Annotated in this window: 89 protein-coding genes, 2 tRNA genes, 1 pseudogene and 1 riboswitch (2 of these 93 running past the window's edge); of the genes and pseudogenes, 53 read left to right on the forward strand and 39 right to left on the reverse strand. The window is 31.3% G+C overall.

All coding sequences use genetic code 11. The features are described from left to right. Positions 1-1,025, reverse strand: the 5' portion of a protein-coding gene (aspS, locus tag ACZ49Z_RS08890) for an aspartate--tRNA ligase (protein WP_464307817.1). The gene continues 733 nt to the left of window position 1, outside the view; only the first 1,025 of its 1,758 coding nucleotides appear in the window; its start codon is at positions 1,023-1,025; its stop codon lies beyond the left edge, outside the window. A gap of 95 nt (positions 1,026-1,120) precedes the next feature. Between aspS and ACZ49Z_RS08895 the strand changes: the two genes are divergently transcribed. From ACZ49Z_RS08895 to ACZ49Z_RS08905, 3 genes are all read left to right on the forward strand, one after another. Then, positions 1,121-2,125 carry a TlpA family protein disulfide reductase gene (locus ACZ49Z_RS08895; protein ID WP_464307818.1) on the forward strand — a complete coding sequence of 335 codons (1,005 nt, stop codon included), beginning with the start codon at positions 1,121-1,123 and terminating at the stop codon, positions 2,123-2,125. A 162-nt stretch (positions 2,126-2,287) separates the two neighbouring features. Continuing rightward, positions 2,288-2,632, forward strand: coding sequence for a toxin-antitoxin system YwqK family antitoxin (locus ACZ49Z_RS08900; RefSeq protein WP_464307819.1), 345 nt, complete (start codon positions 2,288-2,290; stop codon positions 2,630-2,632). Positions 2,633-2,750: 118 nt separating this feature from the next. After that, entirely contained in the window at positions 2,751-4,421 is a 1,671-nt protein-coding gene (locus tag ACZ49Z_RS08905) for an IS1182 family transposase (RefSeq protein WP_464304835.1), read from the forward strand. Between the two features lie 164 nt (positions 4,422-4,585). Here the strand turns inward: ACZ49Z_RS08905 and ACZ49Z_RS08910 are convergent, their stop codons facing one another. Together ACZ49Z_RS08910 and ACZ49Z_RS08915 are read right to left on the reverse strand one after the other, a co-directional pair. Continuing rightward, positions 4,586-5,737 (reverse strand): sensor histidine kinase, encoded by a 1,152-nt coding sequence (locus tag ACZ49Z_RS08910; RefSeq protein ID WP_464307820.1) that lies wholly within the window; start codon positions 5,735-5,737, stop codon positions 4,586-4,588. Between the two features lie 437 nt (positions 5,738-6,174). Further along, positions 6,175-6,375, reverse strand: coding sequence for a hypothetical protein (locus tag ACZ49Z_RS08915; RefSeq protein WP_464307821.1), 201 nt, complete (start codon positions 6,373-6,375; stop codon positions 6,175-6,177). 386 nt (positions 6,376-6,761) lie between these two features. On the opposite strand from ACZ49Z_RS08915, the gene ACZ49Z_RS08920 reads away from it, so the two are divergent. The 3 genes from ACZ49Z_RS08920 (at position 6,762) to aat (ending at position 8,777) form a co-directional block, all read left to right on the forward strand. Then, on the forward strand, positions 6,762-7,637 hold the full coding sequence (locus ACZ49Z_RS08920; protein ID WP_464307822.1) for a flavin reductase family protein: 876 nt from the start codon (positions 6,762-6,764) through the stop codon (positions 7,635-7,637). A 12-nt stretch (positions 7,638-7,649) separates the two neighbouring features. Continuing rightward, positions 7,650-8,024 (forward strand): DUF3127 domain-containing protein, encoded by a 375-nt coding sequence (locus ACZ49Z_RS08925; protein WP_464307823.1) that lies wholly within the window; start codon positions 7,650-7,652, stop codon positions 8,022-8,024. Positions 8,025-8,138: 114 nt separating this feature from the next. Further along, the gene (aat, locus tag ACZ49Z_RS08930) at positions 8,139-8,777 is read left to right on the forward strand and encodes a leucyl/phenylalanyl-tRNA--protein transferase (RefSeq protein ID WP_464307824.1); all 639 of its coding nucleotides are present in this window, start codon (positions 8,139-8,141) and stop codon (positions 8,775-8,777) included. Here the strand turns inward: aat and ACZ49Z_RS08935 are convergent. The 10 genes from ACZ49Z_RS08935 to ACZ49Z_RS08980 all read right to left on the reverse strand — a co-directional run bounded on the left by ACZ49Z_RS08935 (position 8,774) and on the right by ACZ49Z_RS08980 (position 16,747). After that, positions 8,774-9,484 (reverse strand): HesA/MoeB/ThiF family protein, encoded by a 711-nt coding sequence (locus tag ACZ49Z_RS08935; protein WP_464307825.1) that lies wholly within the window; start codon positions 9,482-9,484, stop codon positions 8,774-8,776. The genes aat and ACZ49Z_RS08935 overlap by 4 nt on opposite strands. A gap of 178 nt (positions 9,485-9,662) precedes the next feature. Next, positions 9,663-10,787 carry a 2-iminoacetate synthase ThiH gene (gene thiH / locus ACZ49Z_RS08940; RefSeq protein WP_464307826.1) on the reverse strand — a complete coding sequence of 375 codons (1,125 nt, stop codon included), beginning with the start codon at positions 10,785-10,787 and terminating at the stop codon, positions 9,663-9,665. Positions 10,788-10,856: 69 nt separating this feature from the next. Further along, the gene (locus ACZ49Z_RS08945; RefSeq protein WP_464307827.1) at positions 10,857-11,240 is read right to left on the reverse strand and encodes a GxxExxY protein; all 384 of its coding nucleotides are present in this window, start codon (positions 11,238-11,240) and stop codon (positions 10,857-10,859) included. A 208-nt stretch (positions 11,241-11,448) separates the two neighbouring features. Further along, complete coding sequence (locus ACZ49Z_RS08950; protein ID WP_464307828.1) at positions 11,449-12,219, reverse strand: HisA/HisF-related TIM barrel protein; 771 nt, start codon at positions 12,217-12,219, stop codon at positions 11,449-11,451. Next, on the reverse strand, positions 12,206-12,829 hold the full coding sequence (locus ACZ49Z_RS08955) for a thiamine phosphate synthase (RefSeq protein ID WP_464307829.1): 624 nt from the start codon (positions 12,827-12,829) through the stop codon (positions 12,206-12,208). The genes ACZ49Z_RS08950 and ACZ49Z_RS08955 overlap by 14 nt, the downstream gene beginning before the upstream one ends. Continuing rightward, the gene (locus ACZ49Z_RS08960; RefSeq protein WP_464307830.1) at positions 12,822-13,577 is read right to left on the reverse strand and encodes a hydroxymethylpyrimidine/phosphomethylpyrimidine kinase; all 756 of its coding nucleotides are present in this window, start codon (positions 13,575-13,577) and stop codon (positions 12,822-12,824) included. Before ACZ49Z_RS08960 ends, ACZ49Z_RS08955 begins: the two co-directional genes overlap by 8 nt. Then, a complete protein-coding gene (locus ACZ49Z_RS08965; protein WP_464307831.1) occupies positions 13,550-14,137 on the reverse strand; it encodes a thiamine phosphate synthase in 588 nt (195 codons plus the stop codon). Before ACZ49Z_RS08965 ends, ACZ49Z_RS08960 begins: the two co-directional genes overlap by 28 nt. An 83-nt stretch (positions 14,138-14,220) precedes the next feature. After that, positions 14,221-16,044, reverse strand: a complete 1,824-nt coding sequence (gene thiC / locus ACZ49Z_RS08970) for a phosphomethylpyrimidine synthase ThiC (protein ID WP_464307832.1) — start codon at positions 16,042-16,044, stop codon at positions 14,221-14,223. A gap of 67 nt (positions 16,045-16,111) precedes the next feature. Further along, positions 16,112-16,318 (reverse strand): sulfur carrier protein ThiS, encoded by a 207-nt coding sequence (gene thiS / locus ACZ49Z_RS08975; RefSeq protein WP_464307833.1) that lies wholly within the window; start codon positions 16,316-16,318, stop codon positions 16,112-16,114. 66 nt (positions 16,319-16,384) lie between these two features. Further along, positions 16,385-16,482, reverse strand: a riboswitch (TPP riboswitch). A gap of 52 nt (positions 16,483-16,534) precedes the next feature. Further along, on the reverse strand, positions 16,535-16,747 hold the full coding sequence (locus tag ACZ49Z_RS08980; RefSeq protein ID WP_464307834.1) for a VF530 family protein: 213 nt from the start codon (positions 16,745-16,747) through the stop codon (positions 16,535-16,537). A 111-nt stretch (positions 16,748-16,858) separates the two neighbouring features. On the opposite strand from ACZ49Z_RS08980, the gene ACZ49Z_RS08985 reads away from it, so the two are divergent. Continuing rightward, positions 16,859-17,818, forward strand: coding sequence for an ion channel (locus tag ACZ49Z_RS08985; protein WP_464307835.1), 960 nt, complete (start codon positions 16,859-16,861; stop codon positions 17,816-17,818). A 1-nt stretch (position 17,819) separates the two neighbouring features. On the opposite strand, the gene ACZ49Z_RS08990 is transcribed toward ACZ49Z_RS08985, so the two are convergent. The 6 genes from ACZ49Z_RS08990 to rplM all read right to left on the reverse strand — a co-directional run bounded on the left by ACZ49Z_RS08990 (position 17,820) and on the right by rplM (position 24,866). Continuing rightward, positions 17,820-18,380: a DNA-3-methyladenine glycosylase I gene (locus ACZ49Z_RS08990; protein ID WP_464308058.1), complete on the reverse strand. Its 561-nt coding sequence runs from the start codon at positions 18,378-18,380 to the stop codon at positions 17,820-17,822. Then, the gene (locus ACZ49Z_RS08995; RefSeq protein ID WP_464307836.1) at positions 18,370-22,011 is read right to left on the reverse strand and encodes a TraB/GumN family protein; all 3,642 of its coding nucleotides are present in this window, start codon (positions 22,009-22,011) and stop codon (positions 18,370-18,372) included. Before ACZ49Z_RS08995 ends, ACZ49Z_RS08990 begins: the two co-directional genes overlap by 11 nt. Before the next feature lie 105 nt (positions 22,012-22,116). After that, positions 22,117-22,941 (reverse strand): translation elongation factor Ts, encoded by an 825-nt coding sequence (tsf, locus tag ACZ49Z_RS09000; RefSeq protein WP_464307837.1) that lies wholly within the window; start codon positions 22,939-22,941, stop codon positions 22,117-22,119. 136 nt (positions 22,942-23,077) lie between these two features. Further along, on the reverse strand, positions 23,078-23,848 hold the full coding sequence (gene rpsB / locus ACZ49Z_RS09005) for a 30S ribosomal protein S2 (RefSeq protein WP_464307838.1): 771 nt from the start codon (positions 23,846-23,848) through the stop codon (positions 23,078-23,080). A 176-nt stretch (positions 23,849-24,024) separates the two neighbouring features. Then, positions 24,025-24,411 (reverse strand): 30S ribosomal protein S9, encoded by a 387-nt coding sequence (gene rpsI / locus ACZ49Z_RS09010; protein WP_464307839.1) that lies wholly within the window; start codon positions 24,409-24,411, stop codon positions 24,025-24,027. Further along, complete coding sequence (rplM, locus tag ACZ49Z_RS09015; protein WP_464307840.1) at positions 24,411-24,866, reverse strand: 50S ribosomal protein L13; 456 nt, start codon at positions 24,864-24,866, stop codon at positions 24,411-24,413. Before rplM ends, rpsI begins: the two co-directional genes overlap by 1 nt. A 215-nt stretch (positions 24,867-25,081) precedes the next feature. Between rplM and ACZ49Z_RS09020 the strand changes: the two genes are divergently transcribed. Beyond that, positions 25,082-26,110 carry a LacI family DNA-binding transcriptional regulator gene (locus tag ACZ49Z_RS09020; protein WP_464307841.1) on the forward strand — a complete coding sequence of 343 codons (1,029 nt, stop codon included), beginning with the start codon at positions 25,082-25,084 and terminating at the stop codon, positions 26,108-26,110. On the opposite strand, the gene ACZ49Z_RS09025 is transcribed toward ACZ49Z_RS09020, so the two are convergent. Then, positions 26,105-26,836, reverse strand: a complete 732-nt coding sequence (locus tag ACZ49Z_RS09025; RefSeq protein ID WP_464307842.1) for a nicotinamide mononucleotide transporter family protein — start codon at positions 26,834-26,836, stop codon at positions 26,105-26,107. The two genes, ACZ49Z_RS09020 and ACZ49Z_RS09025, sit on opposite strands and share 6 nt — an antisense overlap. Further along, entirely contained in the window at positions 26,836-28,149 is a 1,314-nt protein-coding gene (locus ACZ49Z_RS09030) for a serine hydrolase domain-containing protein (RefSeq protein WP_464307843.1), read from the reverse strand. Before ACZ49Z_RS09030 ends, ACZ49Z_RS09025 begins: the two co-directional genes overlap by 1 nt. Positions 28,150-28,295: 146 nt before the next feature. Between ACZ49Z_RS09030 and ACZ49Z_RS09035 the strand changes: the two genes are divergently transcribed. From ACZ49Z_RS09035 to ACZ49Z_RS09045, 3 genes are read left to right on the forward strand one after another with little or no spacing between them, the layout of a single operon-like run. Further along, the gene (locus tag ACZ49Z_RS09035; RefSeq protein WP_464307844.1) at positions 28,296-29,396 is read left to right on the forward strand and encodes a glycosyltransferase family 4 protein; all 1,101 of its coding nucleotides are present in this window, start codon (positions 28,296-28,298) and stop codon (positions 29,394-29,396) included. Further along, positions 29,396-30,151, forward strand: coding sequence for a phosphorylase family protein (locus ACZ49Z_RS09040; RefSeq protein WP_464307845.1), 756 nt, complete (start codon positions 29,396-29,398; stop codon positions 30,149-30,151). Before ACZ49Z_RS09035 ends, ACZ49Z_RS09040 begins: the two co-directional genes overlap by 1 nt. Beyond that, complete coding sequence (locus ACZ49Z_RS09045) at positions 30,141-31,178, forward strand: glycosyltransferase family 2 protein (RefSeq protein ID WP_464307846.1); 1,038 nt, start codon at positions 30,141-30,143, stop codon at positions 31,176-31,178. The genes ACZ49Z_RS09040 and ACZ49Z_RS09045 overlap by 11 nt, the downstream gene beginning before the upstream one ends. On the opposite strand, the gene ACZ49Z_RS09050 is transcribed toward ACZ49Z_RS09045, so the two are convergent. The 6 genes from ACZ49Z_RS09050 to ACZ49Z_RS09075 are packed head-to-tail and all read right to left on the reverse strand — an operon-like array spanning position 31,175 to position 38,392. Continuing rightward, positions 31,175-32,227: a glycosyltransferase family 4 protein gene (locus ACZ49Z_RS09050; protein ID WP_464307847.1), complete on the reverse strand. Its 1,053-nt coding sequence runs from the start codon at positions 32,225-32,227 to the stop codon at positions 31,175-31,177. The two genes, ACZ49Z_RS09045 and ACZ49Z_RS09050, sit on opposite strands and share 4 nt — an antisense overlap. Next, positions 32,228-33,919: an ATP-binding cassette domain-containing protein gene (locus ACZ49Z_RS09055; protein ID WP_464307848.1), complete on the reverse strand. Its 1,692-nt coding sequence runs from the start codon at positions 33,917-33,919 to the stop codon at positions 32,228-32,230. Further along, positions 33,916-35,286: a B12-binding domain-containing radical SAM protein gene (locus tag ACZ49Z_RS09060; protein ID WP_464307849.1), complete on the reverse strand. Its 1,371-nt coding sequence runs from the start codon at positions 35,284-35,286 to the stop codon at positions 33,916-33,918. The genes ACZ49Z_RS09055 and ACZ49Z_RS09060 overlap by 4 nt, the downstream gene beginning before the upstream one ends. Further along, positions 35,283-36,059 carry a class I SAM-dependent DNA methyltransferase gene (locus ACZ49Z_RS09065; protein WP_464307850.1) on the reverse strand — a complete coding sequence of 259 codons (777 nt, stop codon included), beginning with the start codon at positions 36,057-36,059 and terminating at the stop codon, positions 35,283-35,285. The genes ACZ49Z_RS09060 and ACZ49Z_RS09065 overlap by 4 nt, the downstream gene beginning before the upstream one ends. Continuing rightward, entirely contained in the window at positions 36,049-37,494 is a 1,446-nt protein-coding gene (locus ACZ49Z_RS09070; protein WP_464307851.1) for a B12-binding domain-containing radical SAM protein, read from the reverse strand. The genes ACZ49Z_RS09065 and ACZ49Z_RS09070 overlap by 11 nt, the downstream gene beginning before the upstream one ends. Next, positions 37,487-38,392, reverse strand: coding sequence for a nucleotidyltransferase domain-containing protein (locus tag ACZ49Z_RS09075; RefSeq protein ID WP_464307852.1), 906 nt, complete (start codon positions 38,390-38,392; stop codon positions 37,487-37,489). Before ACZ49Z_RS09075 ends, ACZ49Z_RS09070 begins: the two co-directional genes overlap by 8 nt. A gap of 253 nt (positions 38,393-38,645) precedes the next feature. Here ACZ49Z_RS09075 and ACZ49Z_RS09080 point away from each other — a divergent pair, with 253 nt between their 5' ends. Together ACZ49Z_RS09080 and ACZ49Z_RS09085 are read left to right on the forward strand one after the other, a co-directional pair. Further along, positions 38,646-39,143, forward strand: a complete 498-nt coding sequence (locus ACZ49Z_RS09080) for a hypothetical protein (protein WP_464307853.1) — start codon at positions 38,646-38,648, stop codon at positions 39,141-39,143. 376 nt (positions 39,144-39,519) lie between these two features. Then, positions 39,520-40,017, forward strand: a complete 498-nt coding sequence (locus ACZ49Z_RS09085; protein WP_464307854.1) for a hypothetical protein — start codon at positions 39,520-39,522, stop codon at positions 40,015-40,017. A gap of 114 nt (positions 40,018-40,131) precedes the next feature. On the opposite strand, the gene polA is transcribed toward ACZ49Z_RS09085, so the two are convergent. Further along, a complete protein-coding gene (polA, locus tag ACZ49Z_RS09090; RefSeq protein WP_464307855.1) occupies positions 40,132-42,954 on the reverse strand; it encodes a DNA polymerase I in 2,823 nt (940 codons plus the stop codon). Positions 42,955-43,159: 205 nt separating this feature from the next. Here polA and ACZ49Z_RS09095 point away from each other — a divergent pair, with 205 nt between their 5' ends. The 3 genes from ACZ49Z_RS09095 (at position 43,160) to ACZ49Z_RS09105 (ending at position 46,363) form a co-directional block, all read left to right on the forward strand. Further along, complete coding sequence (locus tag ACZ49Z_RS09095) at positions 43,160-44,623, forward strand: hypothetical protein (RefSeq protein WP_464307856.1); 1,464 nt, start codon at positions 43,160-43,162, stop codon at positions 44,621-44,623. 134 nt (positions 44,624-44,757) lie between these two features. Continuing rightward, positions 44,758-45,993, forward strand: a complete 1,236-nt coding sequence (locus tag ACZ49Z_RS09100) for a metallophosphoesterase (RefSeq protein ID WP_464307857.1) — start codon at positions 44,758-44,760, stop codon at positions 45,991-45,993. A gap of 73 nt (positions 45,994-46,066) precedes the next feature. Beyond that, on the forward strand, positions 46,067-46,363 hold the full coding sequence (locus tag ACZ49Z_RS09105) for a thioredoxin family protein (RefSeq protein ID WP_464307858.1): 297 nt from the start codon (positions 46,067-46,069) through the stop codon (positions 46,361-46,363). Here ACZ49Z_RS09105 and ACZ49Z_RS09110 read toward each other — a convergent pair. Together ACZ49Z_RS09110 and ACZ49Z_RS09115 are read right to left on the reverse strand one after the other, a co-directional pair. Then, entirely contained in the window at positions 46,360-47,001 is a 642-nt protein-coding gene (locus tag ACZ49Z_RS09110; protein ID WP_464307859.1) for a polysaccharide deacetylase family protein, read from the reverse strand. The two genes, ACZ49Z_RS09105 and ACZ49Z_RS09110, sit on opposite strands and share 4 nt — an antisense overlap. A gap of 73 nt (positions 47,002-47,074) precedes the next feature. Further along, positions 47,075-50,284 (reverse strand): glycosyltransferase family 117 protein, encoded by a 3,210-nt coding sequence (locus ACZ49Z_RS09115; RefSeq protein WP_464307860.1) that lies wholly within the window; start codon positions 50,282-50,284, stop codon positions 47,075-47,077. A 149-nt stretch (positions 50,285-50,433) separates the two neighbouring features. Between ACZ49Z_RS09115 and ACZ49Z_RS09120 the strand changes: the two genes are divergently transcribed. Both ACZ49Z_RS09120 and ACZ49Z_RS09125 read left to right on the forward strand, forming a co-directional pair. Continuing rightward, a tRNA-Gln gene (locus ACZ49Z_RS09120) sits at positions 50,434-50,504 on the forward strand. A 171-nt stretch (positions 50,505-50,675) separates the two neighbouring features. Further along, a tRNA-Gln gene (locus ACZ49Z_RS09125) sits at positions 50,676-50,746 on the forward strand. Between the two features lie 58 nt (positions 50,747-50,804). On the opposite strand, the gene ACZ49Z_RS09130 is transcribed toward ACZ49Z_RS09125, so the two are convergent. Further along, complete coding sequence (locus ACZ49Z_RS09130) at positions 50,805-51,629, reverse strand: universal stress protein (RefSeq protein WP_464307861.1); 825 nt, start codon at positions 51,627-51,629, stop codon at positions 50,805-50,807. Between the two features lie 163 nt (positions 51,630-51,792). On the opposite strand from ACZ49Z_RS09130, the gene rimP reads away from it, so the two are divergent. Genes rimP through infB form a run of 3 tightly spaced genes read left to right on the forward strand, consistent with a single transcriptional unit; the run spans position 51,793 to position 56,450 of the window. Next, on the forward strand, positions 51,793-52,260 hold the full coding sequence (gene rimP, locus ACZ49Z_RS09135) for a ribosome assembly cofactor RimP (RefSeq protein ID WP_464308059.1): 468 nt from the start codon (positions 51,793-51,795) through the stop codon (positions 52,258-52,260). 13 nt (positions 52,261-52,273) lie between these two features. After that, a complete protein-coding gene (nusA, locus tag ACZ49Z_RS09140; RefSeq protein WP_464307862.1) occupies positions 52,274-53,512 on the forward strand; it encodes a transcription termination factor NusA in 1,239 nt (412 codons plus the stop codon). 58 nt (positions 53,513-53,570) lie between these two features. Next, complete coding sequence (infB, locus tag ACZ49Z_RS09145; protein ID WP_464307863.1) at positions 53,571-56,450, forward strand: translation initiation factor IF-2; 2,880 nt, start codon at positions 53,571-53,573, stop codon at positions 56,448-56,450. 541 nt (positions 56,451-56,991) lie between these two features. Here infB and ACZ49Z_RS09150 read toward each other — a convergent pair. Together ACZ49Z_RS09150 and ACZ49Z_RS09155 are read right to left on the reverse strand one after the other, a co-directional pair. Next, a complete protein-coding gene (locus ACZ49Z_RS09150) occupies positions 56,992-59,193 on the reverse strand; it encodes a TonB-dependent receptor plug domain-containing protein (RefSeq protein WP_464307864.1) in 2,202 nt (733 codons plus the stop codon). Between the two features lie 208 nt (positions 59,194-59,401). Beyond that, a complete protein-coding gene (locus tag ACZ49Z_RS09155; RefSeq protein WP_464307865.1) occupies positions 59,402-59,788 on the reverse strand; it encodes an SPOR domain-containing protein in 387 nt (128 codons plus the stop codon). Between the two features lie 218 nt (positions 59,789-60,006). Between ACZ49Z_RS09155 and ACZ49Z_RS09160 the strand changes: the two genes are divergently transcribed. The 28 genes from ACZ49Z_RS09160 to ACZ49Z_RS09295 all read left to right on the forward strand — a co-directional run bounded on the left by ACZ49Z_RS09160 (position 60,007) and on the right by ACZ49Z_RS09295 (position 95,718). Further along, positions 60,007-61,311 carry a cytochrome c3 family protein gene (locus ACZ49Z_RS09160; RefSeq protein WP_464307866.1) on the forward strand — a complete coding sequence of 435 codons (1,305 nt, stop codon included), beginning with the start codon at positions 60,007-60,009 and terminating at the stop codon, positions 61,309-61,311. A 36-nt stretch (positions 61,312-61,347) separates the two neighbouring features. Further along, positions 61,348-64,401 (forward strand): TAT-variant-translocated molybdopterin oxidoreductase, encoded by a 3,054-nt coding sequence (locus tag ACZ49Z_RS09165; protein ID WP_464307867.1) that lies wholly within the window; start codon positions 61,348-61,350, stop codon positions 64,399-64,401. A 30-nt stretch (positions 64,402-64,431) separates the two neighbouring features. Next, on the forward strand, positions 64,432-65,841 hold the full coding sequence (gene nrfD / locus ACZ49Z_RS09170) for an NrfD/PsrC family molybdoenzyme membrane anchor subunit (RefSeq protein WP_464307868.1): 1,410 nt from the start codon (positions 64,432-64,434) through the stop codon (positions 65,839-65,841). A 4-nt stretch (positions 65,842-65,845) separates the two neighbouring features. Next, on the forward strand, positions 65,846-66,370 hold the full coding sequence (locus ACZ49Z_RS09175; RefSeq protein ID WP_464307869.1) for a DUF3341 domain-containing protein: 525 nt from the start codon (positions 65,846-65,848) through the stop codon (positions 66,368-66,370). Positions 66,371-66,378: 8 nt separating this feature from the next. Then, complete coding sequence (locus ACZ49Z_RS09180; protein WP_464307870.1) at positions 66,379-66,924, forward strand: c-type cytochrome; 546 nt, start codon at positions 66,379-66,381, stop codon at positions 66,922-66,924. Positions 66,925-66,954: 30 nt separating this feature from the next. Further along, positions 66,955-68,301 carry a quinol:cytochrome C oxidoreductase gene (locus ACZ49Z_RS09185; RefSeq protein WP_464307871.1) on the forward strand — a complete coding sequence of 449 codons (1,347 nt, stop codon included), beginning with the start codon at positions 66,955-66,957 and terminating at the stop codon, positions 68,299-68,301. A gap of 19 nt (positions 68,302-68,320) precedes the next feature. Then, on the forward strand, positions 68,321-69,472 hold the full coding sequence (locus ACZ49Z_RS09190; protein ID WP_464307872.1) for a cytochrome c oxidase subunit II: 1,152 nt from the start codon (positions 68,321-68,323) through the stop codon (positions 69,470-69,472). A gap of 30 nt (positions 69,473-69,502) precedes the next feature. After that, positions 69,503-71,272, forward strand: a complete 1,770-nt coding sequence (locus ACZ49Z_RS09195) for a cytochrome c oxidase subunit I (protein WP_464307873.1) — start codon at positions 69,503-69,505, stop codon at positions 71,270-71,272. Positions 71,273-71,349: 77 nt separating this feature from the next. Continuing rightward, positions 71,350-72,372 carry a Holliday junction branch migration DNA helicase RuvB gene (gene ruvB, locus ACZ49Z_RS09200; protein WP_464307874.1) on the forward strand — a complete coding sequence of 341 codons (1,023 nt, stop codon included), beginning with the start codon at positions 71,350-71,352 and terminating at the stop codon, positions 72,370-72,372. 11 nt (positions 72,373-72,383) lie between these two features. Then, positions 72,384-73,727 (forward strand): cytochrome P450, encoded by a 1,344-nt coding sequence (locus ACZ49Z_RS09205; RefSeq protein ID WP_464307875.1) that lies wholly within the window; start codon positions 72,384-72,386, stop codon positions 73,725-73,727. After that, entirely contained in the window at positions 73,724-74,650 is a 927-nt protein-coding gene (gene queG / locus ACZ49Z_RS09210; protein ID WP_464307876.1) for a tRNA epoxyqueuosine(34) reductase QueG, read from the forward strand. The genes ACZ49Z_RS09205 and queG overlap by 4 nt, the downstream gene beginning before the upstream one ends. Before the next feature lie 201 nt (positions 74,651-74,851). After that, on the forward strand, positions 74,852-77,146 hold the full coding sequence (locus tag ACZ49Z_RS09215) for an NADP-dependent malic enzyme (RefSeq protein ID WP_464307877.1): 2,295 nt from the start codon (positions 74,852-74,854) through the stop codon (positions 77,144-77,146). Between the two features lie 40 nt (positions 77,147-77,186). Next, positions 77,187-77,768, forward strand: a complete 582-nt coding sequence (gene ruvA / locus ACZ49Z_RS09220; RefSeq protein WP_464307878.1) for a Holliday junction branch migration protein RuvA — start codon at positions 77,187-77,189, stop codon at positions 77,766-77,768. A 51-nt stretch (positions 77,769-77,819) separates the two neighbouring features. After that, a complete protein-coding gene (sov, locus tag ACZ49Z_RS09225; protein ID WP_464308060.1) occupies positions 77,820-85,004 on the forward strand; it encodes a T9SS outer membrane translocon Sov/SprA in 7,185 nt (2,394 codons plus the stop codon). A 124-nt stretch (positions 85,005-85,128) separates the two neighbouring features. Beyond that, entirely contained in the window at positions 85,129-85,509 is a 381-nt protein-coding gene (gcvH, locus tag ACZ49Z_RS09230) for a glycine cleavage system protein GcvH (protein WP_464307879.1), read from the forward strand. A gap of 79 nt (positions 85,510-85,588) precedes the next feature. Next, entirely contained in the window at positions 85,589-85,867 is a 279-nt protein-coding gene (locus tag ACZ49Z_RS09235) for a VanZ family protein (RefSeq protein WP_464307880.1), read from the forward strand. Between the two features lie 44 nt (positions 85,868-85,911). Further along, a complete protein-coding gene (locus ACZ49Z_RS09240) occupies positions 85,912-86,658 on the forward strand; it encodes an energy transducer TonB (RefSeq protein ID WP_464307881.1) in 747 nt (248 codons plus the stop codon). Between the two features lie 95 nt (positions 86,659-86,753). After that, the gene (locus tag ACZ49Z_RS09245; protein WP_464307882.1) at positions 86,754-87,530 is read left to right on the forward strand and encodes an energy transducer TonB; all 777 of its coding nucleotides are present in this window, start codon (positions 86,754-86,756) and stop codon (positions 87,528-87,530) included. A gap of 77 nt (positions 87,531-87,607) precedes the next feature. Further along, positions 87,608-88,345: a deoxyribose-phosphate aldolase gene (deoC, locus tag ACZ49Z_RS09250; RefSeq protein ID WP_464307883.1), complete on the forward strand. Its 738-nt coding sequence runs from the start codon at positions 87,608-87,610 to the stop codon at positions 88,343-88,345. 37 nt (positions 88,346-88,382) lie between these two features. Then, a complete protein-coding gene (locus ACZ49Z_RS09255; protein ID WP_464307884.1) occupies positions 88,383-90,497 on the forward strand; it encodes a gliding motility protein RemB in 2,115 nt (704 codons plus the stop codon). Between the two features lie 107 nt (positions 90,498-90,604). Further along, positions 90,605-91,507 (forward strand): heme o synthase, encoded by a 903-nt coding sequence (gene cyoE / locus ACZ49Z_RS09260; RefSeq protein ID WP_464307885.1) that lies wholly within the window; start codon positions 90,605-90,607, stop codon positions 91,505-91,507. A gap of 1 nt (position 91,508) precedes the next feature. Then, positions 91,509-92,096, forward strand: a complete 588-nt coding sequence (locus ACZ49Z_RS09265; RefSeq protein ID WP_464307886.1) for a cytochrome c oxidase subunit 3 — start codon at positions 91,509-91,511, stop codon at positions 92,094-92,096. Positions 92,097-92,139: 43 nt separating this feature from the next. Next, positions 92,140-93,108 carry a cytochrome c oxidase subunit 3 gene (locus ACZ49Z_RS09270; RefSeq protein WP_464307887.1) on the forward strand — a complete coding sequence of 323 codons (969 nt, stop codon included), beginning with the start codon at positions 92,140-92,142 and terminating at the stop codon, positions 93,106-93,108. A gap of 19 nt (positions 93,109-93,127) precedes the next feature. After that, entirely contained in the window at positions 93,128-93,478 is a 351-nt protein-coding gene (locus ACZ49Z_RS09275) for a cytochrome C oxidase subunit IV family protein (protein WP_464307888.1), read from the forward strand. 86 nt (positions 93,479-93,564) lie between these two features. After that, the gene (locus ACZ49Z_RS09280; protein ID WP_464307889.1) at positions 93,565-94,269 is read left to right on the forward strand and encodes a hypothetical protein; all 705 of its coding nucleotides are present in this window, start codon (positions 93,565-93,567) and stop codon (positions 94,267-94,269) included. Between the two features lie 13 nt (positions 94,270-94,282). Beyond that, positions 94,283-94,909 carry an SCO family protein gene (locus tag ACZ49Z_RS09285; protein ID WP_464307890.1) on the forward strand — a complete coding sequence of 209 codons (627 nt, stop codon included), beginning with the start codon at positions 94,283-94,285 and terminating at the stop codon, positions 94,907-94,909. A 1-nt stretch (position 94,910) separates the two neighbouring features. Continuing rightward, on the forward strand, positions 94,911-95,453 hold the full coding sequence (locus ACZ49Z_RS09290; protein ID WP_464307891.1) for a DUF420 domain-containing protein: 543 nt from the start codon (positions 94,911-94,913) through the stop codon (positions 95,451-95,453). 10 nt (positions 95,454-95,463) lie between these two features. Continuing rightward, positions 95,464-95,718, forward strand: a complete 255-nt coding sequence (locus tag ACZ49Z_RS09295; RefSeq protein ID WP_464307892.1) for a hypothetical protein — start codon at positions 95,464-95,466, stop codon at positions 95,716-95,718. Between the two features lie 19 nt (positions 95,719-95,737). On the opposite strand, the gene ACZ49Z_RS09300 is transcribed toward ACZ49Z_RS09295, so the two are convergent. Beyond that, the gene (locus ACZ49Z_RS09300; protein ID WP_464307893.1) at positions 95,738-97,129 is read right to left on the reverse strand and encodes a DUF4403 family protein; all 1,392 of its coding nucleotides are present in this window, start codon (positions 97,127-97,129) and stop codon (positions 95,738-95,740) included. A 103-nt stretch (positions 97,130-97,232) separates the two neighbouring features. Here ACZ49Z_RS09300 and ACZ49Z_RS09305 point away from each other — a divergent pair, with 103 nt between their 5' ends. The 3 genes and pseudogenes from ACZ49Z_RS09305 to ACZ49Z_RS09315 all read left to right on the forward strand — a co-directional run. Further along, the gene (locus ACZ49Z_RS09305; RefSeq protein ID WP_464307894.1) at positions 97,233-98,600 is read left to right on the forward strand and encodes a TolC family protein; all 1,368 of its coding nucleotides are present in this window, start codon (positions 97,233-97,235) and stop codon (positions 98,598-98,600) included. 2 nt (positions 98,601-98,602) lie between these two features. Further along, positions 98,603-99,916, forward strand: coding sequence for an efflux RND transporter periplasmic adaptor subunit (locus ACZ49Z_RS09310; protein WP_464307895.1), 1,314 nt, complete (start codon positions 98,603-98,605; stop codon positions 99,914-99,916). Between the two features lie 116 nt (positions 99,917-100,032). After that, positions 100,033-101,544, forward strand: a pseudogene (locus ACZ49Z_RS09315) (IS1182 family transposase); the annotation flags it as partial. Positions 101,545-101,938: 394 nt separating this feature from the next. Here ACZ49Z_RS09315 and ACZ49Z_RS09320 read toward each other — a convergent pair. From ACZ49Z_RS09320 to ACZ49Z_RS09330, 3 genes are all read right to left on the reverse strand, one after another. After that, positions 101,939-102,454: a gamma carbonic anhydrase family protein gene (locus ACZ49Z_RS09320; RefSeq protein WP_464307896.1), complete on the reverse strand. Its 516-nt coding sequence runs from the start codon at positions 102,452-102,454 to the stop codon at positions 101,939-101,941. 63 nt (positions 102,455-102,517) lie between these two features. Next, positions 102,518-103,522 carry a PorP/SprF family type IX secretion system membrane protein gene (locus tag ACZ49Z_RS09325; RefSeq protein ID WP_464307897.1) on the reverse strand — a complete coding sequence of 335 codons (1,005 nt, stop codon included), beginning with the start codon at positions 103,520-103,522 and terminating at the stop codon, positions 102,518-102,520. 6 nt (positions 103,523-103,528) lie between these two features. Beyond that, complete coding sequence (locus tag ACZ49Z_RS09330; RefSeq protein WP_464307898.1) at positions 103,529-110,341, reverse strand: choice-of-anchor L domain-containing protein; 6,813 nt, start codon at positions 110,339-110,341, stop codon at positions 103,529-103,531. A gap of 101 nt (positions 110,342-110,442) precedes the next feature. Here ACZ49Z_RS09330 and ACZ49Z_RS09335 point away from each other — a divergent pair, with 101 nt between their 5' ends. Continuing rightward, positions 110,443-111,342, forward strand: a complete 900-nt coding sequence (locus ACZ49Z_RS09335) for a NifU family protein (RefSeq protein ID WP_464307899.1) — start codon at positions 110,443-110,445, stop codon at positions 111,340-111,342. Positions 111,343-111,402: 60 nt separating this feature from the next. On the opposite strand, the gene ACZ49Z_RS09340 is transcribed toward ACZ49Z_RS09335, so the two are convergent. Together ACZ49Z_RS09340 and ACZ49Z_RS09345 are read right to left on the reverse strand one after the other, a co-directional pair. Further along, complete coding sequence (locus tag ACZ49Z_RS09340; protein WP_464307900.1) at positions 111,403-113,658, reverse strand: anion permease; 2,256 nt, start codon at positions 113,656-113,658, stop codon at positions 111,403-111,405. Between the two features lie 164 nt (positions 113,659-113,822). Further along, positions 113,823-115,343: the 3' portion of an anion permease gene (locus ACZ49Z_RS09345; RefSeq protein ID WP_464307901.1), read on the reverse strand. 720 nt of this gene lie beyond the right edge of the window; 1,521 of the gene's 2,241 nt are visible here — the last part of the coding sequence; its start codon lies beyond the right edge, outside the window; its stop codon occupies positions 113,823-113,825.

The following is a 115,343-nucleotide window of genomic DNA, read 5'->3' on the forward strand; positions in this document are numbered from 1 at the left end:
GGACGTTTCACCCATTCAATAAGAGCATCTATTTCTTTTCTAGAATAGGAAGCACAACCTGGAGCTGCGATACCTACTACTAACTCTGCTGTGTTGAAAACAGGAAATTCTTTATGTTGGGCAACAGTATTTAACTCGCCAAATTTCATATCGAAACGAATGTCTGGTTTGTCATTACCATAGGTTTTCATAGCATAATCGTAGGTAATTCTTGGGAATTTTGCTACTTCAACTCCTTTTATTTCTTTTAATAAGTGTCTTGTTAGACCTTCAAACATATCTAAAATATCTTCTTGCTCAACAAATGCCATTTCACAGTCAATTTGTGTGAATTCTGGTTGTCTGTCAGCTCTTAAATCTTCATCACGGAAACATTTCACAATTTGGAAATATTTATCCATGCCACCAACCATTAATAATTGTTTGAACGTTTGTGGAGACTGTGGTAAGGCATAAAATTGACCTTCGTTCATTCTGCTTGGGACAACAAAGTCTCGCGCTCCTTCTGGTGTTGATTTAATTAAATAAGGTGTTTCAACTTCGCAAAAACCTTTGTCTGAAAGGAATTTACGAACTTCCATACTTACTTTGTGACGGAATAAAAGATTATTTTTTACTGGGTTTCTACGAATATCTAAGTATCTATATTTCATTCTTAAATCTTCACCACCATCGGTTTCGTCTTCAATAGTAAAAGGAGGAACCATAGCCTGATTTAAGATTGTTAATTCTGAAACTAAAATTTCAATTTCGCCTGTTGGCATGTTTGGGTTTTTAGATTCTCTTTCAATTACCTTACCTTTAACCTGAATAACAAACTCTCTTCCTAATGATTTCGCTTTATCTAAAATTTCTTTAGGAGTTCTATTTTCATCAAAAATCAATTGGGTAATTCCATATCGATCTCGTAAATTAACCCAAATTACAAAACCTAAATCTTTAGACCTTTGTACCCAACCAGCTAATGTTACTTCTGTATTAATGTGGGAAGCATTTAGTTCTCCACAAGTATGACTTCTATACATTTTCTTAAAATTTATGCAAAAGTAATAACAAATATTAATTTTATCGCTTAAATTTATTAGATTTGGTTTTTATTTTAAACTCAATTTTAAGTGTTATGAAAAAAAGAATCTTATTATTTTTATTTGCTATAATATCTACATATGCTCAAAACAATAGAGAAATGGTGTCTTTTGAAGGGAAAATAGCAAATCGCAATTCAGATTCAATTGTTGTTTCTTCAGGAAGAAGTTTTAAAAAAACAATTAAACTGGATAAAAAAGGAGAATTTAAAGATGCATTTGAAATTCCATCAAAAGGTATGTTTCAATTATTTGATGGAACTGAGGGTACACTGTTATTCTTAAAAAATGGATATAATTTAAAATTAACAATGGATGCAAAAGAATTTGACGAGTCTATTGTTTATGAAGGAAATGGTGCAAAAGAGAATAATTATTTGGCAAAAAAAGCATTATCTGATGAGGCTTTTGGAGTAGTTATAGAAGATCTAATGAAAGAAGATGAAGCTGGTTTTACAAGAGGATTGAATAAGAAAAAAGATAATGACTTTGCGGATTTAGCTAGTGCTGGTTTAGATGTAGATTTTGTTAATACTTTAAAACCTATGATTGAGCAAAATGCAGCAATGCTTGCTCAGTTTTTTAAGGAGAAAATGGAAGCTAATAAAATGATAGGGTTCCCTTTTCCAGCATTGAGCTTTGAGAATCATAATGGAGGAGTTTCTAAGATTAGTGATTTTAAAGGTAAATTGGTCTATATAGATGTTTGGGCAACTTGGTGCGCACCTTGTAGAGCTGAAATTCCTTTTTTGAAAAAAGCCGAAGAAAAATATAAAGGAAAGAATATAGAATTTGTAAGTATTTCTATAGATTCTAAAAAAGATTATGACAAATGGAAAAAATTTGTTTCTGATAAAAATTTAGGAGGGGTGCAATTGATAGCTGAGAAAGATTGGAATTCCGATTTAGTAAAAGAATTAAAAATTAGTGGAATTCCAAGATTTGTTTTGGTAGATGTTGAAGGTAATATTATGATGCCAGATGCTCCAAGACCATCTTCTGAAGAGTTTAATAACATTTTATCTGAGATGTTAAACTAAGAGAAAATAAAGGTTTGTGTATATTTTAAAGGTCAGTGTTAAGCCATTGACCTTTTTTTATTTTTTCAATGTTACGAAATTGTTAACAAAATGTTTTTTTATTGTAAAATAAATTATTATATTTGTTTATAGTAATTTCTTAACCTATTAAAAAATAAGCATATGAAAAATATAATCATCACGGGAGCTTTATTAATGTCAAGTTTAATGTTTGCTCAAAAAGTAGAACCAAAATTTGAAGTTGTAGATAATATGGTTAAAGCAACATACTATCATGATAATGGACAGGTTAAACAAGAAGGTTTTTATTTGGATGGAAAACTACATGGAGAATGGGTGTCATATAATGATAGAGGTATGAAACAAACTATTGGTGAATATAACAAAGGAAACAAAGTAGGAAAGTGGTTCTTTTGGAATACTGATAAGTTAAGTGAAGTAGATTTCTCAAATAGTAGAATTGTAGAAGTTAAAAAATGGTCTAGCGAAACTTTAGTTAAAAACTAAAGAATTGTAAAATTCACAAATATTCCTTAGAAGAGGCTGTCCAAAAAGTAAGGACAGCCTTTTTTATTTGTATTTTTTCTCTAAAATTAGTATCTTAGAGTTGAGACAAAAATACACAATGGCTAAGATAGTTTTTAAAAATCAAACAGGCAATTCTCCAGAGTTATTTCCTATCAATATTTTCGATAGAATACCGCAAAACCATCCAGTTCACTTAGTGGAACAAGTTGTTAATCAGTTAGATATAAGTGAAATATTGAAAAAATATAAAGGAGGTGGTACTTCAGCTTACCATCCAAGAATGATGATTAAGGTTTTGTTTTACAGTTATTTATCTAATGTATATTCTTGCAGAAAAATTGCAAAAGCACTTCAGGAGAACATTCATTTTATGTATATTTCGGGCAACTCGACTCCTGATTTTAGAACGATAAACGATTTTAGGGGTAAAGTTTTAAAAAATCATATCCAAACTCTTTTTGCAGAAGTAGTAAAAATGCTTGTAAAAATGGGATATGTTAGCTTAGACATTCAGTATATTGATGGTACAAAAATAGAATCCAAAGCTAATAAATATACTTTTGTATGGAGAGGTTCCGTTGAGAAATATAAAGAAAAACTAGAAATTAAAATTAATCATATTCTATCAACTATTGAAAACAGTATTCAATCTGATAATCAAGAACTAAATATAGAAGAATTACCAAAATCGATTGATTCAGAAAGTTTAAAAGAAAAGCTTTCGATTCTTAATAAAAAACTCAAAGAACCTACCAAAAAACAGGCAAGAGAATTGCAAAAACTTCAAGAGGAACATCTTCCAAAGCTTGAAAAATATGAAAAAGACTTGGTTACAATGGGAAACAGGAACTCCTATAGTAAAACAGATCCCGAAGCTACCTTTATGAGAATGAAAGAAGATCATATGAAAAACGGTCAATTAAAACCTGCTTACAATCCACAAATATCTACTGAAAACCAATTTATTACACATGTTTCTATTCATCAAACAACAAATGACACTACAACCTTAAGTTCTCATCTTGAAGGTTTTGAAAAAGCCTATCAAAAACAGAGCAAGGAAATCGTTGCAGATGCAGGTTATGGCAGTGAAGAAAATTATCAAATGCTTGAAGAAAAAAAGGCTGATGCTTATGTTAAATACAACTATTTTCATCAAGAACAAAAAAGAAAGATAAAAAACAATCCTTTTCTTGTTCAAAACTTATTCTACAACGAAGAACACGATTTTTATGTTTGTCCAATGGGGCAAATTATGCAAAAAACAGGAGTAGGAAAACGTGAAACCAGTACTGGATATGAATCACAAATTACATATTATCAAGCCAAAAGATGCCAAGGATGTCCTTTACGAAGTCAATGTCATCAAGCAAAAGGTAATAGAATTTTATCAGTCAATCATCGATTAAATGAATTAAAAGAAAAAGCAAGAAAGCTACTAATGAGTGAAAAAGGACTAAAACATCGAAGTAAACGTCCAATAGAGGTAGAAGCAGTTTTTGGTCAACTTAAAAGCAATAATAAATTCAATCGATTCACAATGAAGGGTTTAAAAAAAGTAACATTAGAGTTTTTACTAATGGCCCTTGGACACAACTTTAGAAAAATGAATGCATTCAAGACAGACTTGCCAAAATTTGTTTTCAAAACCAAAATTCACACTTATCTAGCCTATTTTAAAACTAAAATTTGCCTTGTTAAAGTAACTCAAAGTTATTTTGCTATTATTTTTTCTTCAAAACAAAATAGCTTAAAAATAGCTACATAAAAAAAGCTGTCCTTTTCGGACAGCCCCTTTTTTTGTTCATAAATAAGCTTTTTATGTTAAATTTACTTTAGAACTTTAATAATTACAAACTATTATAATTCGGTATAAATACGAATAGAGAACCAAAACACCTTCCGTTTTAAAAAATTGATGTTACATGTTTTTTATGAGTTCTTAGGGTAGCTCACTTGAATAGTTGTCCCTTTTCCAATTTCTGAAGCTACAACCTTAATTCTTCCTTTGTGGTATTCTTGCACAATTCTTTTGGTTAAAGAAAGACCTAGCCCCCAGCCTCTTTTTTTTGTGGTAAATCCAGGTTCAAATATTTTATTAAATTGATTTTTTGGTATTCCTTTTCCAGTGTCTGATATTTTAATTTTAAGAGTATTAGATTCATCAATAATAGTAACGTCTAACTTGCCTTTTCCTTTCATGGCATCAATAGCATTTTTTACTAAGTTTTCAATGGTCCAACTATGTAAAATTGGATTTATTGGTATTAATATAGGATGATCTGGGCCTGAAAAAGAAAATTCAACATGTTTAGAAGTTCTAGTTTTAAGATATTCAAAAGAGTTTTTGGTTTCTTCAACAATATCTTTGCTTTCTAAAGCAGGTTCACTACCAATTTTAGAAAATCTATCGGTAATAGTTTGTAGTCTATTAATATCTTTTTCAATCTCCTCTAAGGTGCTTTCTTCAACATTGTCTAATTTTAAAATTTCCAACCAACCGATTAACGATGACAAAGGTGTGCCAATTTGATGAGCTGTTTCTTTTGCCATTCCCGACCATAGTTTGTTTTGAGTTGCAATTTTAGTTGCTCTATAAAAGTTGTAAACGACTGCACTAAATAAAATGAAAATTAGGACTAATGCAATAGGGTAGTATTTTAATTTATTTATAAGATTTGAATTGCCATAATATAAATATTGTATTTTTCCTTTACTATATTCAATTTCAATTGGGCTATTTTGTTTTCTGAATTTTTTTATTTGTTCTTTTAATTCCAATGTGTCCCTAACTTTTAGAAAGTTAATATTGTTTATTCCAATAATTTTTTCGTTTTCAGTAAGAATTAAAGGGATTGTTTTATTGTTTTCTAAAATATATAGATTTAAATCTGGATTAAAATTTTCTAGGTCTGCAGATAATAAGTTACTTTGGGCTTTAGCCCAAAGTTCCATTTTATTTCGTTCGTCCTGTTTGAAAATTTGGAAAAATTTATAAGTATTCCAAAGTATTATTGAAACAATAAAAAATGAGCTTATTACAATTAACCAGCGTATAATGTTTCTTTTTTCCGAGAATTGCATATTTAGTATGTAAAATATAAATGTAGTTTTTTTAATGCATATTTTAGTTTGATTATATTTTTCAATTATAAATATGGTATTGTTAATTTTTTTATTCTAAATAAATTAACATTGGAGATAGTTAAAAAAAACATATTAACCATATAGATTTTATTAATGTTTTTATAGAAAATTTACATTCTAGATAGTAAAATACTATATGAAATAAAATAAAGTGTTTTTTATGAAATATTTTTAATTTTCTTTGTTTATTGTTTAAATATAATAATCATAAAAAATAAGCATTTTTTTTAAACTATAAAAAAATAATTTTTTAGACTAGATTTATATTTTTCTTAATTAAAGTCAACTTTTTTTAAGTTAAAGTTTTAGAAAATTATTTAAAGTATCTCAAAATAAAAGGGTTGTGAATATTAATATTCACAACCCTTTCTTTATTAACAAACCAAAGGTTGCCCTAAATGAGAATAATAAGAGTATGTCTTAGTGGTTGTATCATAAACAGATATATATACTCCATAAAACTCTTTACCGTTGAGGTGATGCATAGTGCCGACTTCTTTACTATAGATTTTTTCTCCACCATAAACTGATTTTAAACAGATTTGATTTTCTTTAAAGTTGTCTAATGTTTTCATAAATTAAATTTATTAAATTAACTTACATCAAATATAAGTTTTTTTACAAAAAAAACGAAAATATTTAGATAAGTATAAAGAAAATATATTTACAATTAAAATTTGAAAAAAGTTATAAGTATTCCAAAGAATAACAATGACAATTAGAAAAGAAGCCAAAATAATAAACCAACGGGTAATATTACGTTTTTCAGAAAATTGCATAGAAAATATTTGTTAGTAAAAATACTAAAAAAAGTAGATAAATAGTAAGAGTCAATTCGTGCTAGAACGTTATTTTTGATAACTTATTTTATTTTTGCTAGAAAATATAACTTTTTTATATAAATGACTTTTCAATTTGGGTTCATATTAAAATTGTGTAATTTTGTAAAAATCTTTTCAAAATGATATCAATTGATCCAAAAGAAATAGCACCAGCAAAATTACAAGGATACCTTCAAGGAGCTGTTGCACCGAGACCTATTGCTTTTGCAAGTACACTCGATGAAAACGGAATTCCTAATTTGTCTCCTTTTAGTTTTTTTAATGTTTTTAGCTCTAATCCTCCAATATTAATTTTTTCACCAGCAAGGAGAGTAAGGGATAATTCTATTAAACATACTTTAATTAATTCTAAAAACACTAAGGAAGTTGTTATTAATGTGGTTAATTATGATATTGTGCAACAAATGTCTTTATCAAGCACAGAATATCCTGATGGAGTAAATGAGTTTGTGAAATCAGGACTAACGATGGTTAAATCGGATTTAGTAAAACCTTTTAGAGTTGCCGAAAGTCCTGTGCAATTTGAGTGTGTAGTTAATGAAATAATAGCATTAGGAGATCAAGGAGGAGCTGGTAATTTGGTTGTGTGCGAAGTTGTTAAGATTCATATTAATGAGTCGGTTTTAGATGAAAATGGGACTATTGATCAGCATAAAATTGATTTAGTTTCAAGAATGGGAGGAAATTGGTATAGCAGAGCTAATATGGGAATGTTTGAAGTAGAAAAACCAATTTCAACATTAGGAATAGGAGTTGATGCTATCCCAGTCTATATTAAAGAGAGTGCTGTTTTTAATGGTAATGATTTGGGGAAGTTGGGAAATATTGAGGCATTTCCTTCTGAAGAAGAAATTAGTATCTTTGCAAAAGATAATTTTGAAGTGAAAGGAGTTTTAAGTTCAGATGATGAAGTAAAAAAAATGCAGTTAGCAAAAAAATATTTAGATAAGAACGAAACTAAAAGCGCTTGGTTAGTGCTTTTAGCAAAAAAATAAATTTTTTAAGAGATGGAAGTAACAGGAAGAGTAAAGGTAATTAACCCAGTACAGCAAATTAGTGCAACGTTTAAGAAAAGAGAATTAGTTGTAACAACAGAAGAGCAATATCCTCAACATATAATGATTGAGTTTACACAGGACAAAACTGATTTATTAAATAATTATAATCAAGGTGAACAAGTAAAAGTGTCTATTAATCTTAGGGGTAGAGAGTGGGTTAATCCTCAAGGAGAAACGAAATACTTCAATTCTATTCAAGGGTGGAGAATAGAAAAAGTACAAGCAGAAGCTCCAGTAGGACAAGTACCTCCTATGCCTGCAGCAGATGCTTTTGAACCAGCAACTAATTTTAACGAAGAAGAACACGACGATTTACCTTTCTAATAAATTACGTCATAAAGTATAAAGTCTTAAAGTATAAAGTCATTTTTCATTGAAATTTTGACTTTTCGCTTTAAGACTTTTGATTTTTGATTTTTGATTTTTGACAATTTTAAAATGTATTTTCTAACTAAAGATTTATATTTTCCACCTGTGGAAGAAGCTACACCAGAAGGCATTCTAGCTATTGGTGGCGATTTGTCAATTGAGAGACTAATTTTAGCTTATAAAAGTGGAATCTTTCCATGGTTCGAAGAGGATGAACCCATTATGTGGTGGGCACCAGAAGAACGTATGGTGTTGTTCTTTGAGGATTTAAAAATTTCTAAGAGTATGCGGAATGTACTCAATCAAAAGAAATTTAAGGTTACATTTAATACTGCTTTTAAAGAAGTAATTACAAATTGTAAAAAAATTAGTAGAAAAGACCAACCAGGAACGTGGATTACTAATGAAATGGTAGAAGCTTATTGCAAGTTGCATGAAATTGGTATTGCAAAAAGCGTAGAAGTTTGGCAAGAAGATGAATTAGTAGGTGGGTTGTATGGAGTAGATATGGAAACGGTTTTTTGTGGTGAAAGTATGTTTTCTAAGGTTTCCAATGCCAGTAAAGTTGCTTTTATTTATTTAGTGCGACATTTAGAGAAAAATAACTATAGAATTTTAGACTGTCAAGTCTATAATGATCATCTAGCATCTCTTGGCTGTGTTGAAATAGATAGAGATGATTTTATGATGGTGTTGAATTACCCTTAAAACTTCAATTTAACAAAACTCCATTCTAGTGTATTGAAAATGATAAGCTCATTGGTTAAACAAGGTAAATTAGTAATTATTTTTAAGGTTTCGTGAGCCATCATTGTCCCGATAATTCCGGGTAATGTACCTAAAACACCATTCAAACTACAATTTGGTACATCTTCTGGATTGGGTGGTTCTGGGAATAAATCGCGAAGGTTTTTACTACCATTATTATTGAAAACAGCTATTTGTCCTTCAAATTTTAAAATACTTCCGTAAACTAAGGCTTTGCCCAAATATACGCAAGTATCGTTAACCAAATAGCGAGTTGCAAAATTGTCACAACCATCAACAATTATATCAAATTGAGACAAGATTTTTTCGCAGTTTTCAACCGTTATTTTTTCTTCAAAAGAAATATAATTACTATTTGGATTTAATCCTTTTAAAACTTCCTTTGCTATTTTTACTTTGGGTAAACCAATAGTATTTTCAGAATATAAAATTTGTCGGTGTAAATTAGATAATTCTACTTGATCAAAATCAACCATACCAATTGTTCCCACACCTGAAGTAGCTAAATATTGAAGAATTGGGCAACCTAAACCACCAGCTCCAATTACTAAAACTTTGGCATTTTTTAGCTTTTCTTGTCCAATATCGCCTATTTCTGGTAACAAGGTTTGTTTTTGGTATCTTAAAATTTCGTATATTTTGTTCATTTTAAATGCTATATGTGTTTTTAGTTAGAGATTTGACAACTTTTAAAAAGTTGTCAAATCTAGTTTCGTTTGTTTGCGTTAGGGATAGAAGCGGCATCCTTTTGTGTAGCTTTAGCGGAACAAAAGATAGAGCGAATAGCCCGACCCACAGTTTACGGAGGGACACGCCCAACAAAAATTAATAATTTTTAACTGAATAACTTCTATCCCAATCTTTCCAAACGGGTTCGTATCCTTTTTGACGAATAATACTTGCAATTTCAACGGCTGAACGTTCATCGCTTGTTTCAAATTGTTCCAAAGATTGCTTATCTACACTATAGCCTCCTGGATTCGTTTTAGAACCTGCACTCATGGTTGTTGTTCCAATAGGAATAATATTGTCTCTAAATTTTTCGTTTTCTCGGGTTGAAATTGAAATTTCTAAATCTGGATTCCAAATGCGGTAGGCACAAATTAATTGTGTTAAATCCTTGTCGTCCATAATAAAATTGGGTTCAATAATACCTTCAGCAGGTCGAAGTCTAGGAAAAGAAACCGAATATTTACTTTGCCAATAGGTTTTTTGTAAATAATCTAAATGAAGTGCATTGAAAAAACTATCGGTTCTCCAGTTTTCTAAACCTAGTAAAACACCTAAACCAATTTTGTGAATGCCAGCTTTCCCAACACGATCTGGTGTGTTTAAACGGTATTCAAAATTGGATTTTTTCCCTTTTGGGTGGTATTTTTTATAAACTTCTTCATGATAGGTTTCTTGATATACTAAAACAGTATGTACTCCCGCTTGGTGTAACGCTATATACTCCTCTTCATCTAGAGGTTGTACTTCGACTGAAATATTAGCAAAATGCTTTTGTATAATTGTAATTGCATTTAGGAAGTAATTGATGTTGACTGTATAATTTGCTTCACCTGTAACTAATAGAATATGGTCGAAACCTGCTTCTTTTAATACTTTAATTTCTTGTTTAATTTCACTATCATTTAAGGTTTTTCGTTTAATTTTATTATCTAAACTAAATCCACAATAGGTGCAAATGTTTTGGCATTCGTTGCTCAAATACATAGGTGCATACATTTGAATGGTTTTTCCAAAACGTTGCTTAGTTAGTACATGGCTTTTTTGTGCCATAATTTCTAAATAACTTTGTGCAGCTGGAGAGATAAAATTTAAAAAATCATCTATAGTACATTTGTTTTTAGAAAGACTTTGTTCTACTTCTTTAGCGGTAACAGAATAGATTCTTTCTTGAATGGAATCCCAATCGTATTTTTTGAATATTTCGTTGAATGTGTTCATGTTGTGTTTTTTGTAGCACGCAGATTTCGCAGATTTTGGCAGATTTTTAATTTTGTATGGAATGCTTTTCTATTGCTGCAATTTGTTTACTATTCGTTTTATATCATCTAGAATTGTAGTTGAATTGAAATTGACTAGAATTCCTAGTTTTTTATCTGTGAGTTTTAAGTAATTGGTTGTTTGTTTATAGTGAATAGGGGCTAAGTCTTCAACCGATTTTAATTCGATAATGACTTTGTCTTCAACCAATAAATCTATTTTAAAAGCAATATCTAGTACAATTTCTTCATAAGGTATTGTAATTTCAATTTGTCTCTCAACTTTTAAATTTAATTTATTCAATTCATAATATAAAGCACTTTCATATACTGATTCAAATAAACCAGGCCCAAGTGTGTTGTGAACTTTGAAAATTGCTCCTCTTATTTTGTAAGATATTTCATTTTCGGTCATATTTTCAGATTTTAAAATTATTATGAATTATAGTTGCACTTTGATTTAACTGCTTTTACTTATATAAATCTATGTAATTTTAATTTTCAGCACACAGATTACGCTAATTTTAGCAGATTTTTTTATGTATCTAAGTCATTTTTATCTGCGGAAATCTGTAAAATCTGCGTGCTAAAATTTTAATTATTTACTAAAAACCACTCATGAGTTACTCATTCAAGAAAGCCGTTAATGGGCTTGATGCTTGTGCAAAATTTGAAACAGAACCCAATTGTGCTTCATACGCTTTTCTGCCTGCAATTACCGCTTCTTTAAACGCTTCTGCCATTAGTTTTGGTTTTTTTGCTACTGCAATTGCGGTATTTACTAAAACAGCATCTGCGCCTATTTCCATGGCTTTAGCAGCATCAGAAGGAGCACCAATCCCTGCATCAACTATAACAGGTACTCTACTTTGTTCGATTATAATCTCTAAAAAGTCAATCGTTTTTAAACCTTTATTACTTCCTATGGGAGAACCCAATGGCATTACCGCTGCTGTTCCTGCGCTTTCCAATAGTTTGCATAAAACAGGATCTGCATGAATGTAAGGCAATACAATGAAGTCAAGTTTGGCTAATTCTTCCGTTGCTTTTAAAGTTTCGATAGGATCAGGTAATAAATATTTTGGATCGGGATGAATTTCTAATTTTAAGAAGTTCGTTTCAAAAGCTTCTCTAGCTAATTGGGCTGCAAAAACAGCTTCTTTAGCATTTCTAGCTCCTGATGTATTTGGTAATAAATTAATATTGGGATGGTTTAAATGTGAAAGAATAGCATCGGTTTCGGTTGTAAAATCTACTCGTTTTAAGGCAACGGTCACTAATTCACTTTCGGAAGCCAAAATAGCTTCTTCCATTTGTTGATTAGAACCAAATTTTCCAGTTCCTAAAAATAATCGAGAGTGGAAAGTTGTGTCTGAAATTTTAAATGTTGACATATAATTTTTCGTTGAGTGTTGTTGTTATTTTTGGGGTTTTTGTGAGTAAACCAGAAATGGCTATACCATGAATGCCTGTTGCAATTAGTGAATCAACATCTTCTAAGGTAATGCCTCCAATGGCAATAAGCGGTATTTTTATGTCTTGTTCAGCCATTTGATTTAGAATGATTTTATACCCTTCTAAGCCTAAAATTGGACTTAATTTTTCTTTGGTGGTGGTGAAACGAAAAGGTCCAAGACCTATATAGTCACAATTTTCATTGTGTCTTTGCAAAACATGTTCTATAGTATTTGCTGTTCCTCCAATAATTTTTTGGTTGCCTAAAATAGATCGTGCATCTTTAATTTGCATGTCGTCTAAGCCTAAATGAACACCATCAGCTTCCATTTGGTATGCCAAATCTACTTTGTCATTAATTATAAAAGTGGCTTTGTATTGCAAACAAAGTTGTTTGGTTTTTTCGGAAACAGTCAAAAGATCATTATAATTTCCGTTTTTAAAACGCAATTGAATCCAGTCACAACCGTTATCTAATGTTTTTTGAATGTTATACAATTGTTCGTCAACTGTATTTCCTTGTGAGATATAGTGTAATTTGCTAATCATGATGATATCCTAATGATGTGTGGTTAGAATTTAGGTATTTTTCGATATAAGTTTTAGCATTTTGGCAAGAGGAAGTAGTATCAAAGCCTAAAGCTAAATTTGCTGTGATTGCTGATGACAAAACGCAACCTGAACCATGTTTCTCGTTAACCAAAGTTATAGTTGGAGCAAGTTTTATAAATTTATTTTTAAAAAATAAGTAGTCAACTCCTTTTTCTTCTGTATTATGACCTCCTTTTAATAAGACATTACAATAATTAGAGAGAAGTATTGCATTTGTTTCTGCATTAATTCCTCTCGTAGATAATTGAAAAATTTCTTTATAATTGGGTGTGATTAAATCAATTTCTTTGAGAATCGATGCTAATTTAGTTTGGTTTTCAATCTCTAAAAAATCGAATGTTGTACTCGATTTTAAAACGGTGTCCCAAATGATTTTTGTCTTTTGTGAAAGTTTTTTTATTTGGTAAACAATTTGTTCTAAATAATCTAATGAAGGAACAATGCCAATTTTTACAGCTTTGATATTATATTGATTAAAAAGAATAGTGATTGATTCAAGTACAAAATCAATTGCAACCCATTCTATTTTTATAAAATCATTTTCCGTTTGAATAGTGTTTCCTGTTATAACTGCTAAGCCATAAACTTGATGTTGCTCGAATGTTTTTACATCGGCTAAAACACCAGCTCCTCCAGAAGGATCAAAACCAGCAATACTTAAAACAAATGGACGATTTTTTGACATTTTTTAAAGTTTTCTATTGATTTTTCAGTGTTCCAAATGGTTCCAAGCAAAGCAAAATCATCAAAGCCATTTTGTATTACTTCCTCTATGTTTTCAATTGAAATACCTCCTAAAGCAATCAATTTTGTATGACGATTGGTTCGTTTTTTTATCACCTCAAAAGCATTTTTAATTGGAACATAATTCTGTTTTGAAATACTTGGATAAATCGGACTTAAAAAGGCATAATCAAAGCCATTGTGCAAATTGTTGAAATCTTCAATTGAATGTACTGAAGTTGAAAAATATCTGACAGATTTTTGAAACCTGTCAGATATAGTAAGTCTATCTTTTTCAGTAAAATGAATACGATCTATCTCAAATTCTTCTGCCAAATCATGATGTTGATGCAATACCAATTTAGAATAATATCTCGGATTTATTGCTAGTAAAAAAGTACGTAATCTCTCTTTCGAATAATTTGGCTTTCGAACATGAAACAATTCCAAGCCTTCTTCAAAAAGAGTTTGAATAATGTTCTCTTCGTTCGCTATTTTCGTTGGATTAGAAATTACTATCATGATTTTTCTTTTATGAAATCTAAGTTCTCGATATATTTTTTATGCCGTTTCTCTCCATAAAAAAACACTCGAACTGACAATTTTTACAAATAAATTTCTTTTCCGTTTTCAATAAATTCTTCCGACATCGCTTTCATGCCTTCCTCTGCAGCAGCTGTGTCTCTAATTTCCTGTGAGATTTTCATCGAGCAGAATTTTGGGCCGCACATTGAACAAAAATGTGCTACTTTAGCACCATCTGCTGGTAGTGTTTCATCATGAAATTCTCTTGCAGTGTCTGGATCGAGAGCCAAATTGAATTGGTCTTCCCATCTAAATTCAAAACGTGCTTTACTTAGGGCATTGTCACGATATTGTGCTCCTGGATGTCCTTTGGCTAAATCGGCAGCATGAGCAGCAATTTTATAGGTAATTACTCCATCTTTCACATCTTTTTTATTAGGTAAGCCCAAATGTTCTTTTGGTGTAACATAACAAAGCATTGCACAACCATACCAACCAATCATGGCTGCTCCAATAGCAGAAGTAATGTGATCGTAACCTGGAGCAATGTCTGTAGTTAAAGGACCTAACGTATAGAAAGGAGCTTCCGAACAATGCTCTAATTGTTTTTCCATGTTTTCTTTAATCATGTGCATAGGCACGTGACCAGGACCTTCAATGAACACTTGTACGTCATGTTTCCAAGCAATTTTGGTTAATTCGCCCAAGGTTTCTAACTCAGCAAATTGTGCGGCATCATTGGCATCTGCAATAGATCCAGGACGCAATCCATCTCCAAGAGAAAACGCTACATCATATTGTTTCATTATTTCGCAAATTTCTTCGAAATGAGTGTATAAAAAGTTTTCTTTGTGATGGAACAAACACCATTTTGCCATAATAGAACCACCACGAGAAACAATTCCAGTGACACGATTAGCAGTTAAATGAATATAACGTAAAAGTACTCCAGCGTGAATAGTAAAATAAGAAACTCCTTGTTCCGCTTGTTCTATTAAAGTATCTCTAAAAATTTCCCAAGTTAAATCTTCTGCAATTCCTTTTACTTTTTCCAACGCTTGATAAATTGGAACTGTTCCTATCGGGACAGGAGAGTTACGGATTATCCATTCTCTAGTTTCATGAATGTTTTTACCAGTAGATAAATCCATGATGGTATCTGCTCCCCAGCGACAAGCCCAAACGGCTTTTTCCACTTCTTCTTCAATACTAGAGGTTACCGCACTGTTTCCAATATTAGCATTAATTTTTACCAAGAAGTTTCTACCAACAATCATAGGCTCACTTTCTGGATGGTTGATGTTGTTTGGGATTATCGCACGACCCGCAGCTACTTCGCTACGAACAAATTCGGGTGTGATTTTGCTTTTTGGTGTATTGGCTCCAAAACTTTCTCCTGCGTGTTGGCATTGCATTGCTTTTGTTTGATTCTCCAGTTGTTCAATACGTTGGTTTTCGCGAATGGCAATGTATTCCATTTCTGGAGTGATTATACCTTGCTTTGCATAATACAATTGGGTAACATTGGATCCTTTTTTAGCACGCTTCGGTTTGTGTAAATATTCAAAACGCAAATGATCTAAATCTGGATTATGTAAACGTTCTTTGCCGTAGTTTGACGAGATTTCTTTTAGCTCTTCTACATCACCACGATCTAGAATCCATTGTTCGCGTAAACGCGGTAATCCTTTTCTAACATCTATTGTTATATTTGGATCAGTATATGGCCCAGAAGTATCATAAACTGTTACAGGTGGATTTTTTTCGACACCACCTTTTGCCAATTTAGTATCGGATAATACGATTTCACGCATAGCCACTTTGATAGGATGAATATCTCCATCGATATATACTTTTCTCGAATTTGGAAAGGGTTCTCTTGATATTTTCTCTTCGTTTGTCATATTTTTAGTCTTAAAGTTGTAAAGTCAAAAAGTTGAAAATGTTTGTTATTTTAAACTGCATACTAAATTAACCGCCTTGTGTCGCGGTAATGATTAAAATATCATCGGAAGGAGAAAGAAGAAAAGTTGCCCATTGGTTTTTAGAAACCACAGTTTGGTTTACAGCAACGGCAATTCCGTTTTGTTTTTCGGGAAGTTCGAAATCGAGAAGTTCTTGGATTGTAAGGGATTTACAATCAATTTTTTTGAGTGTGTTGTTGATTTTTAATTCCATTCCTTTTACTGAATTTAGTATATAGTTATACTTTAGGAATGGCTATAATGGTACTTGTGCGTACAAAGAAGTCATCTTACTTTTCCCTACGCTAGTATGAACTAGATCAGGTTCAGAGGGTAAAATCTCAGCCTGTAAAATTACAGACACCCCTAAAGTGTGAAGCAAATGTAGTAAAAAAAGTTTCAGGTTTAAAAGTTTCAGGTTTAAAATTGCTTAAAATTTAGGTATAGTTCTAATATACAGTTCTTCTACTTTTTTTCTTGCCCAATCAGTTTTTCGTAGGAATGTTAAACTCGATTTTACGGAAGGGTTATCATTAAAACATCTAATATTTATTAGTTCTACTAAAGTATCGAAGCCATAGTAATCGACTAATTGTTCTACAATTACTTTTAAGGTTTTGCCGTGTAATGGATCGTTAGACATGTTGTTTATGTTAAAAGTGTTTTGGTTAATGAAAAATGGAAATGGTTAAATGTGAAATTATTTAACTAATTTTAACCACTACTAAATTAATTGAAATCATTTAATAATATAATGGCTTTTTACAAATTTAATAAAAATGCACGAACGGATGAGCATACTGGTTTTGGAACAAATCCTTCTATTTATGGAGGGCGTTTTATTAATAAAAATGGAACAGCAAATATAGAGAAAAGAGGGTTGCATTTCTTTTCTAGAACAAGTTGGTATCATATTATGTTAGACCTTTCTCATGTTAACTTTTTTCTAATTATTTTTCTGTTTTATTTTGGAATTAACATTTTGTTTGCTTGTGTTTATTATTGTATTGGTATTGAATATTTAAAAGGAATTGAAGTGTCTGCCTCAGAGTTAGTTAATTTTGGGAATGCTTTCTTTTTTAGTACACAAACGTTTACGACTGTTGGATATGGTCATATTAGTCCTGTCGGTTTTTTAACAAGTACTATTGCCTCAGTAGAGGCTTTGATTGGTTTGCTTAGTTTCGGGATTGTAACAGGGTTGTTTTTTGGAAGATTTAGTATGCCACGAGCTTATATAAAATTTTCTCAAAATGCTATTATTGCTCCATATAAAGATGGTAAAGCGCTAATGCTTAGGCTGTCGCCTTATAAAAATACTAATTTTACAGATGCTGAAGCAAAGATTACTTTGGGCATGATTGTAGAAGAGAATGGGAAGAAAATAAACAAGTTCTTTTCATTAGATTTGGAAATGACAAAGATTAATACATTAACATTAAGTTGGACATTGGTGCATCCAATTACACCAGAAAGTCCGCTTTATAATTTATTAGAAGAGGATTATAATAATGGAGAAGGAGAAATAATTGTTTTTGTGAAAACATTTGATGACATGTTTAGCACAGTTGTTTCTGCACAAACTTCCTATTTGTTTAATGAAATTGTTTATGGTGCAAAATTTAATATTATGTATGAAGAAAATGAATCTAAAACCAAGACGATTTTACATCTGGATAAATTAAATTCATTTTCTAAATACAAATTGGATTAAATTATTTTCGTGTAAAGCATTCTTCAATATGATCATTAACCATACCAGTCGCTTGCATGTGCGCATATACAACTGTAGATCCTACAAATTTAAACCCACGTTTTTTAAGATCTTTGCTTAAAGCATCTGAGATTGGAGTAGTAGCAGGAACGTCTTTCAAGGTTTTTGGGTTATTGTCTATTGGTTTGCCATCCACAAAAGACCAAATATATTTTGAAAAACTACCAAATTCTTTTTGTATTTCTATAAATGCTTGAGCATTTGTAACAGTGGCTCTAACTTTTAGTTTGTTTCTTATGATACCTTCATTTTGAAGTAGCTCTTCTATTTTAGATTCATTATACTCTGAAACTTTTTTTAAATCAAAATTATCAAATGCTTTTCTGAAATTTTCTCTTTTGGCTAAAATAGTGTACCAACTTAAGCCAGCTTGAAAAGTTTCTAAAATTAAGAATTCAAATAGTGTGGGATCATCATATACAGGTTTTCCCCATTCATTGTCATGATAGTTTCTGTATAAGTCGTCCTTTTCACACCAACCACATCTATTTTTAGTAGTCATCATATAAATAGTTTATGTTTGTATTTCGTTCTCGTTTTTTAAAACTTGCCCTAAGATGATGTTCGTTTATTGTTTCATTGATTATTGTTTCGATTTCCTTTTCAATCTTGTCTTCATCTCTAATTACTGAACTACCTAGGTATCTATAAGTGTAAAGCTCAAATTTATTGTTTTTTGTAACAAATGCAAATGAACAAAGTTTGTCTTCATAATCTTTCGGCTCTTTTTCTGTTATTTTATAAAAGAAAAATGAAATTTCACGGTTATTATAATCAACCAGTTTTTTTTGTAGAAAAACAATGCTATCATTTTTTTCAACATCATAGAAATTATTTAATGCAAAGTTTGCCACTTCGGTTTCGGGTAAATCAAACGTGTTGTTTTCTAATTGCATTAAAAGGAAAGCTCTTTTCGGATCAGATAAAATTTCTTGTTTGTCTTTTTCTGTTAATGTGTTATTTAGGCTTCCTAAACGCATTATTTCAATGTTTAATGCTAAGATGTCTAATTTTTTTAATTTGGTTATAAATTCTTGTGTTTCATTGTTGTTTTTAAAGTGTTCAAGAAGGTTTAAATAACCAATTAAATCATCTACAGGAGCATATTGTTGATCTGCTAAATATTCGTCTTGATCGTCTTCATTATATTCTGTGTTTTCTATTTTCCAACTTAGTACACGTTTATATTCTAGTTTTGCATTGGTTAATATCATTTTTCTAAACGATTTAAGTTTAGAAGCAGAAGCATATTTGTTTTCTATTAATTCATTGCAAAAATTCACTAAAGGTTCATTGTATTCAGGAATACTATAGAATTGAAAAATTTTAGGAAATAACTCTTTACTGTTTTCTTTGTCTTCTAAAAAAGTATAGAATAACCCGCTAATGTCATATTCACTATTGCTTAATGGAAGGTCATATTCTAGTAAGTCCATTATCTTTTGGTATGCTTTTTTAGACTTTTGTAAGGTTAATGCTTTTAGAATGTTCAATTGAATTTCTGCGGGTACATTTTCTCTTTTGTAATAATTTTCTAAGAAGGGAATAATTTTTTCATCATTAATAGAAGCAAGTTTGTTTAACAGGCTGTTTTGCGCAGTTATTTCTGTTGCTTTAAAATTAAATTCATTTAAAAATTGAATTACTTTTGGAATATCTTTTTGTAAAATTTTAAGTTCATAAGTACAATTTAATGCAGAATAGCGAATGGTGTCTTTTTCACTATAGGCATCCTTTATGTATTCGTCAATTTTTCCTTTAAAAATATTGGTTTCAGGTTCGTCATTGAAAGTTAAACTAGAAAAAACGGTTTCTATGAACAAATCATCATTTTTATACTCTCTGGGGACTAAAGTTTGAGTTACGATATATGCATCTTCCCTAAAAAGAATATTACTTTTAATTGCTTGGTTACTTCCTTCTTTGCTTACCAAATAATCTATTGTAAAAGTATTGTTTTCTTTGTTTTCGGTACTAGTTTCTTTAATTATGGTATATTCTTTTTCTTCGTTTTTAAATAAGGTCGCATACCAGTTACTTTTTCTAAATCCTTTTTTGTCATAAATTGAATAACTTAAGATAGAATTGCTATTCACATAGTCATATTCGTTTTCATAGAGATCATCGTCCGAAGGAGTATAAAATTTAGTGAAGTAATTTCTCAAGTTAGATTTTATAGAATCTAGATTCTCGAAGTAATCATATTTGTGGAACTTGTAATATTCTAAGTTTATTTTTTTTCCGTTCTCTGCATTTATAAATAAATATTTGTTGTTAACGTTGAATATGTTTTTGTTTTCATTTTTTTGTTCACCAATACCATAAAATAGTTTTTCGTTCTGTTTTTTAGGTATTTTTACAGAAAACTTACTAATAGTGTCTGTATAGGTTTCCATTATTTCATTATAAATGAATGGTTTTTCTAAAAACGAATTAAAGAAAGTCGCTTTGTCCTTTTCGTTTGCGTTAACAGCTCCAAGCAAATAATATTTGTTACCAAAAATGAATGATTCTAAAATAATTTCTTTGTCATTTATGATTCCTTTTCCTTGTGTTTTCTTTTTAGAATTTAGGGAATAAGTTGGTTTAATTTCGTGTTGAATAAAGAATTCCTCTTGTATTTGTTTCTCTTCAAATGCTTTGTTTTCTAGTAATTGTAGTGTGTTTAAGTTGCGTTCCGTTACAAAAAAGTAACTTTTGGTTTCATTTTTATAAGCTTGAAGTTCTATGTTTTCAGGAGTTGTAGTGTTTTCTCCATAAACAATAAAGTATGAAGGGATTTCTACACTAAATCCACCTCTGCTAGGAGAATATTTTTCCCATTCGTTAGAAAATTTTTTCAATTGAATAGATTCAAAAATATCCTTAGTATATAGTTTTGCATAATTTTTAGCACCTGTCAATGAAATTGAAATAATTTCTAAAGGAGTAATGTAGAAATTGAAGTGTTGGCTGTTTCCCGTTTTGGTTTCGTTATCAATCTCAAAACGAGTAAAATTTGGTTCTTCCGTTAACTTTTTAGAATGAATTATTCCAGGAATGTTTTCAAAAAATAAACTGTCTAATGATTTGTAATTGTAGTTTCCTTTTTTATTTAAAAAGTCATTTGTTGGTTTTCTGTTGATTTTGATAACACCACCATTAGTATAATCTGGAGAGCCTATTGAGTATTTGTCTGTCACAACATATTCATTCATTGCTAATGAAATCATTTTGTCAGATGTACTATGTTTGTGTAAAATTGGTTTTGGAAAGTTAGTTTCTATAGTTTTTTTTAGGTCTTTTCCAACTTCAGAGAATTCTGTACTAACTGGTTTAACTGTATAGCCTTTATCTCTTAAGAGTTGAATTACGCCTTCTTTTCCAGCTAAGTGTGCCGCTCCAATGGCAGCAAAAAGGGATTTTTCCTCCATGATTTTTTCCATGCTGTTTGCCATAATAATATTTCGACTAACAATTAAGGCATCATGTGCTTTGGGAGAAATCATTAATTTGTATAAAGAATCTAAAATGACAATGTTTTTTTCTCTGTAAGATTCTTTAATAAATTCATTAAGGTTTTTATTTTTTAGCATTTTAAGAAGAATTGATTTGTTTTCTTCTTTTGGCTTTGCTTCTTCTTCGGTTAATTTGTAGATTGGAATTAGAGAAGTTTTTGCATCTTCTAGTCCCATTATTGTTTTATTGTATTTTTTTCCAGTTTGAAAAATAAACATGTCTAGTACGGTGTCCTCTTGATAGTCTGCACTACTGTTATTGTTTCCAGAAATAACATTATCGAAATAGGTAGTATTTGTATTAAAAAGTGCTTTTACTTCATCTTTAGAAATTGGATCTAGATAAAATTCGGTATATAGCTTGTAGGCATTGTCTAGTCCTCTAGAATACATAAGATTTGTTAGGTCTCCCCAAGTTTCGGGGTTGCTTTCATTCGCAACAACCTCTACGTTTAAAAGTGCGTCAAAAAAAGCATCAGAAAGATGGTAGGATATTTTGTCATTTACGTGCATAGTTCCGTAAACGTATGATTTCTTTTCTGAGTTGTTTTTAGAAATTTCCCAGAGTAAATTATTTTCTTGTTGTCCGAATATAAAATAAGAAGATAATAGTGTTAAGAAGAGTAATTTTTTCAAGTTTATTATGATTTAGGTAATATTTCAAATATAAAACAAAAAACCTTAATTTGATTGATCAAATTAAGGTTTTTGTGAAAAATAAACTCGAAAATTTATTTTAAATTATCCTAAAGAAACTCTTTTGAATCCAGTAACTGTTAAATCAGCATTAACTGTTTTAACATATCCAGCAACATTCATAGAACCGTCTTTAATATAGTCTTGGTTAACTAAAGTATTGTCTTTGTAGAAACGTTGAATTTTACCTTTAGAAATGTTATCTAACATAGCTTCAGGTTTTCCTTCAGCACGTAATTGTTCTTTAGCGATTTCAATTTCTTTTTCAATGATTGCAGCATCAACACCATCTTCGTTTAACGCGATAGGGTTCATTGCAGCAGCTTGCATAGCAACATTTCTTGATGCTTCTTCAGCTCCATCTACATTTGCAGATAAAGAAGTTAAAACAGCAATTTTGTTTCCAGCGTGAATGTATGAGCCTACGAAAGCACCTTCTAATCTTTCAAAAGAACCGATTTCGATTTTTTCTCCAATTACTCCAGTTTGTTCGATTAATTTTTCAGCAACAGTTATTCCGTTGAAGTCTGAAGCTAATAATTCTTCTTTAGTAGTATAGTTTAAAGCTTGGTTAGCTAAATCTGTAGCTAATTTAACGAAAGCTTCGTTTTTACCTACGAAATCAGTTTCACAGTTTAATGTGATTGCTACACCAGCAGTTTTGTCAGCGTTAACAACAGTAATTGCAGCACCTTCTGTAGATTCTCTATCAGAACGGTTAGCCGCTACTTTTTGACCTTTTTTACGTAGGTTTTCAATTGCTAAATCAAAATCTCCATCTGCTTCAACTAAAGCTTTTTTGCAGTCCATCATACCAGCACCAGTTGCTGTTCTTAATTTGTTTACGTCTGCAGCAGTAATATTTGCCATAACTTTGTCTTTTTATTTTTTAAATGTAAAAATTCCAAAATTCAAAATTCAAATTCCTATTTTAAATTATTATCAACATTATGTTTCTAATAGAATAGGAATTTGAAAAATTGTTTTTGGAATTATTATTCTATTATTATTCGTTAGAAGTTGTAGCTTCTGTTGTAGCTTCTGCTTCTTTAGAGGCAGGTGCGTCTGGTTGCTCATCTTTTTCAGCTTTTCTATCTGAAAGACCTTCAATGATAGCAGCAGATACTAATCCTAAAACTTTATCGATTGATTTAGAAGCATCATCATTTGATGGAATAACAAAATCAATTGGACGTGGGTCCGAGTTTGTATCAACCATTGCAAAAACTGGAATGTTTAATTTTTGAGCTTCTTTTATTGCGATATGTTCAGCTTTAACGTCAACTACAAAAAGAGCAGCAGGTAATCTAGTCATATCTGCTATAGAACCTAAATTCTTCTCTAATTTTGCACGTAGACGATCTACTTGTAATTTTTCTTTTTTAGAAAGTGTGTTGAAAGTACCATCTTTTTTCATTCTATCAATAGAAGCCATTTTTTTAACAGCTTTACGGATAGTGATGAAGTTTGTTAGCATACCACCTGGCCATCTTTCAGTGATGTAAGGCATGTTACAAGCAGCTGCTTTTTCAGCAACGATATCTTTAGCTTGTTTTTTAGTAGCAACGAAAAGTACTTTTCTACCTGATGCAGCAATTTTTTTCAAAGCTTCGTTAGCTTCTTCAATTTTAGCAGCAGTTTTGTATAAATTTATAATATGGATACCATTACGCTCCATATAAATGTAAGGAGCCATGTTTGGATCCCACTTGCGAGTCATGTGTCCAAAATGTACACCAGCCTCTAATAACTCTTTAACGTCAATTTTGTTTGCCATTATGTAATAGTTTACGTTCCGTGTTATAGCAATAATCAAGTAGTCACTTGCGTTAGTCTTGAAAATTTAGATGCTAAACTAATCCCCTTTTTACAAGGAATATCGACAACTTTGTTTTTAATTCAATTTTAATAGTAAAAATTTGTTTGAAAATATATTCGGATAATAATCGAATATTAACGTTTCGAGAATTGGAATCTCTTACGTGCTTTCTTCTGACCAAATTTCTTACGTTCTACCATTCTTGGATCTCTTGTTAGTAATCCTTCTGGTTTTAAAATAGCTCTGTTTTCAGCTTCTACTTCACACATTACTCTAGCTAAAGCCATTCTTACAGCTTCTGCTTGTCCTGTTGAACCACCTCCATAAACGTTTACTTTTACGTCAAAGTTTTCTGCATTATCTGTCATTGCTAACGGTTGCATTACTTTGTACTGTAGAGTAGCAGTAGGGAAGTAAGTTGTAAATTCTCTTTTGTTTACGGTAATTTTACCTGTTCCTTCAGTAACATAAACACGTGCCACTGCACATTTTCTTCTACCGATTTTGTGAATAACTCCCATTACTTAAGATCGTTTAGGTTTACGGTTTTAGGTTTTTGAGCTCCATGAGTGTGCTCAGTACCTACAAATACATTTAAATTGCGGAATAATTCAGCACCTAATTTGTTTTTAGGTAACATTCCTTTTACAGCTTTTTCTACTAATACAGCTGGGTTTTTTTGTTGCTGTACTTTTGCAGTTAAAGTTCTTTGACCTCCTGGGTAACCAGTATGACGCATATAGATTTTGTCGTCAAGTTTGTTACCAGTAAGGTTGATTTTTTCTGCGTTGATAACGATTACGTTGTCTCCACAGTCAACGTGTGGTGTATAACTAGTCTTATACTTACCTCTTAATAGCATAGCTACTTTTGAAGCAAAACGACCTAAGTTATGACCTTCAGCATCTACAACAATCCATTCTTTCGAAACGGTTGCTTTGTTTGCAGATACAGTCTTGTAGCTTAATGTGTTCACAATAATTAATTTAAATTAAACATTCCATTCCCAATTAAGGGAGTGCAAAAGTACAAATATTTATCATAAATACAAGTGGTACGCGAGAATATTTATTGTTTTTACTTTTTTTATAGTTTGTTGTTATGTTTTGAAATTAAATAGTTTCTGTGTTTTGTGAGAATTAATCTTGAAATTAATCTTAAATTATTATTTTTATGGTTTAAATTTTCTACATGAAGTCTAAAGCGACATTAAAACAAATTGCGAAGGAATTGGGAGTTTCTATTTCAACTGTTTCTAAAGCATTAAATGATAGTTCCGAAATTAGCAAAGCAACAAAAGATAAGATTAAAGAGTTTGCGGAATTGAAAAACTACAAGCCAAATTTAATGGCAAAGAATCTCAAGTACCAAAAAACAAATACGATTGGGGTAGTGTTGCCTAATATTTTGAATTCTTTTTTCGCAAAAGTGTTTAGTGGTATTGAAAATGTAGCTAGAAAGCGAGGTTATAATCTTGTTACTGCTATTTCGAATGAGTCTCTTGAAAGAGAAAAGCAATTGATGGAAATGCTTAATAACGGAGCAGTAGATGGTTTTATCTTGTCGGTTGCTGAAGAAACACAATTAACGAAGAATCTGGATCATTATAATGCAATTATTAGAAGTGGCACCCCAATTGTTTTATTTGATAGAGTTGTAGATTTAATGAAAGCAGATAAAGTAATTGTAGATGATTTAGATTCGGCTGTCGATGCTACACAGCATTTAATTAATATTGGGTGTAAAAAAATTGCATTAATTTCTACAATTAATAATTTGAGTGTTGGGAAATTACGTTTTGAAGGATACAAAAAGGCATTAGATAATAATAGTATAGCAATTGATGAGGGTTTAATTATTATTGATAATGACGTGGATTCCTTTGATGATAAATTGAAACAAATGTTGCAAAATAGATTGGTAGATGGTGTATTCGCTTTAGACGAGCACGGATTAACAAAAGTGCATAAAATTGCAATTCAGGAAGGGATAAAAATTCCTGATGAAATCAATATTTTGGGATTTGCAGATGGAGTTTGGTCTAGAAGAATGTCTCCAAGTATTTCTACAGTTAGTCAACACGCTCCTGAAATTGGAGAGAAGTCGGCTAATTTATTAATTGATAGGTTGTTGAATACAGACAAAGAAAAAGCTTTAGACTACAAAACTATTGTGATTAAAACGGAATTGAGACAAAGAGAATCTACCAAGAAATTATAATTGTTGTTTTTGGTCGTCATTCCATGTAATATAACCAAATATAGCATTAAAGAAGTAGAAAATGTATTTGGCTGTATTAGCTATATTTAATAGTAACAGGTTTTGAATAATTTTCGTAAGATTATAAAATTGCCACAAGAACCAATTATCAGGATACATTCTAGCAGTATTAAAAGTACCACCAAATGTTAGTCCTGCAGGTATTGAAATAGCAAGATAAAGTTTCCAATCAATTACATTATTAGATAGATATTTAAAAGCAATATAATTAAGGAGAAAAGAAAAGAAGAAGCCAAGAATAATGTTTCGGTAAAAAATTAAATCTATTTTTCTTAATGTTTTACTTTTTTTCCAAGAGTTAAAAACAAGATAATTACCTATAAAAGAAACTGGATAAGTTAGTAATGCTCCAGCATTTCCGAGTAAATAATCTATTGAACCACTCAAGAAAGTATTGCAAGTAGTTATGAAGTTTCCAATATTATTTTTCTTTGTTACCAGTCTGTTTCCAATCATTGAAAATCCAGTATTTATAATAGATACGTAGCCCAGTAAGAAAGAATAATTTTTTCCATTGAAAGAAAAATTATAAACTGTTTTATGATACCCTAGGACTATAGAAGCTGTTATTACTATGATTAAACCAATAATATCTAGATAAGTACTATTTGTTATTGATTTAATTTGTGTTGTAAGCGCATTGGAAATTTTCAGTTTAAAAATCATTATTCCTTAGTAAAGTTAAATTTTGCCCCACCTTGATGCAAAATTAGACTTTTTTCTTGAAAGACGATTTGAATTCCAGCAGGAGAATATATAAAAGTTTTCTCGTCTTTAAAAGTTAGTGGAAATGCACTTTGTCCTGTTGCTTGCGCGAAAAAATTACCTTCTTTTTCAAAAATAGTTATTTTTAAAGCAATGTCATTGGAAGAATAGGTTCCAATGTGTTTAGAAATTAATGCTTTATCTATTTTTTTGAAGTTTGGAAAAGGAAAAGGAATTTTATAATAAATACTTAAAATGCCAATCATAATGTCGTTTGTATTGTAGTTATCGCCATTAACAATAAGAGAAATACCAAGTTTTTCTGTCGGATAATAGCCTATGTTAGATCTGAAACTCTCTATTCCTCCATTATGTCCATAAAACCGTCTTTCTCCAAACGGAAATTGAATCAAAGCTTTACCATAGCTGTCTTTTAGTGTTTTCATAGCTTCTAGAGAGCTTTGCTTAATTAGCTCTCCATCAAATAAGGCATAGATGAATTTTGTTAAATCAGAGGGAGTAGAAACTAACGCACCAGCAGAATATGCAATCTCGTTTTTCCATTCTTCCGTTTTTTTCCATTGGTTATCATTAAAAAGAAAAGAATAGCTTTCGTTATTGGAAATCTGTACTCCATTTGAAGGATAAAACGTGTTTTTCAATCCAATTTTTGAAACAATTCTTTTTTCTATATTTTCAGCAAAAGATTTTTTAGTGATTTGTTCAATAATTCCACCAAGGAGATAATAATTAGAATTACTATACGCATATTTTGAATTTGGTTCAAAATTAGATTCATAATTGCTTATTTTAGTATAAATAGCTTCTTTCAAATCTGGAGCATTCAATTCTGCTTTTGTAATAGAATCCTGGTTGATATAATCAGGAATACCAGTTCTTTGGTGTAATAAATGGTCTATAGTTATTTTGTCTGCATTTTTTACATTAGGAAAATAAGAAGTTAGTTTAGTGGCTAACGACAGTTTCTTTTCTTCTATAAGTTGCATAATTATTACCGCAGTAAATGTTTTTGTAATAGATCCAATTTTATATTTGGTTTCACTATTTGCTTTAGTCTTGCTCTTCGTGTCGCTATAACCATAGGCTTTAGAAAAAACAATTTTGTTTCCTTCTTGAATCGCCAACGACCCCATGAATTTATTGTTTTTTTCTAAATGACTTAAAAGGCTATCAATTCTTTGTAGCCTTGGTTCTACTTGGGCAGAAACTGTAATTCCAAAATAAAGAAATGAAAGTAAAAAAAGTTTTTTCATGGTTTAAAATTACTTGTTTTGAATATATTAGACAATGAAATTGATTATTTGTTACGAGTGATGTTCTTTTTTGAACAAACAAATTGATCAATGTCTTTTGAAGTTGGTAATACATATAAAACAAATTCTTATTTTAGCCTTATTATATGAATAAGAATAAAATTTTTGTTGATTTATTTTATGTTACATTCTCTCTAAAACATACTGATGAGGTTTTGGAACGATGTTATAGTACTGTGGGCTATCTCGAAAAGCTGGCAAGTACTTTTAATTTATACTTTGTTACAAGAACAACTGAGAAAGCTTTATCGCAAAAACAAAGGTTGATAAAAACAGAGCTATTTAAAGGAAAAGAATTAAAAAAGTGGATGATTCCTTTTCGTTTTAATTGGTTTATAAAGTCTTTGCAACCTGATTATATTTTGGCGCATGGTTTTGGGTTTGTACATTATTTAATTTTTTTAAAAATAATACTTCCGAAAACTAAAATCGTCTTACAAAGCAATGGTTTTGCTCCAAAACCTAAGGGGATTAAAAAATACATTTATAAAGTTTCAGATGCATTTATTGATGGTTATTTGTTTACGGGTATTGAAAATGCAAAGCCTTGGTATGAAAATAAAATCCTTACAAAAAATAAAATTTTTTCTGTAATGGAAGGCTCTACTTATTTTAAGTTTACTGGAAATGAAAACCGTAAGCCAAATACGTTTCTTTGGGTAGGAAGATTAGATACGAATAAAGATCCATTAACAATACTAAAAGTATTTGAACGTTTTCTTATTATTCAAGAGGATGCAATTTTAACGATGGTTTTTCATGAGAATCATTTATTAAAGGAAGTAAAAGATTTGGTTTTGAATAGTGAAAAGCTTAAAAATGCAGTTATAATAAAAGGATATGTAGTACATCATTTATTAGAAAAAATGTATAATGAAAATGAGTTTTTCATATTAGGTTCGCATTATGAAGGCAGCGGATATGCTTTAGTTGAGGCAATGGCTTGTGGTTGTATTCCGATAATAACAAATATAGCTCCATTTAGGTACATGACCAATGAAGGAGAATGTGCTTTTCTATTTACACCAAATAATGAAGAAGAATTGTTTTCTCAACTAATAAAATTAAATGATTGTGATTTATTAGTTATGCAAAAAAAGGTATTAGAGCAATTTGAAAATAGATTGTCTTTTGAAGCAATTGCAAATGATATAAAGTTTATATTTGAAAAAATAGAGAATCCATAATGAATCTATTAAACTTAAAAGAGAATAGCACATTTTATAAAGAAAAATCAATACTTGATATAGTAGATATTGTTGCATGGAAAAAAAGCAAAAAGAGTTATAACTTTGAAACCTTACCTAAAACAGCAATTTTATCGTTAAGTCGTTTTCTTTTGAGTAGAAAGCAACGAATTTTTAATAAAAAACTAAAAGGATTGTTCGGTCAAAATTATGTTTTAGATGAGAATTATGTTTATTGTTCGGAGTTTGGAAATGGAGCACCAGCCATAATAGGGATAATGGAAGAATTGAGAGTATTTGGAGTAGAAAATTTTATTTTTATTGGTTTAGCAGGAGTATTAAATGAAACTGTTGATAAAAAAGCATTTATTGTGAATACTACATTTTCTACTACAGGGACAACTTATTTATATTCCGATAAAGATTGTTTTCAACCTAAAAAGGAGAAGTGGTTTGAGTTTTTTGCAAAAGAATTAAACTATAAAGAAACAATATGTTGGAGCACAGATGCACCGTTTAGAGAAACGGAATCGTTGGTTTCATTTTATCAAAAAAAAGAGGTCAAGCATGTTGATATGGAATGTGCTGCTATTTATGCTTTTGCTGAATTCTATAAATTAAATGCGCTTTGTGTAGTTGTTTCAGCAGATTCGCTATTAAATCTTACTTGGAATCCTCCGAAAGATAAAGGAGAAATTAATTTAGCTTTAAAAAAAACGATTAAGAAAATAATTGACTTGAATTATGAAACATAATGAGCCATTAGTATCCATAATTATTGCCTTTTATAATGAAGAAGAATATTTGGAAAGATGTTTAGAATCAGTTAAAAATCAAACCTATAAAAATTTAGAAGTCATTTTAATTAATGATGGTTCAACAGATAATTCTTTAAAGATAGTTGAAAGTTTTACTCTCTTTTTTAAAAACGTTAAAATTTGTACTATTAAAAATAGTGGATTAAGTGAAGCAAGGAATACTGGTTTAGATATCGTGGAAGGGGAATACGTGACTTTTTTGGATGCTGATGATGAGTTAGAAAAGGAAATGATTGGTATTTGTATCAATAAAATAACAGAAGAAAGGTCAGATTTGGTTTTGTGTAAGTTTTCGATTATAAATAAAAAGGGAAATATTGAGCTTGTTTCAGGTTGGAAAGATAACTTGAAGGATATTAAAAAGACAAGTGAATTAATTCCTCAAATGTTTTCATACGGAATTTCAGAGACGGTTTGGGGGAAAATATATAAATCAGATATTGCAAAGAAGATTAAATTTGTTAAGGGAATATGGTTTGAAGATAGCCCTTATTTATTCGAATATTTATTTTTATCTAATAATGTTTGTTTAGTAAAAGATAGTCTTTTAAAAATACATAAAAGAGATACATCAATAACGAGGAGGATTCTTGAAGAGAAAAGGATTTTAGATTGCCATAGAATATTTGAAATTGAATTAGAGATTATGAAAAAATACTCTAATGATATAGAATTGAAAAATAAAGTAGCAAAACATTATTTCAATTCATTATTAGATACTTATATTATTCAAATAATTGACGTTAATTATATTGTAAATTTAGTAAATGTTAGAAAAGTTTTTAATGAGGTTTTATTAACTTTTAAAAGAATGATTTTAAAAGAAAAGATAAGCTTTTCAATTAAGGATAAGTTACAATTACAATTTTTAGCAATGTATCGACTTCTAGGGTGGAATTTATCGAATCAAATTTTTAAACTCTTAAAGCGAAAAAGAATAGTAGCTATTAATAAACTACGTTAGTCATAAAATGAGTCGTAAATATTTTTTACTGTGTCTTCCATTTTGAATTTCTCAACTCTTTTAGCTTCAAAATCACTTTTCAGAAGTGCTAAAATTTTATTCTCTATATCTTTTCTCTTGGTAGAATAAAAAAATGAATCCTCTATATCTATTGGGTTTTCTATTGGAATAGTGCTTATAACTTTACAACCTGAGTAAAGGGCTTCATGTAAAACAGTACCACTACCTTCAAATTTTGATGTATGTAAAAATAGAGTAGCATTATTCATATAGCTTAAAACTTCTTTTTGCGCTATACTTCCAGTAAATGTAATATTGTTATCTAAATCTAAATCAGTTATTTTTTTTTCAAGATTGGTTTTATCTCCAGTGTCAGCCCCACAAATAACTGCTTTAATATTTTTAAAATCTTTTTTTACAGTAGATAGGATTTCAATAAAGAGCGAATAATTTTTTAAATCACTCAAGTTGCCAACACCTAAAATTGTAATTTCTCTATAAGAGGTATTTAAAGGAGGGAATCTTTTTCTGTCAATAGATACATTAGCAATACGATTAGCTTCAATATTATGCTCTTTTAAAAATATCAATTTTTGGTGTTTAGAGATCATTATTATTTCTTCACCTGATAGTTTTAATAGTTTTGGATATTTATTAGTTGATTTTGCATCTTGACCGAGCATCCAGACTCTTAGTTTAACATTAAAGGCAAATGACAATATTTTTCCAAGTAAGCTAGTTTCTCTATACCAAAAGCATAAAATACCATCATATTTATTTTTTCTACAAAGCCAAAAACCTTTATATATAGCCTTAATTAAATAAGGGAAAAATAAATAATATCTTTTAAAGCCACTACCAATTGGATATACATTTATATTATTATACTTATAGGGTTTCGATTTCGGAAAAAACAAACTAATTAGATCTATCTCTATGTTGGTGTTTTCAATAAAAGCAGTTGAAAATTGATTGATAAATGGCACAACTCCATCTTCTTCTGAGTTTTGTGGAAACATTGGAGCAATAAATAATAATTTTTTAGTCATTTACAAAAGTGTTATATTCTTGTTCTCAATTTTGTAGATATTTTTATAAAAAATATCATTATTGCTGTCATGAGACACAGCTACTATAGTTAGATTTTCTTTCTGATTTAATTCATTTAAAAACTCAAAAATGATTTTCTCTAAATACTTATCTTGTTGGTTTGTAGCTTCATCTAAAATCAATAATGATGGTTTTGTGTACAAAGCTCTTACTAATGCTAAACGTTGTTTTTGTCCACCAGAAAGACGAGAGCTTTCAAGCGTAATTTCTGTTTTATATTTATTATCCATTTTTTCAATAATTTCATGTAACTCTAACTTTTTACATAAATAATAAATATAATTATAGTCTATTTTATTAGGTTTTTGACCTAAAACAATGTTTTCAATAATGGTTCCGTTGAAAAGGAAAGGTTGTTGCGGAACATAATTTGCAAAAGGTAAGAAATCATAGTTCTGAATTTCGATTTTATCGATATAACACTTTCCTTTTGTAGGCTTTATTATTCCTAATAAAATATATAGAAGTGTTGTTTTTCCTATTCCAGAATTCCCTTTTATGCCAATGAAGTCACCTTTGTTAATAGTTAAATTACTGTTTTTTAGAATTGAATTTCCATTATAATCAAAAGAGATACTCTCTAATTTTAATTGACTTTTATAATCTATTTTTGGATTGGTGATTATATTTTTTTGTTCATGACTTAATAAAATATCTAAAGAATACTTGTATGTTTTTATTAACGTTAATGCATTTAATATTTTACTAATTGAAGGAATTAATCTTAAGCTCGAAGTTCCAAAAATTGTTAAGAGTACAATGATATTTTTATTCCCAAAATTTATTAATGTAAACAAAACTAACGATATAATTATAGCAAATTCAAGGTACTTGCTATAATTTGAATTGAAAGATATTAATTTCCCTGTAACTTCGTTAAGGATTTTTTTTTCTTTTTTAAAGCGTTCTAAAAATACTGCATAATTACCAGAGTTTCTAATTTCTAAATAACCATTTAAGATATTTAATAATTCTGAGTTTGATTTTGCTTGCGATTCTTGATAAATTGAATTAATTAAGTTTAATTGTTTTTTTTTGTTTAGATACATTAATGTCGCTAAAAGAAAAAGAACGAAAACTGCAATTAAAGTAAGTTTAAAATAAGCAATTAAAAGGACGATTAATATTGCAAACAAGACAATTGTTTCTGTAATTAGATTTACAAATGACAATAAGAATTTACAACTAAAATCTTCTGGTATTGTATTAATGTCTTGAATGATTTTACCTTTGTTTAAATACTGATGTTTCGTATAACTTTGGAAAACAAAGTTGTTAGTGCTTTCAATGGTTATCACTGTAGCTAAATTATAAAAGAAGATATATAGAGAAGTATTGAACTTAGTTTGTAAAATAATTTTAGCTAAGTAAAAAACAAGTAGTAATCCTAGAAATAATTGAACTTGTAAAGAAGATATGTCTAAATTAAAAGCAAAATATTTAACACCTAATTCTTTAATTTTTTCAGGATTAAAAAGTAAAATAATTACAGGTATTAATAAGGAAATTGAGATTAAATCTAAAAAAGCGAATAGGATACTTTTATATATAAAGTATTTTATTTTAAGTCTCTTATTAGCAGGAATTACGCTTTTAAGATTTAAATATGTTTGTTTAATGTTCACTTTCATCTATTTAACATCATCAACCCACTTGCTAAAACAGCTTTTGTCTTATGTTTTAAAGCTTGGGTTATATTCGTACTTTTCTTTTTGTAAAACTCTACTTCGTTTACTACTTTACTAACAGCATAATCATAATATTTTCGAGAATAGGTTCGTTTAAAATCAATATCTCTATCTGTAGAGGTTTCCCAGTCAGGAGCAATTGTTATTTGGTCTTCAATTTCATTATAAAGGGAAGTTCCTTTTATAGGATAGGCTATCGTTATGGTATAATGTGTTGGATTAGCTTCTTTTAGATACTGAATAGTTTCATGGATGTCTTCTTCAGTTTCGCCAGGGTAACCGAGCATGATAAATGTTCCTGTTTCAATTCCTAATTGATTGGTTTTTTGAATGGCTTCTTTTACAACATTAACATCAACTCGTCTGTCCATTAAATCAATTATTTTTTGCGAACCACTTTCTGCTCCTATCCAAATTCTAAAACAACCTGATTCTTTTAATAATTGTAATATTTCATCATTTAAGCGTTCAGCACGTGTAATACATTCAAACGGTATAATTGTATCTTGTTTAATAACCTCATTATGAAAGGCAGTCAGCCATTTGTGACTCACTGTGAAAACATCATCAACAAACCAAATAGCATCTGGATTATAAGTTTCTTTAAGCATTTTCATTTCCGCAACAACTTGATCCGCTGGTCTTCTTCTATAACTCTGCCCGTAAACAGCAGTACTACACCATTTGCAAGTATATGGACAACCTCTTTGTGTAGAAATTGTCATAGAACTTTTACCATGATTTTTTTTCCATGTATCTAAATAGTTTTGCATATTTATAGCTTCTCTATTTGGTAATGGCAATTCATCTAATTCTTTGATTTTTACTCTTGCAGGTGTTTTTATGACACTATCATTTTCTAAAAAAGCAAGACCATTTATAGTTTTAAAATCAGCCTTAGAGAGAATGGCTTCATATAATTCGAAAGTTGTTTCTTCACCTTCACCAACAACCAAGAAGTCAGCACCTGCCTTTAGGTAGTTTTCTATATTATAGGAAACATCTGGTCCGCCAAGCACAATTTTTGGATAATTGTATTTGTCGGTTTTTATGATTTTTATCAATTTAATAACTTCAATTTTAGTCATTAAATTGGTATATATGCATATTACTTGTGGTTTTTTAGATGAAATGAAATGTAATTGTTCATCTTGAGTTGAAAAAGTACTATCAAATACATCGTTAGGAATGTTTTTATTTACTAAATAGGCAGACACATACAACAAACCCAAAGGAGGGTAGGGCTTCATTATCTTCTGTTCTTTTGGATCGTCAGAGACATAGTAGGCATGTGTAAATAAAATGCTCATCGTTTTTCTAAAGTTATAATGTAATGATCTGAATATTTAGAAAGGAACGACCAATTAGAAATTGTCTTTTCCAAAAAAAACAAAAAGTTAAATGTTTTTCTTTTATTCTTGAAAAATGGTTCCAAATAAGAAGGAGGTACAAAAAAACCAATTGGTTTGTATTCTACTAACTTAAAATATTCTTTTGCTAAATTTACAATATCTTTTGGATTATAATAATAAGTGGATACATTTTCTCCATCTACATTTGCAATTGCTACTTCTTTTTTTCGCCTAAGAGCTGTTGCAAACTTACCCTTCAATATGAAATAGAGTTGTTCCCAAATCGTATTTTTTGGCATAATTACTAATGATAACTTTCCCTTTTTATTTAGTGCATTGGAAATAGTGTTAAAGAAATGCTCTATTTCATTTTTAGACAAACAATTTAATCCGCCAAAATTTGAAAAGACTAAGTCAAATGTTCCAAAATCTTTTGTTTTACTAATTAAATTAATATCTAGTTGAGCAAAATCTAGGTTTTTATATTGATTTTTTGCTTGTCCAATTGCAATCATATTTTCAGAAATGTCGGTTGCCAACACATTAAAATTTTGTTTCGCTAACCAAATAGCATCCTCGCCAGTTCCACAGTTGATTTCTAGTATATCTTTACAATTACTTAAATGTTTGGTAAGGATTTTGTAAACCAAACTTCGTTGTGCTTTTCCAATCAATGTGTCTGTAAAAGATTGGTCGTACGTATTTGCTGCGGTATCAAAACTAGCTTTCATTTTGATGTTTTTTCAAAGCAAATTTATCCAAATATGCACTAGGAATATAATAGCCTAATTTTACAATAGATTTTATTTTTTGTATTGAAAAAGAGAAGTTTTTTAAATTATAAAATCCCTGACTTTTTCGATATTCTTTATGAACAAACCGTTGTAATTTTCTATAATAATTTGACGAATAAGTACCTTGAAACATCATGTCTAAGTCGTCAGAATCTTTCCAATTTGCTTTTAATTGCAAATCATCTTTTACTTTCTCATAGAATTTCGTTCCTGGTAGAGGATAAGATACCGAAATGCCAATATTATCTGGTAATAGTTCTTTTACCATAGTAATCGTCATGTCTATGTCTTCTTTGGTCTCTGTTAGGTAGCCAAATTGTAGAAAGAAAGCTACTTTTATGTGCTTTTGTTTTAAAAGGTGTGTAGCTTCGTAAATTTCAGATACTTGAGTTCCTTTGTCCATAGCATCTAAAATTTTTTGAGAAGCACTTTCTGCACCAACCCAAACTTCCTCTAATCCGGATTCGGCTAAAGCATCAATAGTATCTTCTTTCAATAATAAATCTACCCGACTTTGAATGAAATACTTAATCGAAATATTTTTTTTCTTTAGCTCTGTATTAAATTCTTGAACCCAATTGGGTTTTAATCCAAATATGTCATCACACATCCAAAAACGTTTTACGCCAAATTCTTGTTGCAAATAAGCAATTTCATTTACAATATATTCTGGAGAATGTGCATTATAGCGATTTCCATAAATAGGTTTTGCACACCAATTGCATTTGTAAGGACAACCTCTTGTTGTAGCTAAGTTCAAAGTAAATTCTTGACCACTTTGTTTCCAAATATTTCGATAAGAATTAATGTCAATTAAATCCCAAGCTGGTAAAGGTAATTCGTCTAAATTTTGTAACACAGCTCTTGGCTTATTCACTTTTATTACATCTTTTTCCCGATATGCTATTCCGTTAATTTCGGAGATAGTACTATTATTTTCTATAGCTTCTATAAGTTCAGAAAGTGTAATCTCTCCTTCACCTTTAATTGCGTAATCAGCTCCTTTTTCTAAATATTCAGTATAATGATCGGTTGAATCAGAACTAGATATAATTACGATACAATTACATTCTTTTCCCATTTGTATCATCTTATAGCAAGCTGCTCGCATGTTTGTTAGACACATTTTCGTTAGATAATTAAAGCCGTCATCATAAATTACTAAATAGTTTGGCTTTGATGCTTCTAGAATTGGAATAATTGAATTTGGTGAATCTATTAAGTTTGTGTCAAATAAATCTACTTCAAAACCTTTTTTTCTCATCAATGAAGCGGCATATAATGTTCCTAATGGTGGATAAGGTGTTTTGTTTTTCCACTGTTTTGGATCTAATTTATAGTAGTAAGAATGTGAAAAAAGTATTTTAGACATGTTCTTCAGGGATATCAATATTGTGTTTTTGTCGTAACTCTGAATATTTTAAATTTAAATTATCAATTACTTTTTTTTGAAAGTTTGACGGATGATGTTTGGAGACTTTATTAGATGATTTAAAGGCAAGTTCGAAATCTTCAGGATTCATTTTATCTCTAAATTTTTTTCTCCAAATTGCATAGGTAAGCCTATAACAAAATTTTTCAAATTGGATCCCAGCTCTCTTTTGAAAAATAGTCTCTAATAACGTTGCTGTCCAGCTTGGGTTTATTGTTACTTCGTTGACTTTATTATTGTTTTTATTGGGTAAAAAGGTTTTGTACCAGTTGTTTTTTATGAAAAAAGTTTCAAAAACAGCTCCGTGTATTGGTAATAAAGTGGCAATTTCAGTAGCAGTAAAAATATTCTTTTCTTGGATTTCTAAATTATCAGAAGTAATAAAATAGTTAAGACAAAAATATTTCCTAGAGTTTAGCAAGAATAGTTTTTTATAGAATATCAAAATTGTTCTACAAGTCCATAAATGATTTGGTTTAGTAATGATGAAATAATCTACATCACTATCATTATCAAAATAACCTTTTGATAATGATCCTGAAACAGCTATTCCTTCTACAAAAGGAAAATGTTTTTTGATAAAGGTTGCTTTTTTATATGCTTTAATCAATGCTTTTTCCGCATTTTTATTACCATCTGTTCTCTTTGTTATACTCGTTTTGGATAAGTTGGTATGATAATATTCGTTTGTTTGTGTTATTATTTTCTTATCTATTGCGAGTCTGATTTCTTCATCAAGATTTTCCATTTTTGAATGAAGTGAATATTGAAATATTTCTTCCTTCTTTAATGGATGATTAAAAATTGAAAAGTAGAATAGTGGTTTTAATATTTTCAATGTAATTGAATTGTTTTGTTTTATTCAAATATATTAAAAGTATTTTGGAATGTTTAAAGCAAGTTTATTTTAACCTAAAAAATTAACAGAATCAAGAATATTGTTTTTAAGAAGATATATGTGTTTTTTGTTGTAAGTATCTCTCTTAAAGGAGTATAAAGTTTTGTAAAAGTTGTAAAAAAACAAATTTTAACATTTTTAATAGAAAACATATAGTAAATGTTAATTATATTTGCCGCCAAAATTATTAGATATGAGATTTTTCTTTTTAAAAGTTGTTTTTTTTAGTATTTCTTTGGCATTCAGTCAAGTGGGTGTAAATACAACATCTCCAACAGCAGATTTGGATGTTAATGGAAGTTTAAGGGTAAGAACGCTTGGAGGAGGGACTTTAGTCTCAGATAATAGTGGTAATTTATCAGCTGCACCATTCAAAATAATAGCGGCTGGAAAAATTCATCCTAATGGATCTCCAATAAAAATTACAGGTGCTACAATAACTAGAGTTGATAGAGGAGATTATAAAGTCTCTTTTTCTTCATCTGTGCCAGATAGTCATTATATTATTATGTTATCAATTAAAGATTGTGGGGGAAATTGTGATGGTAATAATAATTATGACGATCCAGGGATTACTTATTATAACCAAACAAATACTGGATTTTACGTGAATATTGGAGATAGTGATAATGGGACAAGTGTAAAAACAGATGTTGATTTAGAATTTATGTTTGTTGTTTATGCTATCTAATTAGAATAAGAATAGCGAACAACAGTTTTAGATAAATTTATTGTATTAACCAAACTAAAAACTTAAACACAAATGTGTTTAAGTTTTTTTATTTTATTACATAAAAAATATAATTACTGTTAATTTTATTTTTTATTACTCTTCATTATATTAAAAAAACTGCATTTTGTCGATTTTTTACAGCTTTTCATCGATTATAAGATTTTAAAAATTCTTGTTTAGATGAAAAAAGCGAGCATGTTATAACTTTGAATCAAGGTTTTCGGTTAAACTGACTAATTAATAGAGACACGTTCTTTTATTGTGAGTTTTAAATTTAATTTTTGAAATTATTTAGAAGAAAATAGATTGGTAATTAATTTAAAAACAAATATTTATGAAGAAAGGCGTATTTTTTGTGTTGTTTTTTTATTCATTAATGGGTTTTGGGCAAGTTGGTATAAATACTACATCACCTTCTACAACGTTAGATGTTAATGGGGATGTTAGAATTAGAAGTTTAAATGGAGGGACCATGGTTTCTGATGAAATGGGTAACCTTGCAAGTGTTCCATTTAAAGTTATGGCGGCCGGAAAAGTTCACCCTAATGGGACAATTTATAAAGCTACAGGGGCTACAGTTTCAAGATTAGATAGAGGGCACTACAGAGTCAATTTTAGTTCAGCAATGTCAGATTCAAATTACATTGTAATGTTGTCAATAAAAGATTGTGGAGGAAATTGTAATGGAAATGCGAGTTATGATGATCCGGGTATAAGTTATTACAATCAAAATGTTTCAGGATTTAATATAAATATTGGAGATAGTGACAATGGAAATGTAGGGAAAGTTGATGTTGATTTGGAATTTATGTTTATAGTATATGCTATTTAATTTTATGAGATGAATTAAATAGACAGTTTTTGAGATTAATTTATTGCATTAACCAAGGAAAACTTAAACACTAATTGTGTTTAAGTTTTTTTATGTTTGTTAAAATTCTAAAATTTAGTGAGCTTCTAGCCAATTTTTACCAGTGCCTAGATCTACAATAAGCGGCACTTCTAACTGAAATGCATTTTCCATTTCTTGTTTAATCATTATTTTTATTTTATCTAATTCGCTGTTGTGAACATCAAAGACAAGCTCATCATGTACTTGTAAAAGCATTTTTGATTGCCAATTTTCATTGTTCAAACGATTGTGAATGTTAATCATCGCAATTTTAATAATATCAGCAGCACTTCCTTGAATTGGTGCATTAACAGCATTTCTTTCTGCTGCACTTCTAACAACTGCATTTGCAGAATTAATATCTTTTAAATAGCGTCTTCTGCCAAGTACTGTCTGAACATAACCATTTTCTCTTGCAAAATCAATTTGTTCTTGAATGTAAGATTTTAATTTAGGATAGGTCTTGTAATAGGCATCAATCAAATCGGCACTTTCGCTTCTTGATAAATCTGTTTGATTACTCAGTCCAAATGCAGAAACACCATATATAATTCCGAAGTTTACAGTTTTTGCATTGCTTCTTTGTTCTTTGGTTACTTCTTCTAAAGGAACATTGAAAACTTTTGAGGCAGTACTTTTATGAATATCTTCTCCATTTTTGAACGCGTCTATCATTGTTGTTTCTCCAGACAAAGCAGCAATAATACGCAATTCTATTTGAGAGTAATCGGCTGCTAAGAGGGTGTAATTTTCATCTCTTGCGATAAATGCTTTTCGAATTTGCCTTCCGCGCTCTGTGCGTATAGGAATATTTTGAAGATTAGGGTTGTTTGAGCTTAACCTTCCTGTTGCAGCGACAGTTTGCATATAATCTGTATGAACACGCTTTGTTTTTGGGTCCACTTGATTCGGAAGTGCATCTATATAGGTATTTTGAAGCTTCACTAATTGTCTCCACTCTAATATATGACGAACAATTTCATTATCTTTCGCTAAATAGCTTAATATTTCTTCACCCGTTGCATATTGTCCAGTTTTGGTTTTTTTCTGTTTTGGGCCACCAATTTTGAGTTTTTCAAATAAGATGTCTCCCAGTTGCTTTGGCGATGCTAAATTAAAAGTTTCACCTGCAATTTCATATATTTTTTGTTCAAATGAGTTAATTTCACTTTGCATTTCTGTTGACATTGATTTTAAAAAATCAACATCTAATTGTATTCCTTCACTTTCCATGGAAGCAAGTACTTTTACTAAAGGAATTTCAATTTCATCAAACAATTTTTTTGTTCCAACTTTCTCAAGTATTGGGGAAAAATGTTCTTTCAGTTGTAAAGTGATATCGGCATCTTCAACAGCATATTCTTTCACATCTTCAATACTGATGTCTCGCATCGATTTTTGATTTTTCCCTTTTTTTCCAATTAATGTTTCAATTGGTTTTGGTGAATATTTTAAGTAAGTTTCACTTAAAATATCCATATTGTGACGCATATCTGGATTAATGAGATAGTGTGCAATCATTGTGTCAAAAAAATTCCCTTTCACTTGAATGCCATAATTTCCCAAAATTTTTAGATCGTATTTTAGATTTTGACCAATTTTTTCAATAGTCTCATTCTCGAAAAATGGAATAAATTTTTGTGCTAACAGAAATGCTTCTTCTTGGTTTTCTGGAAATGGAACATAAAACCCTTTACCTTTTTCCCAAGAGAAAGCTATGCCAACTAATTCGGCATTAAGAGCATCTAGACCGGTAGTTTCTGTGTCAAAACATACAGACGATTGTTTTTCTAAATTTTGAAGTAATAATTTTGTAGCTAAATCTCCTTGAATAATTTGATAGAAATGTTCTGTGTTTTCTAATGTAGCATAGTAAGAGCTTGAAACGGTTTCGGTACTTTCACTATCATTAAATCCAAATAAATCAAATTGATTTTCATCTTTTGGAGGTGTTTTCTTTGCAAGATTAGCCGTGGAATCCTCGGTAGTGTTAGAATTACTAAATATTTTATCGAATTGTGCCTTCATTTGGCGAAACTCTAATTCCATAAATATTTCATCGGTCTTTTCTATATCTGGTTGAGAAAGTTCGAAATCTTTTTCATTAAAAGTGACTGGACAGTCTAAAAGAATTGTTGCTAATTTTTTAGAAAGTAATCCTTTCTCTTTATTAGCTTCAATATTTTCTTTCATTTTTCCTTTTAGTTCGTGTGTGTGTGCCAACAGGTTTTCTAAGGTGCCATATTGAGCTAAAAATTTCTTAGCCGTTTTTTCACCAACACCTGGTAGTCCAGGAATATTATCTACAGCATCTCCCATCATACCTAAAAAGTCAATAACTTGTGAAGGAGTTTCTACTTCAAATTTAGCTTGTACTTCTGGAATTCCCCAAATCTCAATATCATTACCCATTCGAGCAGGACGATACATGAAAATATTTTCCGAAACTAATTGTGCAAAATCTTTATCTGGAGTTACCATAAATACTTGATAGCCTTCTTTTTCTGCTTGTTTTGCAAGTGTTCCGATTAAATCATCTGCTTCAAAACCAGCTTCTTCTATAATAGGGATATGCATTGCTTTTAGAAGTTCCTGAATATAGGGAACGGCAATTTTTATTGCCTCAGGAGTTTCGTCTCTGTTCGCTTTGTATTCTTCAAACATTTCTAATCGGAAAGTACTTCCTCCTTTGTCAAAAGCAACCGCTAAATGGTCTGGTTTCTCTCGTTTAATTACATCCATTAAAGAATTCATAAAACCCATAATGGCAGATGTATTCATTCCTTTTGAGTTAATTCTAGGGTTTTTGATAAATGCATAATAACCTCTAAATATTAAAGCATAAGCATCTAATAGAAATAATCGTTTTTGAGACATGAGATGTTTTTTAAATTTAAGATGTAAAAATACAATTCTTCTCAGGTTTTACTCTGTCTATTATGAAAAAAAATATTTTAAACTCCTGTTTAAGATTTTAATTGTGTTAAAATATTTTATTTTGTATTATTATTTAATATTATTTTTGAATATATACTTTGTTTTTTTTGTAAATTTGATTATATTAGTTAAAAAGCCCCAGATTATGAAAAAAAAATACGCTCTTATTTTGAATGCACCACATTGGGTGTTCATTATAGTTTTCTTTGTTCAAAGTATTAATGGTCAAGTTGGAATTAATACAACCACACCAGATGCTAGTGCTATATTAGAGATGTCTTCTACAACAAAAGGAATGTTGGCTCCAAGAATGACAACCGCACAAAAGTTAGCCATTGTTTCTCCTGCGAATGGTTTGATGGTTTATGATACAGATTTAAAAGGATACAGTTATTATGATTTGCTCTCAACTTCTTGGGTTAATATAGCGCAAGGAAGATCAAAGTTTAAAAGAATTAAGTCTACAGATGTATTAGCTACTGTTTTAGCCTCAGAATTGGCTGCTGGAGGAGGGTCTAAATATTTGTTAGATACTCAAACTTACTACGAGATTAATGGGGCAGTGATGGTTGATTTTCCTATAGAACTGAATAATGCCTACCTTGTTGGATTAGATTCTGGAGAAGATAAATTAATTAAAACTACAGGCGATTTATTTACAGGAACAACAGGAGGAGCAATTAAAGTAATTACTTTAGTAGCTTCCAGTGGAAATGTTTTTAATATAAACGGAGGTGGGACTCAGAATCTAATTTTTAGAGATTTGATTATTGCAAGCTCTGCAAATGTTGGTGTATTACAGGATTTTGGGTTGGTTTTTGCAAGTATTATTCAATTTGTGGGTAATACTAATGGTATTATTTATAGGGATATTTCAAAGCTACTTTTAAATAATCAAGGTTGGTTTGGAAACAATAGTGGGACTTATGAAAAGTTTGAAGGAACATTTTCTTCTTTGCAGAAACAAGGAGGTTTTACAGAAGTAGTAGGCGCAAGTATTGGTATGGATGTGTCTTCTAATCCTACAATCACAGTAGATGGTACGGTAGATGGAGTTAATTTTACAGGAGCTCCAACTACAGGTTTTTTTGTAAAAAGATACACTGTTGGTTCTTATACAGGGTTTAATTTTAATAATAAATGGGATGTTAATTGTTCAGGTATCCCTTTTGAGGGAGATAGTTATGCTGTGGGTGATATTAATTATGATTATGCTGTTGGATTTGGTGCGCTCACAACACTTTCGGGAACTCCAGTTAAATTATCGGGAACAACTACTTCAAATAATTTATACAGAGCGTCCCGAGGAGGTGTAGATAATAGGATTCAATATCTAGGAAATAAGAAAAGATTTTTTAGAGTGAGTGGGGCAGCTTCTTTTCAAGCATCTGCTACAAATACTATTTATATCTTCTTTGTAGCTAAAAATGGTACAGTAATCAATCAATCCAAAGTATATGTTAATTCCAATTCAACAACAGATATTTTAGCGGTTCCAATTCAGACTATTGTGGAATTGTCACCCAATGATTATATCGAGGTTTTTGCACAAAGATTTAGCGGTTCAGGAAATATTTTAACTGTATCAATGAATCTAATTATGAACTAGATTTTTAAAATCACATATAAAATAATACCTATTACGCTTTATTTTATTGGTCTTTCGTGTTTAAGGCGTTAAAGTTTTAATAATTACTATATTGCTTTTAATTATTATTTGTTTATTTGTCGAAAAAATATAGCATGTTTCGTTGGTTAATACTTTTTTGTATTATTCTGTTAATAGAATTTTATTCTTATCAAGCTGTGAAAACCATTGTTAAATCGAAATGGATAATCGGGGCTTACTTATTGCTATCGTTATTGATAATTGCATATGTATTGTTTTTTATCTTTTCGCACAACAGAGGTGACGGACAAAATAAAGAATCATTGTTTACAATTGGGTTGCTGTTGATTACTGTGTTGCCAAAAATTGTTATAACAGTTTTGCTTTTTGGAGAAGATGTTTTTCGTTTTTTTTCTGGTGCGATCGCATATTTTTCAAATGGGAATAGTGAGGGTGATTCTCTTTTGCCTGAAAGAAGAAAATTTGTTAGTCAAGTAGCGTTAGGTTTGGCAGCAATTCCTTTTTCTTCGTTGTTGTATGGAATGACAATTGGGAAATATAATTATAAAGTAATTAAGCAAACTTTGTTTTTTCCAGATCTACCGAGTGATTTCGATGGAACAAGAATCACGCATATTTCAGATATACATAGTGGTAGTTTTGATAATCCTGAAAAAATTGAATATGCTATTGATTTAATAAATGAGCAAAAATCGGAATTAGTATTGTTTACAGGCGATATTGTGAACACACATGCAAAAGAAATGGATCCTTGGATAGATAGTTTTAAACGTATAGAAAGCAATGGTTTAGGAAAGTATTCTGTGTTGGGAAATCACGATTATGGAGAGTATTTTAAATGGAATTCTAAGGAAGAAAAGCAGGCTAACTTTGAAGCAATTAAAGGAATACACGAGAAAATTGGATTTAAATTGCTGTTAAATCAAAATGTAAGATTAAGAAAAGGTGAGGGTGAATTAATATTGATAGGGGTTGAAAACTGGGGAAAACATTTTAAAAAGGCTGGTGATTTAGCAATAGCTTCTAAAGGAGTAAAAAGAGAAGATTTCAAGATACTCATGAGTCATGATCCAAGTCATTGGGATGCTGAGGTGCAACATGATAGTAATCATTATCATTTAACACTTTCAGGACATACACATGGTTTGCAATTTGGAATAGAAATACCTGGTTGGATTAAATGGAGTCCAGTGCAATATGTATATAAGCAATGGGCGGGGTTGTATGAGAATTTAGGGAGGTATATTTATATAAATAGAGGTTTTGGTTTTCATGCCTACCCTGGAAGAGTGGGAATTATGCCTGAAATTACAGTCATAGAACTAAAAAAAGGAGAAAATGTAGCATAATTCCCCAAAAATGCTAAATTTGTATATAAATTTCTTTATAGAGAATGTTTTTTTATAAAAAAAACTCAATAGTATGTCAAAATTTGGAGAACTTATTGATGCTCAAGTACCAGTATTGATAGATTTTTTTACTGAATGGAACGAGCCTTCTGTGGCAATGAACGAAGTTATTCGTGATGTTGCTGCTGCACTTGGAGATAAAGCCAGAGTGATTAAAATTGATGTGGATAAAAACAGAGAATTAGCCGAAGCACTTAGGGTTAAAGGATTGCCTACTTTAATGATTTATAAGAATGGACAAATGATTTGGAGGCAAAGTGGAGAAATGGATGCCAATACCTTAATTTCTTTAGTGAAAGAGCAAGCTTAGTTTTTTATTGGTTTAAAAGCATAACCTTTTTTCTTTAAAATTTGTATAACTCTAGGTAGTACAAATTTAAGATTTTTTTCAGCTTTTAAACTGTCGTGAAAAACAATTATACTTCCTGATGTGCATTTCTTTATTATATTTTCTAGGCATTCTTCTTTTTTTATTTTTTCATTAAAATCATAGCTAATAATATCCCACATTATTATTTTATATCCTTTTTTTCTTAAAATGTTAGCTTGGCTTGGTTTTATTTTACCATAGGGAGGTCTGAAAAGCTTTGATTTGGTTTTAGTGTTTTTAAGATGCTCATTTTCGAATAATTCAATATTGTCAAAATATTTTGTATTATTCGTTTTCCATCCATTTAAATGATTAAAAGTGTGGTTTCCTACGGTATGACCTTCATCTAGAATTCGTTTGAAAATATGAGGGTGTTTTCTAATATTGTCTCCAATGCAAAAAAAAGTGGCCTTTATTGTTTCTTTCTTAAGGATGTCTAAAACCCATTCTGTAACATCTGGAATTGGTCCGTCATCGAATGTTAAGTATATTCCATTTTCAGTATTTGGAATTGTCCAAAAGTAATTAGAAAATAACTTTTGTATTAAAAAAGGAGTCTTTGTCCAGAAAAATTTCATTTAGTAAAAATATAAAAATAAAAAATGTGACAATTGAAATTGCCACATTTTGTGCTTGATTATTCTTGTTTTATTATTTTATCATATCTATTCCATATTGAGGAAATATTTTATTGAAATTATTGAATTTTTCTTTTTCGGTATTAAAAAACGCATTATCATTAGCTCTTTCAGCAATATCAATTAAACGTCTATAACGAACTAATGCGGTGTAGATTTCTCTATTAAGACTGTTTTGTTCGCTAGGGTGTAGCTTTAAGAAATAGAGTAGCTCCTCGTTGCATTTTTTGCTTAATTGGTTAAGGATGTTTCTTGCTTTGTTATTTTTACCTAATTCATAATATCCTTCTGCAAAAGGTTCAATAAAGGTATAGAAACCAAATTCATCAATTGGCATTTTTGTCATCGCTAACTCAATGATTTTTTCTGCTTTGTCATTTTTACCTTCATTAATTAATGTTTCCATTAGTCTTGAAAGATTCGTTCTATATGTAATACTGTTTTTACGAGTTTCTGGGTCATGATAAATAGTAGGGTTGCCACTATTACCCCAATCCCATTTTGTCACAATATCATACATTTTGTCAGAATCAATTAATCCCATTTCTTGAGGATTTGGTCCGCCTTTACCATTTTTACTTTTTACAGGGATTAATTTAAAGCACATTCCATCCAATTCAAGATAGTCTTTCATCCATAAATAATCGTCTTCACCAAAACTTCCTCCAGTGAAATAGATAGGTCTTTTCCAGTTATTAGTGTTGATAATGTCAAGCATCATTAATCTATTTTTGTAAAGTGCGTTCCCTTTAATTGTAAATTCAATAGTAGGAACAATAGAATCATAATATTTAGGTGAAACTACTTTGTTTTTGATAATGTTTTCTTTATCAATAGGTATAACTATTTTATTTGTTGGGAAATAATTTACAGATTGCCCGCTACGTAGTGTCATTTTTGCTCTTTCGTCTTCTAATGACAAGAATCGGATTAATTCATCAAGAGTGATAGAATCTTTTGTTCTTTCTTCAAAGAAGCTATAATCTCTATTGCTTCCTTTGTATAAGTCTCTTGACATAGAAATAGGAATAGGGTCAGATTCATACGCTTTACGTCTCATTTGGTCAATATACCAATCAGTCATAAATAGACTTGTATTTACAATCCTAATATCGGTTCTGTAGCCTTCAATTTCTTGTGCATACCAAAGAGGGAAAGTGTCATTGTCTCCAATGGTGAACAAAATTGCATTTTTTTCACAGGAGTCAAGATAAGCCTTAGCATTTGCTAATGCGGTATATTTATTTGCTCTGCTATGATCGTCCCAGTTTTGATTTGCCATTAATATTGGGGCAGCTAAAAGTGTTAGGACAAGAATTGCCGGTATAGATACTTTTGGTTTTAGGTATTTTTTCGCTCCTTCATATAGCGAATAGACACCAAAGGCAATCCACATTGCAAAAGCATAGAAAGAGCCAACAAGAGCATAATCTCTTTCTCTTGGTTCAAAGGGTCTTTCGTTAAGATATATTTTTAATGCTAAACCAGTAAATAGAAAAAGAACAAGTAATACATAAAAACTTTTAATGTCTTTCTTAGCGTGAAAAATCATTCCAATTACTGCTAAAATAAAAGGCAAGAAAAAGTAAGTATTTCTTCCTTTGTTGTTTTTCATATCGGTAGTTAAATTCTCTTGACTACCTAATCTAATTTCATCAATAAATTTAATACCACTTATCCAGTTTCCATCTAAAATGTCATATTTTCCTTGATTGTCATTTTGGCGACCAGTGAAATTCCACATTAAATACCTCCAGTACATGTAACCAAATTGATATTCAAACATAAATTTAATGTTGTTTCCGAAAGTTGGTTTGTCAACAATCAAGTAGTCGCCATAAGCTTTTAAAAATTTGTTATAATCATCTAAATCCAGTCTTCCAGAACTAAAAGCTGTTCTGAAGTTAGAAACGATATTAATAAGTTCAGGTTCGTCAGCTAATTCAGGTTTAATTCTAAAATCAAGAGGTTCGGTTAGTTGCATGTAATTTTCACTATGATCGGTGCTCCACATTCTAGGTAACAAAGCTTTGTGGTTGTCGTCTGTGTTTTGATTTGCGTTTTTGTAATTATTTGTAATTACATATTTACCACTGTTGTAATCTCTTTCGTAGTTTGGTTTTCCATCAGTATAGGGATTGTTTTCATCTAATCCTGAATAGGCTTCAGAAAATTGAGGGCCAAAAAACAAATGCTGTTCTCCGTATTGTTCTCTGTTGTAGTATGCTAAAACTTCTGCCGCATCTGAAGGTTTGTTTTCATTAATTGGAGGATTGGCATTTGCTCTAATAGGTAGCATCAACCATGAAGAAAAACCAATTAGAATAAATAATACAGAAAGGATAATGGTGTTGTAAAAAACATGACCTTTCTTCTTAGTATATTGTAGGCCGAAGTAAAAACCTGTAATTAAAATTAAAAAGGCTAAAATAGTACCAGAGTTAAATGGAAGTCCAAAAGTATTTACTAAAAATATTTCAGTTTTACCAAAAAAAGCAAGAGAGTATGGAAGTAGTAGCTTAAAGATGAATAATAAAATGGCAACAATAACCACATTTGCAATTATAAAGCTTTTAATAGTGATGTTTTCATATTTTTTAAAAAAATACAAAAAACATATAGCAGGGAAAGCTAATAAAGCCATGAAGTGGACGCCAAAAGACAATCCTATAACTAATGAAATTATTAATAACCATTTATTTCCTTTTGGAGTGTTTAAATCTTGTTCCCATCGCAATCCTAACCAAAAAAGTAAGGCAATTAGAAGTGAAGCCATGGCGTAAACTTCTGCTTCAACAGCATTAAACCAAAAGCTGTCTGAAAATGTGAAGGCTAATGAAGCAATTGCAGCACTTCCTAAAACCATTATTTGGTTGTGAAAAATGTCTTTTTCAGAATTTCCGATGATGCGTTTCATTAGAAGTGTTAATGACCAAAACATGAAAAGGATAGTGAAAGCGCTTGAAAAAACCGACATCATGTTAACCATTAAGGCTATTTTGTTCGCACTAGTTGCGAACATAGCAAAAAAAGCACCTAACATTTGATATAAAGGGGCACCTGGAGGGTGTCCTACTTCAAGATTGGCAGATGTAGCAATATATTCTCCACAATCCCAAAAGCTCATTGTAGGTTCAACGGTTAATGAATAAGTTATTAAGGCTACTGAAAAAACGATCCAGCCTATAATGGTATTCCATTTTTTGAAATTAAATGCTTTCATATTTACTATTTTGTCATTTTTCTATTTGTCTTACAAAGAAACTACTTTTTTGCAATTAGTAACAGATAAAAAATAATTTTAATATTTTTTTTAGAAAAACTTGCGAGCTAAAAAAAATGTTTTAAATTTGCACTCGCATTAAGGAAATATGTCCCATGGTGTAATGGTAACACTCCGGTTTTTGGTACCGTCATTCAAGGTTCGAGTCCTTGTGGGACAACTAGAAAAAAAGCTTCTCTATTTTTGAGAAGCTTTTTTTGTTTATTCTTGTTTGATTGACAGTTGTTTATGGTTTTGAGATTTTGTTTTTTTGTTTTTTATTGAAAAAAAATGAAGAGATTCTTTTTCAGTTAAAAAAATGTTTTAAATTTGCACTCGCATTTAAGAAATATGTCCCATGGTGTAATGGTAACACTCCGGTTTTTGGTACCGTCATTCAAGGTTCGAGTCCTTGTGGGACAACAAGTATAAAAAAACTCTCAAAATTACTTTGAGAGTTTTTTTTATACTAATTTGTTCTTTATATCTTGAAAGTAACAACAGGTCTTTTTGCGTGATTAACGAGGTCTTCGCTGATGCTTCCGTTAAAAAAATGAGCTAGTCCTTTTCTTCCATGTGTGCTCATTCCTATTAAATCTGCATCAATGCTTTTTGCAAAATGTAAAATTCCTTTTTCAACGTTTATGTCATTGTATATATGTGTTGAGAAATTGTTTATTTTAAATTCGGCAGTAAACTTATCCATTATTTTTTGAGCAACGCTTGTTGATTTGAAATTGTTTGGAGTGTTTATGTTAACAAGATAAAGGTGTGAATTAAATTTGTTTGCAAAATCTACTACTTTTTCAAAAGGTTTTTTTATCTCATCAGAAAAATCAGAAGCGAAAACAAATTTTTCTCCATTAAAATTTTCTTCTTCTCTTTTGATTACCAAAACCGGAACTTCAGAGTTTCTAACAACTTTTTCAGTATTGGATCCAATGAACATTTCTTGGAAGCCACTCGCTCCATGAGATCCCATTACAATTAAATCTGCATTCTGGCTTTTTCCACTGCTCATTATTCCTTCAAAGGCAAGTTCGAATTGGATAATTTTAGAAGTTTTAATGCCGTTAAGGTAAGGAGCGTTCATTATACTGTCTAATTTTGCTATTGCAGCATTTTTAAACAACATTAATTCGGGGATTTCGTGAGAAGTTGTTATGGCGTCACTTCCTGTTGTTGGTAATTCCAACATGTGAATAAGGATTATTTCGCTACCGTCTTTCTTTGCTATTTGTGCTGCTACTTTTAGTGCGTATTCGGCATGTTTTGAAAAATCGGTTGGAACTAAAATTTTCTTCATAATATTTTGTTTTGGGTTAGAAGTTATATATCATAAAGTTACTAAATTATATTAAGAAATACACATTTTTTTTTAATTTAAAAATATTATGTATATTTGCATCGATTATTTAGTTCGGATTTAAATAATGAGGCACGCAACGCGTGCCTCTTTTTATAAAAATATGACATTTAAAGAGAAAGTAGAAAAGTTGTTAGATGTAGCTATATTGGAGCATAATCATTTATTTTTAATTGATTTGAAAATAGATGAGGCTAACAAAATTAATGTTATTTTAGATGGAGATAATGGGGTGTGTTTGCAAGATTGTGTTGATATAAGTAGATTTGTTGAGCAGAATCTTGATAGAGAAGAGAATGATTTTTCATTAGAAGTTGCTTCGGCAGGATTATCATCGCCATTAAAGTTAGTTCGTCAATATAAAAAGAATATTGGAAGGAAGTTAAAGGTTAAAACAATTACATCAGAAGTAATAGAAGGAGAGCTTGTTTTAGCTGATGAATTAGGGATAAGTTTGGAATGGAAAGCGAGAGAGCCAAAAAAAATAGGAAAAGGGAAAGAAACAGTAGAAAAATCTGTAAATTTGCCTTATTCTGATATAAAAGAAGCGATAGTAGTAGTATTATTTTAAATAAAGAGTTGACATGGAGAATATTGCGTTAATTGAATCGTTTTCAGAATTTAAAGACGATAAACTCATTGATAGAGTTACCTTAATGGCAATTTTAGAAGATGTGTTTAGAAATGCATTGAAGAAAAAATACGGTTCAGACGATAATTTTGATATCATTATAAATCCTGATAAAGGAGATATGGAAATTTGGAGAAATAGGACTGTTGTTGAGGATGGAGAGGTAGAAGATGAGAATTCTGAAATTTCATTGTCAGAGGCCAGAAAAATAGAACCAGATTTTGAAGTTGGAGAAGATGTTTCGGAAGAAGTGAAATTATTTCAATTAGGTAGAAGAGCTATTTTAGCGTTGCGTCAAAATTTGATTTCTAAAATTCATGAACACGATAATACGAATCTTTATAAACAATTTAAAGATTTAATAGGTGATATTTATACTGCAGAAGTGCATCATGTTAGACCAAGAATGGTGGTTTTGATGGATGATGAAGGGAATGAAATTGTGTTGCCAAAGGAAAAACAAATTCCTAGTGATTATTTCAAAAAAGGAGATAATGTCAGAGGAATTATTGAAAATGTTGAATTAAAAGGGAATAAGCCTCAAATTATTATGTCAAGAACTGCTCCAGAATTTTTGGAGAAGCTTTTTGAACAAGAAATACCTGAGGTTTTTGATGGTTTAATTAATGTTAAAAAAGTAGTGAGGATCCCAGGAGAAAAAGCGAAAGTTGCTGTCGATTCTTATGATGATAGGATAGATCCAGTTGGTGCTTGTGTGGGTATGAAAGGATCAAGAATTCATGGGATTGTTCGAGAATTAGGAAATGAGAATATTGATGTTATCAATTATACTAATAATGTTCAATTATACATAACAAGAGCTTTAAGTCCTGCAAAAGTATCGTCGGTTAAAATTGACGAAGAAAACAAAAAAGCTGAAGTGTTTCTGAAAATTGAAGAAGTTTCTAAAGCAATTGGTAGGAGTGGTTATAATATTAAATTAGCAAGTTTGTTAACTGGATATGAATTAGATGTTATAAGAGAAGGGGTTGTTGAAGTTGATGATGTTGAATTAAGAGAGTTTTCAGACGAAATTGAAGCTTGGATTATCGAAGAGTTTGAAAAAATTGGTTTAGATACCGCAAGAAGTGTACTAGATCAGGATGTTGAAGATTTAGTGAGAAGGACTGATTTAGAGGAGGAAACAATATTAGACGTTGTTCGTATTTTGAAAGAAGAATTAGAAGACTAATTTTTTTTTTAAAAAATAGACAACACTGCAAAATAAAAAGAATTAGAAAAAAGATTATATGTCTGATAAAAGAGTTATAAGAATCAACAAAGTTTTAAGGGAGTTAAACATTTCTCTAGATAGAGCAGTGGACTTTTTAAAAGAAAAGCATCATGAAATTGAAGCCAGTCCAAATGCTAAAATATCTCAAGAAGAGTATGATGTCTTATGCAATCAATTTTCTGCTGATAAAGGAAAGAAAGAAGCTTCTCTTGAGGTAAGTGAAGAGAAAAAGAAAGAGAAAGAAGCACTTAAGAGAGAGCTGGAAAAAGAAGTTGAATTGAAACGTCAGCAGGAAGAAATTCAGAAACAAGAAGTAATCAAAGCAAAAGCTTCTTTGGCTGGTCCAAAGGCAGTTGGTAAAATTGACCTTAATCCTAGAAAACAACAACCAAAACTTGAGACTCCTCCAGTTGTTGAAGAAAAAGCTAAAGTGATAGCTGAAGACAAAGTAGAAAAGCCTGAGATTGTTGCAACTTCAAGACCAGAAGTTACAGAAAAAGAGGTGTCGAAAGTTGAAGTGCCAAAGGCAGAATCTTTGAAAGTAGAAAAGGTTGAAGCAGTTAAAATACAGCCGAAAGTTGAAATTCAAAAGAAAGCAATTGAGGTTAAGACTGTTGTGAAAGCTGAAGTTAAAAAAGCTGAAGTTAAAAAAGTTGAAGAGGTTCAAGAAGAAGAAATAAAGTTGAAAACCAACTATCAAAAGCTTACAGGGACAACTTTTACAGGACAGAAAATTGATCTGTCTCAGTTCGAAAAGGCAAAGAAAAAGCCAGACGATAAAAAGGAATTTAAAAAAGCGGGTCAAGGAAATCAAAACAAAAAAGATTCTGATCCAAATAAAAATAAGCGTAAGAGAATTACTAAACCTGCAGCGGGAAGCAATAATAATACAGCTCCAAATAGTACTGGAGGGGCCAAAAAAGTATTTACTAAAGATAATAGTAGATTTAATAAAGGTAAAAAAGTTGTTGTACAAAAAACAGAACCTACTGAGGAAGAAGTAAAAAATCAAATTAAAGAAACGCTTGAAAGGCTTCAAGGTAAAGGTAAAAAAGGAGCTAAATCGGCTAAATATCGTAAAGATAAGAGAGATAGTCATCGTCAACGTGTTGATGATGAGCAACAACAACAAGAATTAGAAAGCAAAATATTAAAAGTAACAGAATTTGTTACTGTTGGAGAAGTTGCTACAATGATGGACGTGCCTATTACAAAGGTTATTGGTACTTGTATGATGTTGGGTATCATGGTTACGATGAATCAACGTTTGGATGCAGAAACGTTATCGATAGTAGCGGATGAATTCGGATATGAAGTTGATTTTATAACAACAGATATTGAAGAAGCAGCAGAGGTAATTGAAGATAGACCAGAGGATTTAACTCCTAGAGCACCTATTGTTACTGTAATGGGACATGTGGATCACGGTAAGACATCTTTGTTGGATTATATTCGTAGTGCTAATGTTATTGCTGGTGAATCTGGAGGAATTACTCAGCATATTGGAGCATATGGTGTGGAGTTAGATAACGGTCAAAAAATTGCATTTTTAGATACGCCAGGTCACGAAGCATTTACTGCAATGCGTGCCCGTGGTGCTAAAGTGACAGATATTGCTATAATTGTTATAGCAGCGGATGATGATATCATGCCTCAAACAAAAGAGGCTATTAATCACGCTCAAGCAGCTGGTGTTCCAATGATTTTTGCAATTAATAAAGTTGATAAACCTACTGCCAACCCTGAAAAAATTAAGGAAAAATTAGCAGGAATGAATTTATTGGTTGAAGATTGGGGTGGTAAATATCAATCTCATGACATTTCAGCTAAAACTGGTTTAGGTGTTAAGGAGTTATTAGAAAAAGTATTATTAGAAGCAGAAATTTTAGAACTTACTGCAAATTCAAATAAGAATGCAGTTGGTACAGTTGTAGAAGCTCAGTTGGATAAAGGAAGAGGGTATGTGTCTACAATCCTAGTTCAAGCAGGAACTTTAAAAATTGGAGATTATATGTTGGCTGGAAAAAATCATGGAAAAATTAAAGCCATGTTTGATGAAAGAGGACATAATATCACGGAGGCAGGGCCTTCAACTCCAGTTTCAATATTAGGTTTAGATGGAGCACCTACAGCTGGTGATAAGTTTAATGTGTATGATGACGAAAGAGAAGCTAAGCAAATTGCGGCAAAACGTACTCAGTTGCAACGTGAGCAATCTGTAAGAACTCAAAAGCATATTACACTTGCCGAAATTGGAAGGCGTATTGCTTTAGGACAGTTTAAAGAATTGAATATTATTCTTAAAGGAGATGTTGATGGTTCTGTTGAAGCGTTGTCAGATTCGTTTTCTAAATTATCAACAGAAGAGATTCAAATCAATATTATACATAAAGGAGTTGGAGCAATTACTGAATCTGATGTGTTGTTAGCTTCTGCTTCAGATGCGATTATTATTGGTTTTAATGTTCGTCCGCAAGGAAATGCAAAACAATTGGCAGAAAAAGAAGAAATCGATATCCGTAATTATTCAATTATTTACGCTGCTATAGACGATTTGAAAGACGCAATGGAAGGAATGTTGTCTCCAGAATTAAAAGAAGAGATTACAGGTTCTGCAGAAATTCGCGAATTATTCAAAATTTCTAAGGTAGGTACAATTGCGGGTTGTATGGTTACTGATGGTAAGATCTTAAGAAATGGTCAAATTCGATTAATTAGAGATGGAGTTGTAATATATACAGGAGAATTGGTAGCTCTTAGACGTTTTAAAGATGATGTTAAAGAGGTGTCTAAAGGATACGATTGTGGAATGCAAATTAAAGGATATAATGACCTTAAAGAGTACGACGTTATTGAATGTTTCCATGAAATTGAAGTGAAGAAAAAATTAAAATAATAAAGTTTTTTAAAAAAAATCTCAAGTAAATTCTTGAGATTTTTTTATGCCTTGTTTTAAAAATAATATATCGAATATTTCTCACCAATAACATATAAGGTTAGTGTGTAGTTTTTTGTTTTATTCTGGTAAATTTAAATTTATATGTTTAGAATCATGAAGAATCTAGAGAAGAAGTTTAAGCTAATTTTTTTAAGACTTGTAATCAAAAAGTTGTAAATGTTTTTTTTTTAAGAAATTCTATCGTTTTATTACTGGTATAAAAAACAACTTTAGAAGTATCCCAATGAAACCTTTATACTTCAATGAAAGATAATTTCAAGTATAAGTTTTCAAATACCCAATGGAAAGTGAAGTTTAAATTTGTTTTTTAATGTTTGATATAGTACCTATCAAATTATCTCAAAAAAATAGTAAACCCCGTTTTTAAGGCTTTTGCTCAAAAAAACGGGGTTTAATTCAGAAGTAAGGAAGCTTTAAGTTTTTATTTTATTGATAAATTTTATTTGTGAATGTACCTTAGTAGGGTGTTTAATTTTTTTTAAAAAGTATATTTCAGTCCGCCATAGATATTTCTTCCAGGAGCGTTTATGCCTGAAGCAAAAACTCTATATTGAGTATCTAAAATATTTTCAATACCAGCAAAAAGTTTTGCGTTTTTAAAAACATCGTAACTTCCTTTTATGTTGTAGGTTTCCCATGCTGGCATTCCTCCTTCTGGAGCATATTGTTCGTTATCCTCTCCATTTGGAAAGTAATCGCTAATATCTTTTTTGCCATTGTATAGCATGTATAAATCGAATGCAAATTTTCTTTTTGCGTAACTCAAACCTAGCTTACCAAAATATGGGGAAATATGGTCCAATGGGCTTTCTTTGTCTTTTTCAACAATGCGACCATAAGTGTAATTAAAACTAGCATTAAATTGTAAAGCATCAATAATATAACCTCTTATATTTGTTGATATTCCTGTTATATATGCTTTTCCTTTGTTTTGATTTGCAAGAACTTGACTGTTAGAGCCATTATAGAAGATTGTTGATTGACCTTCGTATTCAAATGAATCTGTTACTATGGCGTCATACATGCGGGTATAAAAATAGGTGTGCTCCAATTTAAAACGTTTAGAATCTGATTGAACTACAAAGCCAATATCTCCTGTTATTGTTTTTTCAGGTGTTAAATCTTCGTTAGGAACGATAATAAAGCCATCTCCAGATTCAAAAACTTTTCCAAAATCGTCAATATTAGGAACTCTAAAACCAGAAGATATATTTGCTTTTAGAGCTACGTTTTTTGAAGTGTTTTGCACTATTCCTAAAGAGCCACTATATGTAAAGTTACCTTGATTGATTTTTGAAAAAGGTAGAGGGAAATAGGTGTCATCTGCAATAGTGCTTTTTAGTGTTGTATAGCCAATTCTAAATCCTGCACTCCAAGCTGTTTTTTGATTTGATTTCTCGTTATAAGAAAAGTATGTATCGTTTCTAAACATTGAGTTGTCACCGTTTGGATAGCGTGTATCAATACCGCTTGTTTCACCAGTTATTATGTTTTCTTTATAGGCGGATGATTTTAAATTTTCGAAATAAGATTCAAAACCATAAAACAATTCTCCTTTTGTGAATTTCTTATGTAAATCTGTACTAAAAGAGTACATATTTACATTTTCTTCTCTGTTTTGTAAATTAATGTTTCCAAAACGTCTGTTGTGTCTGCTTTCTTTAGCATTTTGATAGGCAACACTGATTTTTAGATCGCTACTTAATAATGCGTTTTCTTTGTCTAAGGTGTAGGCTGTTAATATTCTTTGCTGAGGGCCATAGAACCATTCTGAATTTTTAAAGCCAGTAGATGATGAAACGTCAGTTAATCTGTCATAACGAGGAATGTTTGATGTAGTGGAAAATTGTAGGTTAAGATTGTGTTCAAAACCTGTGTCACTTTTATAGGCTAGTTTTTGTAAGGCATTATATTGGGTGTATCCAGAGTTTTTCTGAATGTATTTGTTGCTGTTTTCAGTAACCTGATCAATTCCGTTTACAGTTGTTGTATAGAATAAACGCTCTCCAAAATAATCAGAATGTCTGTTTTTCTTTTTCCCCATTTTTAAATCACCAAAGTCGTTATATGAAAAAATTGTAAGCGATGCGAAATTGTATGTTGCATAGTTTAAATCAAAGGCGATTGATTTTTCACTATTGACACTTCCGTATCTTGTATTTAAACCTCCTGAAATGGCTTTGTTTGCTTGTGGTAAAAATTTTGCATATTTTGTAGTCATGTTTACTGTTCCTCCCAGGGCATCACTGCCAAAGATGGTAGAAGTAGGTCCGTAAAAAATATCTACATTTTCCAATAGGTTTTCATCAACAGTAATGGCATTTTGAAGATGTCCAGTTCTGAAAATTAAATTATTCATTCGAAATCCATCTACTAAAAGTAAAACACGACTAGCTTCAAATCCTCTAATAGCAGGACTACCTCCACCTTGTTGTGATTTTTGAACAAATAGTGATCCTGAATTTGAGAGCATTTCAGCTGTGGATTGATAATTTTGAAATTCAATTTGCTTACTGCTTATTGACTCTACTTGATTTGGAAGTATTTTTTTGTTTTTTGGAATTTTGTTAGAAGTAACAATGACTTCTTCTAAACTTGTTGTTTTTGTGGAGTCTTTTTTTATTTGACTATAGCCTAAAAGGCCAATTAAAAAGAGTGTAATTACGAGTCTTTTTTTCATTTTATTAAAATTGAATTGTGCAAAAAATGAATCAACCCTTTCGGATTGTGATAAACGTGGCTAAAGTATGTTTTTTTTTAATAACTCTTTCTTTAGTTTCAAGAATTAATTTGTTTTGTTTGGTAAAAAATAAATCTCGCTTTTGCGTTAAAGCGAGATTTATAGAATGAAATAAAATAAAGTAAATGATTTTGTAAGTTCTTATTTTTTATGATGTTTTAATTAAAAGTGCACTAGGGTATTTCTTTTTTATTTCTACTAAATTTCTTTCAGCATGTATTCTTAACTTGTAATTTCCAACCCAAACCTTATAGGTAGGATTGGTGTATGAAATTGTTGCTTCAATTTCTTTAAATTCTTTTTTAAAAGAGATTAAATTTCTTTTGGCACTTTCCTTATCTCCATAAAAAATTTGAATTTTGTAGTTTCCATCAATATTAATATCGCTATTAATTTGACGTTTTTGTTTTAATAACTTTTCAAATCTAGGGTCTTGTTCTACTGTTGTTTTGGTTTCTTGTGAAAAAGTTTTTGTTGTAAAAAGTAGACCGAAAATAGTCAATGATAAAATGTTTTTAATGGCTAAAATTCTCATAATGAATAAAATTTAAAGCAAAAATACAATTAATTAGATAAAATGAAACGGCTTGTTTTATTTAGAATAAATATAAATTACATTTTAAGATAATATTAAGGTTTTCAGAATAGTTCTAATATCGTATTTTTGTCGGAGTTTAAAATAAAGTATGATTCTTTTTGTGTTAAAGCACAGCCAAAATCATACCAAATTTACTAGATAATCATTAACTAAATATGAAAAAGGTGGGTAACCATAAATCGTTTTCAAGGATTTTCTTCAGCTTAGCTTTAACGCTATCTTTTTCTTTATCTGTGTTTTCACAGGATGCTGCGGCAGAAGCTCCAGCTCCAACAGGTGCTGATCCTGTTAAAGGTAAAGAATTGTTTAACACAAATTGTGCGGCTTGTCATCATCTAGACAAGGCAATGACGGGGCCAGCATTGAGAGGTGTTGCGGATAAGTATGATAAAGATTTCCTTTACAAGTGGATTAGAAATAACACAGAGCTTATTAAAGCAGGTGATGCCACAGCGTTAAAAATTTACAATGATAATGGTCAAAAAGCAATGACTATTTTTCCAGCTTTATCAGATGGGGATATTGAAAATATTTTAGCGTATACATCTGAGCCAAAAGTTGAAATAGTACCGCTTCCAGGTGGTTCTGAAACTTCAAAAGTTACAAATGATTCAGGTATTTCAAACAACATTATTCTAGGTGCTTTATCATTAGTTTTATTAATGTTAATTGTTATGTTGTTCTTGGTAAACAACGTATTAAGTAAGATTGCAAAAGCAAATGGTATAGCGGTTCCAGAGGATAAAAAGTCATTGCCAATTTGGAAAGCGTTTATTAAAAATCAATTCTTGTTGGTGGTAAGTGCTATTTTATTCTTGTTGTTTGCGGCTTATTTTGCTTATGGTTATTTAATGCAAGTAGGTGTAGATCAGGGTTATGAGCCAATTCAGCCGATACATTATTCACATAGAATACATGCTGGTGATAATGGTATAGATTGTAAATATTGTCACTCTGCAGCTAGAGTAGGTAAACATTCAAATATACCATCGCTAAATGTTTGTATGAACTGTCATAAGAATATTAGTTCTGTTGCAGATGAAACGTTGGCTGAAGGAAAAGAATATGGGGTTAATTATAATGATGAGATCCAAAAGTTATATGACGCTGTAGGTTGGGATAAAGAAAATCAAAAATACACTGGTAAAACAGCTCCTGTTAAATGGATAAGAATACATAATTTGCCAGATTTTGTTTATTTTAATCACTCACAACACGTTTCTGTTGCAGGAGTTGAATGTCAAACATGTCATGGTCCTGTTGAAGAAATGGAAATCATGAAGCAACATTCTTCATTAACTATGGGTTGGTGTGTTAACTGTCATAGAGAGACAAATGTGAAAGTTGAGGACAATGCATACTACACAAAAATTCATGAAGAGCTTTCTAAGAAGTATGGTGTTAAGCAATTAACAGCTGCTCAAATGGGAGGTTTAGAATGTGGTAAATGTCACTATTAATAAATAAAAATTAAGAAGCTAATATCAATATACAATATGGCATCAAACAAAAAATACTGGAAAAGTGTTGAAGAGCTAAACGAAAATAGCTCTATTGTTGAGACGCTAAGAAACAACGAGTTTGTAGAACAGATTCCTGTTGGTGAGTTTTTAGGAAACGAAGAAAGCCTATCTAACTCTGCTACTTCTCGTCGTGACTTTTTAAAATATGTAGGATTTAGTACTGCAGCTGCTTCGCTTGCTGCTTGTGAAGGTCCTGTTGTGAAATCTATTCCTTATGTAGTACAACCAGAAGAAATTGTTCCTGGAGTAGCAGATTTTTACGCTACAACTATTGCAGATGGTTTTGATTTTGCTAATATTCTCATCAAAACACGTGAAGGTCGTCCGATTAAAGTTGAAAATAATAATTTAGAAGGATCAAATACGGGCGCTAATGCAAGGGTGCATGCATCTGTACTTTCTTTATATGATAGTTTACGTTTAAAACAGCCTAAAATTGCAGGAAAGCCTGCAAGTTGGTCTGAAGTAAATGCTAAAGTTAAGGCAAGTTTAGAAGATGCTAATGCAAAAGGAGCTTCTGTTGTTATATTGACAAATACTTTAGCAAGTCCTTCTACAGAAGCTTTAATTTCTGAGTTAAAAGTAAAATATCCTACAGTTAAACATGTTGTATATGATGCTGTTTCTGATTCAAATGCATTAGATGCTTTCGAAGCTGTTTATGGAGTTAGAGCATTAGCAAATTATGATTTTTCTAAAGCAGATGTAATTGTTTCCATTGGGGCGGACATTCTAGGTGATTGGCAAGGTGGAGGTTATGATGCAGGATATGCAAAAGGAAGGATTCCTAAGCAAGGGAAAATGTCTAAGCATATTCAATTAGAAGCGAATATGTCTTTAGCTGGAGCAAATGCTGATAAAAGAATACCAATGACTATTGCACAACAAAAGTTGGCTTTAGTTAAAATATATAAAGCAATAACTGGTGCTGCTATTTCTGATGTTAAGGTTGAAAAAGAAGTAGAGTTAAATAAGGTTATTGAGCAATTAAAATCTGCAAAAGGTAAAGGAGTTTTAGTTACAGGTTTAGACGATGTTGATGCTCAAATGTTAGTGTTGGCAATTAATAGTGCTATTGCATCGGAAGCTTTTAATCCAAATAATGCTAAGTTAACTAGAAAAGGTAGTAACAAAGAAGTTGCCCAATTAGTTGAAGAAATGAAAGCTGGTAGTGTTCATACATTAATTATGAACGGTGTAAATCCAGTATATACATTGCCAAATTCTAAAGATTTTTCAGAAGCGTTAAAGAAAGTAAAATTATCTGTTGCATTTTCTATGAAAGAAGATGAAACTGCCAAAGTTACTACTATTGCAGCTGCAGCACCTCACTATTTAGAATCTTGGGGAGATGTTACAATCGTTAGAGGTCATTATAGTGTAATGCAGCCAACGATACGACCATTGTTTGATACAAAACAATTTCAAGATGCATTGTTAACATGGTCTGAAAATAGTTCTAACTATTATGACTACTTAAAAACCTTTTCTTCGACTCAAGTTGTTGGTAAGTCTTGGAATCAAATAGTTCATGATGGTTTTGCGGTTTCAGAAATTCTTCCTTTGACAGTAAATGGTGATGCGGCTTATTCTGCTAGTGCAAATAAATTGGCACAGGCTAAAGCTGTAGATATGGAATTAGTATTGTATACTAAAACAGGTCTAGGAGATGGTCAACAAGCAAATAACCCTTGGTTACAAGAGTTTCCAGATCCAATAACAAGAGTGTCTTGGGATAATTATGTTACAATTTCTAAAGCTGATGCTGATAGATTATCGTTGAAAAACTGGAATGTTGCAAACGGAGGTATGAATGGTAGTTATGCAACTTTAAAGGTTGGCGATGCTACTTTAGTTAAAGTTCCTGTTTTGGTTCAGCCTGGACAAGCAAAAGGAACAATTGGTCTTGCATTCGGATACGGAAAAGTTGAAGGAATGAAGGAGGAAATGAAAGTGGGGGTTAATGCTTATACTTTGTATAGTAATTTAAATGCAAATCAAACAGTAAAAATTACTAAAGAAGAAGGTGAACATGAGTTTGCATGTGTTCAATTACAAAAAACATTAATGGGTCGTGGAGATATTATTAAAGAAACGACTCTTGATATATTTAAGAATAACGATCCTAAAGAATGGAATCCAGTTCCTATGGTTTCTTTGGATCATAAACCAACAGCAGCAACAGAAGTAGATTTATGGACATCTTTTGATAGATCTACAGGGCATCATTTTAATTTGTCAATTGATTTAAATGCGTGTACAGGTTGTGGAGCATGTGTAATAGCGTGTCATGCTGAAAATAATGTACCTGTAGTGGGTAAATCTGAAGTGAGAAGAAGTAGAGATATGCATTGGTTGCGTATTGATAGATATTATTCTTCGAAAGAAACTTTTGATGCTGATGTTGAATTAAAAGAAGCGACTTCAGGATTAATGAATTCAATTAATACATTAGGGGCGATGGAAGACCCATCCGAAAATCCTCAAGTAGCATTCCAACCAGTAATGTGTCAACACTGTAATCATGCTCCTTGTGAGACGGTTTGTCCAGTTGCTGCAACATCACATGGTAGAGAAGGACAAAATCACATGGCATATAATCGTTGTGTGGGTACTCGTTATTGTGCAAATAACTGTCCTTATAAAGTAAGACGTTTTAACTGGTTCTTATATAACAAAAATTCTGAGTTTGATTATCATATGAATGATGACTTAGGTCGTATGGTATTGAATCCAGATGTAAATGTACGTTCTCGCGGAGTAATGGAAAAATGTTCAATGTGTATTCAGATGACGCAAGCAACAAAACTTAAAGCAAAACGCGAAGGTAGATTAGTTAAAGATGGTGAGTTTCAAACTGCATGTTCCGCTGCTTGTACAAGTGGAGCTATGATTTTTGGAGATGTTAATGATAAAGAAAGTCAAGTTGCTAAGCTAGCAGAAGACGACAGAATGTATCATTTACTAGAGCACATTGGTACAAAACCTAATGTATTCTATCATGTTAAAGTTAGAAATGTTAAATAAGTATTAATTTAAGAAACAATATAAAGGATTATGTCGTCTCATTACGAAGCACCCATTAGAAAACCTTTAGTAGTAGGAAATAAATCTTACCACGATGTTACTGTAGATGTAGCTAAACCTGTTGAAGGTAGAGCGAATAAACAATGGTGGATTGTATTTTCAATTGCCTTAACAGCATTCCTATATGGATTGGGCTGCATGATTTATACAATATCTACAGGTATTGGTACATGGGGATTAAATAAAACTGTTGGATGGGCGTGGGATATTACCAATTTCGTTTGGTGGGTAGGTATCGGTCACGCTGGAACTTTAATCTCTGCTGTATTATTATTATTCCGTCAAAAATGGAGAATGGCAATTAACCGTTCTGCAGAAGCAATGACAATTTTCTCTGTAATGCAAGCTGGTTTATTCCCAATTATTCACATGGGTCGTCCATGGTTAGGTTATTGGGTATTGCCAATTCCTAATCAGTTTGGTTCATTATGGGTAAATTTTAACTCCCCATTACTTTGGGATGTATTTGCAATTTCAACGTATTTATCAGTTTCATTAGTTTTCTGGTGGACAGGTTTATTACCAGATTTTGCAATGCTAAGAGATAGAGCAATTACACCATTCACAAAAAAAATATATTCTACATTGTCTTTTGGTTGGAGTGGAAGAGCAAAAGATTGGCAACGTTTTGAAGAAGTTTCACTTGTTTTAGCAGGTTTAGCAACACCACTTGTACTTTCCGTTCATACTATTGTATCTTTCGACTTTGCTACTTCAGTAATTCCAGGTTGGCATACAACAATTTTACCTCCATACTTCGTGGCTGGTGCTATTTTCTCTGGTTTTGCTATGGTGAATACTTTGCTTATTATCATGAGAAAAGTGTCTAACTTAGAAGATTATATTACTATTCAACATATTGAATTAATGAATATTGTAATCATGATTACAGGTTCTATAGTTGGGTGTGCATATATTACAGAGCTGTTTATTGCTTGGTATTCTGGAGTTGAATATGAACAATATGCTTTTTTAAACAGGGCGACTGGACCTTATTGGTGGTCATATTGGTTGATGATGTTATGTAATGTTATATCGCCTCAAGTTATGTGGTCTAAGAAAGTGCGAACTAGTATTATGGCTTCATTTATTATATCCATAGTTGTAAATATTGGAATGTGGTTTGAACGTTTTGTAATTATTGTTACTTCTTTACATAGAGATTATTTACCATCTTCTTGGACAATGTTCCAGCCTACTTTTGTAGATGCAGGAATTTTTATAGGGACAATAGGTTTCTTCTTTGTATTATTCTTATTATATTCTAGAAGTTTCCCAGTTATAGCTCAAGCAGAGGTAAAAACTATTTTGAAATCGTCTGGTGACAATTACAAAAGAGAGAGAGAATCAAAAGATCATAATCATTCAGACAATCATTAATATCATGAGTAATAAAGTTATACACGCTATATATAATGATGATGATGTTTTAATGGACGCTGTAAAGCAAACAAGAGCAGCACATCATCATATTGAAGAAGTTTATACACCTTTTCCAGTGCATGGTTTAGATAAAGCAATGGGATTAGCTCCAACAAGAATTGCTATAGCTTCGTTTTTATATGGTTTAGTAGGAATATCAGTTGCTACTGCGATGATGAGATTTATCATGATTGTAGATTGGCCACAGGATATTGGAGGTAAGCCAAGTTTTAGTTATTTAGAAAATATGCCTGCATTTGTACCAATTATGTTTGAGTTAACGGTATTTTTTGCAGCTCACTTAATGGTTATTACTTTTTATATGAGAAGTAAATTATGGCCATTTAAAAAGGCTGAAAACCCAGATGTAAGAACTACGGATGACCATTTTTTGATGGAAGTTGGAGTTCATGGAGATGAAGAAGAATTAATTTCATTCTTCAAATCTACAGGGGCTGTTGAAGTTAAAGTAATAGAAAAGCATTAATAGGAGATATGAAAAGCTTATATAAAATAGTAACAGTAGTAGGTTTGTCAATTATGGCCACGTCATGTTTTGATAAATCGAAGCCGAACTACCAGTTTTTTCCAAACATGTATGAAGCAGTTCCTTATGAAACGTATTCAGAACATGAGATATTTAAAGATGGAAAAGAAGGACAAATTCCAGCTGAAGGTTCTATAAAAAGAGGTTTTGTGCCATATGAAATTCCTAATACGAATGAGGGTTATATTTTGGCAAAAGAAACATTAAAGTCTCCATTAGATTCAATTTCAATTAATCCTGAAAAAGGGAAAGAGATGTTTAATATTTACTGTGCAATCTGTCATGGTGAAAAAGGAGATGGAAAAGGAACACTTGTTAAAAGAGAAAAATTCTTAGGAGTTCCTAGCTATAAAGATAGAGAAATAACTGAAGGGAGTATTTATCACGTAATAACTTATGGATTAAATTCTATGGGTTCACATGCTAATCAATTATCACAAGAAGAGAGATGGCAAGTTACAGATTATGTTTTAAAACTTAAATCAGAATTATAATTGTAAAACACTTTTTTGAAAATCATTAATATGTATACGTTTTCAAGTAAATTAAAAGCTTTTTCATTAGCCTTAATGGTTATAGGAATCATTGGGATTGGTATCGGTTTTATGACTGTGCCTAGCAAAGAAAAAGTTGAAGAAATGTTAGAACATGGTGATGGTCATCATGGTAGTGAAATGTCTCATGACGCTCATGATGTGCATACAGAAAATATTGTGGCACACGAAGGTCATAAAAAAGGAGATATTCACGCTAATAAAGAGCATGATGCACATGTAGAGCATGTATTGCACCAGCAACAAAACAAACCATGGTCTGCATTTTATGTAGCTTGTATCTTTTTTATGTTGTTAAGTGTGGGTGTTTTAGCTTTCTATGCAATTCAACAAGCAGCTCAAGCTGGTTGGTCACCTATATTATTTAGAGTTATGGAAGGTATAACTGGTTATTTGTTACCTGGTTCTATTATATTTTTCCTTGTCTTGGTTGCATCTGGTTTTCATTTGAATCATATTTTTGTTTGGATGGATAAAGATGTTGTAGCTTCGGATCATTTATTACAAGCTAAACAAGGATATTTGAATGTTCCATTTTTCTTAATAAGAGCAGCAATATTTTTAGCAGGTTGGAATATCTATAGATTCGTTTCTAGGAAAAATTCTATTGCTCAAGATAATGCCACTGATAACACTTTTTATAAGAAAAACTTTAAGTGGGCAGCTGGTTTTCTAGTTTTCTTTATTGTTTCTGAGTCTATTATGTCTTGGGATTGGATTATGTCTGTTGATCCTCACTGGTATAGTACGTTATTTGGATGGTATGTTTTTGCTAGCTTCTTTGTTAGTGGTATTACTGCAATTGCTTTAATAACATTATATTTAAAATCTAAAGGATATTTACCTGATGTAAATACAAGTCATATACATGATTTAGCTAAGTTTATGTTTGGAATTAGTATTTTTTGGACTTACCTATGGTTTTCTCAGTTTATGTTAATTTGGTATTCTGATATTCCTGAAGAAGTAACTTATTTTGTAACGAGAATAGAGAATTATAAATTACCATTTTTCGGAATGTTGGCTATGAACTTTTTATTCCCTTTATTGATCTTAATAAATACTGATTTCAAACGTTTATCTTGGGTAGTTGTTATGGCTGGGATTGTTATTTTATTCGGACATTATATTGATTTCTATAATATGATTATGCCTGCTACAGTCGGTGACCAATGGTTTATCGGGTATGCAGAGTTAGGATCAATTGCTTTTTTCCTTGGTTTGTTTATATTTGTAGTGTTTACTACCTTGACAAAAGCTCCTTTAGAAGCAAAAGGGAACCCTTTAATGGGAGAAAGCAAACATTTTCATTATTAATATTTAAAGTAATAAACAAATGACAAGTTTATTGGTATTCTTAGTTTTAGTTTTAATTGGAATTGCTATTTGGCAATTAACTAAAATTTTTGATTTAACTCAAGTAGGTGCAGATTCAGAAAATTCTGAAATTGCAAATGATAAAGATAATACAGTTAATGGCTATTTAATGTTTGCCTTCGTTGGGTTTATTTACATATTTACAATATATTCTGTTGTAAAGTGGGGAGACTTAGTTTTAGGCACTCCTGCTTCAGAACATGGGTCTGATGTTGATAACCTAATGAATATTTCACTCGCATTAATATTCTTTGTACAAACTATTACGCAGTTTTTATTGCATTTCTTTACTTTTAAATATAGAGGTAAAAAAGGGCAAAAAGCATTATATTTTGCAGATAATAACAAGTTAGAAGCTATTTGGACTATTATTCCAGTTATTGTTTTGGCAGGTTTAATTCTTTATGGATTATATACTTGGAATCAGATTATGTATTATGAAGAAGAGGAAGATGTAATCTTTGTAGAGTTATATGCAAAACAATTTGGTTGGGAAGCTAGATATGCTGGAGAAGACAATACTCTTGGAAAAGCTAATGTTAGATATATTGAAGGTGTTAATACTTTAGGTGTAGATTTATCAGATCCAGCTGCACAAGATGACAAAGTAGTTACTGAATTGCATTTGCCAAAAGGTAAAAAAGTGGTTTTCAAGATGCGTTCACAAGATGTATTGCACTCTGCTTATATGCCTCATTTTAGAGCACAAATGAATTGTGTACCTGGAATGGTTACTCAGTTTGCTTTTATTCCTACACTTACAACTGTAGAAATGAGAGAAGACGAAGCTATCAAATTTAAAGTTGATAAGATTAACAAGATTAGAGCTAAGAAGAGTCTTGAAATGGTTGCTAAAGGTGAAGAAGCTTTAGAGCCTTATACATTTGATTATTTATTGTTATGTAATAAAATTTGTGGTGCATCACACTATAATATGCAAATGAAAATTGTAGTAGATACACCTGAAGATTTCAAAAAGTGGTTGAGTGAAAAACCAACTTTGTCTTCTCAATGGAAAGAAGCAAATGCTCCTGCACCAGTTGCTCCCACTCAAGAAGCAGACGAACCTGTTGTAGATACTACTAAGGTTTTAGCTCAAGTTATAAAATAGATTTTAAGATATATAAAATAGTACAAGATTATGTCAGCACACGAACACGGTCATCATAAAGAAACATTTATAACTAAATATATATTTAGTTTAGATCACAAGATGATTGCAAAGCAATACCTTATAACAGGTTTATTAATGGGAATTATAGGTGTTTTATTATCTATTTTCTTCCGTATGCAAATTGCTTGGCCAGAAGAGTCTTTTGGTTTATTTAAATTTTTCTTAGGAGAAAATTTTGCACCTAATGGTGTAATGAAAAATGATATCTATTTAGCTTTAGTTACAATACATGGTACTATAATGGTATTCTTTGTATTAACGGCTGGTTTAAGTGGTACTTTTAGTAACTTACTTATTCCATTGCAAATTGGAGCTAGAGATATGGCTTCTGGATTCATGAATATGTTATCTTATTGGTTGTTTTTCTTGTCTTCAGTAATCATGGTGGCGTCTTTGTTCATCGAATCTGGTCCAGCATCAGCAGGTTGGACGATTTATCCTCCTTTAAGTGCTTTACCTGAGGCAATACCTGGTTCAGGCTTAGGAATGACATTATGGTTAGTTTCTATGGCTATATTCATTGCTTCTTCTTTAATGGGATCGTTGAATTATGTTGTAACAGTTATTAACTTGAGAACAAAAGGAATGACAATGACGAGATTACCATTAACGGTATGGGCTTTCTTTGTTACAGCTATTATTGGTATTGTTTCTTTCCCTGTATTATTTTCTGCTGCATTGTTATTGATTTTTGATAGAAGTTTTGGAACTTCATTCTTCTTGTCTGATATTTTTATTCAAGGTGAAGTTTTACATTACCAAGGTGGTTCTCCAGTATTGTTTGAGCACTTGTTTTGGTTCCTAGGACATCCTGAAGTTTATATTGTATTACTTCCAGCATTAGGTATTACTTCTGAAATTATTGCTACAAACTCTAGAAAACCAATTTTTGGTTATAGAGCGATGATTATGTCAATTCTTGCAATTGCATTTTTATCTACAATAGTATGGGGTCACCATATGTTTATTTCAGGTATGAATCCTTTCTTAGGTTCAGTATTTACTTTTACAACTTTATTAATTGCTATACCTTCTGCGGTTAAAGCGTTTAATTATATTACTACGTTGTGGAAAGGTAACTTGCAATTAAATCCTGCAATGTTATTCTCTATTGGTTTAGTTTCTACTTTCATTACAGGAGGTTTAACTGGAATTATTCTTGGGGATAGCACATTAGATATTAATGTTCACGATACTTATTTCGTTGTAGCGCACTTTCACTTAGTAATGGGTATTTCTGCACTTTATGGTTTCTTTGCAGGTGTTTATCATTGGTTCCCTAAAATGTTTGGTAAAATGATGAATAAAACATTAGGTTATGTTCATTTCTGGGTTACAGCTGTTTGTGCTTATGGGGTTTTCTTCCCAATGCACTTCATCGGGATGGCTGGTTTACCAAGACGTTATTATACAAATTCAGCATTCCCATTGTTTGATGAATTAGCAGATGTTAACGTTTTAATCACAATATTTGCTATCGTAGGAGCTGCTTTTCAAATAGTTTTCTTCTGGAACTTCTTTTATAGTATGTTCTATGGCAAGAAAGCACCTCAAAATCCATGGAGATCTAATACGTTAGAATGGACAACACCAGTGGAGCATATTCATGGAAACTGGCCTGGTGAAATTCCAGAAGTACACCGTTGGGCATACGATTACAGTAAACCTGGTCATGATGAAGACTTTGTGCTTCAAACTGTACCGATGAAAGACGGAGAAGAAGAATTACATCATTAAGATGATTTAAAATAGTACATTAAAACCTTTCCATGTTGGAAAGGTTTTTTGTTTTTACTTTGTTTATCTTTGTTCCTATGAATGAAAATTTAGATCCTAATAAAGAAAGATATACTTCCCAAGATTTAGATATTGAGAAGGCATTGCGTCCGCTAAGTTTTGACGACTTTGCAGGGCAAGACCATGTATTAGAAAACCTTAAAGTATTTGTTAAAGCTGCTAATCAAAGAGGGGAAGCACTTGATCATTCATTGTTTCATGGCCCCCCAGGCTTAGGAAAAACTACATTAGCTAATATTTTAGCAAATGAATTAGGTGTAGGGATTAAAATCACTTCAGGTCCTGTCTTAGATAAGCCAGGTGATTTAGCTGGTTTGCTTACTAATTTGGAAGAAAGAGATGTGCTTTTTATTGATGAGATTCATCGTCTCAGTCCAATTGTTGAAGAGTATTTATACTCTGCAATGGAAGATTATAAAATAGATATAATGATTGAAAGTGGTCCGAACGCTAGAACTGTTCAAATTCATCTGAACCCTTTTACTTTAGTTGGAGCAACAACCCGTTCAGGGCTATTAACTGCTCCAATGCGTGCTCGTTTTGGAATACAAAGTAGATTACAATATTATAATACAGAATTATTAGCAACAATTATAGAGCGAAGCGCTTCTATTTTGAAAGTTGAAATAGATTTGGAGGCAGCTATTGAAATTGCAGGAAGAAGTAGAGGAACTCCACGTATTGCTAATGCCTTATTAAGACGTGTGCGAGATTTTGCACAAATAAAAGGGAATGGTAGAATTGATTTAGAGATTACTCGTTATGCATTAAAGGCGTTAAATGTTGATGCAAATGGATTGGATGAAATGGATAATAAAATTCTTTTAACTATAATAGATAAGTTTAAAGGAGGGCCTGTTGGTTTAACTACTTTAGCTACCGCAGTTTCTGAAAATGGAGAGACAATCGAAGAAGTTTATGAACCTTTCTTAATTCAAGAAGGTTTTATTATGAGAACACCAAGAGGTAGAGAAGTGACCGAAAAAGCATACAAACATTTAGGTAAGGTTAAAAATAATATTCAAGGAGGCTTATTTTAAATGCTAATGATATGAATAAACTTAAAACAATACCTGAAGTTTCTTTTTTAAAATTTGTTAAGCATTCATTAGCTATTTTAAAAAATCCTTTGCCATTTCATAGGTCTAATTTTAATTTACTTGGTGATTTTTTTAGATTAAAAGTAGGAATGGGTAATTCTGTTGTTTTTTGTAGAGATGCTGGATTGTTGAGCTACGTTTTACAAAAAAATCAAAAAAAATATATAAAGTCTAAAATACAAACTGAAGATTTAGCTAAATATATTGGAAAAGGATTGCTTACTTCTGAAGGTCAAAAATGGCAAAAACAAAGAAAATTAATTCAACCTGCGTTTCATAAAAGTCAATTAGTACAACTTCTATGCATCATTAAAGATGCTATCGACTTGGAGTTAAATAGAATTGATATTAATAGGTCTATTGACGTTTTCCCAATTTTTAATGATTTAGCATTTCAAACAGTAGTCAAATCATTGTTTAATTCTGGAGTATCTGTTGAAGATATTGCAAAACTTCAGCATGTTACAGAAGTGACACAAGAAATGTTAGTTAAAGAATTAAGACAGCCATATTTAGGTTGGTGGTTTAAACTTTCTGGTGAAATTAAAAAGCATATTCAACTTACGGATGAGTCTCGTGATATACTTAGAAAATTAGTTAGAGAAAGGAAAGAGGATGGAAAGAAGTATAATGATTTACTTGATATGTTATTAGATGCTCGCTATGAAGATGGTGAGGCAATGGAAGAAGGACAATTGTTAGATGAAATCCTTATTTTGTTTGCAGCTGGACACGAAACAACATCTAATGCATTGACTTTTACATGTGAATTGCTAGCAAGAAATCCTGAGTCTCAAGAAAAGATTTTAAAGGAAGTTATTGCAATTAAAGAAGAATCTTCAGATTTAATGTATTGGATAAAAAATGCAAAATATACTAGATTAGTTATTGAAGAAGCCATGCGCTTATTTCCCCCTGCTTATTTTATTGATAGGGTTAATATTGAGGAAGATGAATACGATGGGATGTGTTTTCCTAAAGGGACAAATTTGTTGTTTTCGGTATATGAAATTCATCGTCATCCAGATTTTTGGAAAGAACCAGATGAATTTAAACCGGAAAGATTTTTAGAGGAAACGACTAAGTTTTCAAAGAATTATTATCCTTTTGGAGCTGGGCAACGAATGTGTATTGGTAATAATTTTGCCATGTATGAAATGATTTTAGTAATTATGAGTTTGGTTGAGCGCTTTAAAATTGTTGAAAAACAAACCTCAATTCAAATTAAACCTTTAATTACTTTAAAACCATATAAAGCTATTTTAGAGTTTAAAGATCGTGAACAATACACATGATAAACAATAAGCAGAAATATACGCAGTTAATTAAACAAGAAGCAAATCGTTTAGGTTTTTTGTCTTGTGGTATTTCTAAAGCAGGCTTTCTTGAGGAAGAAGCTCCTCGTTTAGAAAAATGGTTAAATAATAGCCATAATGGACAAATGGGTTATATGGAAAATCATTTTGATAAAAGATTAAACCCAACCTTACTTGTTGATGATGCAAAGAGTGTTGTTTCACTATTACTTAACTATTACCCTTCTGAAAAACAAAATTCTGATTCCTATAAAATTTCCAAATATGCATACGGACAAGATTATCATTTCGTTATAAAAGAGAAATTAAAAGCTCTTTTAGAGTTTATACAAAATGAAATTGGAATGGTTTCAGGTAGGGCATTTGTTGATTCAGCACCTGTTTTAGATAAGGCTTGGGCTTCAAAAAGTGGTTTAGGTTGGATTGGGAAAAATAGTAATTTGATTACTCAAAAAGTTGGTTCTTTCTATTTTATTGCAGAGCTAATAATTGATTTAGATTTGGAATATGATTCTCCAACAACTGACCATTGTGGTTCTTGTACAAAATGTATTGATGCTTGTCCTACTGAAGCGATTGTTGCTCCCTATGTTGTTGATGGCAGTAAGTGCATTTCTTATTTTACAATAGAATTGCGCGATAATATTCCTCAGGAAATGAAGGGTAAGTTTAATGATTGGGCATTTGGTTGCGATGTTTGCCAAGATGTTTGCCCTTGGAACCGATTTTCTAAACCTCATAACGAACCTTTGTTCTATCCAAATCAAGAAATACTTTCATTTTCAAAAAAAGATTGGGAGGAAATAACTAAAGAGACATTTAACAAAGTGTTTAAAAATTCACCTGTAAAAAGAACAAAATTAGAAGGTTTACAAAGAAATGTTAGCTTTTTAAAAGATTAAAATTTTAATTGTTGTCTTTGTTCAATTTGTTTTAAACTAAATTATTTAATAAAGCTACACGATTGTCGATTTAAAAAGTCCTTTCACGCTAAAGCGATAAGCTAAGAATGTTAAAATGTTATATTTTTTAAAAGAGTAGCTCTAAAATTTTTTTCTTTGAATCCTTATTCTAACTTTGTAAGTTAGTATAAAAAATAGTATATGCATAAGGATACAAAAAGAAGAGAAGCTTTATTATATCACGCAAAGCCAACACCAGGAAAGATCCAGGTAGTGCCAACAAAGAAATATGCAACCCAAAGAGATCTATCTCTAGCCTATTCACCAGGAGTTGCAGAGCCATGTTTAGAGATAGCAAAAGATGTAGATAATGTTTATAAATATACAGCAAAAGGAAATTTAGTTGCAGTAATCTCCAATGGAACAGCTGTTTTAGGCTTAGGAGATATAGGTCCAGAAGCCTCTAAACCTGTAATGGAAGGAAAAGGATTACTTTTTAAGATTTTTGCAGATATAGATGTTTTTGATATTGAAGTAGGAACAAAAGATGTAGAAGCTTTTATTCAAACTGTAAAGAACATTGCACCAACATTTGGAGGAATTAATCTTGAAGATATTAAAGCTCCAGAATCTTTCGAAATTGAAAGAAGATTAGTGGAAGAATTGAATATCCCAGTAATGCATGATGATCAACATGGAACAGCCATAATATCTTCAGCTGCTTTGTTAAATGCATTAGAGTTAGCTAATAAAGAGGTTGATGAAGTTAAAGTAGTTGTTTCCGGAGCAGGTTCAGCGGCTTTGGCTTGTGCAAACTTGTATGTTTTGCTTGGTGTAAAAGAGAAAAACATATTTATGTTTGATAAAGATGGCATGCTAACAACATGTAGAGTAGATATTTCTGATTTACAAAAAAGATATGCCAAATCATGTGATCCACAAACTTTAAAAGATGTAATAGTTGGAGCAGATGTGTTTTTAGGACTGTCTGTTGGGAATATTTTGACTCCAGAAATGTTGTTAACAATGAATCACAACCCAATTGTTTTTGCAATGGCAAATCCAATTCCTGAAATAGATTATAATGTTGCAATAAATACAAGAGAAGACATTATCATGGCAACAGGTCGTTCAGATCATCCTAACCAAGTGAACAATGTATTAGGCTTCCCCTATATTTTTAGAGGAGCTCTAGATGTTAGAGCCAAGAAAATAAATGAAGAAATGAAAATGGCAGCTGTTCGTGCTTTAGCAGAATTAGCAAAAAGTCCAGTCCCTGAGCAAGTAAATGTGGCCTATGGTGAGACAAAATTAAACTTCGGGAGAGATTATATAATTCCAAAACCATTTGATCCAAGATTAATTAGTGTTGTAGCCCCTGCAGTAGCAAAAGCGGCTATGGAATCGGGCGTTGCACAAATTGAAATTACGGATTGGGAAAAATATGAGTTAGAATTATTAGATAGATTAGGTTCTGATAATAAAATGATTAGAATGTTAATGAATCGTGCGAAAACAAGCCCAAAGAGAGTTGTTTTTGCAGAAGCTGATCATTTAGATGTTCTAAAAGCAGCTCAAATTGTTTTTGAAGAAGGAGTTGGAATGCCTATTTTATTAGGAAATAAAGAAATTATTCAAGAGCTTAAAACAGAAATCGGTTTTGATGCTGATGTAATGATTATCGATCCTAAGACTAAAGAAGAAGATGCTAGAAGAACAAAATATGCAACTTCTTTTTGGGAGACAAGAAAGAGAAGAGGAATTACATTGTTAGATGCTGAAAAATGGATGCGAGAGCGAAATTATTTTGGTTTAATGATGGTGAATGAAGGAGAAGCAGATACTATGGTGACAGGTTATTCTAGAAGTTATCCTTCAGTGGTTAAGCCTGTATTGGAAATGATAGATAAGGCTCCAGGAGTATCTCGTATTGCAACAACCAATATGATGATGACTACTAGAGGTCCTATTTTTCTTTCAGATACCGCTATAAATCCTAACCCTTCAGCAGAAGATTTGGCAAAAATTGCTTTAATGACTGCTAAAACAGTTAGAATGTTCGGAATGGAGCCAGTTATGGCAATGGTATCTTTTTCAAATTTTGGTTCTTCCGAAAATGAAAATCCTAAAAAAATAAGAGAAGCTGTAGCATACCTGCATAAATATTATCCAGATATTATTGTAGATGGCGAAATTCAAACCGATTTTGCTTTAAATCCAGACATGTTAAAAAGTAAATTCCCATTTTCTAAACTGGTGAATAAAAAAGTAAACACTTTGATTTTTCCAAACCTTGATTCTGCGAATATCACTTATAAGATGATGAAGGAATTGAACAAGTCAGATTCTATTGGACCAATTATGCTTGGTTTAGATAAACCAGTACATATTTTTCAGTTAGGTGCAAGCGTAGAAGAAATGGTGAATATGGCTGCTGTTTCTGTAGTAGATGCTCAAGAAAAGGAGCGAAAATATAAAAAAGCTATTAATAAATAATATTTTTTATATTTTTGGCTATTAACATATAAAATAAATTATGATCACTCATATTCAAGGTAAATTAGTTGAAAAAAATCCAACAGAAGTAGTAATAGACTGTAATGGTGTTGGGTATCATATTAATATATCGTTACATACCTTTTCTCTTTTGCCGGAAAGTGAAAATCTTAAACTTTTTACTTTTCTTCAAATAAAAGAAGATGCACATACTTTATATGGTTTTGTTGAAAAACAAGAAAGAGAGTTATTTAAATTATTGATATCAGTTTCAGGTATAGGAGCCAATATTGCTAGAACCATGTTGTCGTCATTGGCTCCACAACAAATCATTCAAGCCATCGGTTCAAACGATGTAGCTACAGTACAAGGAATAAAAGGAATTGGAGCAAAAACAGCACAGAGAGTTATTTTAGATTTAAAGGATAAAGTGTTAAAAGTGTATGATTTAGATGAAGTTTCTTTAGTTTCTAACAATACAAACAAAGAAGAAGCGTTATCTGCTCTAGAGGTTCTAGGTTTTGTTAGAAAAACAGCCGAAAAAGTGATAGACAAAATTGTAATTGAAGCCCCAAATGCAACCGTTGAAACTTTAATAAAACAAGCACTAAAAAACTTATAAGACTTGAAAAATAAAATTAACAGTAATATTTTTAATAGAGTTCAGAGTGGAATGAAAATACTTTTTTTGTGTTTTCCTTTTTTTCTCTATTCTCAAGAAGGTACTGAAGAGAAAGATTCAATTAAAAATGGAGTAGATCTAGGTAAAATAAAAGTGCCAAATCCACAAAGTATTGTTGAAGCTTATACTTATGACCCAATAACAGATAGGTATATCTATACAAATACTTTTGATGGATTTAATGTGAATTATCCTTTAGTATTAACACCAAAACAATATCAAGAACTTGTTTTGCGTGAAGAAATGCGAAAGTACTATCGTGAAAAATCGGCAGCGATTGATGGGAAGAAAGACGGCAGCGAAGAAAAAAAGAAAGATTTATTACCTAGATATTATGTTAATTCAAAGTTTTTTGAGGCAATTTTTGGAAGCAACACAATAGATATTAAACCAACAGGTTCCGTAGAGATTGATTTGGGTGTTCGATTCACAAAACAAGATAACCCTGCTTTTTCACCAAGAAATAGAAAAACAACAACTTTTGATTTTGATCAGAGAATAAGCGTTGGGCTTCAAGGAAAAGTAGGAACTCGATTGAATGTAAATATTAATTATGATACACAATCTACTTTTGCTTTTCAAAACCTGATCAAACTAGAATATGGGTCTACAGAAGATGATATTCTGCAAAAATTAGAAGTTGGTAATGTTAGTTTTCCATTATCGAATTCATTAATCAGAGGTTCGCAAAGTTTGTTTGGAGTTAAAGCACAATTACAATTTGGAAAAACAACAGTTACGGGAGTTTTTTCAGAACAAAAGTCGCAGACAAAAACAGTAACGTCACAAGGAGGAGGTACGTTGCAAGATTATGAGTTGTTTGCACTAGATTATGATGCAGATAGACATTATTTCTTATCGCAATATTTCAGGAACCAATATGATAAATCATTAGAAACCTATCCTGTTATCAATAGTCGTGTTCAAATAACAAGGATTGAAGTATGGGTAACAAATAAACAGAATAGAATAAATTCAACCGAAAATAACTTAAGAAATTTAATAGCTATTCAAGATATTGGTGAAGCACCTTTGACTGATTTATTACCACAAGAAGTTGTTGGTGTTAATTTAGCATCTAATCCTAATTTCTTTAATGCTGGACCCAATACCCCTTCTAATAATGCAAACAATAAATTTAACCCTAATCAAATTGGGAGTAATTTTTTAACACAAGCAATTAGAGAAGTCGCTACAGCTAATAATGGATTCACTATTGGAGTAGATGAAGGGCTTGATTATGCAAAATTAGAAAACGCGAGAAAATTAACAGCTTCTGAGTTTACATATCATCCTCAGCTAGGTTATATTTCGTTGAATCAACGCTTAGCGAATGACGAAGTGTTGGCGGTGGCTTATCAATATACAATTGGAGATCAAGTGTATCAAGTTGGGGAATTTGGAACAGATGGAGTAGATGCTACACAAGTGAGTACAACGGGAATTCCAACTTCACAAGCCTTATTGGTAAAAATGTTAAAGAGTAATTTAACCGCTGTGAAGCAGAAAGTTCCAAATGATAATTTAACAATGCCAACATGGAACTTGATGATGAAGAATATTTATCAAATTCCTGGAGGCTACCAATTACAACAGGAAGATTTTAAATTTAATATTTTATATACAGATCCATCACCATTAAATTATATTACTCCGTTTGAAGATGCAACAGGAAACTTTCCATTAGATTTGCCAGCTGGAGTAAAAGAAACTACCTTATTAAAAGTAATGGGAGTAGATAAATTAAACTATACAAATGACCCACAAAATGGAGGGGATGGTTTTTTTGATTTTGTACCTGGAATAACGGTAGACCCACAATATGGTAGAATTATTTTTACCACCAAAGAGCCTTTTGGAGAACATTTGTTTAAAAAATTAAATGATTCCCCTGTTACAGAAGATTATAATGATCCTTTAACATATAATGTGAATCAAAGTAAATATGTCTTTAGAACACTCTATAAGTCAACTCAAGCGGCAGCATTGCAAGAAAGTGAAAAAAATAAATTTCAATTAAGAGGGCGTTTCAAGTCTTCTGGTGGAGACGGAATCTCAATAGGAGCATTCAATGTGCCTCAAGGTTCTGTTGTAGTGAAATCAGGAGGAAGAGTTCTTGTTGAAGGAGTAGATTATACGGTGAACTATCAGTTAGGGAAAGTTCAATTGTTAGATCCTTCGTTGCAGGCATCAAATACACCTTTAGAAATATCAGTAGAGAATAATTCTGTGTTCGGTCAGCAAACCAGACGTTTTTGGGGAGTTAATGTAGAGCATCAGTTTAATAAAAAATTCTTAATTGGAGGAACAGTTTTAAATTTATCAGAAAGACCCTTTACAAATAAATCAAATTACGGTCAAGAATCCGTGAATAATACAATTGTAGGGCTAAATACAAACTTTTCTACAGAAGTGCCTTTTTTAACAAGATTAGCAAATAAATTGCCTAATATTGATACTGATGTGCCTTCAAATCTATCTTTTAGAGGTGAAATAGCCTATTTATTACCAGGTTCTTCAAAAGCAGATAAATTTAATGGAGAAGCAACAACATATGTTGATGACTTTGAAGGGTCTCAATCTTCAATTCCATTAAATTCGCCTGGACCTTGGACCTTGGCTAGTGTGCCGTTAGAAGGTGATTTTGATGGTAATGCTGATACAACAGAGCCGCCAACAGATGCTATCTCAGTCGGTAATAAAAGAGCGAAATTGGCTTGGTATACTATTGATCCTGTTTTTTATACACAACCACCAAGTGGTATTAGTGATGATGATTTGTCTTTAAATAAAACGCGAAGAATCTATAGTAGGGAGTTGTTTCCAAATGTAGATATTGCTCAAGGAAATTCTAATGTAATTACAACTCTAGATTTAACTTATTTTCCAAGAGATAGAGGTCCGTATAATTATAATCCATCTTTGGCTGCAACAAATCAGTTTCCAGCAATTGAAGCACCAAATAATTGGGCGGGTATTATGCGCTCTATAAATTCTACTAATTTTGAACAATCAAATGTTGAGTATATCCAGTTTTGGGTTTTAGATCCATACTATGGAAATGCACCAGATGTTGTGACTCCTACAAATACTGGGAAACTAGTTATTAACTTAGGTGAGATTTCAGAGGATATTTTGAAAGATGGGAGAAAACAATATGAAAATGGACTTCCAGAAGTAGGGGCAACAATCCCTGCTTTTCAAACAAACTGGGGGCAAGTTCCAAGTTCTCAATCTTTAGTCTATGCATTCGATTCGAATGAAGCGAATAGAAGTTTACAAGATGTTGGTTTTGATGGGTTAGATGATGCTGGTGAAGCATTGAAGTTTAATAATTTTGCAGGACAGGCAGACCCGTCTGCAGATAACTATAACTTTTATCTAAATACAACTGGAGGTATCATTGATAGGTATAGAAACTATAATGGTTTTGATGGTAATTCACCAGTAAACGTTACTGATACTAATAGAGGAAACGATACAAAACCAGATGTGGAAGATGTTAATAGGGATCAAACGATGAATACAATTAATGCATACTTTAAGTTTGATGTGCCAATTAATAATAACCCTCAAGTTGGTCAGAATTATGTAGTAGATGTTCGCACAGTTTCTGAACCTATGCCAAACGGAACAAATGTAGATGCTAGATGGGTGCAGTATAAAATTCCTATTTTAGAATATACATCAGATAATGTAGTAGGATCAATATCAGATTTCAGGTCTATTCGCTTTATGAGAATGTATATGACTGGTTTTTCAGATGAAATTACATTGCGTTTTGGAGCATTAGATTTAGTGAGAGGAGAATGGAGACGATATACAAATTCATTAGATTTCAATGATAATGACCCTACTGATGATAATACTGGATTTGATGTGGTGGCAGTTAATATTCAAGAAAACGGTAGTAGAACTCCAATACCTTATGTTTCTCCTCCAGGGGTAACAAGGGAGCAATTATATAATAATAATACGGTTATTAATCAAAATGAGCAATCATTATCACTAAGAGTTTATGATAAAAATGGAGGTTATAATGATGGTTTAGAAGCAGAAGATTCAAGAGCAGTATTTAAGAATGTAAATGTAGATATGCGTCAGTTTAAAAAAATGCGTATGTTTTTGCATGCTGAATCTTTACCACAACCAGATGAACCACAGCCATTACAGAATGATGAAATGGTTGCATTTATTCGTTTTGGTAATGATTTTACTGAAAATTTCTATCAAATCGAAATTCCATTGGTAGTTTCTTCTCAAAATGCATCTACTCCTAATGATGTTTGGCCATCTGAAAATGAGATTGAATTACCAATGAGTTTATTGACAAAACTGAAAATTTTAGCACTTAACAGTGATCCAGTTGTTGTTTATGATCCAAATGGAATTGGTTTTGTAGAGGAAGAGGAAATAGGCTCTGGAGGAAGTAAATTGACTTTAGGAATAAAAGGGAACCCAAATTTCGGATTGGTGCGTACTTTAATGGTTGGTGTGAAAAACAACACTAATCGCGTAGTTAGAGGTGAAGTTTGGTTTAATGAGTTACGTCTTTCAGATCTAGATAATAAAGGAGGATATGCCGCAGTGGCTAATTTGGATACTAATATAGCTGATTTTGCAACGGTTTCTGCAACAACAAGGGTGAGTACTATTGGTTTTGGAGGCATTGAGGAAGGACCAAATGAAAGAAGTAGAGAGGATGCTTTTCAATATGACGTGGTTACTAATTTAAATTTAGGAAAATTATTGCCTAAAAAATGGGGAATAACGCTTCCTTTTAATTATGCAGTAGGTGAAGAGACTATTACACCAAAATTCGATCCTTTTTATCAAGACATCGAATTAAATCAATTGTTAGATGTAACTCCAGAATCACAGAGAGCAAACGTAGAGAACAGAGCGATAGATTATACAAAAAGAACGAGTATTAATTTTATTGGTGTAAGAAAGGAACGTGGTGAAGAACAAAAACAACATTTTTATGATGTTGAGAATTTAACACTGTCCTATTCGTTTAATGAAACAGAGCATCACGATTATGAAATTGAAAACTTAGTTGATCAACAAAATAGAACAAGTGTAGATTATGCATATTCATTTAAACCTTTAAGTATTGAGCCGTTTAAAGACACAAAAAGATTTGATAGAAGTGGTTATTATAAATTATTAAAAGATATTAATTTTAATTTTCTTCCGTCTAATATCTCATTTAGTTCTAATATTATTAGACAATTTAATAGACAACAATTTAGATTGGTTGAAGTGCAAGGGATTGGTTTAGACCCGCTTTATAGAAGAAATTATTTCTTCAATTATCAGTATGGTTTCAATTATAATTTAACAAAATCATTACGCTTAAATTATACAGCAGCCTCAAACAATATTGTTAGGAATTATTTAGATGAAGAGAATGTTCCAATTGATGGTCTAGATATTTGGGATGATTATTGGAATATAGGAGATTCAAATCAGCACAATCAACAATTGGTTTTAAATTATGATTTGCCAATTGATAAAATTCCAGCTCTAGGATTTGTGAAATCGGTTTATACTTATACAGGAGACTTTAACTGGCAGCGTTCTTCGGATGCGTTTTCATCAATTCTTGCAGATAATGGAACTAGATATGATTTAGGGAATACAATCCAAAATGCAAATTCACATAAGTTGAATACTACATTCAATATGGATTTGTTATATCGTTACATAGGTTTGACAGGGAACAAAAAGAAGAAAAATAATAAAGACAATAAAGATAGTAAAGACACTAAAGATGCTTTGCCTAAGCCTGGACAAAAAATAACAGCGAAGAAGAAGACAGATAAAAAAGAAGGAAACATATTTTTAAATGGTTTAATTGGTGTTGTAACAAGTATTAAGAATATACAAGTAAATTATACTGAAACTAATGGAACAGTATTACCAGGTTATACACCAGGACTTGGATTTTTTGGTACTTCAAAACCTTCTGTTGGATTTGTATTCGGAAGTCAGTCAGATGTACGATATGAAGCAGCAAGACAAGGTTGGTTAACAGAATATCCAGAGTTTAATCAAAGTTTTACTCAGATTACGAATAAACAATTGAATTTTACAGCTCAAGTAGAGCCTTTCCCTGATTTAAAAATAGATGTTAAGGCAGATAGAATGTATTCTGATAATTTTTCAGAACAATATGATGTTACTAATGGACAATATAATTCTCGTTCACCTTATAATTTTGGAAATTTTAGCATTTCTACTGTTTTAATTAAAACAGCATTTAGCCAAAGTGATGAAAATATATCTGCTGCTTTTAATGAATTTAGAACTAACAGACGTGAAATTGCTAATAGATTAGCAGGTGAATATTATGGAACAAGTACATATCCAGTAGATTTAGAAGGATATCCAATTGGCTACGGAAAAAACAGTCAACAAGTATTATTGCCTTCCTTTTTAGCGGCTTATTCAGGTAAAGACATTTCAAAACAATCTACAGGAGTCTTTAAAGATGTTCCGCTACCTAATTGGACAGTTAAATATACTGGATTAATGCGTTACAAGTGGTTTAAAGAAACATTCAAACGTTTTTCATTACAACATGGTTATAGAGCGAGTTATAATGTGAACGCTTTTCGTTCTAACTTAAATGCAGCTCCAGTAGATGCAAATGGTAATTTCTATGCGAACACAATTGTTTCAAATGTAAATTTAACAGAACAGTTTAACCCGTTGATGCGAATTGATTTTGAAATGAAAAACTCTATAAAAATTTTGGCCGAAATGAAAAAGGACAGAACGTTAAATATGAGTTTTGATAATAATCTTTTAACTGAAGTAAGTGGAAATGAATATACCATAGGTTTAGGATATCGAATAAAAAATGTGACAATAGTTTCAAGACTTGCTGACAATCCAACTGGAGTGATTAAAAGTGATATAAATATTAAAGCAGATTTTTCATTGCGAAAAAACAATACTATTGTTAGATATTTGGATTATGATAATAACGAATTGGCTGGTGGACAGGATTTATGGTCTATTAAATTATCGGCGGATTATTCTTTCAGTAGAAATCTAACTGCAATTTTCTTTTATGATCATCAGTTTTCTCAAGCAGTTATTTCAACTTCATTCCCAATAACAAATATTAGATCAGGATTTACTATTCGATATAATTTTGGAAATTAGTAAATAAAATAAAGACATAAAGACAAAAATATTTAACAAATACACTAGAAAAATATTAAAAAAGCTGTTCTAGAATTAAATTAATAAAACTACATTTGTACAACCAATTAAATATAGAATTAAAATGAACATCCCAACTAACTTAAAGTACACAAAAGACCACGAATGGGTTTCAATTGAAGGCGATATTGCTACTGTAGGAATTACAGATTTTGCACAAAAAGAATTAGGTGATATTGTTTATGTTGAAGTTGAAACACTAGATCAAACTTTAGATCGTGATGAAGTCTTTGGTACAGTTGAAGCAGTTAAAACAGTTTCAGATTTATTTTTGCCATTATCTGGTGAAATTATAGAATTTAACGATTCTCTTGAAACTACACCAGAAACAGTAAATTCTGATCCTTACGGTGACGGATGGATGGTGAAAATTAAAATTTCTGATAACTCACAAATAGAAAGTCTTTTATCAAGTGAAGATTACTCAGCGCTTATTGGAGTGTAAGTATTTTTATTTTGCTATTTTCTGGACGCTATTAATTGCTTATCTAAGCTTAGTAACGTTAAAGAAATCAGATGCATTCATGATAGCAATACCAAATAAAGACAAAATAGTGCATTTTGGTTTCTATTTTGTCTTTGTTTTTAGTTGGATAAACGCAATTCAACCCAAATTAACCAAAAACAAAGTTAAAATAGTTTTCGTAGCTATCTTGTATGGCATAATTATTGAAGTATTACAAGCAGAGCTCACAGAGACACGTCAAGCAGATTTTTATGATGCATTGGCGAACACTTGTGGAGCAGTGACGGCTTACTTTTTTTTAAAATTCGTAAAAAGAAAATTTAAAAAAAATTTTTAAACTATTTTATTATTAATTATATTAGCGACCTCAAAAACAAAATTATGGAATTAAAGAAAAATCCTAATGTAGACCCGAAAAGAAATAGTGTGTTGTTCTTTCAGATTGGTCTTGTGGCAGTTTTATTGCTTACTTATATTGGTATTGAATTAAAATCCGAAGACCCAAGAATAGAAAAAGAAAAATTCACATTGACAGACAATCTAGTATTAGATGAAGAAGATGTAATCTTAACAATGCCTCCGGTACAAGCATTGCCACCACCACCACCACCTGCACCAGAAGTGATTGAAGTAGTGAAAGATGATATTGTATTAGAAGAGCAAAAAATTGAAAAAACAGAGGTTGAAGAAAGTAAACCTGTAGTTGTTGTTAAAGCTTCTCAAATTGGAAATACTGGAGCAACAATCGACGATATTCCAGACGAGATGCCTTTTGCTGTAATTGAACAAATTCCAATGTTTCCTGGTTGTGAAGAAATTCCAAAAAGCCAACAAATGGATTGTTTTAATGAGAAAATGCAAGCGCATATCAAAAGATATTTTAGCTATCCTGAAAGAGCAGCAGAAAATGGTTCTCAAGGTCAAGTATCTGTTCAATTCTTAATCGACAAAGATGGTATTGTAAAAGATATTAAAGTAAGAGGTAGAGGAATTAAAAGTGATGCTGAGCTGTTGGAAAAAGAAGCAGAAAGAATCATCTCTAAATTACCTAAGTTTACACCAGGTAAACAAAGAGGAAAAGCGGTAAGAGTTAAATATGGTTTACCTATTACTTTTAAACTAAACTAATAAAAATTATCTCAATCGAAAGGTTGGGATTTTTTTTGGCACATAATTTGTGATATTACTTGTTAATAAATTGTTAACCTGTAAATTATATAATTATGAGAGAAAAAGATGTTTTTAAGAAGAAAGCGAAAAATAGTGTAATCTATTTTCAGTTTGGTTTAATTGCTACAATGTTGTTGGCGTTGTATGTGTTGGAGTTTAATTTTCAAGATGTAAAGAAGGAAAAAGAATGGGTGTTTAAAGGGCCTATTATTGATGAGCCTTTTGAGTATAATCCGATTGAAGTTAAACCAGAAGTTGCTAAGCCTATTTCTAAGCCAGTTACTCCTGTTGAGACAAAACCAGTTGTTTCTCAAAAAGTAGTTACAGATTTTAAAGTGGAAGACGATAAAGTGGAGGTGAAAAAGGAAGATGATTTCGGTACTCAAGATGATATTACAAAAGTAGAAAATCCAATATTAAATAATCCTTCAACGGGTAATACAGGAGAGACGAATACGCCTAATGAGGGTCCAGAAACTATTACTACTGTTGAGCAACTCCCTTTGTTTAAAGCATGTGTTGGATTGAGTAGAGCAGAGCAAAAAGCATGTTTTGAAGCAGAATTGTCTAAGGTGGTGTCACGACACTTGGTTTATCCTGAAGAAGATTTTGAAGATAAGAAACAAGGAAGAGCATTTGTAGAGTTTATTATTAATGAAAAAGGAGAAGTGACCAATGTGAACTCTTTGAGTAATGGTAGTGCAACAGAAGAGATGAAGAAAGCTGCTGAAAGAGCTGTTAAAAAGGTACCTAAATTAATTCCTGCACAACAAGGAAAGAAAAACGTGAAAATAAAATATATAATTCCGATTTCATTTAAAATAAACTAATTTGAATTATTATTGAAAAAAAATCCCATTTCGATGGGATTTTTTTATTTTTACACATATTCTAAAAATAAAATAAAATGAAGCAATATCTAGATGCAACTTATTTAAAAACGGCAGAACAAGCTGGTATTTCTAATGAAGAAAATTTAGAAATTGTTAAAAAAAACATTCTTGAAGCTATAGAAGAGGAGTTTAAATTAATTATGATACGTCCAGAATTTGTTGCTTTGGCAAAGAGCTTAATTGTAAAAGCAAATTCAAGACTAACAATTGGTACGGTTATCGATTTTCCAAAAGGGAATAATAGTCTAGAATATAAATTAAATGAAGCTAGAACTGCAATTGAAAAAGGAGTTGATGATTTGGATTTTGTAATTGATTATGAGGTTTTTAAGCTTGGAGAAATAGAAGAAGTAAAGCGTCAAGTTGTAGAATGTACGAAATTAGGCTTAGAGAGCGGTAAAATAGTAAAATGGATTATAGAAGTTGCAGCGTTAGATAGTCATCAAATAGTACAGCTTTCGGCTTTGATAAAAAATTGTGTTATTGCTAACTTCAAAGAGAGTAATTATGAAAATGTATTTGTGAAATCTTCTACAGGGTTTTATAAAACAGAAAACGGATTGCCTAACGGGGCAACTCCAGAAACAATAAAATTAATGATTGAAAATGCATTTCCTTTGCCTGTGAAAGCAGCAGGTGGAGTTAGGAATTATCAAGAAGCTGTTGCTATGATTAATTTGGGTGTCAAAAGAATAGGAACTTCTGCGGCAAAAGCGATTGTTAATGGTCAAGAATCTAGTACGGGGTATTAATATAGTTGTTGATAATTTAAAGAACAAAACATTACAGATGAAAAAATGCATTTTAGTTATATTGAGTTTTATATGTCTTTTAGGGTATTCTCAAAAAAAAACAGAGGTTTTTCCTGTTTTTGATGAATGTGAAAAAGTGGAATCAACTCAGTTAAAGGATTGTTTTTATACTACTTTAGAACAGTTTGTATATGATAATTTTGTTTTGCCTGATGATATAAAGGAAAAAAAATATACTGGTGAGGTTATTGCTCTTTTTGAAGTAGATACTTTGGGTCAGTTTAAAGTGATTTATATTGATGCAGTAACTGAAGAATTGAAGAAAGAGACTAAAAGTGTGTTTGAAAAATTGCCTAAGATTCAACCAGCAACACATTCTGGAAAAACTACCTATTCTAAATTTACTTTAAAAATAGCTATTCCATTGCAAAATCCAGCTTTAAAGTACCAAGAAAATTATGTTGTTAAAAAGACTGATAAAACAAACTCAGTTATAATAGATAATACTAATGAATTAGATGAATTTGAAGCGGTGTCTAAGGTATATAAAGAGTTTAAAAATCCAAATTTTACAAGTGATTTAAACATTGCTTTTTCTCATCAAAATTATTACAACTTTGAAGCTTTGATGAATCAGGTGGGGAGTAATAATCATACAGCAACTAAGCCTTATTCTTATAACGAAGTCGCAAAATATTATGATTTTCAGGCGGCTCAAAATGAAGTTTTAAAAGGAAAAACCTCTTGGTGGGGGAGAAAATTTTGGAATGAAAATTTAGTTGCGATTCAAGGAGAAGACTATTGGTTTAGCTTAAATCCAATTTTAGATTTAAGAGGAGGAAAAGATTTGGATAGTCAATTATCAAATACATTTGTGAATACGAGGGGATTGCATGTTCAAGGTGGTTTGGGGAAAAGTTTGACTTTTACATCTTCAATTTATGAAAGTCAAGGGCGCTTTGCAGATTATTATAATGATTATTCATCAAGTATAAGGCCGTCAGGAGGTAATCCTGCTATTATTCCAGGAATAGGGATAGCTAAACAATTTAGAACAGATGCGTATGATTTTCCTTTGGCAGAAGCAAATTTGAAGTTTAAACCTAGTAATATGATTGATTTGCAGTTGGGTTATGGAAGAAATTTTATTGGCGACGGTTATCGTTCTTTGTTGCAAAGTGATGCTGCAAGTCCTTATCCGTATTTGAAAATTAATACTACTTTTTGGAAAATAAAATATACTAATACCTATATGTGGTTAAAAGATGTTCGTCCAGATGTAACTTCAGAAGGAACCTATGCTACAAAATACATGGCGAGTCATTATTTGAGTTATAATGTTTCAAAAAGATTGAATATTGGTTTATTCGAAAATGTTGTTTGGTCAAATACTAATGATAGAGGGTTTGATGCGAATTTTGTGAATCCTATTATTTTTTATAGAGCAGTTGAATTTTCATCGTCTTCAAAAAGTGGAAATGCAGTTTTAGGAGCAACGGCAAAATACAAATGGAATAATCAATTGAATTTTTATAGTCAATTTTTGTTAGACGAATTTGCAATTGGAGATGTGAAAGAGGGGAAAAAGAGTTGGAGAAATAAGTTTGGTTATCAAATTGGATTGAAATATTACGATGCTTTTAAAGTGAAAAATCTAATGCTTCAAATGGAATATAATCACGTAAGGCCTTATGTTTATTCCCATAGTAATCCGTTAACGAATTATGGTCATAATAATCAAAATATGGGGCATGCTTGGGGTGGTAATTTCAGAGAGTTGGTTGGTATTGCTCGTTATTTTAAAGGGCGTTACTATGGTGAAGCAAAATTCACTTATGGGCAAAGAGGTTTTGATTTTAATACGGCAAACGATAGTTTTAATTATGGAGGTGATATTTATTTGAATTATGATGAGAATAGACCTTTTGATACGGGAGTAGCTGTCGCTCAAGGAAATAAAGTGAATATTATGATTGCAGAATTGCAATTAGGATATGTAATAAATCCTTCTTCTAATATGAAGCTTTTTGGGACGGCTTTATTTCGTAATTTCGACCCTAAAATCCAAACAGCTAATACTATAAAATCTAATACAACTTGGTTGTCTTTAGGATTAAGAGCAGATTTGTTTAATTGGTATTTTGATTATTAATGATTAGGAATTGAATTATTCTTAATTATTTCTCGTTTGAATAGGCTATAAATCAAAAATCTTATTTGTATCTTTGCCGCCAATTAACCCAAGGATATCTGTTAGTTTTGGATGCATTAAATCATAATATTTCTAAACCTTCGCTTTTTTCAAATTTTGTAGCTATTACAAAAGCGAGATTGGCAATAAGTGTTGTTTTTTCTACTGTTGCAGGCTATCTTTTAGGGGTAGAATCTTGGAATAGTCATAATTGGTTAACGCTTTTATTGTTGATAATTGGAGGTTATTGTATGGTTGGTGCTTCGAATGTTTTTAATCAAATTATTGAAAAAGATTTGGATGCATTAATGGATAGAACAAAAAACCGTCCATTACCTTCGGGTGCAATAACTAAACAAAATGCTTTTATATTAGGGGTTGTTCTGACGTTGCTTGGTTTGGGTATTTTATATTCTGTTAATGCTAAAACAGCAATGTTTGGTGCGATTTCAATCTTTTTGTATGTAAGTTTATATACGCCTTTAAAAACCTTAACTCCATTGTCTGTTTTTGTTGGTGCCTTTCCAGGTGCAATACCCTATATGTTAGGTTGGGTAGCGGCTACAGGTAATTTTGGAATTGAAGCGGGGACACTTTTTATCATTCAATTTTTTTGGCAGTTTCCGCATTTTTGGGCTATAGGTTGGTTTTTGTATGATGATTATAAAAAAGCTGGTTTTTTTATGCTTCCAACAGGAAAGAGAGATAAGAAAACAGCTTTGCAGACAATATTATATACAATTTGGATGATTATAGCCTCGGTTATACCAGCGTTTGGATATACAGGTAAGCTCTTTTTGACAAAAGTATCTGTAGCAATTGTTGTTTTATTAGGATTATGGATGTTGGTTTATGCTTTTAAGTTGTATAAAGAAATGGATGCAAAAGCAGCTAGAAAATTAATGATAGTGAGTGTTTCGTATATTTCGCTATTGCAAATTGTTTTTATTTTAGATAAATTTTTGAGATAATATGGATACATCTATTACATTGGAAGAACAATATAGTAAAAAATCAAAGACATATAAAATGTTGTTGATTTTTGGAATGATTAGTATATTAATGATTTTTGCTGGTTTAACTAGTGCTTACGTTGTTAGTAAGTCAAGGCCAGATTGGTTAACAGATTTTAAATTGCCTTTTGCTTTTGTGTTGAGTACACTAGTGATGATAATTAGTAGTGTTACGTTTATAGTAGCATTGAAAGCAATGAAAAGTAGTAACCGTCAATTGACAATGATTATGCTTGTTACAACTCTAGTTTTAGGTTTTGTATTTGTGTTTCTGCAATTCAAAGGATTTGAACAAGTAATTAATGAGGGGTATTTTTTTACAGGAAGCGAAAGTAATGTAACAACCTCGTTTTTGTATATTGTAGTTTTAGTGCATTTGGCGCATCTTTTAGGAGGATTTATTTCATTATTTGTTGTAATTTATAATCATTATAAACAAAAATATAATGCTGCTCAAACCCTTGGTATTGAACTAAGTGCGATGTATTGGCATTTTATGGATTTTATTTGGGTATATTTGTTTTTATTTTTCTATTTTTTCAAATAGAAAAAAAGTAATAAATTTGGGAACTTTTTAACAATTAAATTATATGGGAGCGACAGTTACAAATGACGATCACGCTTTGCTAGATGGAGGACCAGGACCAATGGGGGCAACCTATGGTAAAATGATGATGTGGTTTTTTATACTATCAGATGCTTTAACATTTTCAGGATTCCTTGCAGCGTATGGGTTTTCTAGGTTTAAGTTTATTGAAACTTGGCCTATTGCAGATGAAGTGTTTAATCACTTTCCTTTTGCGCATGGCAAAGATTGGCCAATGATTTACGTGGCATTAATGACTTTTATTTTGATATTTTCTTCTGTTACTATGGTATTAGCTGTAGATGCAGGTCATCAATTGAAAAAGTCGAAAGTAGCCTTTTATATGTTTTTAACTATAATTGGTGGTTTTATTTTCTTAGGCTCTCAGGCTTGGGAATGGAAAAATTTTATCAAAGGAGAGTTTGGAGCAGTTGAAACTAACGGTGGTTCAATTTTACAATTCGTAAACGATAAAGGAGAAAGAGTTGCTTTACATTCTTTTGCTAAAGTATTGCCAGAAGAAAGAGAACAGCTTCAAAGAAGTAAAGGTGTTTGGTTTATGGAAGAATCTTCTTTACCATCACATTCTTTAAATGAAGTTATTGAAGGTTTTAAAGCGAATCCTAATTTAAGAATTAGAACAGAAGTTATTGTAGATAAAAAGAAACAAGTGCTTTCAAGAGAAGCTTCGTTAGCAAGAATTCAAGATGCTAAATATGTTGTAGAAGGAGCTAATTTAATTAGAAACGAATACGGGCATAAAACTTTTGCTAATTTCTTCTTCTTTATTACTGGTTTTCACGGATTCCACGTTTTTACAGGAGTATTAATTAATATTATAATCTTCTTTAATGTACTATTAGGTACATATGAGAAAAGAAGAAGTTATGAAATGGTTGAGAAAGTGGGATTGTACTGGCACTTTGTAGATTTGGTTTGGGTATTTGTATTCACATTCTTCTACTTAGTATAATTTAAAATATAGAAAAGATATGGCACACGCACACGAATCAAATACGAAAAGAATCTGGGTAGTTTTTGGAATACTTTCAATAATTACAATGGTTGAAGTTATATTAGGTATCTATAAGCCCGATGCGCTTTTTAGAACAAATGTTTTATCAAGTAGTATTTTGAATTGGATATTCATTATTTTAACTTTAGTAAAAGCATATTATATTATGTGGGCTTTTATGCATTTAGAAGGTGAAAAGTCTAGTTTTAGATGGTCTATAGTAGCTCCTTTAGTGTTTTTAATTGTTTATTTATGTTTTATAGTTTTGGTAGAAGCTGATTACGTATTTGAAGTTTTTAAAAACGGACATTTTAAATGGATATTTTAACACGATATTTAGATATACTTAATCCCGCTTTTAGCGGGATTTTTTTTACTTTTGTATGACATAAATGTAATCTAAAATAATACTAGATGAAAAATAAATTTGTTCTAATAATTCTATTTATTCTACCTATACTGACCTATTTAATTTTTGCTTCAGCAAAACACAATGCAATGTTTTTACCTGTATTGTCTGAAAAAAATAAAGAGATACCTCAAGAATGGAAATCATTATCTGGAGAGAAAATAGTCTTGAAAGATAAAATAACAGTTCTTGGATATACAGGAAGCAATATAGCAGAGTTTAAAGCTAGAATGTTTAATCTAAATCAAAAAATTTACAATAAATATTTTGGGTTTAAAGATTTTCAAATTGTTATGATTGCACCAATTGGAACTGAAGAAGCAATTAAAGCAAATTTGAATGAATTGAATAGGATTACAGAAGACATGAAAGGTTGGAAATTTGTTTTCGCAAGTCCAGATCAGATAGCAGAATATTATAAAACGTTTAACTTAGTAAGTGATTTAGATGAAAACTTTGGAAATTCATCTGTAATAATTTTAGATAAAAATTGTAACCACAGAGGGAGAAAAGGTAAAAATAAAAAAGGTGAAGATGAATACAGAGAAAGTTATAATACTATTTCTGCGGCCGACCTTCATAATGAAATGACTGATGATGTCAAAATTATTTTGAGAGAATACCGTTTGGCTCTGAAAAAGAATAATAGAAAAGACGAATTTAGAGACAAAATTACTAATGAAGTTGAACAAACAGCAAAAGGTAAATAATTTAAATAATAAGATGAAAAATAAGTCATATATAGGGATTTCATTTATAATATTGATATTTGGAATTTGGGCTGTACCTAAAATTATTGCTAAATTTCAAAAATCAGATTTGCATCTGATTGGTAAAGTACCTGCATTTGAATTAACCAATCAAAATGATAAAAAAATATCAGATGAAAGTTATTTAGGCAAAGTATATGTGGTAGAGTTTTTCTTTTCAACTTGTCCGACGATTTGTCCAAAGATGAACGAAAATATGTTATTATTGCAAGATGAATTTTATGGGAACCCAAATTTTGGGATAGCTTCCATAACAATAAACCCCGAGTTCGATACTCCAGAAGTGTTGAAAAAACATGCGAATGTGTTAGGTGTTAAGCATTATAATTGGCATTTTTTAACGGGCGATAAAGCATATATATTTGATCTAGCAAGAAAAGGATTTAATATGTACGCTGGTGAAAATAAAAATGTAACAGGCGGTTTTGAGCATTCTGGAATGTTTGCTTTAATAGATAAAGAAGGGAATATTAGATGCAGGAAAGATTCTTTTGGAAACCCCATTTTATATTATGATGGGCTAGAAACAGAAGGTATTCAGGCAATAAAAGAAGATATTAAGAAATTATTAGAAGAGTAATATGGAAAAGAAACCTATAGAATCAGTATATAATAAATTGATAATTGCTTTGTCAATTATTATTCCTTTAGTGGTAGCAATTCTTTTTAGAGTTAATTTAAGAGCTTTGGGGTTCGATGTTGAACCTTTAACTTTTTTGCCGCCAATATATGCTACAATTAATGGTGTTACAGCGGTTTTATTAGTATTTGCAGTTATTGTAATAAAAAAAGGAAATAGAGAACTACACGAAAAATTAATGAAATTTGCAATCTTGTGCTCAATATTATTTTTAGTGATGTATGTTGCTTACCATATGACTTCCGATTCTACTCCTTATGGAGGAGAAGGAGTAATGCGTTATATTTATTTCTTTATTTTAATTACACATATAACACTGTCAATAGCTATTATACCGTTAGTATTAATAACATATGTTAAAGCATTGACTAAACAGTTTGATAAGCACAAAAAAATAGCAAAAATCACATTTCCAATCTGGTTATACGTTGCTATAACAGGAGTGATTGTTTATTTAATGATTTCTCCGTATTATGTTTCTTAAAGAGAATAGAATGAAGAAAATTAAGAATAGTTTTTGGAAAAATAAAGGTTTTTACTTTTTGTTATCTTTTTCTCTCTACACTCTTACTTCTCAATCACAATGTGCAATGTGTAGAGCAGCTTTAGAAAGTGAAGAAGGAGGTGTTCAGGCACAAGCAATCAATGATGGAATTGTGTATTTGATGGTAATTCCCTATGTTTTAGTTGCTGTAGCAGCGTTTGCTATTTATAAAATTAAATTTGCGAAAAAGAAGGAAGAAAAGTAAAATGTAAATATAGTTTTGTTTATTCCATACCGTCGATATTGATTTTCATTTTTCCGCTTGTACTGATAAATGCTATAATAGCTTTATCAGTCAGTTCTATTCTTTCAAATTCAAAATCATTCATACTTCCGTTAATTGTTACTCCTTTTAAAGGAGAATAATTAGTTAGGTATTTCTCCATGTTTTTTCTACCTTCATCTAAGTTATCTTTAATAGAGTATCGACAGCTTTCTTGAATTTTTTTCAATATAGTTCCTTGTGCTAACCAATTTGCGGATTTTAATAAAATGCTTTTTGTGTTTAAAACATAATCTAACTCTTCAAAAGATATTTCTTTAGTTGTTGGGTTGTATTGTGGGTAGCCAGAGAGGTAGATTGTGCCATTTACTGTTCCTAATAAATCTAAAGCGATAATTAATTTCTTGTCTTTTTGCCAGATGACTACTTTTTGGACAATTACTTTTTTGTTGCCAGAACCAAATTCTTGTCCTTGAAAGTTTTTTGTAATCACTTTAGAAGCACTTTCATAAGTTGAAATTGCAGCAACAGCAATTGTAAACTGATTTGGAATTCTTTCAACAGGTTTTAAAACTAATTTTTCTTTTTTAAATGTATTTTGAGGTTCTTTTCCAATCATTGTCTGCATATTGCATTTTAAACCCATTTCCATTTTTATGGAATTGTTTTTTAGGACAGCCTCTGTAACATAAAGTTCAATAGGGGTTAATTTAAACCATGCTTCATAATCATTGTTGGTTAAAAACGGAGTGCTTATTTTTTCCATTGTTTCTAAAACCATTGGTTTAAAATCGCAAGAAGAATCTATTGCATCATCAATCATTTTAGCAATTTTCTTCCTGAAAATTGAAATAGTAGGGTTAATAATGTATGTGATTGGAATTTTTTTTCCAGCTACAATGATGTTGGGACTTTCGCTCCATTCAAAATCTTTAATAGTTGATTTCGTGGTTAATTTCCAATTATATAAATGTGTTTTACTATTTAAGGTTATTTTTCCGTTGATGTTAATTTCACGGGTGTCATTTAATCCCATAAAATCGGTTCCATATTTTACTTTTGCCCATATTTTCAAAGGTATTTCGGCTACAATCTCTCCATTTTTTTCAGCCAAATTAATGTCGGCTGTTTTCCAAATTTTCATTTCGGTTTTATCATCTTCAAGATTGTTATCTTCATAAATTAAACCTTTCATGTTTTTATTTAAAATGGTTTCAATATCTTTTAATGTAATTTCAGTAGGCAATGAAATAAAGGAAGTTTTGTTTTCATAAACAACCGGATTGTCGTTTGAAGGTGCTGGTTTTAAGGCTTCAATTTTTTGAGTTGTTCCGCAAGAAACAAATAATAATAAAAAAGAAACAACCAAAAGTAATGCAAGAATATATTTCATTTTAAAAAATAATTTTAATGTAAAAATAAAATATTAAATGATTACTGTAACAAAAACCTTTTTTTTTGGTCTTATAATAAAATTCAATTGTAAATCATCGATAATGATAGTTAAAAGAATACTCGTTTTACTCTTATTTGTAGGGTCAAGCATTTTTTCACAAGAAAAAAAATGGACCTTGCAAGAGTGTGTTGACTATGCCATAAAAAATAATATTTCTGTTAAATCTTCAGAGTTAGATTTAAAAAATATGCAGTTAACTAAAAAAGATGCCGTAGGTAATTTTTTACCAAGCGTAAATGCTTCTGCTTCCCATTCATGGAATATAGGTTTGAATACAAATATTACCACTGGTTTGCTAGAAAATCAAACAACTCAATTTACTTCTGCGGGTGTTAATGTTGGAGTTGATATTTTTAAAGGGCTACAAAATCAAAACCAATTAAGAAAAGCAAATTTAAGTATAATTGCTTCACAATATCAATTAGTGAAAATGCAAGAAGATATTGCTTTGAATGTTGCTAATGCTTATTTGCAGATACTTTTTAATAAAGAGAATGTAAAAGTTCAAGAGCAACAATTGACTTATAACAAATCGCAATTAAAGCGATCTGAAGAGTTAGTTGAGGCAGGAGTGGTACCTCAAGGCGATTTGTTGGACATGAAAGCTACTGTTGCAGGAGATAACCAAAGACTAATAGCGGCTCAAAATGCATTGTTAATTTCAAAATTGAGTTTAGCGCAATTGTTACGAATTGAAGATTTTCAAACATTTGATATTTCAGAAGAAAACAGCGATGTTTTTGATAGTCAAGTAATATCAGAAGATGTAAAAACAATCATAACAAAGGCAAAAGAAAGTAGAACAGAACTTAAAATAGCCGAATCCAATTTAGAAATAGCAAAGAAAGATGTTTCAATTGCTAGAGGTGCATATTTACCAACATTGACGGGTTTCTATAGTTTTAGTACTAGAGCTTCTTATTCGGATAGAATTATTGGATTGCAACCAAATGGGACACCTATCCTAGCTGGTCCTCTTCCAACTTTTGAACAGTTTGATAATAATAAAGGTCAGAATTTTGGATTGCAATTAAGTATCCCAATTTTTAATGGATTTGCTGCTCGAAATAATGTGCAAAGAGCAAAAATATCATATGAAAGATCAAAATTAAATTATGATCAACAAGAATTAGATTTAGAAAGAAATGTTTTTACTGCCTATACCGACACCAAAGCAGCAAAAGAAAGCTATGAAGCTGCCTTGACAACTGCAGAAGCAAGAACATTATCATTCAATTATGCGAAGGATAGGTATGAAGTTGGATTAATGAATGTTTTCGACTTCAATCAAGCGCAAACGTTATTAATTAACGCACAATCAGAAGTTTTAAGAACAAAATATGATTATTTATTTAGAACAAAAATTTTAGAGTTTTATTTCGGAATACCATTAATTCAAAAACAATAGCCATGTCAAAAAGATCACTATATATATTATTAGCAGTTGTAATTGGAGTTATTATAACATTATTAGCTTTAAAAAGAGCAGGAGTAGTAGGGAATAACGATAATAGTAAAAAAGTAGAAGCAGCAAAAGTTAGTCAAATGACAATTATAGAGACGGTTTCTGCAACTGGGAAAATTCAACCCGAAATAGAAGTTAAAATATCTTCTGAAGTGTCAGGAGAAATTATCCAATTACCAATAAAAGAAGGACAACAAGTTAAAAAAGGAGACTTGTTGGTAAAAATAAATCCTGATATTTATGTTTCGGGAGTAAATAGAACTGCAGCATCACTATCTACAACAAAAGCAGGATTAAATCAGGCTGTCGCACAGGTAAAAGAAGCAAAAGCAAATTATGATAGAAATAAAAAACTTTTTGATAAAGGTGTAATTTCTAAAGCAGAATGGGATAAAGCTGTTTCTGCCTATGAAGTTGCAGTTGCAAATAAAGAATCCGCTTATTTTAATGTGCAAAGTGCTTCGGCAACTTTAACAGAAGCTAAAGATAATTTAGGAAGGACCACTATCTATGCTCCAGCAGATGGAACAATTTCGTTATTATCGGTAGAATTAGGTGAAAGAGTTTTAGGAACACAACAAATGGCTGGAACAGAAATATTGCGAGTTGCTAACTTAAACAATATGGAAGTTGAAGTAGATGTAAACGAAAACGACATTGTGAAAGTTACCGTTGGAGATTCTGCAAAAATTGAAGTAGATGCCTATTTGAAAAAAGAATTCAAAGGAGTGGTAACAAGTATTTCTAATTCTGCAAGTTCTGCTTTAACTGCAGATCAGGTTACAAATTTTAAAGTGAAAGTAAGAATTTTAAAAGAGTCTTATGAAGATTTATTAAAAGGGAAGCCTGCAAATTATTCACCATTTCGTCCGGGAATGACAGCTACTGTAGATATTATTACTACTAAAAAAGAAAAAGTAATTGGTGTTCCAATTAGTGCTGTAGTAATAAAAGAAGATACAACGTCTGTAAAAAAAGATATAGTTGCTGAGCTAGAAAAAGAAGACCAACAAAACAAAGGTACCTACAAGCCAGATCAAAAGTTTGAATGTGTTTTTGTGAAAGTAGGAGATAAAGCAAAATTAAGAGTAGTTAAAACGGGAATTCAAGACGATTCTAATATTGAAATTATATCAGGATTAAAAGCAGGAGAAGAAATTATTACCGGCCCCTATTTAATGGTTTCAAAAGAATTAGTTTCGAATGATAAAGTTAAAATAGCATCGGAAGAAGATAAAAAAGACAAGAAGAAAAAATAAGTGAGTTATTTTATTGAGTTAATTTTTGAAGAGGCTGTCCAAAAAGTAAGGACAGCCTTTTTTATTTGTATTTTTTCTCTAAAATTAGTATCTTAGAGTTGAGACAAAAATACACAATGGCTAAGATAGTTTTTAAAAATCAAACAGGCAATTCTCCAGAGTTATTTCCTATCAATATTTTCGATAGAATACCGCAAAACCATCCAGTTCGCTTAGTGGAACAAGTTGTTAATCAGTTAGATATAAGTGAAATTTTAAAGCACTATAAAGGTGGAGGTACTTCTGCTTATCATCCAAGAATGATGGTTAAAGTATTGTTTTATAGTTATTTATCTAATGTATATTCTTGCAGAAAAATTGCAAAAGCACTTCAGGAAAACATTCATTTTATGTATATTTCGGGTAATTCAACTCCCGATTTTAGAACGATAAACGATTTTAGGGGTAAAGTTCTAAAAAATCACATTCAAACTCTTTTTGCAGAAGTGGTAAAAATGTTGGTTGAAATGAAATATGTAAGCCTAGATGTTCAGTATATTGATGGTACAAAGATAGAATCTAAAGCTAATAAATATACTTTTGTATGGAGAGGCTCCATTGAGAAATATAAAGAAAAACTAGAAATTAAAATTAGTCATATTTTATCGACTATTGAAAACAGTATTCAATCTGATAATCAAGAACTAAATATAGAAGAATTACCAAAATCGATTGATTCAGAAAGTTTAAAAGAAAAGCTTTCGATTCTTAATAAAAAACTCAAAGAACCTACCAAAAAACAGGCAAGAGAATTGCAAAAACTTCAAGAGGAACATCTTCCAAAGCTTGAAAAATATGAAAAAGACTTGGTTACAATGGGAAACAGGAACTCCTATAGTAAAACAGATCCCGAAGCTACCTTTATGAGAATGAAAGAAGATCATATGAAAAACGGTCAATTAAAACCCGCTTACAATCCGCAAATATCTACAGAAAATCAATTCATTACACATGTATCTGTTCATCAAACAACAAATGACACTACAACCTTAAGTTCTCATCTTGAAGGTTTTGAAAAAGCCTATCAAAAACAGAGCAAAGAAATCGTTACTGATGCAGGTTATGGAAGTGAAGAAAACTATGAAATGCTGGAAGAAAAACAAGCTGATGCTTATGTGAAATATAACTATTTTCATCAAGAACAAAAAAGAAAGATAAAAAACAATCCTTTTCTTGTTCAAAATTTATTTTACAACAAAGAACACGATTTTTATGTTTGTCCAATGGGTCAAATCATGCAAAAAACAGGAGTAGGAAAACGTGAAACCAGTACTGGATATGAATCACAAATTACATATTATCAAGCCAAAAGATGCCAAGGATGTCCTTTACGAAGTCAATGTCATCAAGCAAAAGGTAATAGAATTTTATCAGTCAATCATCGATTAAATGAATTAAAAGAAAAAGCAAGAAAGCTACTAATGAGTGAAAAAGGACTAGAACATCGAAGTAAACGTCCAATAGAGGTAGAAGCGGTTTTTGGTCAACTTAAAAGCAATAATAAATTCAATCGATTCACAATGAAGGGATTAGAAAAAGTAACATTAGAGTTTTTACTAATGGCCCTTGGACACAACTTTAGAAAAATGAATGCATTCAAGACAGACTTGCCAAAATTTGTTTTCAAAACCAAAATTCACACTTATCTAGCCTATTTTAAAACTAAAATTTGCCTTGTTAAAGTAACTCAAAGTTATTTTGCTATTATTTTTTCTTCAAAACAAAATAGCTTAAAAATAGCTACATAAAAAAAGCTGTCCTTTTCGGACAGCCCCTTTTTTTGGTTTTATAGATAAAAAGTTTATTGAAACGAATTCGATAACATCATGTTTTATGATAGTTAGCGGCTGTTTTACTAACTATTTTTAGACACATTCATAATCACAGTTAAATAATTCCAAATATTTAGTTAATTGTGAATGTGTACTGATGCTTCTGATTTGATGAAGTAATGGTTTTTTAAAACGTTATCAGTTTACGCTTCTATTCTTCTTTAAACCAATTTGAATACATTACATAATTATTGGAGATACGCTCAATTTCACCTGCAAAATCACTTTTGTTCAGGTCTTTAACTTTTTTAGCTGGAATCCCAGCATAAATAGTTCCAGATTCTACTACTGTATTTTGTGTTACTACAGATCCTGCTCCAATAATTGAATTGCTCTCAATTATACAATTATCCATTACAATTGCTCCCATTCCTATTAAAACATTATCTTTAATTTCACAACCATGAACAATAGCATTATGTCCGATTGAAACATTATTTCCAATTAATGTAGGGTGTTTTTGATAGGTGCAATGAATTACTGCACCATCTTGAATGTTTACTTTGTTTCCAATTTTAATTTCGTTTACATCGCCTCTTATAACAGCGTTAAACCAAACACTACATTTTTCACCCAAAACAACATCTCCAACTATTGTTGCGTTTTCTGCTATATAGCAGTCTTCAGGGATTTGAGGATATTTCCCCCTTACTTCTTTTATTATCATAACTTGTATATATAAAAATGTCCCGAATGAATCGGGACAAAAATGTATTATTTTTTCTGTCTTTTAATTAACTGCAGGACAATTACAGTTCCATTCTTTAGCTTTACAGAATATATCCATCCCTAAAGTTAGTTGGTGAAATCCTCCGTTATCAAACTTAATGTCACCTATAATATGTGAATAAGTATAAGCAAACATAAACTGTTTGTAATTTACTCCTAAAATTGGCGTGACATATTGTAATTTTTGAACGCCAACTTGGCTTCCATTTAAGTATTCTGCTCCATCAAAACTTCTTCTGTAAGACAAGCCTCCCCAGATTTTACCGAATTCCATCCCTTTATAAACTTTTAAGTTTAAATCGATTGCTTTTTCTGTAGTTTCTTCTGTATATTGGAACATAAAAGAAGGCTCCCATAACAATCTGTCTTCATTTCCAAATACAGCCCCTGCACTCCATAAAAACTTTCTTAAATTGTCAGATTCTATACCTTCTGAATATATTTCTCTTCTATTTGCTAAGAAATTTTTAACTGTTACATGCGTAAAGAAATCTAAATAATGATAAGACATTCCTAAATCTACATTAAAATAGGCGTCTTTTTGATAAATTCCTCCAACAATGAATGGATCAAACGCTTGATTTTGAAATTCTGTCTCATCTAGTTGACTTTGTACAAAAGCTGCACTTAAACCAAAAGATAACTGATTTAAATCTGTAGTTCCTCTTGAAAAACGCAAATGATGTGCATAGGTTAGTTTTGCTCCTCTTTGTGAATGATATCCATTTTTATCATTAAAAACGATTGCACCAACACCAGATTTGCCGTCTTCGTCTATTGAAGTGTTAAAACTTAAGGTTTGCAATGCAGGTGCATCTTGCTGGCCGAACCATTGTTGACGACCTGTTAAACGTATTTTACCACAATTAGCTGCTCCAGCCATTGACGGGTGAATTAAGTAATAATTATCAGATAAATAATCCGAATATACCGCAACGCCTTCTTGCGAAAATGATAATTGTGTTAGAAACAATACTAAAATTAAATAACTTTTTTTGAAATCCATTGTAGGTTATCGTTTTAATGAAAAATGTGCTTTAAATACTTTATTTTGTTGGTTTTCTTCATACTCAACTGTAAACCAGTAATCTGTAGAAGGTAATTGTTCCCCGTTAAAGGTACCATCCCAACCTTGACTTTGCGAACTGATTTGTTTAATCAATTTACCGTATCGGTCAAAGATATAAATTTTTGTGTTAGGTTTGTCACCCAATCCGATAATATTCCAATAATCATTAAATCCGTCACCATTTGGTGTGAAAAACTTAGGATAATCGATTACTAAAATTGTCTTTTCTAGATAGGTACACCCTTTTTGATCTACCACGGTAACAATATGTTCTCCTGCGCTTACTCCTGTAAATACATTAGAATCTTGCAGGTCTCTATCATCTAATTGATACATAAAACTTCCGTTACCATCTATAACAGTTACCGTTATTGTTGCATCATCTGTAAAAGCATTTGTAACTGTATAAGTAAAATCTGTTGCATTATTGATTTCACTTACTGTTATTGTATTTGATGTATTCGTGCATCCTGTAGTGATGTTTTGAACCTCTACATAATATGTTCCTGCTTCTGTAGCATCATAAGTGCTCTGTGTTGCTGTTGGAATTGGTGCTCCGTTAAAATACCAGTTAAAATCATAGTTTGCCGTATTAGGAATACCTGAATCTAAATGATGACTTTGAAACACTAAATCTGTTGACAATTCAACACAAATAGAACCATCGAGTAATACTGGTTGTGGTAATGGGTTCACAATCTGTGTGTATTGTCTTGGCACTCCTAGACAATCTCCTAATTTTGGCGTAAAGGTATATACTGCTGTTCCTGCAACCAATCCTGTAGTAGTTAACACATGGTCTATTAAATGAATATTATTGGTGGTAACACCACTAGTTATTCCTCCTGTTACTGCTACACCATTTAATTGAACACTCCATTCGTAAACTACATTTGTATTTCCTGATGCAACCGTTACATTTGGCATTTCGCCACTACAAATTGCATTAATAGCACCTGAGAACGTTAAATCATCAACAGGTACTGGGTTTACTGTAATGGTAATATCTACAACTGTTCCTGCACAAATACCCATTGTTGGTGTCACATGATACACCACTGTTGAGGCTGTTAAATTGGCTGTCGTTAAGGTATCTGTAATCATAGTTCCTGAACCATTACTTAATCCAGAAACTGTTCCTCCTGAAACAACTTCTGAGGTCCAACTAAAACTTGCTCCTGGATAGTCATCTGAAAACAAACTAATTTGTGTAGTTTCTCCTGAACATATAGAATCATCGTCAACTCTAAAATCAACCGATGGAATTGGGTTTATTCGAACTGTAAATGTTTGCGTTTGACCAATACAATCTGCAACACCATAAGTTGTAACTACTAAATCAACTGGTAAGAGTTGTCCTGTTTGTAAAGTTAATACTTGGTTTAAAACAATTGGCCCAACTCCATTGCCTGAAATAATTTCATTTATTCCTTGAGCTGAAGCTGTCCAATAAATCGTTGCTCCTGGAACATCTGATGTTATTGTAACATCTATTGCTTCCCCATCACAAATTGTTGGTGTATTATTCACAATCGTTACTGTTGGAGCTATCGTTACTGTTATAATACCTGAATCTGTAGCCTGTGGAGCACAACCTCCTGTTGTTGTTATTGTATAAGGATAAACACCTGGAACTGTTGGCGTACCACTTATTGTCGCAACTCTTGTTACTGTATTATAAGTACTGGTTACTCCTGCTGGCAATCCTGTTACTGTTACATTGGTTGCAGTTCCAAATACTTGATACGTAATAGAATTTAATGAGAAATTCTCACAAATCGTTTGGTTCTCTGTTGCAATATCTGATGTTAAGGTTAATGTTGTTGCTGGAGAAATAATCACTGTCGATGACAAGGCTATAGGACGATTACAACCTGTTATAGGGTTTGTTACCAATACTAAATTAATCGTTTGATTTGTCATTGCATTCACTACCGTTACTGTTGCTGTTCCTGAAGCATTTAATGTTACTGGGCTCGCAGGTAAACCTGTAACTCCTGTATAACTCACTTGTGCTCCTGGGGTTCCTGTAATGGTAAACACAGCACTTGTAGCAGAACATATTGGACCATTATTAGTAACACTTGTAACATTTGGCAACGGATTAACAATTACCGTTGCTGAATTATTCACATTCCTTAAACAACTTCCTATGAAAATATCTATCAAATTAATTGTTTGACTTGTTGTTGCTGCTGCAACAGTTATTACACCATTTCCAGAAGCATTTAAAACAATTGGCAATGATGTTGTTCCTCCATCTAAACTATAAGTAACCGTAGCATTTGGTGTTCCGACTATTGTAAAAATAGCATCCTCTCCAGAACAAATTGGTCCGTTTCCTGTTACACTTGTTACATCTGGAATAGCGTTTACAACAATTGTTGCTGTATTAGATAAAGAAGAAACACAATTCGTAGTTGTATTTTCTATAAATGATAAAGTAACTGTTTGATCTACTGTTACAGTTGCTGCTGTAATTGTTCCATTTCCTGATGCATCTAAAAGAACCGTTTGTGTTGCTCCAACTCCTGTGATAGTATAACTAACCGTTGCATTTGGTGTTCCTACCAATGTGAAGATAGCATCTTCTCCTTCACAAATTGGACTATTTGTAGTTAAACTTGTTATTTCTGGTAATGGATTCACTATTATTGTTTCTGTGTTAGTCAACACAACAGAACAGGTTGTTGCTGGATTTACTATTGATGTTAAAACAATTGTTTGATTCGAAGTTGCTCCTGCAATTGTAAAAGAACCATTTCCTGAGGCATCTAAAGCAATCACTTCTGCACTACCATTTACTGTACAATTAACTGTCGTGTTAGGTGTTCCTACTAATGTAAAAATAGCATCTTCTCCAGCACAAATTGGTCCATTTCCAGTTACACTTGTCAATACAGGCAATGGATTTACAATAATTGTAGCAGTATTAGTCACAACTGATGAACAAGTTGTTGTTGGGTTTTCTATTAAAGATAAAGTAACCGTTTGATCAACTGTAGCAGCCGTAACTGTTATTGTTCCATTTCCTGATGCGTCTAACGCAACTGTTTGCGTTGCCACAACTCCTGTAATGGTATAACTAACCGTTGTATTTGGTGTTCCTACCAAGGTAAAAACAGCATCCTCTCCTGCACAAATTGGACTATTAGTTGTGATGCTTGTGATTGTTGGTAATGGGTTTACAATAATTGTTTCCGTATTAGTAACTACTGATGAACATGTAGTTGTTGGATTTTCTATTAAAGACAAAGTAACCGTTTGATCGGCTGTAGCAGCCATCACTGTTATTGCTCCGTTTCCTAATGCGTCTAAAGAAACCGTTTGTGTTGTTCCAACTCCTGTGATAGTATAACTAACAATAGTATTTGGTGTTCCTACCAATGTAAAAATAGCATCTTCTCCAACACAAATTGGACTATTGGTTGTTAAACTTGTTACCGTTGGTAGTGGATTTACCGTGATAGTTGCTGTGTTGGTCAATACTGTCACACAGTTTCCTGATGCAATTTGTGTTAAATTTATCGTTTGATCTACTGTAGCTCCTGCAACTGTAACAACTCCGTTTCCTGATGCATCTAAAACAACATCTACTGTTGTTGCTCCAGCATCTAAACTATAAGTAACTGTAGCATTTGCAGTTCCTACTAGTGTGAAAATAGCGTCTTCTCCAGCACAAATCGGGCTATTTGTAGTTAAACTCGTTAAAACAGGTAGTGGATTTACGGTAATGGTTGCTGTATTTGTCAATGCAGACGAACAGCTTGTTGCTGGGTTTTCTATTAAAGACAAAGTAACTGTTTGATCTACTGTAGCAGCTGTCACTGTAATTGTTCCATTTCCTGATGCGTCTAGCGGAACTGTTTGCGTTCCAGCTACTCCTGTAATCGTATAACTAACCGTTGTGTTTGGTGTTCCTACTAACGTAAAAATTGCATCTTCTCCAACACAAATCGGATTATTGGTCGTTAAACTTGTTATTGTTGGTAATGGATTAACGGTAATGGTTTCGGTATTAGTCAACACAACCGAACAGCTTGTTGCTGGGTTTTCTATTAAAGACAAAGTAACTGTTTGATCAACTGTAGCAGCTGTCACTGTAATTGTTCCATTTCCTGATGCGTCTAGCGGAACTGTTTGGGTTCCAGCTACTCCTGTAATCGTATAACTAACCGTTGTATTTGGTGTTCCTATTAATGTAAAAATTGCATCTTCTCCAGCACAGATTGGACTGTTAGTAGTTAAACTCGTTAAAGCAGGTAATGGATTCACCGTAATGGTAGCCGTATTTGTTAATGCCGTTACACAGCTTCCCGTTGCAATTTGCGTTACATTTATTGTTTGATCTATTGTTGCTCCAGATATTGTAACAACTCCGTTTCCTGATGCATCCAAAACAACATCTGCTGTTGTTGCTCCAGCATCTAAACTATAAGTAACCGTAGCATTTGCAGTTCCAACTAAGGTGAAAATAGCATCTTCTCCCGAACAAATTGGACTGTTTGTGGTTAAACTTGTTAAAGCAGGTAATGGATTTACCGTAATCGTTTCTGTAGTAGTCAACACAGACGAACAGCTTGTTGCTGGGTTTTCTATTAAAGACAAAGTAACCGTTTGATCAACTGTAGCAGCTGTCACTGTAATTGTTCCATTTCCTGATGCGTCTAGCGGAACTGTTTGCGTTCCAGCTACTCCTGTAATTGTATAACTAACCGTTGTATTTGGTGTTCCTACTAATGTGAAAACAGCGTCTTCTCCAGAACAAATTGGACTGTTAGTAGTTAAACTTGTTAAAGCAGGCAATGGATTTACCGTAATAGTAGCCGTATTGGTTAATACTGTCACACAGCTTCCTACTGCAATTTGTGTTACATTTATTGTTTGGTCTATTGTTGCTCCTGATACTGTAACAATTCCGTTTCCAGAAGCATCCAAAACAACATCTGCTGTTGTTGCTCCAGCATCTAAACTATAAGTAACTGTAGCATTTGCAGTTCCAACTAAGGTAAAAATAGCATCTGCTCCAGAACAAATTGGACTGTTTGTGGTTAAACTCGTTAAAACAGGGGTAGGTGTAACTACCAAATTAAAACTAGTTGTATTATAAACTGTTGGATCTGCAATCTCTTGAACCCTAACATAAATCACCTGATTGGTTCCGTTGAATGCATTATAAGGTGTTGCTGCATCTGTAGTGGTAACCGTAAAATCATCCGCCCCTGCTTGACTAGTATAATAGGTTACAGTATAAAACGCAGGATCATTCGTGCCTAAAACAGTCGCATCCTGACTTGTCAAATCGAAAACCTCAAATCCATCATTACTAGCATCATCACAAACAACCATGTCTGATGGTTGGACTATGACTAAATTACATGGTACTGTTACTAAATCAAATTGTGAAAACTCAGGACAGTTAAATAGAAAACTCTCAACTCTAACATATATTGTTGTTGGAGGTGTAGAATCTACAAACACATTTGAAATTTGAGGGAAACCGGCTGCTGCATCTGCCGCAGAGGCAAAGAAAAACACTTCGTAAAGATTAGGATCTAATCCGCCTAAAATTTCAGGTATATTATCATTAAGATTAAAATTCTCATCACAACTTTCTAAATCATTTGCGGGATTATTAACCGAAAAACCAGGAAAATATTCAACAACAATACAGTCGGTCTGAACACAACTTGCTCCAGAAACATTACTTGCTTCAACACAATATGTTCCAGCTTGAGAGACTAGAAGAGTAGGAGCGGTTTCACCTGCTAGTACGGTTGGTCCTGAACCAGTATCTAAGGTCCAAACAAAATTATAATCTGTTGAACTTAATCCAGTGTCTAAAAGTTTTGTGTCTCCTGGGCATAAAGCCAAACCATTTGCAATAGTCATGTCTGCGGTTTCTATACCTACACCAACAGGATATGATAAATCTGCTGTTCCTACATTAAAACTACCAGCTTCAATAAATACAGCCGAGTCGTAGCTTGTGTCAATATAATCTCCAATAGCCAATTTTATTCTATATGTTCTATTAGGAATCACTGTTGCAGATGCGGTCATTGGAACAGTGAACCCTCTCATATTCATAACACTATTGGGTATAGTAGTCGCAGGAGGTGTTGGATTTTGATAAAAAGTATCAAAAAAAGCGACATTCTGTGACGCACAAGTATTATTATTTGCGGCATCTCTTATGCTAATTACTGATACTGGGGTTGTGGTTCCAGGAATAACGGCTAAATTTGTAGAAGTATTTGTTGTTAAATCCGTTAAGATAAAAGCAAAAACATCAGCAAAATCACATTGAAACTGACCATATTCATTAGATGCAAAAACAAAGTTAAAACTAAAATTATCTGTAAGAGGTGTAAAATCAAATTGTACGTAAGTTACATCATTAATAGTTCCTGTTTGTCCACTTGCATTACTAATTGCTAACAAATCTGCATCACCAGAATTTGAGCAAATAGTCGTCTCATTAGCAGTTCCTGTAAACTCTCCTGCAGTACTAGTTGCAGTACCATTTCGAAGAATCATACCAGAAGAAAAATCAAAATTTGTTCCTGAGTATTGAAAATAACCAATTCCGCAAGTAGGAGAAGATGAAAAATTAGAAACCAATGCACAAGGAGAGTCTATTAGTACATCTTGTACCAAATTAGGGACAGTATATGTTGTTGTATTAACAGTAATTGACTGAGAAAATCCTAATACTGAAAATAATATTAAAAATAAATAGTAAAGTTTTTTCATTTTAACATCTTAGTTATTTTTTTGTTAATTATAGGCTTGTTTAAAACAAATATAAATAATCAAAAATAATTTGTTCGTATCTTTGCAAAAAGCACGTTATAATGTCAGAAATATCGATAAAAAGCACAAATAATAGTTCAATCTTGAAGTTTGAACTACAGAATCACATCACAAAAGGTAAGAATTTTGAATATAAAAATATAGATGAGACAAAAAACTCTCCTCTTGCAACAAAATTATTCTATCTTCCTTTTGTGAAAACAGTTTACATCTCTGCCAATTTTATAGCTATTGAGAAATTTTCTATAGTTGAATGGGAAGATGTGCAAGAAGAAGTAGCTCAACAAATTGAAGATTTTATTAAGAGCGGAGGTGTAATTTTAATTGAAGATGAAACAGCTACTAAAAAAATTCCAATTTCTATTTATGCAGAAACTACTCCGAATCCAGCTGTTCAAAAATTTGTTTGCAACAAGTTGTTAACTAAAACGTTATTGGAGTGTAAAAATATAGATGATACGGCAGCATCTCCTTTAGCAAAAGAAATTTTTAAATTTCCTTATGTAAAAGAAATCTTTTTCGATGAAAACTACATTTCTATTACTAAATATGAGATTGCAGATTGGAATGAAATTACTTTAGAATTACGTACATTTATTAAGGAGTATATTGAAAATGGGAATGTAGTTATTGACGAATCATTAATTACGAAAACAGAAGTGCACACTAAACAACAAGATGATTATTTTGATAAATTAGATGCTACTTCACAACAGATAATCAATATACTTGAAGAATATATAAAACCCGCAGTTCAAAGTGATGGTGGAAACATTATGTTCGAATCCTTTGATGCTGATTCTAAAAAAGTCAAGGTTATTTTGCAAGGAGCTTGTAGTGGTTGTCCTTCATCTACTTTTACTTTGAAGAATGGTATTGAGAACATGTTAAGGCAAATGTTACACGATAATGATTTAATTGTTGAAGCAACAAATGCATAAAAATTTATAGTATAAAAAAAGGGAGCTTCAAGCTCCCTTTTTTATGTCATTAACCCTGCTTTATTTCTTTTTTTCAACATAAAGACTAAATTCTTTAAACAATTCTAGCAATTGCATTGTTGCTTTTACAAGATCATTTGTTTCTAATAATAATCCAAAATATAATTTACTATTCTTTGGGCTATTTTCAACAGTTCTAATTCTTGTAATTTGTTTCTGAATTAAATCTGATGTTGTTTCTAAAACTTTAGTTCTTTCGGATAAAGCTTTGTCGATATTGGTAAAATCTTTTGTATTGAAAATATTTTCTATATCCTTGAATAATCCTATAATTTCAAGTTCAATTGTTTTTAGATCTCTAATTTGGTTGAATTTTAACTGTTTGTGGTTATTGTTTATGTGTGAATAACTACTTTGAGAAATATAACTAATAGATTGAACAATATCTTGTAGATAACCTAAAGTTAAGATGTAAAACTTACTTGCTTCTACAGAAGTCTCGTCTAAATTCTTTATGAAATAATAAACATTACTTTTAAGCTCATCAACTTGTTTTTCTAACTTCTTGACTACTTTTTTATTTTCTTTCAGAATAGGTAAGTCTTGTAAACTAAGTCCAGAAATTATTTCGCTATAGATTCCATTTGTTTTTCCAATAATTTTAGAAATTTGATCAGAACTTTCGTTAATTACTTCATGAATAGTAACAATGTCCTCTCTTTTTAATTCATTAATTACTTCAGCTTCTTTTACTTTTTTCTTATGTGCTAAATTACTTTTATAAAAGAATAAAGCAACGATAATCATAAAGGCAAAAAACGCAAAAACTTCTCCGATATATAGTAAATAAGCAATAATTCCAGATACAAGAAATGCAGCAATAGCAGTGAAGAACCATCCTCCAATTACATTCAATACACCAGCAATTCTATACACGGCACTTTCTCTATCCCAAGCTCTATCAGCAAAAGAAGATCCCATCGCCACCATAAATGTTACATAGGTAGTTGATAAAGGTAGTTTTAATGAAGTTCCAATAGAGATTAGTACGGCAGCAACAATTAAATTTACAGAAGCCCTTACCATATCAAACATTGGTTGTTCACTTCTTTTACCAGTATATTCAGGTAAAATAAACTGATTATCAATTTTAATTTGGATACTTTTTGGAAGTATAAAATTAATTCCATTACCTAAATACATTGCTCCTCTAACGATATACCTTGAAAGTGTGTTAGAGTTGTATTTTTCAGAACCTTCCCCTTGTCTTGAAAGATTTTGTTCTGTTTCGATTACGTTTCTTGCTTTTTTAGAAGTCCAAAGTGTGTAAACCATTACAGCTCCAGCTAATGCTAGAAAAATAAAAGGTGCTGGTAGATTTTCTCCTTCTAGTCCAGACATCATAAATTCTTTTGCACCTAAAGTTTGTCCAACTTCTGTGTACATCTCATAAGACTGAAATGCAGCAATTGGTACACCAATAAAGTTTACTAAGTCATTTCCTGCAAAAGCCAAAGCTAAACCGAAAGTACCAACTATAATAATTAATTTAAAAATATTAAATTTAATTACACTCATAATTACTTGTGATGCTATTGTCCAAAAAACAAAACAATATGCAATAATTAACAGTTGATTTCCTTTGATAAAGTCTTTTACATCACTTGAAATAAAAGTAACCGATTTTAATCCTTTAATTAAAATAAAAAATGAAATTGCAGTTAGTGCAAAGCCACCAAAGATTGCACCAAAAAAACGATATCTTTTCTCAATATGAAAAGTGAACATTAAACGAGAAATATATTGTACTAAAGCTCCCAATGCAAATGACAAGGCAACAGAAAGTAATATGCTATAAACTATTTCGGAAGCTTTTTTCGTATTTATATATCCTCCTAAAGTGCTCAAGTCTCCTTCTGCTCCATAAATTTTTGTAATTGCAATAAAAACAGAAGCACCTAATAATGAAAAAATTATAGATACTGTTGTAGATGTTGGCAATCCAAAAGTATTAAAGACATCTAACAACAAAACATCTGTTATCATTACCGCTAAAAAAATCATGATAACATCATTAAAACTAAACATACTTGGCGTAAAAATTCCACTTCTAGCCACTTCCATCATACCGTTTGAATACAAAGCACCTACAGCTACTCCAATACTAGCAACAATCATAATTGTTTTAAAAGAAACTGCCTTGGATCCAATTGCAGAGTTCAAAAAATTAACGGCATCATTACTCACGCCAACCATTAAATCTATTATGGCTAAAACTGCTAATGCAATGAGCATAATAATATAAACTTGTTCCATAAATTATATTAAATTAAAATCTGGCAAATGTTTAACAAAAGTTCCATTTTAATGTTAAGCGAATGTTAAGTTATGAAATATTTTAAAAAATTGTTAACTAAAAAAACGAGCTACATTTAAAATGCAACTCGTTTTTAATCAGTTATTTATGTTCTTTTGATGATTTATTTATTTTTCACATATTCGTTAAACTCCTTAAAGAGTTCTAATAAATTCATTGTAGCCTTTACTAAATCGTTCGTTTCTAATAATAATCCGAAATATAATTTACTGTTTTTAGGACTATTTTCATTTGTTCTTATTCTTTTAATTTGCTTCTGAATTAAATCTGAAGCTGTGTCTAACACCTTACTTCTTTCCGACAAGGCTCTATCAATATCATCAAAACTTTTTGTGTTAAAAACGGTTTCAATGTCTTTAAATAATTCTAATATTTCTAATTCGATAGTTTTTAAATCTCTTATCTGATTAAATTTTAGTTGCTTATGATTGTTATTAATATGAGAATGACTGTTTTGAGAAATATAACTAATAGATTGAACAATATCTTGAAGGTAGCCTAAAGTTAAAATATAGAATTTACTTGCTTCTACAGATGTCTCATCTAGATTTTTAATAAAATAGTAAACATTATTTTTTAGTTCATCTACTTGTTTTTCTAATTTCTTAACGGTCTTTTTATTGTCTTTTAAAGAAGGTAAATCTTGAATGCTTAAGCCTGCAATAATGCTACTATAAATTTTGTTTGTTTTGCCAACAATTTTAGCAATCTGATCTGAACTTTCATTTATTACTTCATGAATTGTAACAATATCTTCCTTATTTAATTTTTTGATTTCTTCTTTTTCATCCATTTTAGCTTTGTGCACTTGATTGCTTCTATAGAACAATACGGCTACTAAAATCATTAGTCCGAAAAACGCATAAACCTCTCCAATATAAAGTAGATAAGCTACTATTCCAGCTGCTATAAATGCAGCAATAGCTGTAAAAAACCATCCTCCAATTACATTTAAAACACCTGCAATTCTATATACTGCACTTTCTCTGCCCCAAGCCCTATCTGCAAAAGATGTTCCCATTGCCACCATAAACGTTACATAGGTTGTTGATAATGGTAATTTCATTGATGTTGCTATAGAGATTAATACTGCAGCAACTACCAAGTTAATACAGGCTCTTACCATGTCGAACATGGGTTGTTCACTTCTTTTTCCTTTGTATTCAATAGCAGTAAACCTTCCATCGATAGAAGCTTGTACTGATTTTGGGATTACAAGGCTCAATCCATTACTTAAAAAGACAGAACCTCTTACAATTGCCCTAGAAATAATATTCGAAGAATATTTTTCAGAACCTTCTCCTTGGCGAGACAAATTCTGTTCTGTTTCTAAAACATTCATTGATTTTTTAGAAATCCAAAGTGTAACAACCATTACACCGCCAGCAATTATTAACAATAGAGTAGGTGTATCTACCTTTTCTGCCAAAACACTCATTGCAAATCCACTTGCTGGAGCTCCCGATTCTACCCAAGCTCCATAAGATTGCCAAGCTGCAATTGGTACTCCAATAAAATTAACCAAATCATTTCCGGCAAATGCTAATGCTAGCGCAAAAGTTCCTACGATGATAATTAATTTGTATATATTCCTTTTTACAAGTTCTATGTAAACAAATGAAAA

The organism is Flavobacterium sp. KY-23415 (assembly GCF_055384985.1).

Coding starts and splice junctions, on each gene's coding strand:
- ACZ49Z_RS09320 (WP_464307896.1), bottom strand. CDS start 102,454: ATGATAATAAAAGAAGTAAGGGGGAAATATCCTCAAATCCCTGAAGAC.
- ACZ49Z_RS09190 (WP_464307872.1), top strand. CDS start 68,321: ATGACAAGTTTATTGGTATTCTTAGTTTTAGTTTTAATTGGAATTGCT.
- ACZ49Z_RS09305 (WP_464307894.1), top strand. CDS start 97,233: ATGATAGTTAAAAGAATACTCGTTTTACTCTTATTTGTAGGGTCAAGC.
- ACZ49Z_RS09055 (WP_464307848.1), bottom strand. CDS start 33,919: ATGAAAGTGAACATTAAACAAACATATTTAAATCTTAAAAGCGTAATT.
- ACZ49Z_RS08950 (WP_464307828.1), bottom strand. CDS start 12,219: ATGTCAACATTTAAAATTTCAGACACAACTTTCCACTCTCGATTATTT.
- ACZ49Z_RS09050 (WP_464307847.1), bottom strand. CDS start 32,227: ATGACTAAAAAATTATTATTTATTGCTCCAATGTTTCCACAAAACTCA.
- ACZ49Z_RS09255 (WP_464307884.1), top strand. CDS start 88,383: ATGAAAAAATGCATTTTAGTTATATTGAGTTTTATATGTCTTTTAGGG.
- ACZ49Z_RS08925 (WP_464307823.1), top strand. CDS start 7,650: ATGGAAGTAACAGGAAGAGTAAAGGTAATTAACCCAGTACAGCAAATT.
- thiH (WP_464307826.1), bottom strand. CDS start 10,787: ATGAACACATTCAACGAAATATTCAAAAAATACGATTGGGATTCCATT.
- ACZ49Z_RS09325 (WP_464307897.1), bottom strand. CDS start 103,522: ATGGATTTCAAAAAAAGTTATTTAATTTTAGTATTGTTTCTAACACAA.
- rpsI (WP_464307839.1), bottom strand. CDS start 24,411: ATGGGAGTTATTCACAAAATCGGTAGAAGAAAATGTGCAGTGGCACGT.
- ACZ49Z_RS09165 (WP_464307867.1), top strand. CDS start 61,348: ATGGCATCAAACAAAAAATACTGGAAAAGTGTTGAAGAGCTAAACGAA.
- ACZ49Z_RS09040 (WP_464307845.1), top strand. CDS start 29,396: ATGAATCTATTAAACTTAAAAGAGAATAGCACATTTTATAAAGAAAAA.
- deoC (WP_464307883.1), top strand. CDS start 87,608: ATGAAGCAATATCTAGATGCAACTTATTTAAAAACGGCAGAACAAGCT.
- ACZ49Z_RS09330 (WP_464307898.1), bottom strand. CDS start 110,341: ATGAAAAAACTTTACTATTTATTTTTAATATTATTTTCAGTATTAGGA.
- ACZ49Z_RS09245 (WP_464307882.1), top strand. CDS start 86,754: ATGAGAGAAAAAGATGTTTTTAAGAAGAAAGCGAAAAATAGTGTAATC.
- ACZ49Z_RS09045 (WP_464307846.1), top strand. CDS start 30,141: ATGAAACATAATGAGCCATTAGTATCCATAATTATTGCCTTTTATAAT.
- ACZ49Z_RS08915 (WP_464307821.1), bottom strand. CDS start 6,375: ATGAAAACATTAGACAACTTTAAAGAAAATCAAATCTGTTTAAAATCA.
- ACZ49Z_RS09270 (WP_464307887.1), top strand. CDS start 92,140: ATGGGAGCGACAGTTACAAATGACGATCACGCTTTGCTAGATGGAGGA.
- ACZ49Z_RS08960 (WP_464307830.1), bottom strand. CDS start 13,577: ATGTCAAAAAATCGTCCATTTGTTTTAAGTATTGCTGGTTTTGATCCT.
- ACZ49Z_RS09335 (WP_464307899.1), top strand. CDS start 110,443: ATGTCAGAAATATCGATAAAAAGCACAAATAATAGTTCAATCTTGAAG.
- sov (WP_464308060.1), top strand. CDS start 77,820: ATGAAAATACTTTTTTTGTGTTTTCCTTTTTTTCTCTATTCTCAAGAA.
- ACZ49Z_RS08905 (WP_464304835.1), top strand. CDS start 2,751: ATGGCTAAGATAGTTTTTAAAAATCAAACAGGCAATTCTCCAGAGTTA.
- ACZ49Z_RS09265 (WP_464307886.1), top strand. CDS start 91,509: ATGGATACATCTATTACATTGGAAGAACAATATAGTAAAAAATCAAAG.
- gcvH (WP_464307879.1), top strand. CDS start 85,129: ATGAACATCCCAACTAACTTAAAGTACACAAAAGACCACGAATGGGTT.
- ACZ49Z_RS09030 (WP_464307843.1), bottom strand. CDS start 28,149: ATGAAAAAACTTTTTTTACTTTCATTTCTTTATTTTGGAATTACAGTT.
- ACZ49Z_RS08895 (WP_464307818.1), top strand. CDS start 1,121: ATGAAAAAAAGAATCTTATTATTTTTATTTGCTATAATATCTACATAT.
- ACZ49Z_RS09070 (WP_464307851.1), bottom strand. CDS start 37,494: ATGTCTAAAATACTTTTTTCACATTCTTACTACTATAAATTAGATCCA.
- thiS (WP_464307833.1), bottom strand. CDS start 16,318: ATGGAATTAAAAATCAACAACACACTCAAAAAAATTGATTGTAAATCC.
- thiC (WP_464307832.1), bottom strand. CDS start 16,044: ATGACAAACGAAGAGAAAATATCAAGAGAACCCTTTCCAAATTCGAGA.
- ACZ49Z_RS09100 (WP_464307857.1), top strand. CDS start 44,758: ATGTTTCGTTGGTTAATACTTTTTTGTATTATTCTGTTAATAGAATTT.
- ACZ49Z_RS08985 (WP_464307835.1), top strand. CDS start 16,859: ATGGCTTTTTACAAATTTAATAAAAATGCACGAACGGATGAGCATACT.
- ACZ49Z_RS08980 (WP_464307834.1), bottom strand. CDS start 16,747: ATGTCTAACGATCCATTACACGGCAAAACCTTAAAAGTAATTGTAGAA.
- ACZ49Z_RS09185 (WP_464307871.1), top strand. CDS start 66,955: ATGTATACGTTTTCAAGTAAATTAAAAGCTTTTTCATTAGCCTTAATG.
- ACZ49Z_RS08900 (WP_464307819.1), top strand. CDS start 2,288: ATGAAAAATATAATCATCACGGGAGCTTTATTAATGTCAAGTTTAATG.
- ACZ49Z_RS09065 (WP_464307850.1), bottom strand. CDS start 36,059: ATGAAAGCTAGTTTTGATACCGCAGCAAATACGTACGACCAATCTTTT.
- ACZ49Z_RS09025 (WP_464307842.1), bottom strand. CDS start 26,836: ATGATTTTTAAACTGAAAATTTCCAATGCGCTTACAACACAAATTAAA.
- ACZ49Z_RS09240 (WP_464307881.1), top strand. CDS start 85,912: ATGGAATTAAAGAAAAATCCTAATGTAGACCCGAAAAGAAATAGTGTG.
- aat (WP_464307824.1), top strand. CDS start 8,139: ATGTATTTTCTAACTAAAGATTTATATTTTCCACCTGTGGAAGAAGCT.
- ACZ49Z_RS09275 (WP_464307888.1), top strand. CDS start 93,128: ATGGCACACGCACACGAATCAAATACGAAAAGAATCTGGGTAGTTTTT.
- ACZ49Z_RS09215 (WP_464307877.1), top strand. CDS start 74,852: ATGCATAAGGATACAAAAAGAAGAGAAGCTTTATTATATCACGCAAAG.
- ACZ49Z_RS09150 (WP_464307864.1), bottom strand. CDS start 59,193: ATGAAAAAAAGACTCGTAATTACACTCTTTTTAATTGGCCTTTTAGGC.
- ACZ49Z_RS08920 (WP_464307822.1), top strand. CDS start 6,762: ATGATATCAATTGATCCAAAAGAAATAGCACCAGCAAAATTACAAGGA.
- ACZ49Z_RS09285 (WP_464307890.1), top strand. CDS start 94,283: ATGAAAAATAAGTCATATATAGGGATTTCATTTATAATATTGATATTT.
- ACZ49Z_RS08945 (WP_464307827.1), bottom strand. CDS start 11,240: ATGACCGAAAATGAAATATCTTACAAAATAAGAGGAGCAATTTTCAAA.
- ACZ49Z_RS08990 (WP_464308058.1), bottom strand. CDS start 18,380: ATGACTACTAAAAATAGATGTGGTTGGTGTGAAAAGGACGACTTATAC.
- rimP (WP_464308059.1), top strand. CDS start 51,793: ATGACATTTAAAGAGAAAGTAGAAAAGTTGTTAGATGTAGCTATATTG.
- ACZ49Z_RS09175 (WP_464307869.1), top strand. CDS start 65,846: ATGAGTAATAAAGTTATACACGCTATATATAATGATGATGATGTTTTA.
- ACZ49Z_RS09095 (WP_464307856.1), top strand. CDS start 43,160: ATGAAAAAAAAATACGCTCTTATTTTGAATGCACCACATTGGGTGTTC.
- ACZ49Z_RS08935 (WP_464307825.1), bottom strand. CDS start 9,484: ATGAACAAAATATACGAAATTTTAAGATACCAAAAACAAACCTTGTTA.
- ruvA (WP_464307878.1), top strand. CDS start 77,187: ATGATCACTCATATTCAAGGTAAATTAGTTGAAAAAAATCCAACAGAA.
- ACZ49Z_RS09130 (WP_464307861.1), bottom strand. CDS start 51,629: ATGAAGAAAATTTTAGTTCCAACCGATTTTTCAAAACATGCCGAATAC.
- ACZ49Z_RS09205 (WP_464307875.1), top strand. CDS start 72,384: ATGAATAAACTTAAAACAATACCTGAAGTTTCTTTTTTAAAATTTGTT.
- ACZ49Z_RS09060 (WP_464307849.1), bottom strand. CDS start 35,286: ATGAGCATTTTATTTACACATGCCTACTATGTCTCTGACGATCCAAAA.
- polA (WP_464307855.1), bottom strand. CDS start 42,954: ATGTCTCAAAAACGATTATTTCTATTAGATGCTTATGCTTTAATATTT.
- ACZ49Z_RS08910 (WP_464307820.1), bottom strand. CDS start 5,737: ATGCAATTCTCGGAAAAAAGAAACATTATACGCTGGTTAATTGTAATA.
- ACZ49Z_RS09020 (WP_464307841.1), top strand. CDS start 25,082: ATGAAGTCTAAAGCGACATTAAAACAAATTGCGAAGGAATTGGGAGTT.
- ACZ49Z_RS09280 (WP_464307889.1), top strand. CDS start 93,565: ATGAAAAATAAATTTGTTCTAATAATTCTATTTATTCTACCTATACTG.
- ACZ49Z_RS09160 (WP_464307866.1), top strand. CDS start 60,007: ATGAAAAAGGTGGGTAACCATAAATCGTTTTCAAGGATTTTCTTCAGC.
- ACZ49Z_RS09035 (WP_464307844.1), top strand. CDS start 28,296: ATGAATAAGAATAAAATTTTTGTTGATTTATTTTATGTTACATTCTCT.
- ACZ49Z_RS09110 (WP_464307859.1), bottom strand. CDS start 47,001: ATGAAATTTTTCTGGACAAAGACTCCTTTTTTAATACAAAAGTTATTT.
- queG (WP_464307876.1), top strand. CDS start 73,724: ATGATAAACAATAAGCAGAAATATACGCAGTTAATTAAACAAGAAGCA.
- ACZ49Z_RS09295 (WP_464307892.1), top strand. CDS start 95,464: ATGAAGAAAATTAAGAATAGTTTTTGGAAAAATAAAGGTTTTTACTTT.
- ruvB (WP_464307874.1), top strand. CDS start 71,350: ATGAATGAAAATTTAGATCCTAATAAAGAAAGATATACTTCCCAAGAT.
- ACZ49Z_RS09195 (WP_464307873.1), top strand. CDS start 69,503: ATGTCAGCACACGAACACGGTCATCATAAAGAAACATTTATAACTAAA.
- nusA (WP_464307862.1), top strand. CDS start 52,274: ATGGAGAATATTGCGTTAATTGAATCGTTTTCAGAATTTAAAGACGAT.
- tsf (WP_464307837.1), bottom strand. CDS start 22,941: ATGGCAAATATTACTGCTGCAGACGTAAACAAATTAAGAACAGCAACT.
- ACZ49Z_RS09340 (WP_464307900.1), bottom strand. CDS start 113,658: ATGGAACAAGTTTATATTATTATGCTCATTGCATTAGCAGTTTTAGCC.
- nrfD (WP_464307868.1), top strand. CDS start 64,432: ATGTCGTCTCATTACGAAGCACCCATTAGAAAACCTTTAGTAGTAGGA.
- ACZ49Z_RS08965 (WP_464307831.1), bottom strand. CDS start 14,137: ATGATAGTAATTTCTAATCCAACGAAAATAGCGAACGAAGAGAACATT.
- ACZ49Z_RS09085 (WP_464307854.1), top strand. CDS start 39,520: ATGAAGAAAGGCGTATTTTTTGTGTTGTTTTTTTATTCATTAATGGGT.
- infB (WP_464307863.1), top strand. CDS start 53,571: ATGTCTGATAAAAGAGTTATAAGAATCAACAAAGTTTTAAGGGAGTTA.
- ACZ49Z_RS09115 (WP_464307860.1), bottom strand. CDS start 50,284: ATGAAAGCATTTAATTTCAAAAAATGGAATACCATTATAGGCTGGATC.
- ACZ49Z_RS09310 (WP_464307895.1), top strand. CDS start 98,603: ATGTCAAAAAGATCACTATATATATTATTAGCAGTTGTAATTGGAGTT.
- ACZ49Z_RS09235 (WP_464307880.1), top strand. CDS start 85,589: ATGATAGCAATACCAAATAAAGACAAAATAGTGCATTTTGGTTTCTAT.
- ACZ49Z_RS09080 (WP_464307853.1), top strand. CDS start 38,646: ATGAGATTTTTCTTTTTAAAAGTTGTTTTTTTTAGTATTTCTTTGGCA.
- ACZ49Z_RS08955 (WP_464307829.1), bottom strand. CDS start 12,829: ATGATTAGCAAATTACACTATATCTCACAAGGAAATACAGTTGACGAA.
- ACZ49Z_RS09180 (WP_464307870.1), top strand. CDS start 66,379: ATGAAAAGCTTATATAAAATAGTAACAGTAGTAGGTTTGTCAATTATG.
- ACZ49Z_RS09105 (WP_464307858.1), top strand. CDS start 46,067: ATGTCAAAATTTGGAGAACTTATTGATGCTCAAGTACCAGTATTGATA.
- ACZ49Z_RS09290 (WP_464307891.1), top strand. CDS start 94,911: ATGGAAAAGAAACCTATAGAATCAGTATATAATAAATTGATAATTGCT.
- ACZ49Z_RS09155 (WP_464307865.1), bottom strand. CDS start 59,788: ATGAGAATTTTAGCCATTAAAAACATTTTATCATTGACTATTTTCGGT.
- rpsB (WP_464307838.1), bottom strand. CDS start 23,848: ATGGCAAACAAAATTGACGTTAAAGAGTTATTAGAGGCTGGTGTACAT.
- ACZ49Z_RS09300 (WP_464307893.1), bottom strand. CDS start 97,129: ATGAAATATATTCTTGCATTACTTTTGGTTGTTTCTTTTTTATTATTA.